The sequence below is a fragment of the Rothia uropygioeca genome (genome assembly GCF_004136585.1).
In the GTDB taxonomy this organism is placed as follows: Bacteria; Actinomycetota; Actinomycetes; order Actinomycetales; family Micrococcaceae; genus Rothia.
Window position 1 is genome coordinate 519,043 of sequence record NZ_NOIR01000002.1, and the last position, 115,343, is coordinate 634,385.

Below are 115,343 nucleotides of genomic sequence, written 5' to 3' on the forward strand. Positions count from 1 at the left end.
GCCGCAACTGGCAGGCTGCCAAGGCCGCGAGAGAATCCGCAGGTGCAGCCCACGGCAGATCCCCGCTCCCCTCCTCCGTGAATGCAAGCGGAGGCTCGCCGTTTTCGTGCAGGAGGACGTCCAGCCCAGCGGCCGCACGCCCTACCGTGCCAGCCAGAACCACCAGATCCCCCGGACGAGCACCCGACCGCAATACCGCAGGCAAAGCCGTGCTGACGAGGTTCGGCCCCGCAACAGCCTCTTCCGTTCCTAGACCGACCAGTCCGAAAGCCGCCACGGTGGCCGAGAGCTCCGTGCCAGACCCGACGTCGCCGCCACCCACGGTGCAGCCCGAGGCGCCGAGCCTCCGGATGGCCGCACAGTAACCGAGAGCCATCTGGCGGACCATCTCGAGGGGAGTTTGTGGCGGGAGGCTCAGACTGATCACGAGCCCCGTGGGCACAGCCCCCATAGCGGCGACGTCCGCGAGATTCTGGGCGGCGGATTTCCACCCGAGGTCAAAGCCGCCGACGTCGTATCCGCATGGATACGACATGAGATAGTCCTGACCCTGAGTTTGCGTGTCGATGGTGACGACGGTACGACCGCGGGACTGATCGTAGATGGCGCAATCGTCGCCGGGTCCGAGCAGAAGACGGGACGCGCCATCGCGAACCATCGCGAGGTTATGAGCATCGAAGATCTCGAGCATCGGGCGGAGAAGCTGTTCCTCGGTGACGTCCGATACGGTGTGCCGCAGGGCCACGGCTTATTGCTCGTGCTTCTTGTGAGACAGGGTTTTGGAGGTCCGCGCCAACACCGTGCCCACCCCGCCGAGAGCCAGGGCAGTGAAAACGAGAATCGGGATCGGGCCACGCAGTGCCGTGAGGTTACGGTGGTTGCCGGCCTCTTGATGCTCCCCGGAAGTGCTCGCCTGTTGGCCGACGTCGTTGACTCCGGCATTGGCGTCCGAGTCCACCGGGTCGGCCGCCGGGGCGTCGGATTCCTTGCTGTTCAGATAATGGCTGACCCAACTGGATATACCCGTCACGTCGCCGACGGATCTGCCGGTATTTGCCGCTGCGGCTTCGCCATCACCGGAACCCTGTCCTGTGGATTTCGTGTTGCCGTCGCCGGTCTGAGGCGCACCTGCCTGACCGTTGGTTCCAGCGGGCACCTGTGTTGCCTTGCTCCCCGATGCGGGCTTTTCGCTCGACGAGGGATCCGAACTGGTATTTCCCGGTACCGTGCCCTCGTTTCCATTGTTTCTCGACTCTCCGATGCCTCCTCCCGGTTGGGGAGGTACCGCACCTTGACCCGGATCCGGCACAGGCTGAGCGTCCGTGGGGGCAGGTCCTGGTGCCTGAGTCGGTTCCTGAGTCGGTTCCTGGGTCGGCTCCTGTGTAGGCTCCTCGGTCGGCTTCTGAGCGGGTTGACTACTTGGGTTTTGAGTCGGGGTGGCTGTCGGCTCGTCGCTCGGCTGCTCCGTTGGCTCGCCGCTCGGGTCGGCAGTCGGTTGCCCTGTTGGCTCGCCGCTCGGGTCGGCAGTCGGTTGCCCTGTTGGCTCGCCGCTCGGGTCGGCAGCCGGCTGCTCCGTGGGTTCCTGAGTGGGGGTACCAGTAGGGTCCGAGGAGGTCGGCGGCGTGGCCTCCGATGAACTACTCGTTGAGTCGTCCGTGGGTGAGTTGCCGTCGGATTGACCCGATGAGGGTTGGGTGACGGTCGGGGCAGCCGGTCCCGTCGAAAAGCTGGGAGCGTCCGTCATATTTTCCGCAGCCGCGGCGGACACAGTTGTGAGACCCGCCACGCCGATGACTGCGGCGCATGCCGCACAGCGATACGCCAATCGCTGTCTTGCGCGGCTTTTCTCGTCCGGCATGTGGCTGCTACGAATGATTCCTACCTCTTCGAGATGTTCTGGTCAGTCGGGCGGCCCACGAACGAGAACCTTTGTCCTGTGACAATACCCCTTGGATGTCAGATAGCTGGGGTATCCTCGAGGACGTGAATTCACATCGTCTTTCCCGCCTCAGAACGTTCAGTTTAGGACGCTCCGTTGCAAAGGTACAGAATGGCTGGTCAGCGCGAAAGGCGTGGGCCTGTGGCCTCGCTGCTTCCGCCCTAGTGCTCAGTGGATGCTCGTCCGCGGTAACGGTGGACGCAGCCCCTGATGCCACGAATCCGGATTGCGCCAGAGCTCTCGTCGCGATGCCGGACACACTTGCCGGGCAAGACAAGCGGGAGACCACGGCCCAGGCCACTGCGGCGTGGGGCGATCCTGCGACGGTCATTCTCAAGTGCGGGGCGCGCGTCAAAGAACCGGTCCAGGATCCGTGTGTCCGGGTCAACGACGTCGATTGGACCCTGCGGCAAGACGGAGAGTCCGAAGAGTCGCCCGAGCGGAGTGAATCTTCGAGCTCGTCCTCAGGCACGGGCGTCGACCAGGGTCAGTCTCTCGACGGAACAGGGACGTGGACAGCCACTTCCTTTGGACGCTCCCCTGCCATCCAGGTGACGTTCGACGCTGCCAAGGTCAATTCCTCGACGTTGCTGGTGGATCTTCAATCGGCCGTGAACCGTATTCATCAGACCAAGGAATGCACAGACGTCTCTGACAATCTGGACTTGTCCAAGAATTGACGGTCCGTGTCGGGAGCCGAGGATCACGGTTACACCTCGTAGCTGCGATCACCGCAGCCCCGGGGTCCTGTCCAGAGCCAAGCGGATCAGGCGGTCCACGAGTTGACCGTAATCGATCCCGGATTCTGCCCACATCATCCCGTACATGGAAATCGGGGTGAAGCCCGGCATCGTGTTGACCTCGTTGATCACCACGCGTCCGTCGTCCGTGTAGAAGAAATCGCAACGGGACAGACCTTCTCCGTCAAGGGCCAGAAAAGCCTGAACCGCTTTTTCTCGGATGGACTCCCGGACCTCTTGTGGCAGATCGGCCGGGCAACGCAGTTCGGACGAGGCGGTCTCGACGTATTTGGCCTCGAAGTCGTAGAAAGCGTGATCGTCTCCGACCATTTCGATTTCGCCCGGGTGGGATGCTTGCGGAAGCTCGTGACGGAATCCGTCCAGGACCGCGCACTCGATCTCCCGGCCGCTGATCTCTTCCTCGACGACGATCTTCGGGTCCAAAGCCTGCGCCTGGTCGATGGCTTCCTCGAGATCCGCCCAGTCTGCCACACGGGTAATGCCGCAGGAGGATCCGGCCCGAGCCGGTTTGACGAAGACGGGGAGAGCCAATTCCTGGATCTTTCGCAAGCTGGCTTGCCGATCGTTGACCCAATCGCGGGCCGAAATCACCCGATAAGGACCTACTTCCAGGCCAGCCGATTCGAAGGCGACCTTCATGAAATGTTTGTCCATACCGACCGCGGAAGACGTCACGCCCGCACCGACGTACCGGAGGTTGGCCAATTCGAGCAATCCTTGGACCGTTCCGTCCTCGCCGAAGGGGCCGTGAAGCAGAGGGAAAACGACATCCAGATGAGGGCCCTCGCCGAAGGTGCCGTCATCGTACTTGAGATACATTCCCTGGTTGGAATCGCCCATCGGCAGCGAGACGCGAGGACCTTCCCCGGAAAAGCGGGGAAGCACTACGCCATCCATCAGTTTGTTGAGTTCTTCTTCGCTGCTCAGGTGCCAGGTCCCCTCGGGTGTGATGCCGATCAGAACTGGTTCGTACTTCTCGTGGTCGAGGACCCCAAGGACCCCCTTGGCGGTGATGAGTGAAATCGAGTGCTCGGAAGAGACTCCCCCGAACAAGATCCCAACGGTGGTGCGACCGGTCGATGCAGTGGTGGTCATGGGCTCTCTCTCACGAAATTCTTGGGTTGATGTTCTCTGGTGACCCGGACGAGTCAGTGCCCCGGAGCGCTGGTTCCTTCGGGTCCTCCGTGCGGAGTCTCCGCTTTGAGCTGACGTCCAAGCAGCATCGGCTGGAGCTGGTCGACGGTGACTTGCGAAGCCAGGACCGCCGAGACCGCCTCGGCGATCGGCATTTCGACGCCGTTGCGACGAGCCAGTTCCAAGACCACCGGAGCGGATTTGATGCCCTCAGCAGTCTGGGTCATGCGAGCCGTGACTTCCTCTTCACTCAAGCCCAGGGCCAGAAGCTTTCCGGCCGTGTGATTTCGAGAAAGAGGTGATGAACAGGTTGCCACGAGGTCGCCCATTCCCGCTAGTCCTGCGAGCGTCTCCGGTCGTCCGCCGAGGGCCACGGCCAGCCGCGTAGTCTCGGCGAGACCACGCGTCATGATGGACGCTTTGGAGTTGTCCCCGTAGTCGCGCCCCTCGCAGATGCCTACGCACAAGGCGATCACATTCTTGACGAGTCCACCGATTTCCACGCCAACGACGTCGGCCGAGGTGTACGGGCGGAAATAGGACGTGGCGCATACCCTGCTGACCAACCCGGCCGCATATTCGGAAGGCGATGCGACGACGGAGGCCGTGGGCTGGTTCTGGATGATTTCCTTGGCCAGGTTGGGGCCCGAGACGACAGCAATCCGATCCTTTCCGCCCGGGAAGACCTCGGCGATGACTTCGGACATTCGCAGGCCTGTACCTCGTTCCAGACCTTTCGCCAAGGACACGAGGACCGCATCGGTAGGGACGAGGGCGGCCATGGATTTCAGCTGCTCTCGCAAGACCTGAGCCGGCAGAGCCAGCACGACGACGTCAGCGCCGTCGAGGGCCTCGCGAGGATCCGCGGTGTATGCAAGATTCTCGGGCAAACGGACATTCGGGAAATATCGGTCGTTGACACGGGTTTTGGCCATAGCCTGCATCGCGGACTCATCGCGTCCCCAGAGGATGGTCTCCCAGCTGGGGTTCTGCTTCGATTCCGTGCGAGCTGCATCGGCGGCGATTTTGGCGAAAGCGGTACCCCAACTGCCCGCTCCCAAAACCGCCACCTTGCGGGGCGTCGGAACGGTTGGCGGAACGCTAGGGGCCTGGGCGGTATCGCTCACGATGTTCCTTCCGGTCTTCTGCCGCGTCGTTCGTCGCCGCGGAGTCTTGCTGATCTTTGGTCAATCCTCGTTCCACGAGGTTCGACCAACCCTCTTCTTCAGGTGGGGGTCCCACCGACCAGCCGGGGCCTTCTCACCGCGAAGTTCTTCGACGAGGGTCGTCAGCGCATCCATCATCCGGTCGGTGGCTTCGGAGAGTGCCTTTTGGCTGACGTGTTCCGTGCGATCCTCTCCCCGGAGATCGGATAGGTCCAGCGGATCGCCGACCAAAACGTGTACTCGTTTCCTCGGGAAGGGACGCGGACGCGTGGCCTTGGGTGCCAGGAATTCCTGATCGCCCCAATGCGCGATCGGAATGACCGGTGCGCCCGTGGCTAATGCAAGACGAGCCGCACCCGAGCGACCCGCCATGGGCCAGAGTTCTGGATCCTTGGTCAAGGTGCCTTCCGGATAGATCAGCACGGCTCCGCCAGCGTCGACCACCGCCCGTGCGCTCTCCAAGGACTTGCGTGCTTCCATCGAACCGCGAAATACGGGAATCTGGGCTGTGCGGCTCAGAACGGTCCCGAGGACAGGTACGCGGAACAGGGATTCCTTGGCGAGAAAACGGGGAATGGTTCCTGACATGTAAACGGGGTAAGCCACCGACATAGGGTCAACTTCCGTCACATGGTTCGCGATGACGATGTACCCCTCATCCCGTTTGAGTTTCTCGACCCCGGTCCATGTCTTGCCCATGGCAAGATCCAGGACGCGCCGTACCACGAAGGCAACGCAGTGGAACAGGATGTTTCCGCCACGGCTGGGCGTCGTGGTCTTGATGGGTCGGTTCTTCCTCGTCTTTTTCCCCTGCGTTGCCCGGTCCTCGCCCGCCATTGCTACTTGGCCGCCATATTCTCGAGGTCGAATTTGGCTCCCAGGCCCTCGAGCTTATCGACGAATCGTTCGTAGCCACGGTTGATGAGTTCAACCCCCGTAACGTGCGATTCTCCCTCACCGGCAAGCGCCGCGATGAGGTGGCTGAAGCCCCCTCGCAGGTCGGGGATGTTGATGTCTGCCCCGTGCAACGGAGTCGGTCCGGAGATGACCGCCGAGTGAAGGAAGTTACGCTGACCGAAGCGGCAAGGCACCGACCCCAGGCACTCGCGGTGCAGCTGGATCGAGGCGCCCATTCGATTCAGTGCACCGGTGAATCCGAATCGGTTCTCGTACACGGTTTCGTGGACGATCGATACACCGTCAGCCTGCGTCAACGCGACCACGAGCGGTTGCTGCCAGTCGGTCATGAAACCCGGGTGAACGTTGGTCTCGACGATGAGCGAGTTGAGCTTTCCGCCGGGATGGTAAAAACGGATGCCCTCATCCGTGATGTCGAGGCCACCGCCGATTTTCCGGAAAGTATTGAGGTAAGCCATCATGTCTGCCTGCTGGGCTCCGCGGACGAAGATGTCGCCGCCGGTAGCCAACGCCGCCGAACCCCACGAGGCCGCTTCGATCCGGTCTGGCAGCGCACGATGGTTGTATCCGCTGAGGTTGGGCACACCTTCGATATGGATCACCCGGTCGGTCTGGACCGTGATGATCGCACCCATCTTCTGGAGGATCGCGATGAGGTCCATGATCTCGGGTTCGGTGGCCGCTCCACGCAGCTCGGTGTTGCCTTCGGCGCGCGTTGCTGTCAGCAGGACCTGCTCGGTCGCCCCGACGGACGGGTACGGCAGGTCGATTTTGGCGCCCTTGAGTCCCTTGGGTGCCGTCATCCGGATACCAGAGGGCAACTTGTTGACCTCGGCGCCGAAGTTCCGAAGCACTTCGAGGTGGTAATCGATGGGACGATCGCCGATTTTGCAGCCGCCCAGATCGGGGATGAACGCCTCCCCGATAGCGTGCAACAAGGGGCCGCACAGGAGAATCGGAATGCGGGAATCGCCGGCGTGAGCATCGATGTCCGCGTGTCGCGCGACGGACACATTGGTCGGATCGAGACTCAAATCGCCGTTTTTCGGGTCCTTGGTCACCGTGACGCCGTGCAAGGACAGCAGGTCAGTGACAACGTTGACATCTTTGATCTCGGGAACGCTGCGCAATACCGACGGAGTTGCACCGAGCAGGGCCGCGACCATGGCCTTCGGGACAAGGTTCTTCGCTCCGCGGACCGATACTTCTCCGCGAAGCGGCTCGCCGCCCTCAATGTGCAATGCGCCGATCATAAAGTTCCAATCCTCGTGTGTTCAGGCCCCGTGGGCCCCAGTGATTCTGGCGTGTCCGCAGGTGACACGCATTCTTGAGCTATTTTACGGTACCAACGCCGAGACAGATTCCCGCCTTCCGCCGGACTGCAGCGAACACAATACCGGACCGAATTGGTCCTGCTTAACGTCGGCGGACCGCGGCCCATACACCGTAGGTGTGTCATGGGCGCGGCCCCTCAATGGATGCTTCGTCGAGGTCAGGACTTCGCCGGTAGCGTACGTGGCTTGAACGCGGGCCTCGTCTCTTCGAAACGAGTGATCTGGTCCTCTTGCTGCAGGGTCAAGGAAATATCGTCGAGTCCGTTCATGAGGCGCCAGCGCGTGTACTCGTCGATCTGGAACGGCACTGTCAGCGAACCGCACGTCACGTTCTTGCTCTCCAGATCCACGGTCACTTCAATCCCCGGGTTTTCCTCGATGGACTTCCAGATCAACTCGATGTCCTGCTGGTCCAACTGGGCCGCGACGAGGCCTTGCTTACCCGAATTGCCACGGAAGATATCAGCGAAGCGGGCCGAGAGAACGACCCGGAACCCGTAATCCTTCAGGGCCCATACGGCGTGTTCGCGTGAGGAGCCGGTACCGAAGTCCGGCCCGGCCACCAGGACGGAAGCATTCCGAAAAGGCTCTTGGTTGAGGACGAACTCGGGATCCTTGCGCCACGCCGCGAACAAGGCGTCATCGAAACCGGTTTTGGTGATGCGTTTCAGATAAACCGCAGGAATGATCTGATCAGTGTCTACGTTCGAGGCGCGTAACGGCGCCGCGACTCCGGTATGGGTCGTAATCGGTTCCATCATCTTCTCCTAAATGTCCAGCAGATCGGAGGGTGAGCTCAGGGTGCCTTTGACCGCGGTTGCCGCAGCGACCAACGGCGATACCAGGTGGGTACGTCCACCCTTGCCTTGACGGCCTTCGAAATTCCGGTTCGACGTCGAGGCACATCGCTCTCCGGGCTCCAACTGGTCCGGGTTCATTCCTAGGCACATCGAACAACCGGCAAAACGCCACTCGGCTCCGAAATCCTTGAATATCTGGTCCAATCCTTCTTCCTCGGCCTGCAACCTCACCCGAGCCGACCCAGGAACCACCATCATCCGCACGCTTTCAGCTTTGCTGCGACCTTCGATGATGGCCGCAGCAGCCCGGAGGTCTTCAATACGCGAATTGGTGCAGGAACCCAAGAACACGGTGTCGACCGGAATGGCCTTCATCGGCGTTCCGGCTTTCAGATCCATGTATTGCAGCGCCTTGGCCGCCGAGGCCTTGGATCCCTCGTCCGGTGCGTCCTCAGGATCGGGAACGCACTCGGACAGCGGGACGCCTTGACCTGGATTGGTCCCCCAGGTGACGAACGGCTCGAGCTCATCGCCGTCGATGACGACTTCGCGGTCGAATTTCGCGTCGTCGTCGGTGCGCAAAGATTTCCAGTACTCGACAGCCCGGTCCCATTCCTCGCCTTGAGGTGCATGGGGCCGGCCCTGAACGTAGTCGAAGGTCGTCTGGTCGGGAGCGACCATGCCTGCACGGGCCCCGGCTTCGATCGACATATTGCAAATGGTCATGCGACCTTCCATCGACAGCTCCTCGATGGCGGTTCCCCGGTATTCCAGGACGTACCCTTGGCCCCCACCCGTGCCGATCTTCGCGATCACGGCAAGAATGATGTCCTTTGCCGTCACGCCCGGTTTCAGGTGACCGTTGACGGTGATCGCCATGGTTTTGAAGGGCGCCAGCGACACGGTCTGCGTTGCCATGACGTGTTCGACCTCGCTGGTTCCGATACCCAAGGCCAAGGCCCCGAATGCGCCGTGGGTCGAGGTATGCGAGTCGCCGCAGACCACGGTCATCCCAGGCTGCGTGAGTCCGAGCTGGGGTCCGACGACGTGCACGATTCCCTGTTCGGCGTCACCGAGTGAGTGAATGCGCACGCCGAATTCCTCGGCGTTGGCGCGCAAGGTTTCGATCTGCTGACGCGACGTCTGATCCGCGATCCGGGAGAAAATATCTTCCGTAGGAGTGTTGTGGTCTTCCGTGGCGATCGTGAGATCGGGTCGCCGCAGTTTCCGCCCGGCAAGACGCAGTCCTTCGAAGGCTTGGGGCGAGGTCACCTCGTGCACAAGGTGAAGATCGATGTAGATGAGATCGGGCTTGCCGTCTTGCCCCGATACGACTCGATGGTCTGCCCAGACCTTTTCGGCCAAGGTCATTGGGCGATCCGGTGAATCCGCCATGGTGTCCTCCGAAGTCATGTGTGTTTGCGAAATTCATTGTGCCGAGGATTCGTCAGGGCTTCCACAACGTGGACTTGCATTCCAGCATTTGAGACTCCACCATGGTGGGTATGAGTGAAACCCCTGATCCAAAACCGACCACAGGCCTGGCCGCGGGAGATACAGATGAAATCCTCGGAGGCATGGGTACGGCCAATCCCATGTCGGTCAGGGTTCACCCCAGCGGCGTAGGCGTTCTGGACAAGGCCACCCACATTCTGGATTGCCTGGAAGCGGGCCCGGCTAGTCTCTCCCAGCTCGTGGAGGCTACCGGGCTCGCGCGCCCCACCGCCCATCGCCTGGCCGTCGCCCTGGCCCATCACCGCCTGGTGGCGCGCGACGTCCAAGGCCGATTCGTCCTGGGGCCGAGGCTCGGCGAGCTTGCCTCGGCCGCGGGCGAAGACCGCTTGATTGCCGCAGCCGGCCCGGTGCTCAACCAGTTGCGCAACCTCACCGGAGAGTCGGCACAGGTCTACCGACGGCAAGGAGAGTGGCGTATCTGCGTCGCGTCCGCCGAGCGCCCGATCGGCCTGAGGGACACCATCCCGGTGGGCACACAGCTATCCATGAGGGCCGGATCTGCCGCGCAGGTGCTCATAGCCTGGGAGGATCACAATCGCCTCCTTGAAGGGTTACGCCAGGCTCGCTTCTCAGCAACCGTGTTGTCAGCGGTCCGCCGCCGGGGTTGGGCACAGTCGGTTGGTGAACGGGAACGGGGCATCGCTTCGGTTTCTGCACCGGTGCGCAATCCTTCGGGGAAAGTCATAGCTGCCGTCTCAATATCCGGACCTATCGAGCGGTTGACCCGCCAACCTGGACGCTTGCACGCCGACGTCGTCAGCCAGGCTGCACGTCAACTCACGGAAGCCTTACGAGCACCTCAGTGAGGTGTTGGGACGCCACGCCTTCGCCGGAACACCGGGAAGTTCACCCAGGACCTTCTGCGCCCAGGCATAAGCCTCTGAGGCCTTCCCACGGTCACGGCGGCGTGACCCCTGCAGCCCTCCTGACAACTGCTCATTGACTCCAAAGCCCTCCAGGACTCACTCGCGTCCTACGGCGTTCAGGCGATCGTCGTGGTTGAGGATTGCAAGAATCTTGCCGCCGCACCAGGGCAGCCTTGGTGAGATCAATGTGAATCACATGATCCGAGTACTTCTGAGGGCAAACGCCCACTCCATGACATCGACACGCGCAGCGAACCCCTCGGGCTCTCAAGTCATTGGGTTTTCACGCTCCGTAGAAGCTACTCCTGGATGATGCCCAATCCGGCCTCACACGCACCGATGAGGGGTGCGGTCCGATAATGTGCGGGCAACTGGACCGAACTGTACAAGTCATCGAGCCTCCACGGTGCCATCGAGGCATATCCCGTATCGCCTCAGGCGATATTCACACCGAGGTCACGCTGTCGTCACATTTTCTGGTGTCTGAAACGAATGCCCCTCAGATACCCTTGTCTGCGGGCGCCATCGGGATAGCGGCGTTAAAAGCAAAAAGTCCGGCACAGACGTGCCGGACTTTTTATAGCCTGTGACCCCAACCGGATTCGAACCGGTGTTGCCGCCGTGAGAGGGCGGAGTACTAGGCCGCTATACGATGGGGCCAGGTGTCTTTGCGAAGAATTCCTTCCCCACTATGACGACTCGACTCAGTTTACACATAACTGCGAATAGTTCCAAATCGAGATTTGTGAATTGCACCACATAGAACATTACCTATGGATACATTCGCTGGGATACCAGGACTCGAACCTAGAACGACGGTACCAGAAACCGCTGTGTTGCCAATTACACCATATCCCACTATGTCGTGAAGTTTTGGCCTTCCGACCGCATCTCCGCAACGAATAAATACTCTACAGCCCCACCTTGCACCATGCAACCTGAAGTGGCGTGGTCTCCGCCACCCTACCCCCACCTGGGCAAAACCGTGGACCAAGCCCTGTCAGGGGCCCTGAGACCCCATCTCTCTCCGGGCCCCCACGCGGGCTCCTGTCCAGGTGGCAGGAGCCGCGCCAGAGGCGTCGTAGGGCTCAGGCCTCTGAGGCCGCCGCCAAATCCTGTCGAAGCGACTCGATACGGGCCAAGGAGGAATCGCGTCCGAGGATTTCCAGCGACTCAAAAAGTGGCGGGGAGATCCGTGCCCCCGAGACCGCAATACGGACAGGCCCGAAGGCGAGGCGCGGCTTGATTCCCAAGCCGTCGACGATGGCGGTCCGAAGGGTCTCCTGGATCGATGCAGCGTCCCAGGATTCGACGTCGGTCAAGGCCGCGTGCGCAGCGTCCAAGACCTCGGGTGCGGAGTCCTTGAGCTGCTTGCGCGCGTCGTCGGCAATCTCGATTTCACCGTCAGCACGGAACAGGAACCCGAGGAGCCCCGGAGCTTCACCCAGCAGCTGCATACGTTCCTGAACCAGTGGAGCCGCCTCGCGGAGAATCTGCCGTTCACGCTCGCTCAGCACGTCGTCTACGATGCCTGCATCCCTGAGGTAGGGCAAGAGACGGTTTTCAAAATCCTGGGGTTCCAGCATTCGAATGTGCTGACCGTTGATCGCTTCCGCCTTTTTGACGTCGAATCGAGCCGGATTGGCCAAAACGTCGTGAACGTCAAAGTTCTCTATCAGCTGGTCGACGGTGAAGATATCTTCGTCCGGCGAAAGAGACCAACCCAACAAAGAAAGGTAATTGAGCAGGCCTTCTTTGATAAATCCTTCGTCGCGCAGTAAGAAGAGATTCGATTCCGGGTCTCGTTTGGACAACTTCTTATTGCCTTGCCCCATGACATAGGGGAGGTGTCCGAATTCGGGAATGAATTCGGCGACTCCTATACCCACCAATGCGCGATATAACGCAATCTGGCGGGGGGTCGAGGAAAGCAGGTCTTCGCCTCGCAGCACGTGGGTAATTTTCATCAGAGCGTCGTCGACGGGGTTGACCAGCGTGTACAACGGGCTTCCGTCGGCTCGGACCACGACGTAGTCGGGAACTGAGCCGGCTTTGAACGTGATTTCACCACGGACCACATCATTGAATGTGATGTCTTCATCCGGCATCCGCAACCGGAGCACCGGCTTGCGCCCCTCAGACCGAAAAGCAGATATCTGCTCCTCCGTCAGATTCCGATCGAAGTTGTCGTAGCCGAGTTTGGGGTCTTCTCCCTTGGCGCGATGGCGCTCTTCGACTTCCTGCGGGGTCGAGAAATCTTCATAGACGTATCCCCCGTCGATCAGCTTCTGGATAACATCTCGATAGATCTCGCCCCGCTGGGACTGGCGGTACGGCTCGTGAGGGCCTCCCACCCCGACGCCTTCATCCCACTCAATGCCCAACCAGTGAAGGGATTCGAGGACTTGGTTGAAGGACTCCTCCGAATCTCGCTTGGCATCCGTATCCTCGATTCGGAAAACGAGCTTGCCTCCGGTGTGTCGGGCGTGGGCCCAGTTGAACAGCGCCGTTCGGACCATCCCTACATGGGGCGTGCCAGTAGGTGAAGGGCAAAAGCGTACGCGCACGGGGCGGTCTTCACTCACGGTCGGCTTGATAGCTTCGGTTGTCATAATGCTTGGCTACTCATCGCTTTCGTTTTCAGTAGTATGCGGGGAACTCCCCCGCCATTCGCGTGTTACTAGGCCCGACGCATTCGGTTGACGAGCGCCCCGATGCCGCCGACCTCGATCTCGACTTCTTGCCCGTCTTCGACCAGACCGACTCCGGCGGGTGTCCCGGTCAGGATCACGTCCCCCGGCAACAAAGTAAAGGCATCAGAAATGCGGGAGACGAGCTCGGCCACGCCGAAGATCATGTCCCGCGTCGTTCCATCCTGCTTGAGCTCGCCATCCACCCATGACTTGATGGGCAGGTCATCGGTATCCAGCTCGGTCTCGATCCACGGTCCCAAAGGGCATGAACCGTCGAAGCCTTTCGCCCTCGCCCATTGCAGATCCGTCTTCTGCAGATCCCGCGCAGTCAAGTCATTGCCGCAGGTGTATCCGAAAACCACCTCGGGCACGCGCTCGATCGGGACCGATTTGCACATGCGACCGATCACTACGGCCAATTCGGCCTCGTAGGAGATCTCCTCGCTGAAATCCGGGAGGGTCACGGGATCACCGGGGCCGACGACCGAAGTATTCGGCTTCAGAAAGAACTGCGGCGATGTCGGCGCCTGGTTGCCGAGTTCACTTGCATGTTCGTTCCAATTTCGGGCAACACCGACGACTTTGGAGCGGGGAATGATGGGGGCGACCAGACGAACGTCCGCAATCGGGTACGTCTTTTCGGTCGGGTTGATTCCTGTGTAGAACGGGTCGCCAGCCAGAACAGTCAGGGTTTCCTGGCCGTCCTCACCGTCGACGCGTCCGTAAAACAGCTGGTCCTCGGCAGTAAATCGTGCAATGCGCATACGTCCAGGTTAGCGCGTACGCGGCGCACCGTGGCCACCCTTCACCGGCATGAAGCACCGGATGGTTGCGACCGCCGCTCGCAAGTGGCTGCAGTGCCGGCACATCGGGTCAGATCACCCGCGTCATCCACCCGAAGCGATCCTCGACTCGTCCGGTCTGAATGCCAGTCAGCTGGGCGCGCAGCCATTGAGTGACTCTACCGTTCGTCTGGCTCGCGGCAGGGATCTCACCATCTTCGTAGAGCAAACGGCCCATCGGAGCAATTACCGCGGCCGTGCCACAAGCAAAGATTTCGGTGATGTCGTCCTTTGCGATCCCTGCCTGCCACTCGTCGACCGTGATTGTCCTCTCGACCACCTTCATTCCGCTCTCCTGCGCCAGCTCAACGATCGACTTGCGCGTGACACCCTCCAGAATGGTGCCGGTCAACTTGGGTGTGACCAGAGTCCCGTCTTTGAGAACGAAGAAGACGTTCATGCCCCCGAGTTCCTCAACCGCGTGATTTCGATGCTCGTCGGTAAACATGACCTGCTTACAGCCTTTGGCTTCCCCTTCGAGCTGCGGAAGAAGACTCGCCGCATAGTTTCCGCCGCACTTCGCTGCGCCCGTGCCTCCTTGGCCGGCGCGAGCATAATTCTGGGACCACCAAATATCCACGGGCTCGGGACTGCCAAAATAATTGGCCGCGGGCGACGCGATGACCTCGAACAGGGCCTCACGAGTGGGGCGAACCCCCAAGAATTTCTCGGTCGCAATCATGAAAGGCCGGATATACAGGGAGGTGCCCTCCCCCTCAGGGATCCACCGCGAGTCCTTCTCGACCAGAGCATGAACCGCATCAATGAAAATCTCGGTCGGAAGCTCGGGCAACGCCAGTCGCTTCGCTGAGCGACGGAACCGGTCGGCATTCGCCTCCGGACGGAACAGCCACACGGATCCGTCTTGATGCCGATAGGCTTTCAGCCCTTCGAAGATTTCCTGCCCATAATGGAAAACCGACGTGGCCGGATCGAGACTCAAGGGTGCGTAGGGCTCGATTCGTGCATGCTCCCATTCACCACCGGTCGAATAGTCCCCAGTCCACTCGACCTTTGCAACGTGATCGGTCGTGAACTCGCCGAATCCAGGAGCAGCCAGAATTTCAGCGAGCCGCTCGGAAGGGGTCGGATCCTGGTTCTCGGTGATGGTGAATGAGGAAGTTCTCAAGGTGGGCTCCGTTTCGAGCGAGTGTGCTGATGTTCTGTTGTCCGCGAGGGTGACCGCATCTTTGCGGCAACCGTCGCGTCCGGCGTTGGGGCGCTCAGGAGGTTCCGGCGAGAATGGCTTGTCCGATGTCCACCGTCGTTCTTCGCTCGGAACCGTGATCCCTCATGTCGGCCTCGACTGCTTCTTCGATGTTACTCGCCGCACGTTCATGACCAAGATGACGCAACAAAAGAGCGCCCGCGAGTATGGCGGCCCGAGGATCGGCGATTCCTTGCCCAGCGATGTCCGGAGCCGAACCGTGCACCGGCTCGAACATCGACGGTGCCGTGAACTCGGCGTTGATATTCCCGCATGCGGCGTAACCTATACCGCCCGAGATCGCACCGGCCTGGTCCGTCAGGATGTCCCCGAACAGGTTGTCCGTCACGATGACGTCGAATCGTGAGGGATCCGTGGTCATGTAAATCGTTGCGGCGTCGACGTGAATGTAATCGGTGGAGACCCGTGGGTACTCATCCGCGATACGGTCGAAGATCCGCCGGTAGAGCCCCCCGGCGTGAACCAGTACGTTGTGCTTGTGGACCAAGGTGACGTGCTGACGTTCGCGGGAGGCGGCAAGGTCGAAAGCATAACGGATCAGACGTTCGACTCCGTGAGCGGTGTTCACGGAGACTTCGGTTGCGATCTCGTGTTCGGTGTCCTGTCGGACCGTGCCCCCGTTCCCGACGTACGGACCTTCGGTCCCTTCTCGGACGACGACGAAGTCTATGTCGCCGGGATCGCTCAGGGGAGACACCGCGCCGGGGTAGAGACGCGACGGGCGCAGGTTGATGAAATGATCGAAGGCAAACCGGAGCTTCAGAAGAATTTCGCGCTCGATGAGGCCGGACGGGACCTTCGTCGAGCGCGGGTCGGCCCCGACGGCGCCGAAGAGAATCGCGTCATGTTCTCGCAGAGACGCGAGTTTGTCCTCGGTCAACGTCTCCCCTGTTCTGAGCCACGCTTCGGCGCCGAGCTCGTAGGGTGTCGGCGAGACGTCGATACCTTCGCGCCGGGCCGCGGCGGTCAGAACGGCAAGGGCCTGTTCGGTAACTTCGGGGCCGATGCCGTCACCTGGGATGACGGCCAAATCGATATTTCGGGATTCCGTGCTGTCGGTCATGGGACTAAGCTAGCTCCGCCGACGGTGACGTGACCACATAGTAGGACGGCTTCTCACCATGTGAACCAGACGTTACTTCTCCACGGTTCAGACGCCCCGTACCAGGAGCATTGCAACACCCGCCCAGGCTGCGGCCCAGAGGAATGAGGCGAAGGTTCCCAGGATGAACCGTTCGACAGCATCGGGCTTCTTGAGCTCGGTGAATCTGCCCAGGGCCTTGATGGCTGCCAGGACGGTCAGGCCCGTTGGCCATCCCATCAGCAGGGTTACGGCGACGCCGGCACGTTCCAGAACTCCGATCCACAGACCGCCATGAAGGGAAGAATCGCGCTCGGGGTCTTCGATGTTCTGTTCGGCGGCGTCCGTGTCTCGTTTGCCCGAACGGTAAATTCGTCCGCTGCGCAGTGACAGCTGCAGAACCGCCGCCGTTACCGGGGATCCCGTCATCGCCGCTGCCGCTGTGCCGAATACTACGGAGAGGACCGCCACGAGCGGTTCGGAGCGGGCCGAATATCCCTGGATGGCCCCACCGGTCGCCAGCAGGGCCGCAGTCGCGAGAAACAGGACGTTGGCAATGGTCCAGATGCGACGAGCCCGGATACTGAGTGCCGGGACCCTGAAGCAGGTAAAGGCCCCCAGAAGAGCGGAAATGATCATGATCAGAAGGGCTATTTGGCTCAATCGGCCCGCTCCTTCTCTCCGGGACGACCGGGAGCATCTAGATACTCTGCCCAGCGGGTCATTTCTCGCTTGAGGTCTTCGAGTTCACGATACATACCTGCGGCCAACCGGCCGGATACGGCCTGTTGACTGATTCCCAACTGCGCGGCTATTTCCGCCTGCGTCTTGCCGGCGAGGGCCCACTCGTATGCTTCTCGCGTGGTGTCGCGGCGCTTCCCCCAAACCGCGATGACGGTCCGTAGACCCGCCTGGATTCCCGCGCCTAAGGGCGAGTCAGATCTGAACCCGAGGTGGTGCGCACCCGATTTCTTGGCCTCGTCGACGGCGTGGCGTGCGTTGACGTACGCCGTTCCCCGCCCCTCACGGGCAGTCCTCGGCAGGGGCTCTTCGATACGTCCTTGCCCCAAACCGCAGTGCCATTGACCGCCCGATGCCAGGGTCAGAGCACAGGCGATCGCTGCGTCGGCGTTGTCGAACACCGCCTGGGCCTCGTCTCCGGCTGTTCGGTCAAAAGGCAGCACAGCCTCACCCGAGACGGAAACCAACTGGGGCACGGCGTCGGACCTTTTTCTGGAACCCACTTGATCGACGGTCAGAACGAACATGCTTCGATCCTTGCACCCTATCGCTCAACTTACAAGGTTAGAATCCGGTTTCTATGACTACCGGATTCTAACCTTGTATTAGCAATTACAAGGGCGGTCGTTGTTTTCTACTCGCTGGGTGCCTCGAAACGAGGAAAAATCCCCTGCGGAGCCGGCAACGCGGTCCCTGCTACGATGCGCTGCGGCAACGCTGCAAAGAGTCTTTGGTCTCCTTCGGGCTGTCCCAGCTGGTCCAACAACTTGGCCATCGAACCGGGCATGATCGGTTGGATCAGGATAGCCACGATGCGAAGACACTCAAGGGTCACGTACAAGACCGTTTCCATCCGTGTTTGGTCCGTCTTGCGCAGCTTCCACGGCTCCTGCGCCGTGAAATAGCGGTTCACATCGGCGATGACCTTCCAGATCCGATCCAAGGCCCGGTGATAGTCCAGGCTCTCGAAATCCTCCCGCACCGAAACGTACAGTGCATCGGCTGATTCCAGAATGGCCTGGTCCTCCGCCGTGAATTCATCGGGGCTCGGGACAGCCGCCTCGCAGTTCTTCGCGACCATGGACAGCGAACGCTGTGCCAGGTTGCCGAGGTCATTCGACAGGTCGGAATTAATGCGGGAAACGATCGCGGGAGCACTGTACGAGCCGTCCTGGCCAAAGGTCACTTCACGGAGAAGGAAGAAGCGCAAGGGGTCGACGCCGAAGCTCTCGACCAATTGCTCCGGATCGAGTACGTTGCCCACGGACTTGGACATCTTGGCCCCGTCGACGAGAAGGAATCCATGTGCGAAGACCTTTCGCGGCAAGTCCAGCCCAGCCGACCACAAGAATGCCGGCCAGTATATGGTGTGGAAACGCGTGATGTCTTTGCCGATGACGTGGAAATCCGCAGGCCAATACTTTCGGAAGAGTTCGCCGTCGGTATCCGGGAAACCGAGCCCGGTGATGTAGTTGGTGAGGGCGTCGACCCACACATACATGATGTGCTTGTCGTTTCCCGGAACGGGAATCCCCCAGTCGAAGGTGGTTCGAGAAATCGAGAGATCCCTCAAACCGGATTTCACGAACGAAGCGACCTCATTGCGACGGTATTCCGGGTACGCAAACCCCTCTGATGCATAAAGGTCCAAGAGCCGGTCTTGGTACTTGGAGAGCCGGAAGAAGTAGGATTCCTCTTCGGTCCACTCGACCTCGGTGTCGGTAGGGATCGCATACCTAACGCCATCTTTCCGGACTTCGGTCTCGTCTTCTCCGTAGAAGGCCTCATCGCGTACCGAGTACCAGCCTTCGTATTTGTCGAGGTAGATGTCTCCGTTGGCTTCCATGCGACGCCACATCTCCTGGCACGAGGCCACATGATCCGGGTCCGTGGTGCGTATAAAACGGTCGTAGCTGATACCCAGGAGATCGTCCATCGCCTTGATTTTGGCCGAATTCTTTTCGGCCAGATCCTTGGCGGTGATGCCCTGTTTTTCGGCCGAGGTCTGCATCTTCTGACCGTGTTCATCCGTGCCCGTCATGAACCGGACGTCGTATCCATCCAGGCGCTTGAAACGTGCCATGACGTCTGTCGCAATGTGCTCATACGCGTGACCGATGTGGGGATCGCCATTCGGGTAGACGATCGCTGTGGTGATGTAGAACGGCTCGGCTGATGTGGAAGTCATGGCTCCTACTCTATAAGGAGAACTCGAGGCTTATCGGCCCCGGATCGGTGGACTGTGAATACTGCATTTTCCGGTTTCGTCGAACACGACGCCGCCCGCGCATCACGGTGAACAGACGGCGTCGCGATGAGAATTCGACTGTGCTCAGTCCGCGAGGGAGACGAACGCGGTACGGTCGGCCTCGATCGTCGACTTGATCGAAGAGACCATCTCGGGGGAAGCCGGAGAATCAAGGGCCAGAACGGACAGCGCCCGCTGTTCCTTGGCTTGGCTCTCCCCACGCGAAACCTGCATTCCGGCGATGTTGATGCTCGCGGTCCCGAGCAGGGTACCCATGGAGGCGATGACGCCGGGACGGTCGCGGTAATCGAGAATGAGCATGTGGTCCGTCAGCCCAACCTCGAAATCGAAGCCGTTGACCCCGGTCAGTTTCTCGACCAGCTTGGGCCCGGTCACGGTACCGGAAACGGAGACCTGGGTCCCATCGGCAAGGATGGCCGACAAGGTGGTCTCGTTGCGGAACCCCTCGACTTCGGTGGTCGTGACCAAGGTCGTTTCGATCTCACGCTGCTCTGCAATCATGGGAGCGTTGACGTAAGAAACCTTCTCGGAGACCACATCGGTGAATACGCCCTTGAGTGCGGCGAGTTTCAGCGAGGACACGTCTTTGTCCGCGATTTCCCCGGCGACCTTGACCTCCACGCTCGTCAGGGGCGAATCGTGGGTCAACGCCGTCAGGACTCGACCCAATTTCTCCGCCAACGGAATTCCTGGGCGCACGTCTGAGTCGATGGGTCCGCCGGCGACGTTCACGGCATCAGGGACGAGTTCGCCCTCGAGGGCGAGTTTGACCGATTTGGCAACCGATACTCCCGCTTTCTCCTGCGCTTCGACGGTCGAAGCGCCCAGGTGCGGAGTGGTCACGACGTTGTCCATGCCCACGAAGCCCACGCCCTCGGGGGGCTCGGAGACGTATACGTCAATTGCCGCGCCCGCGATTTTGCCCGCCCGAAGCGCGTCGGTGAGGTCATCCTCGTCGATCAGCCCGCCGCGGGCCACATTGACGACAAAGGCGGAAGGCTTCATGAGATCGAATGCCGCGGCATCGACCATGCCGATCGTGTCCGGTGTCTTCGGCATGTGAATCGTGATGATGTCGGATTCCCGGAACAACGTGTCCAGGTCCACCATCTGCGCCCCGAGCGATGCGGCACGCGAGCTCGTGACGAACGGGTCGTAGGCCAGGATTTCCGTACCGAACCCCCGAAGCCGTTCTGCGACCAACCCACCGATGCGCCCGAGCCCGATGATGCCGACCTTCTTCTCGAAGAGTTCGACGCCGGTGTACTGGGAGCGCTTCCACTGCCCGTCTCGCATTGAAGCGTCGGCTGCCGAAATATTGCGGGACAGACCGAGAATGTGGCCGACCGTCAGCTCAGCCGCGGAAATGATGTTGGAGGTCGGCGCGTTGACGACCATGACGCCGGCCGCAGTGGCCGCGGCGATGTCGACGTTATCGAGGCCGACTCCAGCGCGAGCAACGACCTTCAGGCGACGGGCCGCGTCGAAGGCTTCCGCGTCCAGCCGGGTCGCGGAGCGAATCATGATCGCGTCCACGTCGGCTATATCGCGCAGCAACGATTCGCGGTCGGCGCCATTAGTCTTGCGAATTTCGAAGCCCTCGCCGAGGGCGTCGACCGTCGCGGGTGAGAGTTCCTCGGCCAGAAGGACAACAGGCGTTTCAGTCAAAGTCGGATTCCTTTGGTGATTGTTCGGTGCCGGAAATTGGGGAAATGAAAGACAAAAGGGGAACGGCCGGTCATCCGTTGCAGCGGATGACCGGCCGTTGGAGAACCGTCATCAGGTTCCGACGTTTAGCGGGCTGCCGAGCCGTCGGTGTAGTCGGCGTCGGATGACTTCCAGGAGAACAGCTTGCGCAGCTCCTGGCCGGTCTTCTCGATCGGGTGGGATGCGCCCTTCTCGCGGAGTTCCTGGAACTCCTTGCCGCCGTTGGCCTGATCATCCATGAAGCGATGGGCGAAGGTTCCGTCCTGAATGTCCGAAAGAACGGCCTTCATGTGATCCTTGACCTCGGGGGTGATGATCCGGGGGCCCGAAACGTAGTCGCCATACTCCGCGGTGTCGGAGCAGGACCAACGCTGCTTGGTGATTCCGCCCTCGTTGATCAGGTCGACGATCAGTTTGAGTTCGTGGCACACCTCGAAGTACGCAATCTCGGGCTGGTAACCGGCCTCGGTCAGCGTTTCGAATCCGTACTGGATCAACTGCGAGACGCCGCCGCACAAAACAGCCTGCTCGCCGAAGAGATCGGATTCCGTCTCCTCGGTGAAGGTCGTCTTGATGACGCCGGCGCGGCTGGCACCGAGACCCTTGGCATAGGCCAGAGCAAGCTCGAAGGCCTTGCCGGATGCATCCACCTCGACGGCGACCAAGGCCGGAACACCGCGGCCCGCTTCGAACTCTCGGCGCACAGTGTGGCCGGGGCCCTTAGGTGCAACCATCGCGACGTCGACGCCGTCGATCGGCTGGATGTAGTCGAAACGAATATTGAACCCGTGGGCGAAGAACAGGGCATCGCCGGGCTCAAGGTTCGGCTCGATCGATTCTTTGTAGATCTTTGCCTGGACCTGGTCCGGGGTCAGGATCATGATGACGTCGGCTTCTTCGACGGCTTCCGCGACGGTCAGGACGCGAAGGCCTTCAGCTTCTGCCTTGGCCCGCGAGGACGAGCCCTCGGCGAGGCCGATACGAACGTCGATGCCCGAATCCCGAAGGTTCAGCGCGTGTGCGTGACCCTGGGATCCATAACCGATGATGGCGACGGAACGGTCCTGGATCGCCGCGAGGTTTGCGTCGTCGTCGTAAAAGATTTCAGCCATGGGATTGAGAACTCCTCTATCTTCCCCGCGGGCTCTTGCCCACGGTTGATGGTCTTCAGTGGCCCGGCCACTAGGTTTTAAGCCTAGCCTGCCGGGTCATGGTGCACCGGAATGTACCGATGCATGACAGGTTTATGAACGCTCCGCGAGACAAGTGATCTCGCCGAGACAACTAATTGCGGAGGGCCCTCTCGCTCATCGAGCGCACTCCGCGCCCGATGCCGAGAGTTCCGGCACGAACGATTTCTCTTATGCCGAAGGGTTCCAACACCTCCAAGAGGGCCCGGAGTTTCTCCGGGGCTCCCGTGGCCTCGATGACGACGGACTCGGTGGAGACGTCGACGATCGAAGCGCGAAAAAGGTCTGCAGCCTGCGTGACTTGGATCCGGGTTCCGGCATCCGCGCGGACCTTGATCATGATGTGATCGCGTTGCACCGAGGTCTCCGATGGCAATTCCACGATCTTCAGAACATGAATCAACTTGTTGAGTTGCTTGGTGACCTGCTCGAGCAGGACCCCGTCCGCGTCAACCACCACAGTAATTCGGGAGATTCCCGGGACTTCGGTGGCGCCCACGGCGAGGGAGTCAATATTGAATTGCCGCCTTGCGAACAATCCGGATACCCGGGCGAGCACGCCCGGTGTGTCTTCGACCAGGACAGACAGCGTGTGACGAGTCATTGTTATTCCTCTCCGTTCCAGTCGGGCGACGTGTCTCTGGCAATCTGAATCGCGTCATTGGATACTCCTGCCGGGACCATCGGCCAAACCATGGCATCCGGACTGACAGTGAAGTCGACCAGCACGGGCCGGTCGTTGATCTCCAACGCTTTTCGGATGGTTTCGTCGACGTCCTCATCGCTCGTGCAACGGAACGCGGCGCACCCGTAGGCCTCGGCCAACTTGACGAAGTCCGGGATCCTCCGGGAATCATGACCCGTGTTCAGGTGGGTGTTGGAGTAACGGCCGTCGTAGAACAGGGTCTGCCACTGCCGCACCATGCCCAGCGAGGAATTGTTGATCACGGCAACCTTGATGGGGATGTCATTCAGGACGCAGGTCGCCAATTCTTGGTTGGTCATTTGGAAGCAGCCGTCCCCGTCAATCGCCCACACGACCCGGTCCGGATCACCGACCTTCGCTCCCATTGCTGCGGGGACGCTGTAGCCCATCGTGCCGAGGCCCGCCGAGTTCAGCCATTGGCGCGGCCGCTCGTACCCGATGAACTGGGCGGACCACATCTGGTGCTGTCCGACCCCAGAGACGTAGATTGCCTCGGGACCGGTCAGCTGACCGATCCGCTGGATGACGTGCTGGGGCGAGCCCAAGCCGTCGTCCGTGGGGACGTATCCGAGGGGGTACTCGTCCTTGATCCGATTCAGCATGGCCCACCAGCCGCCAAGGTCCCTGCGTCCTTCTTCACGCTGAACCTCCTCGACGCATTCGACCAGTTCTGGGATGACGGACTTCAAGTCCCCCACAATCGGCACGTCCGCGACACGGATCTTCGAGATCTCCGCGGGATCGACGTCGACGTGGACGATCTTTGCGTCCGGAGCGAAGGAATCGACGACACCGGTGACCCGGTCGTCGAACCGCGCGCCCAGGGCGACGAGCAGGTCCGCTTTTTGCATTGAGGTGACAGCCGGGACGGAACCGTGCATACCCGGCATCCCCAGGTGGTGCGGGTCCGAATCGGGGAATGCGCCGCGCGCCGTCAGAGTCGTGACCACGGGTGCGTCGGTCACGCTAACCAGTTCCGCTAGTTCCCGTGACGCGCCGGCACGAAGGGTTCCGCCGCCGACGTACAAAACCGGCTGCCGGGCGGCATTCAGCAACTTCGCTGCTTCTCGAACTTGCTTGTTGTGTCCTCGGACAACCGGGTGATACCCGCGCAGCTGCATGTCCACCGGCCAAGTGAAGGACATCAGGCCCTGCTGGGCATCTTTGGTGATATCCACGAGCACGGGGCCGGGACGGCCGGTCGATGCCAGATGAAAGGCTTCCATGATCATGCGCGGAACATCCTCGGGACGGGTCGCCATGTAGGAGTGTTTCGTAACGGGCATCGTCATGCCGACGATGTCTGCTTCCTGGAAAGCGTCCGTTCCCAAAACCTTGGACGACACCTGCCCCGTAATCGCAACCATGGGGACTGAGTCCATATGGGCATCGGCCAGGGCGGTGATCAGATTGGTGGCACCCGGGCCGCTCGTGGCGATGCAGACGCCGACCTTTCCGGTTGCCAGAGCATATCCTTCAGCTGCGTGCCCGGCGCCCTGCTCATGACGAACGAGAATATGATTGATGATCTCGGAATCCAGTAGCGGATCATACGTGGGCAGAATCGCCCCGCCGGGAAGACCGAAAACATCGGTGACTCCAAGTTTTTCCAGCGTGCGAATGACCGCTTCCGAACCAGTAATTCTTGGGGCGCTGCTCTGCGACCCTGAAGTCGAGGCGGCAACCGTGGCCGGCGTCGCCGACGATTCGTTGCTCATGTGATCGTCCTTCTGCTTCTGCTGTGTGCTGCGTTGCGGCGGTGTCTGTGAGTCCGCCTGGTGCTCGTTCGTCTCCGGTGGGATTCGACCTGACACGAAAAAACCCCTCGACCTAGATGTCGGTGAGGGGTCTGCGCGGTACGAGATTTTCTCGTTCTAGGCCAGGTTTGCCGCGCGACCCGCAATAATAAGCGAGACGCGTACACCGGTAAGAACGAGAGACTCGTGATGTGCCATGACCTCATAATCCGGGTCGGGACGTGAAAGGGTCAAAAACGTTTCAGAATGTGAAATCCACGCCACATATTCCGTTCGCATCCGTTCGCGACGGCGAAAGGCGTCGCATGTCAGCAATGACATGATGTGCGTCAAACCATTCGGTAACGGACCGGACCTGGATAGACTCTAAACATGTCCCCCGAAACGGAGTCCCCCCTGAACCTGGCGGAACGGTTGCACACCGTCTTCGACAGTCAGGTCATGAACTACGGCGCATACAACTTGGTCTACGCGACCGGCCGCGCTACTTACAACGAACCTTCCGCCGTTGACCGCCAAGTCACTCCGCAACGACATTTCATCCTCGGTTATCGCCGTTATCCCTCAGAGGTGATCGTGGCGCCCTTCGACCCTCGGGTTTTGGCTTCTTTGGGGCTTCCGATTGCCATCGACAATACGAACCTCGTGGATGCCACAAGCACGGCTCACGGGGAACTCGTCCTCGAGACGACTTCCGGGTCTTCCTTCGATCTGAAGGTGCTGCCTCTCGTGGAGATCGAAACTGCGTACGGCGCCGAAGTCCTCGAGCAGGAGGCCGATGCCGAGGACTTCTTGTCCTACATTCAGGACCTCGTCTCGGTCTGACGTTTCCTGCGTCACAGTGGCGGGTTTCAACTTGCACGGGATGATGCCCCTGCGTATAGTTTCTTTTCGTTGCCGACGCGGTGGGATCTAGAGTCCCCACGCGGAATGGTATGCGCCTCTAGCTCAATTGGCAGAGCAATTGACTCTTAATCAATGGGTTCCGGGTTCAAGTCCCGGGGGGCGCACGGAAGCCTTGCTTCTCGCCCATCAGCGGTAAGCGCCTCTAGCTCAATTGGCAGAGCAATTGACTCTTAATCAATGGGTTCCGGGTTCAAGTCCCGGGGGGCGCACAAATCAAGACCCGGTCCTTTCGAGGGCCGGGTCTTTTGCTGTCCAGGATCTTTCGACCCCGAGAGGGATGAGTCCTCGAGGCCATGGCTCCAAGCGACTAGTCGGCGGTCGGCTCGGCGGCAGGGTCCGCCGTGGGACGCTGAGAGGCCACGCCTTCAGCAACCCAACGAGCCTCCTCCGGAAGGCTGTCAATGGTTTCCTTCACGATCTTAAGCGGCATCGTGTCGGTATCCGAGAGATCCATGATGACTTGTTCGAGCGCCTCTCGCAGCTCGCCATGCTCGAGAACGCCGGTGCCTGCGAGCGCTTCTTCGATCTCTGTGGCTTCGTGCAAGGCCCGTCTTCCCTTTTCCGTGATTACCATCAGGTAGCTTCGACGGTCCAGGTTGCTTCGCTGTCTCGCGATGTGACCGTAGGCCTCGAGGCGCGTCAGCGTCTTTCCCATGGTTTGCGCCTGCACGCCCACCTTGTGCGCTACCTGGGCCTGGGTCAGGCTGCCTTCTCGGCTGATCACGTCCAGGGCCATGACCCCGGCATGGGTCAGGCCTAGGGACTGCAGCTGTCGATTCCAATTGTGCTCGAGCATCCTTGCTGCGGTGGACATCAATCGACTGATCGACCATTCCTGGAGATGAGGCATGGCTGAAATTATAAGCACCCCATTCTGGACGGGGCGGAAGGGCTCAGTGATATTACGCCCGTACAATGGCCGGACACGTTACGTATTCAGCTGTACGACGGTCGGTGACCATTTTCTCGGGCGCCGTCCCCGCGATGACTGGGAGTTCTCATATGACAGATGCCACGCGACTTTCCACCGGTGACGCCGCACCCGCCTTCACATTGAAGGACGCGGAGGGGAAGGAAATCTCTCTCAAGGATTTTTCGGGTTCGAAGGTGGTCGTCTACTTCTACCCCAAGGCGTCGACGCCGGGGTGCACGACGCAAGCGTGCGACTTCAGGGATAATCTGGCCTCCCTCGAATCCCATGGATACCGGGTGATCGGCATATCGCCGGACAAACCTGAGGCCTTGCAGAAATTCGCCGGTGACCAGTCCCTCACTTTTCCGCTCCTCTCGGACCCGAATCACGACGTCGCAGAAGCATACGGGGCATGGGGCGAGAAGAAGAACTATGGCAAGGTTTCCGTCGGCCTGATTCGATCGACCATCGTGGTGGATGAATCCGGCAGGGTAGAGACCGCTCAGTACAATGTCCGTGCCAAGGGTCACGTCGCCAAGCTCCGCCGCGACCTGGGGATCGACGCCTAGAATCGTTGCCGGTTCATTCTCAGCTCCGTCGCACGCGTGTCGGTCGAGGTGCGGCAACACGCCGCCAGAATCGGCTGCGCGCTGATGTAGACTGTGCCAGTCGCCGAAGTGACTGGCATGCGCGAGTGGTGGAATTGGCAGACACGCAGGATTTAGGTTCCTGTGCCGTGTAGGCGTGCGGGTTCAAGTCCCGCCTCGCGCACCATTTCTCCGGGCCTTTGACGTGTTCCATGAACGAGTATCGGGCCGGAGCCCCTGAAAGTGTTCCGCACCGTCGTGGGATGTGACCCAAGACGGCAGCCCATCGAGGAGTTGACACGTGGCAACGACCCGCCGCAGGTTCCTGACCGGTTCGCTGGGAGTCGCTGCCCTGGCACTGGCAGGTTGCGGGCGTCAGCCCCCCGCTGCCCCGGAAGCGAGCGGCTCGAGCGCTTCGTCGGAGACCACATTCGTTTTCGGTAACGCCGCAGCTGCCCCGACGCTGGATCCGTCTCTCACATCGAATCTCGAGACGTCGCGAATTGCCGCTCAAGTGCTTGAGCCTCTGGTTAAAGCAGATCAGGATACCGGCAAGCCGATACCGGGCCTGGCAACCGATTGGACGGTCTCCGGCGACGGGCTGACGTATACGTTCACCTTGCGTCAGGGCGTCACTTTCCATGACGGCACCAAGTTGACCGCGGACGCTGTCTGCCGGAATTTTCAACGCTGGTCCGAGAATACGAAGACCGAGCAGGTCAATCAGACCGCGTACCAAGCCATCTTCCGATCGACCAAAGCGGATGGGACATCCCGCCCGTCCATTTATCGTTCGTGCACCGCCTCGAGCGAGAGGACGGTCCAACTCAGAATCTCGACCCCGTACCCCTCGATCGTCAAGGCTCTGACTCAACCGGCATTCGGGATCGGTGCGCCCAGCGCATTCGACGACAACTCGTATGCTTCGCATCCCGTGGGCACGGGACCGTTCGAGCTGAAGAATTGGGATGGGCAAACGGCCGAATTATCGCGCTTCTCCGGCTACTGGGGCGAGGCAGCCCACATCAGCAAACTCAAATTCGTGACGGTCTCGAGCACACAAAAGCGGTATTACGAGATTCTCATGGGCAACATCGATGCCTACGATCAGATCGGCATCGACGACTTCGTGAACCTTGCACGTCGTGGCTACCAAATTCAGCAACGTGATCCGTACTCGGTTGCCTACGTCAGCATGAACCAGCAGTCCAGCGCCCTGTCGGACATCAAAGTCAGACGCGCCGTAGCGCACGCGATCACGCGTTCCGAAATCGCAAATACCTACTATCCCGATGGCACGAAGGTTGCGAATGATTTCGTGCCGGAGCTCTTCAAGGTCAGTGGATCGGATACGCAATCCGCTTATCGACAGGACCAAGGCCTCGCAAAGAAACTCCTCGAGGAGTCCGAGTACAACGGAGAAGAGCTGCAGTTCTTCTATCCGACGGATGTCTCCCTGGCGTACGTACAGAGTCCTGAAGCAGTCTTCGCGAAGATCGCCGGCGACCTGACTTCGGTGGGCTTCAATATCAAGCCGATGCCGATTAGCTGGAGCGACGACTACCTGACCAAAATCAACGAGTCCAACCCCAAGCGCGCCTTTGCTCTGACCGGTTACATGGGTGCCTTCCGCGACCCGGATGACTTCTTGTCGCCCCTGTTCAGGCAGGAGAACCCGCAATTCGGCTTCTCGAACAGCGACCTTTTCGAACAGGTCCGCAAGGCCTCGTCCATGTCGGACGGGGATGATCGGAACGACTTGTACAAGAAAATCAACGAGTCCGTTGCAGAGCTCATGCCCGCTGTTCCTCTGGCATTTCCTATTTCGGCGGTCGCACTGAATTCAAGAGTTCTGTCCTATCCGTTGACGGCAACAGGCGTTGCAAATTTCGCTCGAATCGAACTGCGAGACCAGAAATGACGGCGTCCGACTCATTTCGCCAGAGGTACGAGGTCGGGGTTCGACCCGCACGAGTGCGCGAGATAACCTGAGAGGGAGAATGCGTCCGCGACATCCGGACGGACGCCACCCGCCCCGCGAATCCTCGGCGGGAACCCAACCGCGCATCAACGCGGAAATCATCACAGGAGATATCCATAGTGACACAGACTCACACGACCGACGTCGTCCTGGTGGGCGGCGGCATCATGAGCGCGACCCTCGGCGTCTTGTTGAACGAACTCGAGCCGAATTGGGACATTACCTTGTTCGAGCGCCTCGATCGCGTCGGCGCTGAGAGTTCCAACGCTTGGAATAACGCTGGTACCGGCCACTCGGCCCTCTGCGAGCTCAATTACTCCCCCATGAGCTCCGACGGAACCGTGGATCCGTCCAAGGCTTTGAACATCAACGAGCAGTTCCAGACCAGCCGCCAGTTCTGGTCCACACTCGTCGAAGACGGCAAGATTACGGATTCTTCTTTTATCAATTCCGTCCCGCATATGTCCCTGGTGTTCGGTAAGGACCACAGCGAATACCTGAAGACTCGGTACAAGTCCCTGAGCGCCCAGAAGCTCTTCGAGCGTATGGAATTCTCACAGGATCCTTCGCAGATTGCTGAATGGGCGCCGCTGACTATGAAGGGACGCGATTCGAGCGAAACGGTCGCGGCCAATTATTCGCGTGAGGGAACCGACGTCGACTTCGGAAACCTCGCCCGCCAATTCACCGAGCATCTCGAATCCAAGGGCGCGGACATCCGATTCGGTCATGAGGTCCAGGATCTCCGCCAGGAATCGGACGGCTCGTGGAGCCTGCGTGTTCGTAATCGACTCAATTCCGAAGACGACCTGTTGGTCCGCGCGAAGTTCGTATTTCTCGGTGCCGGCGGCGGCGCCTTGCCGTTGCTTCAGAAGTCCGGAATTCCGGAGGGCAAGGGTTTCGGCGGTTTCCCCGTCTCGGGTCTGTTCTTGCGCAATTCCAGGCAGGAAACGGCCTCGCAGCACAACGCGAAGGTATACGGCCAAGCCTCCGTGGGCGCGCCGCCCATGTCAGTGCCTCACCTTGACACTCGGTGGGTCGATGGAAATCGCTCCTTGTTGTTCGGGCCGTATGCCGGGTTCAAGACCAACTTCTTGAAGCAAGGTTCCATGCTGGACCTGTTCAAGTCGGTCAAGCCGGACAACCTCTACCCGATGACTCGGGCAGGCTTGGACAACCTCGGGCTCGTGAAATACCTTCTGACAGAGCTCACCAAAAATCATCAAGCAAAGATCGACGCGCTGCAGGAATACTACCCGGCCGCGGACGGCAGCGAATGGGATCTCATTACGGCAGGTCAGCGCGTCCAGGTCATGCGCAAAGACGCCAAGAAGGGGGGCGTCCTCCAGTTCGGCACCGAGCTCATCACCAAGGGTGACGGGTCGATCGCCGCACTCCTTGGCGCCTCCCCCGGCGCGTCCACGGCGGTACCTATCATGCTGAACCTCGTGAAGAAGTGCTTCCCTGATCGTTTCGACGCGTGGTCCCCCCGTATCAAGGAACTTGTCCCTGCTTATGGTCACAAGCTCAACGACGAGCCCGAACTAGCCGACGAGATCATGGGGCATACCGCCAAGGTTCTCGGCATCAACAACTAGATGCGCTGACCATAGCGTTGTGGTCATCACGGTGCCCGTTGCCTCATTCGAGGCAACGGGCACCTTTGCACCAGGCAGAAGCAAACCGCACGGACGCCGAAACAAGAATTCGGCAACATTCTTCCCAGCGGCGTGGGACACAGTCGGATTTCGGGTACGTTATAGGCAGGCAACATGCGTTGCTCACACCCTGCACCGCGCGATTGAGTCGTGCCCAAGAAACCACGGGATCGTTATTGATGGAGCTATCCGAACAAACAATCCACAAGTCAGAACATACGTCGAAAGCGGCTCATCAGGGCAAGGCCAAAAAGCTTTCCCAGATCAGCAAGCCCGGCTGGGGCTACGTGTTCAAGAGGACGATCAATTCGTTCACGGGCAATGGAGGTACGGACCTCGCGGCCTCGTTGACTTATTTCGCCGTGCTGTCTTTGTTCCCCGGTTTATTGGCGGTCGTCTCGCTGCTCGGAGTTTTCGGAGAAGGTGAAACCACAACACAAGCAATTCTGGACTTCGTTCGCCCGTACGCTCCGGAAGAGCTGATGAGCCTGATCAAGGAGCCCGTCTCCCAGCTGACCAGTTCGACGGGGGCGGGAATCATCGCCCTGATCACCGGTATCGTTGGTGCCCTCTGGACGGCCTCCGGTTACGTCGGAGGCTTCGGGCGAGCTCTGAACCGCATCTACGGCGTGGTCGAGGGGCGTCCCATCTGGAAATTGCGTCCCATCAATTTGGTCGTGACTTTCTTCATGGTCTTGATCGTGGTGGTCATGATGATGGTGCTCTTGCTCTCCGGTGGTGTGCTGCACGCGGCGGGCGACTGGATCGGCCTCGGTGACACTGCGGTCGCGGTGTGGAGCTGGGCGCGTTGGGTCGTGCTGTTGATCCTCGCCGTATCGCTCATCGCTTTGCTCTACTACGCGACGCCGAACGTCAAACAACCCAAACTCCACTGGCTGAGTCCGGGAGCGGCTTTTTCCCTCATCGCGATGGCCGTTGCCGGTGCGGCCTTCGGTTTCTACGTTTCCAATTTCGGCAATTACAACGCAACGTACGGAACCATCGGCGGCGTCATCGTGATGCTGTTGTTCATATGGATCATGAACAACGTATTGCTCTTCGGTGCGGTGCTGGATTCCGAGCTCGAAAGAGCCCGTGAACTCGAGGCTGGCATCCGGGCCGAGGATCACCTGCAGCTTCCGCCTCGCGACACCCGTCAGGCCCACAAACAAGTCGAAGCTCGTCAGAAATTCGTCGACGAGGGACGCAAATTGCGTCTTCAGAATGATCGTTTGGACTATTCGGACTAGGACCCGCCGTGCCCGAACTTCGCTGGACCCGCGTCACCGGCCGTCACGCCGAGGACGCGGGTTTTCCGCCTCTGGTCGCGATCCACGGATTCGCGACGACAGTCACGCAGTGCTGGCTGGCCACTGGCTGGCTGCGTCGACTTGGCAGCTCAAGGAACCTCATTTTCATCCATATGCCGTGGCATGCCGACGAGTCGGTCACTGATGCCCTGAATCGCCTCGATTCCCGGCGGAAGGTCACTCACGGCAGTATTGAGATCGAGGACTCGGCGCGGCACCCCTTGGGCCCTCTCGATGTTCTTGATGCGTTGTCCGAAGCTGTTCGACAGGCCCTCATCTCCAGTCCTCAGGACACAGGTTGGTCCCGGGCGACTTCGGTAGACCTCCTTGGATATTCTCTTGGTGCCAGGCTCGCCTGGGACTTTGCGGCAGAAGAACCGTCCTTGATACGGCGAGTGGCATTGGGTGGGCTCCCCGCCCATGACGGCTTGGTTGAAGTCTGCCGTGTGCTGAGCGCCGGATCCTTCGCAAACGTTACTCGGCCGTCGTCAGCTACGGCCGAAATCGAACAGTTCGTCCACGATTCTGTCTTGGACAAGGCCGGATTGATGCTGTGTGCCGAACGGTTGAGTTCGCCGCCTTTCACCCCGTCTTTCGAAAACGCCCCGAAACAGCCCTCACTTCTGGTGACCGGGCAGGAGGATCAGATCGCCAAGGATTCGGCGGAGCTTCTGCGTTACCTCAACGACGGAGCCCGCTTCATCGAGTTACCGGGCCGCACGCACGTCGATGCTCTGACCTCCGGAGAATTTGCCCGTGCGGTCGTCAGACACCTCGGCGAAGATTAAGCCGTGAAGTGAGCTGACAGACTTGGGCCTGAGACATTGTGGTTGACTGATGTTAACGGTGGCCCCCTGACAAGTGGCACACCGCGACCCAGCCCATTCACTGCTCTCCAAGGAGGCTCTCATGCAGAAGGTCAAGGCCGTTATTTCTCGTGAAAAGGACGCACCGGTCGAAGTCACCACGATCAACGTTCCCGATCCCGGTCCGGGCGAAGCGCTCGTCAAAGTTCTGACCTGCGGGGTCTGCCAAACGGACCTTCATTACAAGCGCGGCGGCGTGGGAGACAACTTCCCGTACTTGCTGGGACACGAGGCTTCCGGCGTGGTGGAAGCCACCGGCGATGGCGTCACCGAGGTTGAGCCCGGTGATCATGTGATCCTGAATTGGCGCGCTGTATGCGGCGAATGCCGTGCGTGCCGCAAGGGCCAGCCTCAGTACTGCTTCGACACGCACAATGCCGAACAGAAAATGACCCTCGAGGACGGTACCGAGCTCGAGGCGGCACTCGGAATTGGGGCGTTTGCCGAGAAGACTCTTGTGGCCGCCGGTCAGTGCACCAAGATCGAGGGCGATCTGGACACGGATCAGTATGGCGCCGTCGGACTCTTGGGTTGCGGTATTACTGCGGGCATCGGGGCCGCGATCAATACGGGGCAGGTTGCACGCGGCGAATCCGTTGCCGTGATCGGTTGCGGAGGCGTTGGTACGGCGGCGATTGCGGGTTCGGCACTGGCAGGGGCGACAAAAATCATTGCCGTGGACATCGATGACGAAAAACTGAAGACGGCCCGCAGCCTGGGTGCGACCGATACGGTCAACTCCTCATCGCACGACCCGGTGGAGACCATCCGCGAATTGACCGGTGGGTTCGGCGCGGATCTCGTGATCGATGCCGTGGGCATCGCCAAAACCTTCGAGCAGGCGTTCCAGGCTCGCGATCTGGCCGGACGAGTAGTCCTGGTAGGGGTGCCCGACCCGGGGACCACACTGGAGCTGCCCTTGGACGAGGTCTTTTCACGCGGCGGCTCCATCAAGTCAGCTTGGTACGGGGACACTCTTCCGTCGAGGGACTTCCCTATGCTCGTCGACCAGTACCTCTTGGGCCGTCTGGATCTGGACGCATTCGTCTCCGAAAAGATCGGTCTGGAAGACATCGAACCCGCATTTGACAAGATGCAGCAAGGAAAAGTTTTGCGATCAGTCGTCGAAGTATCGGAGGCCTAGAAATGGCACAGAGCACCGTCCAGCACGTAGAAACCAGTGGAACCTTCAGCCTCGACGGCGGAACCTGGGACGTCGACAATAACGTATGGGTCGTGGGCGATGCACAGGGTTGCGTCGTGATCGACCCGGCCCACGATGTGGATGCTGTTGCAGAACTGGTCGGTTCCCGAACGGTCGAGAAGATCCTCCTGACCCACGCTCACGATGATCACGCGGGGCTCGCGGTCGAAGCGGCCGAGCGATTCGGCGCGCCTGTGTTCTTGCACGCGGAGGAGCAACCTCTGTGGAAGCTCACACACGGCGAGCCGGCACCGTCCTTCCAGCGGCTGACGGACGGGTATGAGATTTCCGTCGGAGACGCTACCCTGACAGCCATTCACACTCCTGGGCATTCGCCCGGTTCAGTGTGTTTCTATTCGGAAGATCTCCAGTGGAATGGTAAATCGCCGGTTCTATTCTCCGGCGACACTCTGTTCCAGGGCGGCCCAGGCGCAACCGGACGGTCGTACAGCGATTTCCCCACGATCATCGCCTCGATCAGTGACCGGCTCCTCATGCTACCCGAGCAAACGGTTGTGCTGACGGGTCACGGACCCTCCACGACGATCGGCGATGAAGCGCCTCACCGACAGGAATGGATCGACCGAGGCGAATAGGAACCGAAGCTCCTCGGCGGCAATCATCAGCCGCTCGCGCTGTGCTTGCCGCCGAGGATGTCCGATTCGAAATTCCTGCGCCACAGGTAACCGTAGGTGTGGCCCAGGACGAGGTACACCGCGGCGCTGAGGACCGGCAGCAGAAGGGCCGTGTTGTACCCCTGGGAGTCCCCGAGGACCGTTCCCCACACGAGTCCCAGGGCCGTACCGCCCAAAAGGGCTGCGAAGGTTGACGTCATCACGAGGTCCAAGGCATCCGCGGGCGTAATGGCCGTCGCCACGGAATCCGTGACGATCAGGGCGATACCGACCGCGAACCCCAAGAAGATCAGGGCAATTGCCATGGTTGGGATCGATCCGGGCATCGAGGCGGGAAGAGCGACCAGAGTCAATGCGCAGCCCCAGAAGAGCCACGCGCCCCAGGTCCAGGTACGGACTTGGAGAAGGTTGGCTGCGATCGCCGCGACCAGAGAACTGAGTCCCAGGACCGCGTAGAGCAATCCCACCCCCTCGACGGAATCGAAATTCTGGCTCAGGCTCACGAGCGAGGACTGCATGGACCCCAAGAGCAACCCGAGAGTGCCCATGCCGATGACGGGCAACCACATGAGTTTCCGACGGGTTGCATTGTCCTTTGCCTCCTCCGGACTCACATTTTCCGGTTTGGGCAATGGGGCCTCCGCGTGACGAAGCCGAGTGAGAGCGAAAGCGGTCACTGTGACCACGTTGATGGCCGCGACGAGCAGGAGTGCCGCGTGCGCGTGCCACAACAGCGACGCCACACCGGTGACTGCGGCTCCCAAAGCAATCGCGACGACGTCGGCCACGGATTCGAAAGCCAAAGACGAGCTGAGAAGTTTCCGGTCCGCCAGCCGGTGTGATTCATCCGCCCACCGTATTCGGGCCAGAGCTGCTACCGGGGCGGATGTCGCTCCCGTCAGGATGCACCCCGCCAGAAGGCCGGGGACGGAACCCTGGGATGATTGTTGCATCTTGACAGACTCGCTGATGAGCCACAGGATCGAGGCAACGTTCGAGAATACGCAGAAAAGAAGGACGAGTCTCTGGCCGAACTTCTCGGCAATGGCTCCGTATATGGGGACGACTACTGCGATGCTGAGCGCGACGGCACCGGCGGCGAACCCGCCGAGCAGGATCTCATCCGTCCAGGACACGATCATGATCAGGGTACCCAGCGGCAACATAGCCACGGGCAGTCGGGCAATCACGGAAATGGCGAGATACCCCAAGCCGGCTAGGCCGGTGAGGACTCGCAAGCGGTCCATCGTGCTTTCGGAGCGGCGGCCTCTTCGCCCCGCGTCCCCGTGCTCTTTGGGCTGCTCGTCGGCGGGGCGACGTTCTGAGACAACAGACGGTGAGTCGGTCTGTGACGGATTGATCATGCTGTCTTCGACTCCAATGACGAACCGCTGGGGGAACTTTTGATTCTCACGTGCTGGGGAATTCTCGTTTTCATGTCGGCGACATGGCTGACGAGTCCGATGACTCGGCCATTTTCGCGCAAACCGTCGATAGCATCCATGACGCCGTCCAATGTGTCTTCGTCCAGGGAACCGAATCCTTCATCAACAAAAAGTGTATCCACCTCTATGCCCCCGGCGCGTGCTTGGACAACGTCAGCCAGCCCCAGAGCGAGACACAGCGAAGCCATAAAGGTCTCTCCCCCGGACAACGAAGTTGTCGGACGAGCCTCGGAGGTCCATGCATCGAAGATCTCCAGGCCGAGACCGGACTTTCTATTCTTTCCGGCAGCCGCGTCAGTGTGCTGGATGCTGAACCTACCGTTGGTCATCTCGCGCAACCGCACCGTGGCCGCGCCCGCAATTTCCTCCAGCTGAGCGGCCAGGACAAACGTCGTCAGCGACATACGCTGTTGATTCTCTCCGCCGATTCCGGAGGCGACGTCCGCAAGGTCCTTGAGCTTCCTCGCTTTCTCCGCGACGTCGCGTACACGATCCTGCAGGGTTTCGTCCTGCTCGGAGACGCGTTTGATCGAACCCAGACCTTCGCGGAAGACCGTCTCGCGAGACAGCGCTTCTTCATGCTGGCTCGTCTTGGCTTCGGCTTGCCGCCGAGCCTCGTCAAGTCCCTCCGCATCGGGCCGAGTCTCGCCGTCGCCCATACGCGCCAGTAGGGACCGATGCCATGGCGCGTTCCACGCTTCGTCGAGCCTCGCCCTTTCTTCCTCGTCACGGCGCAGCTCCTCCCGCATGGCTTCCAATGCCTGGGGTTCAACCAAATTTTTCTCGACGGTCTCGAGGTCTCCGAATCCGCTGTCAGAAAGAGCCTGCTCAAAACTCTGCTGGAGTGCTCGAGCGTTCTCGCGCAATGCCTCCACATGACCTCGGTGTTGAGTCGTTGACGACCGGTTGTTACGCAATTGTTCGATCCTGCGCTGGATCGTAACCAGCTGGTCCCGGGACGGGACGTTCTTCAAGGCACGTACGGCCTCATCGTAACGACCGTCGAGTTCTTTGATCCGTGAGTCGAGGACTCCGACCTCGAGTTCCACAGAACGCAGCCGCGGCTCGATTTCCCGGATTTCCTCTGCGATCGATTCTTGTTGCCGCTGAACGACCTCGACCCGCCGTTGTTTCTCAACCAGTGATTGATGTTGCTCGGTCGCAGCGCGAGCCGCGGATTCGGCATCGGTCACGCTCTCCATGGCTCCCTGGCTACGAAGCTCCGCTTCGACCCGCTTCAGCTCCGCCGTTTGAGTGAAGGTTTCCTTGGCACGTGCTTCGGCTCTTTCCCGTTCTGCGGCGGCCTGCTCGAGAACCTCTTCCGAGACGAGCGGATCGTCCGACGAAGCGTGCGTTGGTGCCGGCGACGGGTGCTCCTTCGAGCCGCAGACAGGGCAGGGCAGGTCGTCCTGCAGCTCATCGGCCAGCACTCTGACTGCTTGTTGGAACCTGCGGCTCATGAGCTCCTCGACGCGTTGCGAGGCTCTTTGCCGCTGTTTCTCGGCCCGCTCGGCTTCCTCGGCAACCGTGCTGATACGTTCCCGGATGGCCACGATACGGCGCGAAAGTTCCAGGACTTTCGAGGACTCGGCCAGTGCCGCGGAAGCTTCCGGCAAGCCTTTCAGCTCCATTGCGAGCTCATCTTGTTCCTGGGACAGAGCGTCCTTCGATTGCTCGATGGTCTCAAGGCGAGACGCGGCTTCGGAGGCCTGTTTCCGGAGTTCTTCGCGTCTGTCGAGCGGGGCCTGACGGGAGGCCTCGAGATCCTCGACTTCCCCAACACGCCTCAGCAGCTCGTGAACTCGCTCACGGCGCCGATCAAGAAGCGCTCCGTACTTTTCTTCGTCGGCGTCGCTCTCGCCCGACCAATACGCCTTTTCAAGCCTTCTTTCTTCCGCAGTCTCGACGTCGACCGATACTGGTTCCGCAAGCAATGCCCGCGAGCGCGACCGCAGCTCATCGAGCTCCTTCTCCTTCTCTGCCAGAGACCTTTCGCCAAGTGACAATCTCCTCCGTGCCTCGTCTACGGGGACCGCACGTTCCGCGGCTTCAACTCGTCGACGCCGGAGAACAACACGCTCCTCCGATTCGGTCACGATTTGCCGTCGCTCCACGAGGTGGTCGTGTTCGGCCCACTCCCCTAGGCCACGTTGCAAAGCATCCGCACGCCGATTCATTTCGGTCGACTCTGCGCTCAGACGCTTTCGGATCCGGGAGGCTTCCTGTGCCGCCTGCTCGAGACGACTCGCCGCGCCCTGCATATCGATCACCTCGACGTCGCCCGCGCTGTCCAGAAGCCCGTCAGTCGGAATCTCCAGACGCCTCAGAAGGGAAGCGACTTCGACGTGACCCCGTCTGATGTCCGTCGTCAAAGACTTCAATTCTTCGGAAGCGGAGTCGGACCTGTCCTTGAGCACGTCCCGTATTCCGGAGTACAGCTCGACGGGGAATAGCCGGCGCAACAATTTTTCTCTCTCGTCCGAAGTCGCGGAGAGGAACCGGGCGAACTGTCCTTGGGGCAGCATCACGACTTGAGCGAATTGTTCACGGTTCAGACCGAAGATCTCGTTGATGATCTTGCCGGCCTCGTCATGGCGAACGGACAGGACGTCCCATGCGGAGTCCGCGTCGGAGGCATAGCTTTCAACGGGGCGTCGAGAGAGCGTGACTTGCGCGTTCTGGGTCACCCATCCGCTTTTCGCTCGCTTGGAGGGGCGAGACCACTCGGGAGAGCGCCGTATTCTGTACCGCTGACGGCCGACGGTAAGTTCCAACTCGACATAGGGTGCCGTCCCCGGCTGAGCAAAATCCGAGTAGAGGCCTTTTGAGTTCTCCGGGCGCGTTGTGGAACCGTAGAGGGCAAAGCAGATGGCATCGAAGATCGTGGATTTTCCGGCGCCCGTCGGCCCGCTCAATAAGAAGATTCCGGCGCTGTTCAGCGGTTGGAAGTCGATCTTTTCTTTCCCTGGGAACGGTCCGAACGCGCACAGCTCGAGATGGTGAATCCTCATGCCTCGGCTCCCTCGGCAGAGGACGCATCCACATCGGAGGCTGCTCTGCGTTTCTCGGCCTGGCCTACGGCAGAGACGATCTCCGCCCGCTCATACGGATCCAGCTCCCGGCCGCGGACTTGATCGTAGAAGGCCGCGCACGCTTCGACGGGCGATTGCGCCCTGGCCAGGCGGGAAGAGTATGAATTCTCATTCGCCCCGGCGAGATTCGCGAAGTTGAGCTCCAGGGCGTCCGGAAAACGAGTTCTGAGCCGTTCCATCGGGTGGGCCGGGCGTCTTCGGTCGGTCACGGTGATCTGGCACAGGCATGACTCTGCCCAGGAATACTCGGGCGAGGACATGAGCTCTTCGAATTCACCCGTGAGGCAGGCCAAGTCCAGCGTGTGCTCCCACTCGTGGTCTTCGACCGTCAGAGCGTCTTCGGAGGTCTCCAGGAGCCAGAATCCTTTGGTGTGGCGCGCTTCCGAGAAGGAGAAGGCCAGGGGCGAACCGCTGTACCTCACGTTCCCGCGCACAATCTGCCTCCCGTGCAAGTGTCCGAGTGCCGCATAGTCGAACCCATCGAAGAGGTTGGCGGAAACCAAGCCCAGGTTGCCGGTGTCCAGGATTCGTTCCGAGTCGGAGGCCTCGGCCCCGCTCGCGAAACAATGGGCCATGACGATGGCGTGTTGATTCGAGCGCCGCTGTCGATCCGTCGCCGCTTCGGCCACGGCCGCGCCCAGCACCTCGTGGTGAGTGGGGTTCGAACCGAGCTCGGCAGCGGCGGACCGTGGGTCGAGGTACGGGATACCGTAGACCAAGGTGCCGTCCTCCAGAGTCACGGGACGTCGGATGTCCTCAATCCGCGTGCGGAAATGGACTCCTGCAGACTCCAACAACTGTGACGCAAAGCCAAGCCGTGCTGCGGAATCGTGATTTCCGCTCGTCACGACGACCTCGATCTCTTGAGCCCTGAGCCTGGTCAACAGACGCGAAAACTGTTCGATGACGTCGGTACGGGGCGAAGCCTGGTCGTAGGCGTCTCCCGAAATCAGCACCGCCCCCACCTCCAGGTTTTCGCAAACCGAAGCCAGCTCGTTGCACCACAGTTCATGGTCGTGGAACAGGGACCGTCCGTGGAATGAGCGTCCGAGGTGAAGATCCGAAGTATGAAGGATTCTCATAGTTTCAACCTATCCCGCCTGAGCGACAAGTGAGGACCGCACGATGTCCCGGCCCTCGCAGATAGAATGACCCGTATGCCCGACATAGCCAGCCTGCCTTCTTCGCTCACTCCGCTGGATCCTGCCTACGAGGACACCGTGCGTCGCCTCACCACGATTGCTACGACCGTCGCTCCAGCGCTGTCCATCGGGGCCCTGGCCGCGTTGGAGGGCATGAGCGACGTTGTCGAGTGGGCCTCTCACGGACAGTCGGCTGACGAGACAGCATCGATCTGGCTCCAGAATTTCCGGTGGGCTCGAATACTCGATCTCACAATCTCCGATGACGCACCGGTTCCACCAAGAACGGGGTGGGAAGACCTCGTCCTCGACGACCAACCTCGATTCTCACCGCGGCTATCCGAAATCGACCCGGTCAGCGCCGAGGCGCTGGTCCTGGGCCATATGCAGTATCCGGCACGGCATGCGTTCCCCGAGGCGAGTTCGGCGGCTTTTCTGCCGAGACTGACCCCCTTGGCCTTTTATCCCCAGAACTCGGCGCCGCACCTCGGCCAGCTCGCGGCCAACATTACGTCCCTCACGCACGGTTCGCCCGAAGCGCTGGCCTCCGGCATCGCTTGGGTTTTCCTGCTCCGGTATTGCCTCTCGCCAGAGCTATCGGAGGACAGCTCGGACACGGAACGAGTTCTCGACGCGTGCAGGAAAGTGACCGGGTTTCTGCCTCCTTTGGACGGAAATGACACGGAGGTTCCCCAGGGGCTCCGCGCCCAATACGCAGCTACGGGCAGCTCATCGCGCAGCCTCCGGGGGATTTTTTCCTCCGCACCGCTGACCACGGGCGTTCTGAGGGACTACGCGGGACATCCCGGCGCGTCTTCTGTTGACAGACCCGAATGTGTTGAGGCACTGGCCAGCGCAATCGGCAGCGCAGCGGGCTCCTCCTCGCAGCACGGCTCGATTCGGGTCTCCTCGCACCTCGGGCTGGTGTTACGGGAAGCAATACGCTTGGGGAGCAACGGTGATCTGCCCGCTCCCGCTCTCCCCCGGGCCCTGGAATCCTGTCTCGAACGATGGATCGGCGCGATGCACGCCTGGGTCAGGCTCGTTCCGTCCAGGTGAGCGCCCCGGACTATCATCCGGGAAGATGTGCCTTGTGATCATCGAACCAGGCGTCGGTTCGCTCGAGCGATTGCCGAGTGATGGCACCGCCACCGCCATTGACGACGGCATACCCGACGGACTGGAGCGGCATGAGCCGATGCACAATCTTGCCTCGTTCGGCCCAGTCCTTGCCCACGCACTTGGTGATGACGTCCCAACCGTACCAATTTGCGGCGGCGGCGATGTCCCACGACGGGTCGCCCATTGCCGCGTGATCCCAATCGATGACTCCGGTCATCTTGTCCTTGATCCACAAAATATTGTGGCCGGAAAAATCCGAGTGGATGATTCTGGGCTCAACGGGGTCCATCGCTAGGACGTCGTCGATCAGGCGGTGAGCAATCCGCCGGTTTCCCGGAAAGAGCAGCGGGACGACGCGCTCCCGCAAGGTCTTTTCCCAATCATCGCTGCCCCAATGCTGGTGGGCCGGCTCCAGATAAGGTTCGAGCGGCACTGGGTCCATTCCTCCGATGGCGCGCAGCGCTCGGCCGAGAGGTCGAGCGGGCGCCGGCCCGATGTCGCGTGCCTCGCCAGGGATCCAGCTCAACCCGACCGCTGTGAATCCGGATCGGGAGATCACACGCGTCAGCGGGCGCGGAACGGCGAAAGGCAGGTCGTCCGGAAGCGCACGCAGTAGTTGCGTCCTTCTGCCCATCGACTCCCCAGCGCTGAGGGTCTTAGCAACCCTCACGCTGAGGCGATGGCCCGCATTGACGACGATGTGGGCAGAGCCGTTGGAGTGGACGTCCCATTCTTCGGGACCCACGGTCACACCGGCCTGATCCAATACGGCCTTGATGAGGGGGAAGTATCGCATCTGGGCGAATCTGGACATGCGGGACAAGGATAATTACCTCTGTGCGAGATCCGATGAAAGAGCTGCATGGATGTGCGGGACCAGGGCCGTGAAGGCTCGGGCCCGATGGCTGATGGAGTTCTTGATCTCGGACGAGATCTGGGCCGCGGACAGTCCGGCGTCTTTTCCCTTCAGCTCGCTGGGAGCGAATATTGGGTCATAACCGAAGCCGTTCGTTCCGGTGACCCGATGCAGCAAACGACCGGGCATCTGCCCGTGCTCGACGGCTTGGAATCCGTCGGGTCCGGCCACGCTGGCGGCGCAGTGGAAATGAGCACCACGGTGCTCATCCGGGATGTCGCTCAGCTGGGCCAGGAGGAGTTCGACATTCGCGGCATCATCCCCGTGAGTTCCCGACCATCTGGCCGAGAAGATTCCGGGTGCGCCGTTCAGAACATCGACGCACAATCCCGAGTCGTCCGCGACGGCCACCAGTCCGGTGGCCTCGGCGACGGCGTGGGCCTTCAGAAGCGAGTTCTCGGAAAAGGTTGTCCCGGTCTCAGCAACATCCGGTGCCTCGACGGCGCTCGCATCAACGACTTGCGTGTCCACGTCGAGCCCGTCGATGCGGTCCCGAAGGATCTCCCGGAGCTCAACCAATTTGCCCGTGTTGTGGCTCGCCAAGACGACGAGCGGGGTGCCCTGCTCGGTCGAGGTCATACTGTTTCTTCCAAAGTCTTCTGCTGGATCGCTGCCAATTCGGACGTGCCTGTCAGCGCCAAATCGAGCAGGAGGTTGAGCTCGTCCCGGTCGAAGGGCGTGCCTTCGGCCGTTCCTTGGACCTCCACGAAGGAACCAGAGCCGGTCACGACCACGTTCATATCGGTCTCCGCCCGGACGTCCTCGACATAAGGAAGATCGAGCATCGGGGTGCCATCAATGATTCCCACGGAGACAGCGGATACCGAATCGGTCAAGGGAGACTTCCGCCGGTTGATGATGCCTTCGCGCTGGGCCCAAGCAATTGCTTCGGCGAGCGCAACGTAGGCGCCCGTGATGGCCGCGGTGCGAGTGCCGCCGTCGGCTTGCAGGACATCGCAGTCCAGGACCACGGTGTTTTCGCCGAGGGCCTTGGTGTCAATGACCGCGCGCAGTGAACGGCCGATCAGTCGCGAGATTTCATGCGTCCGACCGCCGATTTTGCCTTTGACGGATTCGCGCGCCGAACGCGTATTCGTTGCGCGGGGCAGCATTGCGTATTCCGCGGTGACCCATCCTTTGCCTTCACCCTTGAGCCAGCGCGGTACGCCCTCGGTCAAGGAAGCTGTGCACAGTACCCTGGTATTTCCGAACTCGATGAGCGCCGAACCTTCGGCATTCTGAGACCACCCTCGCGTGATGGATATGGGCCTCAGTTCGTCGACGGCTCGCCCGTCTGCTCTCGTAGCGGCTTTGTTCGGGGAAGTCTGAGAAGTCATGCCTTCACCATACCGCCGGAGGCGCTGAATAGCTCACGATGACTCAAGCCCTCAACGACCGTTTCCCTGCTTATGACGGACCCACCGTGTAGTCGGACAGTGGCGTTACGATCTCCGCCGCTCCGTGGAAGAACTCACGGGCCTCCGCCAGAACGATTTCCTTGTCGTTCCACACGGGAAGATGCGTTAGCAGAAGCCGACGGGCATTGGCCTCTCGCGCAGTTTGACCGGCTCTAGCACCGGTGAGATGGATGCCGCGCAGGTTGTCGTCGCGCCCCTCCATATAAGCGGCCTCGCAGAGAAATAGATCCGCGTCCCGCGCCGCACGAGTGAGTCCCTCGCACGCATCGGAGTCCCCCGAATAGGCCAGGACGACGTCGCCCTGGGGACCGTGCTCGGTCACACGCAGGGCAAAAGGATCCTGAATGGGGTGAACAACGCGGAAAGGCTCGACGGTCAAGGGACCGATGTCCACCGGTTGGTTCTCGGCCCATTCGTTGAACCGGAACTGATCCTTGAGACCCGGCTCCGGCGGCATACTGTGCGTGCGTGCGAGATATTCGTCGGTTCCCTGAGGGCACCACACATCGATGGGACCGGTTGACCACCCACGCGGATCCCAGCGCGCGGCAATATAGAGCCCGGCGAGGTCAACGCAATGATCCGGATGAAGGTGGCTCACGAGCACGGCATCGATCGTGCTGAGCTCGATGTGGCGCTGGATCTCTCCGAGGGCACCGCTTCCCATGTCCAGGAGCACTCTCCAGGTCTTCCCCGAGGAGTCCACCGAAGACACCAGGTAACAGGACGCAGGGGATTCCGGACCGGCGAATGATCCGGTGCAACCGATGATTTTCAGTTCCATGATGTTCCTCTTGATCCTTCGGGGATCTCGTAGTTAGCGGGAATCGCTCCGCGGGAGCTCTGCTGGGGGTGTGGAATCCTCGGGTCCGCTCGGGGCCACATTCACTCGAGCATGGTTCTGATGCTCGGGCGAGACGACGGCGAGCGAAGCCGTGGGATAGGACTCGGCGATACTCGTCGAATGTCGGACCCCGGTCACCGCGGGCCCCAGGAACCGTTGAGCTATGTATTGGAAGGCCTCGGGGTCTCCCGTGGACACGAATTCGTGCTCCGGAGGGGTCGCTTCCGTGCGGAGAAGGTCTTGATTGGTCAATGCCCGGAACAGGTCCTTGGCGGTCTCCTCCGAGGAGGTCACCAAGGTCACTCCATGGCCGAGCACATAGGAGATGACGCCAGTGAGAAGAGGATAATGAGTGCATCCCAAAACGACGGTGTCCACGCCCGCGTCCTGGAGCGGAACGAGATGACGCTCAACCGTTTCCAACAGTTCCGGTCCGGTCGTGATGCCTCGCTCGACGAACTCCACGAATTCAGGACACGCTTCGGACCAGATTTGAAGGTGAGGCGCGGCGGCGAAGGTGTCTTCGTAGGCTCGGGAGGAGATCGTCGCCGCGGTACCCAAAACACCGATTTTTCCGTTACGCGTGGCCGCCACGGCCCGCCGAACGGCCGGCTGAATCACCTCGACGACCGGGATTCCGTACTTCCGCGTGTAGCGTTCCCGGGCGTCCCGCAGTACCGCGGCGGAGGCCGTGTTACAGGCGATGACGAGGGCTTTGACCCCTGAATCGACGAGATCGTCCATGACCCTCAGAGCGTTGGCCCGGACTCGGGCAATCGACAGGGGGCCGTACGGTCCGTTGGCGGTATCGCCCACGTAAATGATTTTCTCGTGAGGCAGCTGGTCCATGATGGCTCTGGCGACCGTGAGCCCCCCGACCCCCGAATCGAAGACCCCAATGGGCGCGCCAGGGGTAGGAGACGCAGGTGCGGTACTCCCCCACGCGGTGAGGTTCGAAGGTTCAACGGAAGGATGTTGGCTGTTCATGTTGCTTTCGAGGGTAGCGGTAAGTGACCTGATCAAGTGCATCGACGAGGCTTCCCGCCGAACAATGCGTCGAACTTCACCCTGGTCAGACCGCAGAGGATCCGCAGGCCAACGCGCGGAATCAGAGTACTTCGGACGTCAGTCGAGGTCTGAGAGCATGGCCTCGACCAAGGAGTCCTGCAACCACGAGACGAACTGGTAGACCAGCGACATATAGGACTCCACATCGTGCGCCTGCGACCAGTCACTGTACGAAGCAACCCGTTGTGCATCGTCCTCCGAGTCGATACCGAGGCGGGTCGCCAAGACGAGCCGGACATCGTTGAGGGCCGAGGCGAAAGCCATGGAGTGTTCGCGGTCCAGATGCAATTTGGGTGATTCGCAATCCATGGCCGCCATGCGGAGGTTGCCGATTTTCGCTTCGCGCACAGACCGTTCCGTCAGCCGGCGGAATTCAGCGGCCTCTTCGTCATCGTCGCTGGCCTGCGGCAGGAGGCGGGCCAGCGCGGGGTCCTCCGGCACGTCCACATCACCTGAAATGCCTACCATTTTCGCGAGAGGGTCCTCGTCGTCGGGCGTCTCGGGTTCGAGAGTAGTAATGACGTCCTGGAACAGCTTGATGAGCAGTTCGCGCTCCGGCCCTTCGAGGCCGCCGCTGATACCTTTGCGCCCGTTTCGGAATTCTTTGGCCATCGTCTTATCCGCCGTCCTTGTCGAATGTCGCCCACAGACCGTAGCCGTGCATTGCGCTGGTGTGCCTTTCTGCTTCTTCCCGGCCACCGGTGAAGACGACTGCTTTGCCGTCTTGGTGAACGGCCATCATGAGCGAACGGGCTTTGGACTCCGAATAGTGGAAGTGCGCCCGGAAAACGTAGGTCACATAGCTCATGAGGTTGACCGGGTCATTCCAGACGATCACTCGCCACGGGGTGTCTTCCGTGGGTCGTTCAAGAAGCCCCACGTCGCTGGACGGGGCTGATTCTGGGGACGTTTCCGCGGCAGATTCACTGGCCACGGGCAGATTCTGTGCAGACTGGCTGACCATAATGGACAATCTTAGACGTTTCGGGTCGCCCGCGTCTGCCACATTTGTTCCGATGTTGTGCCTGGGTAGGCTTGAGGGGTGAGACCAGACTCCCCCGCGCTCCTGACGGACCATTACGAACTGACGATGTTGCAAGCCGCAATTCGTGCCGGTATGCACGAAAGACGTTGCGTCTTCGAAACCTTCACGCGCCGTTTGCCGGCTGGCCGGCGGTACGGAGTCCTCGCGGGAACGGGACGTTTCCTCGAGGCGCTCGAGAAATTCACCTTCGACGACGAACAATTGGCCTTTCTCGAGGAACAACGGGTCGTCGACGGACCGACCCTCGAGTACCTCGCCGGTTTCCGTTTCTCCGGTTCCATCCGTGGATACAGGGAGGGCGAGGCGTTCTTCCCGCATTCGCCAGTCCTCCAGGTCGAAGCGCCTTTTGCCGAAGCATGTGTGTTGGAGACGCTGCTCCTGTCCATCCTGAACTTTGACTCCGCCGTCGCGTCGGCTGCTTCCCGTATGACCGGAGCTGCAGGAGACAGGCCATGCCTCGAAATGGGCTCTCGCCGTGCGCATGAGGAAGCGGCGGTCTCGGCCGCCCGCGCGGCGGCAATCGCTGGGTTCGTCGGAACCTCCAATCTGGAGGCCGGACGTCGTTACGGAATCAACACCATCGGGACCTCGGCCCACGCGTTCACGCTCTTGTTCGACGACGAGGTATCGGCCTTCCGCGCCCAATTGGATTCCTTGGGACTGGACACGACGCTCTTGGTGGATACCTACGATGTCGAACAGGCCGTGCGGACGGCCGTCGATTTGGCGGGCACCGAACTCGGTGCGGTCCGTTTGGACTCCGGTGACCTGGTGGCGCAGGCCTTCGCCGTCAGGGATCTTCTCGATACGCTGGGCAATCGGGACACCAAGATCACAGTGACCTCCGACCTGGACGAATACGCGATCGCCGGTCTCGCCGCGGCGCCAGTGGACTCATACGGCGTAGGAACACGCCTGGTCACTGGATCGGGGGCACCGACGTCGTCGATGGTCTACAAAATGGTCGCGCGCCAGGACGCCAATGGTGACTTGGTGTCCGTAGCAAAACGATCACAGGGTAAGGGCTCGATCGGCGGTGCGAAGCACGCGGGCCGTCGTCGTGATCGCAAGGGTACGGCAACGGCCGAAGCCATCGCCCTGGATCCTGCCCTGCTCGAAGCCGACGATTTCCGCCCGCTGATGCACACGCTCGTTGCCGACGGCGAAGTGTTGCCGGGTGCCACGGGCCCAGATGGTGTCCGCGCGGCGGCCGAACGCCACAGGCAATCGACCCAAGAGTTGCCCCGCGCAATTCGCAGGCTCTCGGAAGGCGAACCAGCGCTTCCCACGGAGTTCCTCGACCACTAATCTTGACCCCCAGAATATGGCGGCGCCAGGACGGCTGTGCGTCTGCCCCCCCCCTCTTCCGCGGAAGGACCAGTATGACAAGAGCACTCATCATCGTCGATGTCCAAAACGATTTCTGCACCGGCGGGCCGCTCGAAACCGGGCGTGGTTCCGAAGTCGCCTCTCTGATCTCCGGATATCTGCAGACCCACCACGCCGCATACGACGTCGTGGTTACGACTCAGGATTGGCATATCGATCCGGGCGCCCATTTCAGTGACAAGCCCGACTTCAAGAATTCCTGGCCGGTACATTGCATCGCGGACACGGCAGGTTCCGCGCTGCATCCGGACCTTGAGACGGACTACGTCGAGGCCTATTTCCGCAAAGGTGAGTATGAAGCCGCCTATTCCGGATTCGAGGGACTTTTGGCCCCTGAGGAATCCGTGATGACCGGCGAGCATGAACCCGGCCAGATGCCGGAGGACACGCTCAAAGTCTCGCTCGACGACTGGCTCCAGGAACAAGACGTGACCGACGTGGACATCGTCGGCATCGCGACCGATTACTGTGTGCGGGCCACTGCCCTGGACGCCGTGGACGCGGGGTACGAGACGAGGGTCCTGGTCGACTTGACCGCCCCTGTTGCCGAGGATTCCGCGGAGGCAGCGATTGAGGAGCTCGAAGACGCCGGCGTCGACGTGATCGATTCTTCTAGCGTCGGCCGATGAACCAGTTCTGCAATTTGTCGATACGAGCCTGGATCTGCTCCGCGGTCGCCTGAGCGACGGGAGGGCCTCCGCATTCGCGCCGTAACGCATTGTGGACCGAACCGTGAGGTTCGCCTGTGCGGGCGGCCCAGGCCGAGACGTTTTTCGCCAACTTCTGACGCAGGTCTTTGAGCTGTCGGTGATCCGGCACCGACGATTGAGCGGGCCGTGGAGCGCTTCCTGTGGACTGCTGATGACGTTGCTTCAGAAGGGTTCCGACCTGATCAGCATCCAAGAGACCAGGTATCCCGAGGAAGTCCTGGTCGTCCGAGCCTACTTCATAGCCGTGATAGTCCTCGCCGTCGTAGAGAACCCCGTGGAACGACGCCTGTGATCCAATGGCCTCGAACTTTCCGGAGGCCAAACGGGAACTCGCCTTCTCCTCCTGATTTGCCTCGTCGATCAGGTGGTCGTCCAGACCTTCGTCGGCGGCGATGATTTGTTCTTCGTCCGGAGTATCCTTCAGATCCAGCGCGTGGTCCCTTTCCGCCTCCATCTCTTGGGCCAGGTACATCAGGACCGGGACCGAAGGCAGGAAGACGGACGCGGTCTCGCCACGTTTACGGGCACGCACAAAACGTCCGATCGCCTGCGCAAAAAAGAGGGGGGTCGAGGTCGACGTCGCGTACACGCCCACGGCCAGACGAGGCACGTCCACTCCCTCTGAGACCATGCGCACGGCGACCATCCATCGATCCTCGGACTCCGAGAATCGATCGATCTGGTCCGAGGCGGTCTTGTCGTCCGAGAGCACCACAGTCGGTCTGGAACCAGTGATCTTTTCGAGTCTCGCGGCATATGCGCGTGCGTCTTCGTGATTGGACGCTATGACCAGGCCCCCGGCATCGGGAACGGTTCGACGGACTTCGGTCAATCGGCTGTCCGCTGCCGCCAGAACTGAAGGAATCCATTCGCCTCGGGGATCCAGCGCAGTGCGCCAGGCCTGAGCGGTGATGTCCTTGGTGAAGCCTTCGCCCAGATCGGCCGCCATTTCCTCGCCCGAACTGGTCCGCCAATGCATCTTGCCGGAATAGGCCATGAAGATCACCGGCCTGACCACGTGGTCCGCCAAGGCCGGCCCATAGCCGTAAGAATAATCCGATTGCGAGCGCAGCAGCCCTTCCTGGTCTCGTTCGTACGTGACGAACGGGATCTGGGAGGAATCCGAACGGAACGGGGTACCGGTCAGCGCGAGCCGACGGTGCGCAGGGTCGAAGGCTTCTTTCAGTCCGTCGCCCCAGGACAAGGAGTCGCCTGCGTGGTGGATTTCGTCCAGGATGACCAAGGTCCGCGCGTTCTCGGTACGCGCCCTGTGGAGGAGCGGCTTGTTAGCCACCTGGGCATATGTCAACGCAACACCCAAATAGCCTTGGGCGTGGTGCCCGTCGGAGTTCTTGAAGTTGGGGTCGATCGCGATACCGACTCGGGCGGCGGCATCGGCCCACTGGGACTTCAGATGGTCGGTGGGGGCGACGACGGTGATGCGCGAGATCGTCCCTCGGTCGAGAAGTTGTTTTGCCACGCGCAGCGCAAAAGTGGTCTTGCCCGCACCGGGGGTCGCGACGGTCATGAAATCGCGCGGCTCGGTATCGAAGTATTTTTCCAGCGCCTCGGCCTGCCACGCACGCAGTTTCGGTGCCGTGCCCCAGGCGGCGCGATCAGGATAGGCCGGGGGAAGGTCGGCGGCTGCACCACCGAACAATGAGGGCTGGGAGAGGTCTTCGGGCACTGGTGTCTGCTCACTCCTGAAGATGATCGAGGATCTCTGGCCGTGATGTTCGCACCACGGCAAAGACGCCGCGCACTGCGACGGCGTCTTGCTCTTGTTGCCGCTCCGCGCGGCGGGTGGAAGGGTCAGCCAGGGGCTGCCACTGCTCTGGCTCTATTCGTCGTTGTTCTTGTCGTCGTCCTTGCCTCCGCGCATGGATTCATAGATCTCTTTGCATTCCGGGCACACGGGGAATTTCTCGGGGTCGCGTCCGGGTGTCCAGACTTTACCGCACAAGGCGATGACCGGGTCGCCCGAAAGGGCTGACTCCATGATCTTTTCTTTGCGTACGTAATGGGCAAAGCGCTCGTGATCTCCGGGCTCGGCGAGCTCCCGGGTTTCTTCACGCTCGATGGTTGCGGTCCCGCCACCTGGGGTGGTGCCGTAACCGGTGTCATCGAGCGGTTCGGACGAGGCGAATACGTCAAGGGGTCGGTCAAACATCATGGGGATATTCTACGCCTGTACCCCAGACGTTCTGAATCGATGAGCTCCTTCATCACGTCCGGGGCACTTTAGCGTCAACCGCGCTGGACTACTGGAAACGCGTCAGGTCCTGGTACAGCTCGGGAGCGCGACGCTCATACCAGCCTCCACCGATTCTGACGCCCAACCAGAGCACCAAGGAACCGTAGATCGGTCCGACGAGAAGGATGATCCAGTCAAAGACTGCGTTTCCGGTAACCATCGAGAGGATCAGGAGGATCCACACAGGCAGCGCCATCACCACGATCAGGAGGCTACCGACCATTTGGACCAGGGCGTTGGCAAGGCCCGCATTGTTCTTCCGAGACTTCCAGGGGCTCTCCCCCGGCGCTGCGACCGGGAGTGCATACCGTACCGACACGCATGCCCCCACGCCGAGACCGGCCAGAAGCAGACACAGCCCCAAACCGAGGTTGGCCGGAATCCCTCCCGGATTGCCTTGGAGCAGCATCGCGATGACCGATACCAGGACCACGACCGGCACGAAGATGACGGACATTCCGATGGAACGGCCCCACCGATCTTGGGCTCCGGTGATCGGTGACGTGAGGTGGAGAGCAAATGCGGTGTTGTCATACGACACCGAATAGGTGCTTTGCCATGCCAGCATCCAGCCGACCAAAGGGGCGACGATAGTCAACGAGGCGCCGCCGTTGGACATCCCCGTGAACCAGAAGACCACCAGAAAGCCGGGTGCCACCAGCAGGTTCAGATTGAGGCGCGGATCCTTGAGGTAATACGTGGCCGTTTTCGCGGCGATCCCACCTGCCTGTGTCGCAGGGAACCGCGAGAAGAGCCCCAGCCATTTACCGGATTTGGTTCTGCCGCCGGATGCCCCCGATGCATTGCCCACATGGCTGGTTTGGTAGGCGATGACCTTCTGCCAAAGCAACAATGCCCCGGTGGTATAGAGAGCGGTGACCACTAATCGCAGGACCAGAACGAACCAGGCACGCTGGGCGACGTCGCCCGGAATCGCCCACGCCGCGCCGAATGGCGTCCATCCGACGACCGAGGCGACAGTGCTGATCCAGGTGGGCGAGAACAGTCCTTCGGTCAGCGTTCCGACCAAGGGTCCGGCGCACAGGAGTGCCAGGAAGAAGACGGCACCGATCCCTTCGGCCAGAAAACGTTTCTGGCGTATGGCCATCCCAAGCGCGCTCATAAGCCGTGAGCAGATCATGAGGAGCACGAAACCAATGACACCCGCGAGGATGGCCGCTGCCACCGGGAGCGGTGATGTCCAGCTAACCGCGGGGAAAAATGCCCCCACCAGCGTCATCATGCCGAAGATGCTGATGAATGAACCTAGGAGTTGCCCACCCAATATCTCCTGCGGTTTGAGCGGATAGGGCGCCAAGAGATCAGGGTCGAGCGTCGAGTCCTGGCCGGTGGCGACGACGGGCACGATGCACCACAGTAATGTCACCACGGCACCGAGAATCACCGCGCTACCTTGAGCGGTCGAGGCCTCGCCACCACGTTGGACCATGAAGATCGCGAAGACCATGAAGAGTCCGAACAGCCCGTAGATGCCGCCAATGACTGTTCCCGCGAGCGCCCAGCCACTTCGTTTCAGGGACGCTACGAAGTAGGCCCATTTGAGACTTAGGAGGTTCCCAACCATGAAATCCCCTCCGATTCGACGCGGCCGCCGACCAGCTCGACGAACTTGTCTTCCAGGCTCGAGCCTCCACGGACCTCCTCGACTGTGCCTGAGGCGAGAATATGGCCTTCGTCCATGATCGCCACGTGATCACACATGCGTTGGACGAGGTCCATGACGTGACTCGAGACAACGACTGTCCCGCCGTGGCGCACGAATCCGGCCAGGATGTCTCGAATATTCGACGCGGACACTGGGTCCACGGATTCGAATGGTTCGTCGAGCACCAGGACCTCGGGCGCGTGCACCATTGCCGAAGCGAGGGCGACCTTCTTGCGCATGCCAGCGGAATAGTCGGTCACCGTTTTGTTGGCGGCATCGGTCAGATCCATCGCGCGCAACAGGTCGTCCGTCCGTTCCAGGACGGTCTCCTTGTCAAGTCCGTGCAGGAGGCCTGCATAGGTGATGAGTTGGCGACCGGTCAGGCGGTCGAAGAGGTGAACGCCGTCCGGCAGAACACCCACGAGCTTCTTCGCGTCACGAGGCTTTTCCCAAACGTCCACCCCACGGATGGTGACGGCGCCCCCAGTGGGTCGCAGCAGGCCCGTCGCCATGGACAGCGTGGTCGTCTTGCCCGCACCGTTGCGGCCGACGAGCCCGTACATCGTGCCGGAAGGAATGTCCAGGTCGATTTCGTGGACGACCTCCCTGTTCCCGAACACTCGAGTCAGGTTCCTGATCGATATCGCTTGCCGGACGATGCCAGGCTGGGCCGGCGCGATATCGGAATCGGTATTGGTCGGGATCTGTCGGTCCTGGACTGAGGGAGCCTCTTCTCCGAAACGGGGAGGTTCGCCTGCTCCGGGAGAAGACCCTGGTTGAGGGCTTTCTGGGTAGTTCTCATCGCTTTTCATGGCTAAATCACATCACACTCCCATAACGGCGTCATCAACCCTGGGTCGGAATCCGTTCGAGAGATGCACCGAACCGGGAACGCCCGGAGGGCCACCAGCGCCTGGCTGATGGCCCTCCGGGCGTTGCGGAGAGAATCCGAAGCGGCCTTTGCCTAGAACAAGGCCCTCATGAGGGCCCCGCGAGCCTTGACCACGCGCTCGTCCTCGGCCCCGACCACCTCGAAGAGGTCAAGCAAACGCTCGCGCACGGTGTCCTTCGTCTGTGCATCGGAACGCTGGATCAGCCGAATCAAACGGTTGAAAGCATCTTCGACGTGACCGCCCGTGACGTCGAGGTCCGCAACAGTCAGTTGCGCTTCAATGTCCTCCGGGTTGGAGGCCGCGGCTTCCCGGGCCTGTGCCAAATCCTCGTTGTCGACGCGTGCGAGGAGCTCGACGCGCGCCAATCCGATTTTCGCGTCGTGATCCGCAGGCTTGTCGCGAAGCGCTTCCCGGTATGCATCGGCCGCGGTCGAGTAGTCCCCCTGCTCCATCGCGTCCTGGGCCTTCTGATGGAGTGGGGGAAGAGGAGCAGGCTCGGTGCTCTCAGGTGCGGCGGGCACCGGTTCAAAGGTGCCGGTGATCTGGGCCTGTTGAGCCAGTTGAAGAACTTGGCTCAAAAGCGCCTGAACCTGGTCGGCGGGAACGGGTGAATCGTACATCGGCGCCGGACGCCCGCCCAGCATGGCGACGACGGTCAGCGAACTCTGGGCTTGGAAAGCCTGGGCGATTTCGGGTGCCTGATCGATGTCGACCGCAGCCAGCAGGAGACGGCCACCGGCTTGGTTGATGAATTGTTCGAGCTGACGGACGGAATCCACGGCTTGCTGGTCTGCACCGCGAAAGAGGGCGAAGATGACCGGTCCCTGACCGGAGAGTTGGGCTACTTCCTGGAACTGCTCCGTCGTGGTGACGTCTCGGCGGTAGGTCTGAGCCCCGCCCGCGGTGGGCTGTCCGGCCGCCCGCTGCGTATCCGCGCCGCTCATCTGCGAGAGATCCGGTGCGGAACGGACCGATGCCGGAATGTTTTCTTCGGGCTGCGGCTCTTGAGGTTCGGCGTTACCGAATGTTCCTGAGGTCATGGCGTCATTCCTTTCCCGCTCGGGGGTCCCGAGGTGAAGCAACTTATTTCCTTTATCATCTCAAACACGCGGGAAGGGCCCCAACCGCGTCCGCCCTCCGGGTAATCTCGACTGGGGAGGACCTTCATCGCAGAGAGGATACGCATGCCAGGTAACAAGCGCCGGGTGAGGACCCCGGTTGATCGTGCCGTGGGCCGTTTGCGTTCCTTGATTGGCAAGAAAGGGCCGTCTACTGCGTTCCCCGGATCCAAACCGCGTCCGAAGTTCGAATTGCCCGACGTCGTGGATCTTCTGGAGGACGACCGTCGAGAGGACTCTTGCAAACCTTCCCCGAGTGCGGGCGAACTGAACCGGAGCAGCCTCGGGCCGTCGGGCTCGGCGGTTGACGACGGCGATTCCCGTTCATCTCACGGCGAGTACTCGTCGGCCGCTGCAGATACCTCACCCAGCCGGCCGGATACGCGCGCTGAATACGCATCGGCCGCACGGACTCCGGTTCAGTTCGGTTTCCTGGTGACTGTGGGGGTCGGACTGGCTCTGCTGGTCTATTACCTGGCCGTCAATGTCGGCGCCCTCGGAGGATGGATCACTGGGGCGATGTTCATTGCCCTCGGCCTTGACCCCATTGTGCGGTGGTTCGAGTCGAAGGGTCTGCCGCGCATCCTTGGCGTGGCCATCGTACTCTTGGCCTTTGCCGGGATCATCGTGCTGATGGCGACCGTGGTCATTCCGAGCATCGCCCGCCAGGCCCTGGGCTTCATCAATGGATTTCCGCAAACCTTCAACGACTTCCTGTCATCGCGATTCATGGAAGAACTCGACGACCAATTCGGGATTCGCGACAAAGTCGAGAACGAGGCGGGCCACTTTTTCCAAACGGCCTTCAGCGACTCGAGCCTCGTCGGCAACTTCCTTAATAATCTGATCAATGCAGGGTCGACGATTGCCCAGGTGGTCACGGGCACGCTGATCGTGATGTTCTTGGCCCTCTACTTTGTGACGTCCCTGCCCTCGATCAAGGCTTGGGGCATTCGCCTCGCACCCCGTTCAAAGCGTGCACGAGTAGCCGAACTGACCGAGAAAGTCACTCAGTCCGTGGGCAATTACGTCATGGGGCAGGCCGTCGTCGCACTTCTGAATGCCATCTTCGCGCTGATCATCATGTCACTCGTCGGCGTCCCGTTCCCGTTGTTGTGCGCCTTCGTCGTACTGCTCTTGGCGTTCATACCGTTGGTCGGAGGCGTGGCCGCCGGGATCCTGGTTACCTTCATAACTCTTCTCCAAGGATGGCAATCCGCGGCCGTCTACGCGATCTGCTATTTCGCGTACTTGCAGATCGAGGCGTACTTCATCTCTCCGCGCATCATGAAGAAAGCTGTCGCGGTTCCCGGGTCCGTGGCCGTGATCGCCGTCGCCGGCGGTGGCGCGCTCTGGGGCGTCCTGGGAGCCATCATTGCTATCCCGGTCGCCGCGTCGGCGCTCCTGCTGGTCAGAGAGATCTTCATTCCGCGCCAAGACAGGCGATAACGCGCTCGTCGATCACTCCTGGGGTTCGGTACCGATGGCGCCTTCCCAGACGGTTTTGAGGTGCACGCGTTGCCCCGCGATCGTCGAAACGATCTCGTCGTGGGCCCGACGCACATACTTTTCCCCTACCCACAGGTGCTTGGCCCCGTCGATACCGATCACGTCGGCCTGCGGAATGACGGAAAATCTTTCCCGTGCCTCGGCTGGTTGCAGATAGTCGTCCTTTTCAGGGACCAACGCGGTCAGCGGAAGACCGCTCCGGGCCCAGGACCTCAGGTCTTCTTCCGTTGCGCGGTGCAGTGGAGGTGACAACAGGATCGCCCCGCTCACTGAGGAGCTCACGGGCTCGTGGGAAGCGTATTTGAGGGCGAGTTCGGTTCCGAAGGACCAGCCGATGATCCAAATATTCGGCAGTCCTCGGTCTTTGAGGAATCTGAGGGCCGCGAGCACGTCGGCTTTCTCTCCCAGCCCTTCCTCGAATTCGCCGTCGCTGGTGCCGCGAGGCGAGGACGTCCCCCGTGTGTTGAATCGAAGGACCGCCATATGGGCCAGAGCGGGAAGCCGATACGACGCCTTCTTGTACACGTGGGAATCCATGAATCCGCCGTGGGTGGGCAGCGGGTGCAGACACAGCAGGGTCGCGGCCGGGTCGGCTCCCTCGGGCAGGGCCAACTCCCCTACCAGCGTTTTTCCGTCCTCGGTTCTGATTTCGATGTTCTCGCGGCGCGCGGGAAGAACCGTTGCCGAGCCGATTTCGGTGGGGCCATTGGTCGTAGAATCCGTTTGCGCAGGTTGTGAAGTCGCCATGGCCACAATTCTAGGGGCGAGTACTCATCGGGAGCGCCTTCACGGCCTCCGCAAGGCGTATTCGGGCCTTCATGAACTCAGTGGATATCCCAACATTTGGTGTGCCAGTGCCGACGCTCCTCGATGGCCCGTTGCTCGCCGAAAATATAGTCGTTTCTCCACACCACGTAATGAGCTGAACGCGTCGCGATACGTCGACCGCATCCCGGGCACGTGTACGTCTTCCTTGCTCCCGACGCCGGGACGAAGCGCACGTACCACTCGCCTCCGGAGTCCCGTTCGATACGAGGTTCGGGGTCGAGGGCTCGCGATATATCTCCTCCGGTCAGATCCGAGAACTTCTGCCACTTGCTGGGACCCGCTTTGCCGTGGCCCGATTGGGCCCTTCGTGGTGTTCGCCGAGATCCTGCCATGCCTTTTATTCTGGCACAGGAGCGACTGCGCCTCACGCGTACGGCCGGTAGAGTAATGCGAGTGCGTCTAGTGATAGCTGATTGTTCCGTAGATTATGAAGGCCGACTCAAGGCTCATCTTCCGCTGGCTACCCGCCTGCTCATGGTGAAGGCCGACGGTTCCGTTCTCGTTCATTCGGACGGAGGGTCGTACAAGCCGTTGAATTGGATGTCTCCGCCAGCAACGGTTCGTATCGAATCCGCCGAGGACCACGACTTCGACGACGACGCCGTCGAGAGGTGGATCGTCCAGGCGGCGAAATCCGATGATCGCCTCATCGTTCGCATTTTTGCGAAGCACCACGAGTCGGATCACCAATTGGGTGTGGACCCCGGTCTCATCAAGGACGGAGTCGAGTCCGATCTGCAGCGCCTGCTCGCGGAACAGATCGAAACACTCGGCAAGGGATACAGCCTGATCCGCCGGGAGTTCCCCACGGCCATCGGCCCAGTCGACATTCTGGCCCGGGATGCGACGGGGCACACCGTAGCAATTGAGCTCAAGCGTCGAGGCGACATCGATGGTGTCGAGCAGTTGACGCGGTACCTCGAGCAGCTCAATCGCGATCCGGTTCTCGCCCCTGTCCGCGGCATCTTCGCCGCACAGCTGATCAAGCCACAGGCCAAGACCCTCGCGGCCGATCGCGGAATCTCCTGCGTAACCCTGGACTACGACGCCATGCGCGGCGTCGACGACGCGGACGGCCGCCTCTTCTAAGACCCGGTTTTCCCGTAATGCAGCCGGCCGTCATCCTTCTCCGAGAAAAGACAGCGGTCGATGACCAGATCAGCAGCCCGCGGAGTCTTTCTCGACGGCCGCCGTCCAAGAGGACGGAAGATTGCCCTATCGATACCACAGCGGAAAGGCCCGGCACTGATTCAGTGCCGGGCCTTCCGTTCGATCGCTGGGGATCGGTTGTTCACATGATGTTAGAACTCAGAGCTGCTCGTGGCCGCTATCACGACGGTGTCGTTGGATACCGTGAGGAATCCTTCTTGCAACCGAGCCGTTTTGCGTTCTCCGTCCACCGGGTCGATGACCAATTCCCCGTCATCCGCTAGGAGGGCGAGGGTGGGTGCGTGGCCGGCCAGCACGCCGATATCACCGGCGGCCGTCCGGGCGCGTACGTACTTGGCCTCGCCCTGCCACACGACGGCTTCGCGAGAAACCACTTCTACCTTCAGGACGGGTGCCATGATCAGTTACCGCCCTGTTCCTTGAGCTCGGCCCACTTGCGCTCGACGTCGTCCAGGCCGCCGACGTTGTAGAAGGCCTGCTCGGGCACGTGGTCCAGGTCGCCGTCGCAAATAGCGGTGAAGCCCTCGATGGTTTCCTTGATGTTGACGGTGGAACCCTCAACACCGGTGAACTGCTTCGCGGTGTAGGTGTTCTGGGAGAGGAACTGCTCGATACGGCGGGCACGCGACACAACGACCTTCTGCTCCTCGGAGAGCTCGTCGACGCCGAGGATCGCGATGATGTCCTGAAGCTCCTTGTTCTCCTGGAGAATCGACTTCACACGAATCGCGGTGTCGTAATGAGCCTGACCGATGTACTGCGGGTCCAGGATTCGCGACGTCGAGGACAGCGGATCCACGGCCGGGTACAGACCGCGCGAAGCGATATCGCGGGAGAGTTCGGTTGTGGCGTCCAAGTGAGCGAACGTGGTGGCAGGGGCCGGGTCGGTGTAGTCGTCGGCCGGCACGTAAATGGCCTGCATGGAGGTAATCGAGTGACCTCGGGTTGAGGTGATGCGCTCCTGCAGAACACCCATCTCGTCGGCCAAGGTGGGCTGGTAGCCCACGGCAGATGGCATACGGCCCAGCAGGGTCGAAACCTCGGAACCGGCCTGCGTGAAACGGAAGATGTTGTCGATGAACAGCAGAACGTCCTGGTTCTGAACGTCACGGAAGTACTCGGCCATGGTCAGGCCGGACAGCGCGACGCGCAGACGTGTTCCCGGGGGCTCATCCATCTGGCCGAATACAAGTGCAGTGTCTTTGAGAACCCCCGCTTCTTCCATCTCGACCCAGAGGTCATTACCCTCGCGGGTACGCTCGCCGACACCGGCGAACACCGAGGTGCCGCCGAAGTTGCGGGCAACACGGGTGATCATTTCCTGGATCAGAACCGTCTTGCCAACGCCGGCGCCGCCGAACAGACCGATCTTGCCACCCTGAATGTAGGGGGTCAGAAGGTCGATGACCTTGATGCCGGTTTCCAGCATCTGGGTCGAACCTTCGAGCTGCGCGAAGTTCGGAGCCTTGCGGTGGATGGGCCAGTAGTCGCTGGCCTCGATCTGGTCGTCGTCGACGTCGAGGGAGTTGCCCAAAACGTTGAAGATATGGCCTTTGACGCCGTCGCCCACGGGGACCGAGATGGCATCGCCGGTGTCCTGGACCGGCGTGCCGCGGACGAGTCCATCGGTCTGCTGCAGGGAGATGGCACGGACCAAGCTGTCGCCCAGATGCTGAGCAACCTCGAAGGTGATCTTCTTGGTCTGTCCGCCGATGGTCAGTTCGGTGGTCAGAGCGTTGTAGATATCCGGGATCTGGTTGGCCGGGAACTCGACGTCGACCACAGGGCCGATCACGCGAGCTACGCGTCCAACGCCGCCCTGGACCGACGCGGAGGTCGATTCGTTCATGGTGGCAGTCATTCTTTCACTTACCTCTTCGCAGAGAATCTCTGTACGTAGTGTCTGTACGTGGGGGTGGTTAGGAGGCGGCGAGGGAATCGGCGCCAGCGACGATCTCGCTGAGCTCCTGGGTGATCTCGGCCTGGCGTGCGTTGTTCATCAAGCGGGTGTACTTCTTGACAAGGTCGTCCGCGTTGTCGCCGGCGGACTTCATCGCCCGTTGACGCGCGGCCAGCTCGCTCGCTGCCGCCTGAAGGAGGCAGGAGAAGATACGTGTCTCGATGTACCGCGGCAACAATTCGTCGAGTACCTCTTCGGCGCTCGGCTCGAATTCGAAGGATGCGGCATTGTCGAACTCATCATCCCGGAACTCCTCACCGGGCAGAATTTCCTCGCCCAATTCCTTGGAGTCCACCACGGTCAGTGGCAACAACCTCAGGATCTTGGCCTCCTGGGAGACCATCGACTTGAACTCGGTGTACACGATGTGCAGGTCGTCGACGCCGCCCTCTTCGAACGCCGTGGAGTAACGATCGAGCAGAACCTCACCGATTTCACGTGCGGTCTCGACATCGGGGTTGTCGGTATTGCCCGACCACACCTTTTCGAAGGACCGTTCACGAAAATCGAAGTACTGCTTGGCCTTGCGCCCCACGAGGTACAACTCGACCTCGCGGCCGTCGCGACGCAACCGCTCGATCAGGCTCTCGGCTTTCTTCAGCACATTCGCCGAATACGAGCCGGCAAGGCCTCGGTCGCTCGTCATGATCAAGACGGCGGAACGTCGAGATTCCGATCCGTCGCTGATGAGCGGATGCGAGATCGACGTCTGCGTGGCCACCGCACTCACGGCCCTGGTCAGGGCATTCGCGTAGGGACCCGTTTCACTGGAGCGCTTGCGGGCACGGTTGATTCGGGAGGTCGCGATCATCTCCATCGCCTTGAAGATCTTCTTCATGGACGACGTCGAAGCAATCTTCTGGCGGTAAACCCTAATTTGGGCTCCCATAGAGCTTCCTTTCAGCCCGGACGATGCACGGCCCTTGCGAGCCGTGCATCCTCAGGTCTTATCGCTTGACGATCTGTTCCTGATCGACTTCCGAATCGTTCACGGGGGTGTGCTCCTCGTGACCGGCGCGGACCGCACCAGCACCATCGTTCTGACCGGCCATGAAGTCGCGCTTGACGTTGTCGATCGCGGTCTTCAGCTCAGCCAGGGTATCGTCCTCGAGCTTGCCGCTGTCGCGGATCGCCCCCAGGACGTTGGTCTGGCGACGAAGATGGTCGATGAAACGCTTCTCGAACTCGAGCACGTCGGAGACTTCAACCTCATCCATGTAGCCATTAGTACCGGCCCAGATCGAAACGACCTGTTCTTCGACCGGATACGGCGTGTACTGCGGCTGACGGAGCAATTCCATGAGTCGCGCACCGCGCACCAACTGACGGCGAGAAGTCTCGTCCAGGTCGGAAGCGAACATTGCGAAGGCCTGCATCGAGCGATACTGAGCAAGGTCCAGCTTCAGCGTGCCGGAAACCTTCTTCATGGCCTTGATCTGTGCCGAACCACCCACACGCGAAACCGAAACGCCGACGTCGACTGCCGGGCGCTGGTTGGAGTTGAAGAGATCCGACTGCAGGAAGATCTGGCCGTCCGTAATCGAGATGACGTTGGTCGGAATGAACGCCGAGACGTCATTCGCCTTGGTCTCGATGATCGGCAACCCGGTCATCGACCCTGCGCCGAGCTCGTCGGAGAGCTTGGCACAACGCTCCAGCAGACGAGAGTGCAGGTAGAAGACGTCACCCGGGTAGGCTTCGCGTCCCGGCGGGCGGCGCAGCAAGAGCGACACGGCACGGTAAGCTTCGGCCTGCTTGGACAGGTCATCGAAGACGATGAGGACGTGCTTGCCCCCGTACATCCAGTGCTGACCGATTGCGGAGCCCGCGTAAGGAGCCAGGTACTTGAAACCGGCAGCATCCGATGCGGGCGAGGCCACGATGGTCGTGTACTCGAGGGCGCCGTTCTCTTCTAGCGTCTGACGAACCGAGGCGATAGTCGAGGCTTTCTGCCCCACGGCCACGTAGATGCAGCGAACCTGCTTGTTGACGTCGCCCGACTCCCAGTTGTCCTTCTGGTTCAGGATCGCGTCGACACCGATCGCGGTCTTGCCGGTCTGGCGGTCGCCGATGATGAGCTGACGCTGCCCACGGCCGATCGGGATCATGGCGTCGATCGCCTTGAGGCCGGTCTGGAGAGGCTCGTGGACCGACTTGCGCTGAGTCACGCCGGGGGCCTGAAGCTCCAGAGCGCGGCGTCCCTCGGACTCAACCGGTCCGAGATCGTCGATGGGCTGGCCCAAGGGGTCGACCACGCGACCCAAGAAAGCGTCGCCCACGGGCACGGAAAGCACTTCCCCGGTCCGGTGAACTTCTTGTCCTTCTTCAATGCCGGCGAATTCGCCCAGTACGATCGCGCCGATGTCACGGGTGTCAAGGCTCTGGGCCAGGCCCAGAGTGCCATCTTCGAAACGAAGAAGTTCGTTCGCCATGACCGAGGGCAGACCCTCGATGCGAGCGATACCGTCACCTGCACTGCTGACGCGTCCGACTTCGACACGCTGTGCGTCGCCGGGTTCGTACGATGCCGCGAACTCGTCGAGCGCGCTGCGGACATCATCGGCATTGATGGTCAAATCGGCCATCTTGTGTCCCTGCTCTCCTAGATTGGTGGTCCCATTGCTTCTGGAACCGAGTGTACGTGTATGGGTGGGTCGCACCGTGAATTCTTCAATCCCTCACGGGCGACCCAGCTGTGTATCAGACTGAATCGCCGTGGAAGGCGCTCACGAGGAAGACACCGAACGGTCAAGATTCGAGATCCGGGACGACACGGTTCCGTCGATGACTTCGTCGCCGACCTGAACCTTGAGACCGCCCATCACCTCGGGATCTACCGTGACGTCGAGGGTCATGTCCCGTCCGTAGACCGTGGAAATGGCTTTCTCGAGCCGTACGAGCCGTTGCTCGTCCAATGGGGCGCTCGTCGTGACTTTGGCGATAAAACGCTGCGAGAGCGCAACCAATGTCTCGGCGAACTTCTCGGCCAAATCGGCGGGCTGAACACCGCGGGGATGCTCCACGACCTGATTGATCAGGAGGCGGCCTTCCTCTGTCCGTGCGGCACTGATTCGAGCTGCAAGTTGCTTCTTCGCGGCATTGTCAGCCCGCTGATCAGTCAGCGCAGTCTGGACCTCAGGGTCAGCCTGTACCGTCTTCGAAAATCTCAACAAGTCCTCGATGACGGTCGACAAGGTGTCCTGGCCGGCACGATTTTCTGCCGCAAAAGCGGCAGCCAGTACCCCGAGGTGCTCAAGAGCATCTGCAAAGTCCCGTTCTGCCGACCAGCGAGAGGCCGCGGCACGAGCCACGGTTTCCCGAACGGCCGGGTAAACCTTGCCTTCCAATACGCTAGAAGCCACCTTCCCTCGCTGTTCGGATTCGCGGGAAGGATCCGTCAGACCACGGCGCAGAGCACCGTTGTGATCGATCAATTCCGCAACCGAAAACAGCTCTTCGCTCATCGAGGCGTTGGCCTCGCTGGAAAAGCGCTGTTCAAACAGCTGGCTCAGCTTCTTGAGTGATTCAGTCGATACTCCTGCCATTACTTGGTTGCACCTGCACTTCGCTGCTGGGATGCTTCAAGGTCGGCGAGGAAGCGGTCCACCACGCGGTTGGAGCGATCGTCGTCATTCAGCGACTCCCCAACGATCTTGCTGGCGAGTTCGGTGGCCAGAGTGCCCACCTCGGTCCGCAAGGAAACCAGTGCGGCCGAACGCTCGGCCTGAATGGTTTTCTGTGCATTCTCGGTGATCCTGGCAGCCTCGGCTGTGGCACGCTCTTTGTGTTCGGCGACGATTTGTTCGCCTTCCACGCGAGCGTCCTCGCGGATCTTCTGCGCTTCGAGTCGAGCAGACTCCAGCTGCTGGTTGTACTCTTCACGAGCAGCAGCAGCCTCGGCCTGAGCCTTTTCGGCTTTGGCCAATCCACCCTCGATAGCCTCCTTGCGATCCTGGTAGATCTTCTCGAAGGTCGGGGCGATGAACTTGACGACGATGTACAGAAGGATCAGGAACCCGAGGCCGGTGATGAGGACTTCCCACCAGTCAGGGCGAAGGGGGCTTGCACCCTCTTCCGCTGCCATCAAAAGTGACATAAAGGAGATTCCTGTTCTCTAGTTCTGTCTAGGGGTTGAGCAGCCTGCGGGGCTACTGGATGAATGCCAGAACCAGACCCAGAATCGCGAGAGCCTCAACCACGGCGAAGCCCAGGAACAGCATAGGCTGCAGGACGCGCTGGGACTCGGGCTGACGGGCAACGGAGGTCATGTAAGCCGCGAAGATGAGGCCGACGCCGATGCCGCCGCCGATGGCTGCGAGACCGTAACCGATGGCGCTGAGCGAACCTGTAATTTCCATTGGCTATTTCCTTTCGTGATGCCCGAGTTCGGGCTTAATGTGCCGCGAGGGCATGTCTATGGCGGTGGATTCGACCGATGGGCAGGTCAAACCCCGATCCAGGTTTCCCCGGAATTCTAGTGTGCTTCCGCCACGGCGCCCTGAAGGTACACCGCGAAGAGAAGCGTGAAAACATATGCCTGGATGGCCTGAATCAACAGTTCCAGGAAGAAGAGGAAGATTCCGAAAACGCCGGAGAAGAGGGAAGCCACAATTCCGAGCCCTCCGACCTGAGTGATCAGGAATGCGGTCAGGCTGGCTGCGACCATGATGGCCATGTGGCCGGCGAACATGGTCGCGAACAAACGCAGGGAGTGGGTGATCGGGCGAATAATCAGGTTCGACAAGAACTCGATCGGAATCAGGATGATGTAGAAAACCGGAGGCACGCCGGAAGGCATGGTCATGGCCTTGAAGAAGCCGCCCACACCTTTGTTCTTGATACCCGCACCGACCCAGCAGAGATATGCGAAACCGGCCATGAAGTAGGCGCTGCCGGCGTGCGAGAAGGTCGGAAGCTGGAAGAAGGGGATCGAGCCCCAGAGGTTGTTGACCAGGATGAAGAAGAAGGACGTGAACAACAGGGGCACGAACGGCTTGAAGTGGTGAACTCCGATGATGTCCTTGGCCAGAGAGTTGCGGACGAATCCGTAACCCATTTCTCCCGCGAACTGGAGTTTGCCAGGAACCATGGCGCGACGACGGCCGGCGACCATGAAGAATACGGCCACCACGGCGACCGCCAGCAGCATCAGGAGCATCTGCTTGCCGAAGCCGAAGCTACCGACGTTGAACAGATCAGGCAGATGCATGTCCTCGATCGTGGGGGCCTGATATGCCGCGACGACGTGCCCGGTTTCCAGCAAGGCGTGTCCTTTCTCAGGAAGGTTTGCGTCCTCGAAGCCAGAGATTGCTCAAGGCCTCGATCAAGTATTCGGTCAGTTGCTTGAGGGAGGTCTGAAGCGACTAGTCGTCGCCGTCCCGCGGCCGCATATGGAGGTACACCAAGTAGAAACCGGCGAAGGCCCCTATGCCAGCGCCGAGCCACACGATCCATCGTGTCCCCAGCAAGCGATCCAGCCCAAAGCCTACCAAACTCCAGAAGGCCGTACCGATCACTACGTAGAGAAGGACCATGATCGACCCGGACAATCCGCCCTGGTTAACGAGGTCCCCGGCGTTGCGAAGATCTTGGTTTTCCGGCTGATCCCGGAACGCTCTGGACCTGGGATTGCCTCCCTGGCGATCCGAAGTCATGAGTCTTTTCCGCCCTCACAGTGGTTGGTCTTCTCCGCGTGCCGAGTAGGCACCGAATCGGCTGATGAGAAATATGGTATCCGGAGACGCCGGATTACCCATAGTTGAGTTCCCAGGATCGTCACTACTGCCCAGATTGCCGCGGCAAGCGCCCATGCTCCGGACCACGACTGCGGGAACGGCACCACGAGCAGCAAAGCTGCGCCGACCATGATCTTGATGACGTAACCGACGAGCAGAAACAGTGCAGGGTCCTGCCCCAGGCGAGTTACGAGCAACGTCACGAACCACGTTACAAGCGCGGAAATCACAACGATTCCCAACCCGAAGACGGCGGCGGGGGCCGCGTGCCTCACGTCATAAATGGCCGCGATGATGACGAAGATCACAAAGGAAACGGCAAGGTTGCCCAAGGAAGCTTCGCTCATAAAAAGCGCGGGTCGATCGGTTTGCCGGTCCCGCCTCAGCCACGGAAGCGGCTTCATGACGCACTTCTCCGCATCTTCCCAAGGATTGTCGGCAGTGCCAGATAGAGGATCACGATGCAGACCACGAGGAGACCCATCCACATCAGCCCGTCCACCTCAAAGGGCAGGGCCACTACGGTAATCACTGTCACCGCAACGGTCGCGAGCGTCACCACGAGCGACGATGCTACGTGGCTGAATCCCAGGTCAGTCAGTTGCTGATAGACGTGCTGACGATGCGGTTGATACCAGGCTTCGCCGCGGTAGATCCTCTTGACGAGGGTGAAGCCCGTGTCCGCGAGATAAATGACCAGCGGGGACAGAATGTACTCGACGTAAATATTCGAAAGAAATGCGCCCACCGCGCAGCAGGCAATGGCACCGCCGAGAAAATACGAGCCGGTATCGCCAAGGAATACACGCTTTCCGGCCAGGTTCCAGGGCAGGAACGCCAGGAAGGCACCTGCGATCGCGGCACCGCAGACCACAAGCCATGTGAGGTGAGTGGCCCATCCCGCGTAGGCATAAGCCAATCCCACGACTAGGCCTTGCAATCCCGAAATCCCGTTGAGCCCGTCCATGAAATTGGCGACGTTGATATATCCGGCGATGGCGAGCATACCCACGGGGATCCACCAGGCCGGGGTGCCCAGAATGTACGTGAGCGCCGAAGTCACCGCCAAGCCGATGAGGAGTTGAAAACCGGCCCGCCATCTGACGGGAAGTCCCCGGTAGTCCTCGGCCCAGCCGAGAGCGGCCGAAGCGATCATTCCGACGACGACCGCCACCATAACCGACCGGTCGACGTCGACGAGCGCCATCAGGGTGCTTATCCCCAACGCGAGCAACGCGGCGATAGCCGTCGCCAGGCCCATTCCCCGGACGGTAGGAACCGTATGGGAGGACCGGTGGCCCGGGATGTCCACGATGCCCAGCCACCTCAGGAAGGGCAGGACCGCGAAGGGCAGGACCAAGCCGAGCACCAGGGCCGTCAGGGCCGGGATCAGAAATTGTGAGGGTCCGGGAGAGGCTGTCTCTATCATGCTGACTCTTCACGGCCGTCGTCATCGGGGCTCGACGCAGTTCCGTCGTTGGATGCACGCTCGGCCCACGTAGGCGACGCCTGACCAATCACGGGCATCTCCTGCGTCGTGGGGATATTTCCCCTGACTTTCCATTCATGGCGATCCAACCGGGCGGGATCGAGCTGGGTTGATTGCGTGTGAGAGATCTGTGGATGGCCCCGATGGGTCCCCAGCTCCCCTGATCCGACCAGGTCCTCGTGCAGTTTCTCGCCCTGCCGCAGGCCCGTGAAAACGATCTCGATGTCGTTGCGGCCACTCATCTGGATGAGATGACGCGCGACGTCGTAGATGCGGACCGGTTGGCCCATGTCCAGAATGAGCACCTCGCCCGGAGCGCCGATGGCACCGGCTTGAATGACGAGCTGACAGGCTTCCGGAATGGTCATGAAGTAGCGAGTGGCCTCTTTGTCCGTCACCGTGATCGGGCCGCCGCGACGAATCTGTTCCGTGAAAAGAGGCAACATCGATCCCCGGGACCCGAAGACATTGCCGAAACGCACCGAAGCGTAGCGTCCGTCCGTGTGATGTCCCATCCAAGCGGTCATTTTCTCGGCCATCCGTTTTGAGTGGCCGAGCACCGTGGTCGGGTCAGCAGCTTTGTCGGTCGAAACGTTGACGAAAACCTCGACGTCCACGGAGGCCGCGGCCTGAAGGACGTTGCGGGAGCCTTCGACGTTGGTCTGCCATGCTTCGTTGGGGTACTGCTCCAACAAGGAAACATGTTTGAGGGCCGCGGCATGGAAGACGACCTGCGGACGGCGCGTCGCGAAGATGGAGTTGAGCGCTTCCTGATCCCGAATGTCCGCGAGCACGGTGTCCTGCCCGTCGAGAAGGCCACGCCCCGTCATCGAAATCTGGGTGGCCTGAAGAGCCGATTCGTCACGGTCCAGCATGATGAGCTCGGAGGGCGAGAAATGTCCGATCTGTCGGCACAGTTCTGAACCTATGGAGCCCCCGGCGCCAGTGACCAGAACACGCTTGCCCGTCAGGTACTTGGCGATGCCCTCCACGTTGATGTCCACGGCCCGTTGCCCCACGATGTCCTCGAGGCGGATGTCCCGCAGATCCAAGGTGTTTCCCGCCGTATTGCCGAACATGTCTCGAAGCGGAGGGGCCGTCAGAATCCGCACGTCCATGCCTTCGAGCTCTTCGTTGATCTGTGTCATAAGCGACGATTTGACGTTGGCCATCGCAATAATCAGAACACGGGCATTCGCGCGCCTCATGACCTGGCGCAAATGCGTGATATTGCCGGAGACCGGAACCGAATTGATGCGCAGGTGCTTCTTGGCTGGGTCGTCGTCGATCAGCGCAACGGGCAGATACGGCGAATCCTTGTCCTGCACCATTTGGGTGATCAGGGTGTTGGCCAAGAAACCCGCACCATAGACGACCGCGTGCGGAGCATGGGCGCTGGGTTTCGACTTCGATTCCACGTACATGCGCTTGAGATAGCGCACCGCCGCCATGAACAGCAGGGCGAAGGGGAAAGCGATCAGGGGAATGGACCGCGGCATGTGCAGAGAGACTCCGAAGAACAGGAGCACGATCTGCACCAGGGCAGTCACGATGACCGTGACCAGCATCAAGGCCTTGGCCTCGTCAAAGCTGCCAAAACTGTATCTGCCGCGGTACAACGCGAACACGCTGCCGACGACCAGCTGCGCAGCGACGGCCAGCACGCAAACGAGTACAAGACCGGGGGTGTGCACGAGCTTGTAGTCCATCTCGTAGCGCAGGAAGAGGCTCAGAAGAACCGCCACGACCCAGGCGACGGAATCCAGGAAGACCTGGGTCCACAACCAAAGACGCGGTCGTTCGTATCCGGTACTCGACCGCTCGCCGGATAGTGCGGAGCCGCTCATAGGGGCTGGTTTCCTTCCTGTGACGCCTCATTCTCTCTCATGACGGAGCGCACCCCCGGGGTTCGTCCATCCTGAATACAAGAAACGCTCGATCCTCGTCTACCGATCAACGCACGGTAGGTTCCGACCCTCCACTGCCGCGGTATGAGCCGGTATCCACCGCGCAACACCACATTACGCGCCCACCGGACGGGGCCGATGAACCCGGAGGCACGGAGGTGTCGTTGAAGGTCCAGTTCCCGAATCGCGGCCGGAACTCCACCGCGCCGATCCCACGATGCAGCCCCCGCGCGGTATTTCACGAGCGGTTCGGCAAAATTCCCCAAAGCGTACCCGGCGTCGAGCATGCGAACCCAGAGACCGTAGTCCTCTGCGCCTGGAATCGTCTCGTAACCTCCCACATCACGAACCGCCCGGGCGTCCAGGACTACCGTCGGATGGCACAGGGGGTTGCGCACGGTCGCAACCCGTCGAATCGCGCGCTCATCGGTTTCAACTTTACGTATAGATTGAACCTCGCGAAACTCTTCGTCCATCTCGTACATGGCGGACCCCACGGCCTGGTGGCGACCTTCGAGCACGGACGGAACCATCAACTCGAATCGTTCCGGAACGGACTCGTCATCGGCGTCGGCGCGGGCGACGACGCGAAAGCTGCACGCGGCCAGTCCGACGTTCAAGGCATTGGCCAGGCCGCCGTTGCACAGAAGCCTCTTCACCTGGACCGGTATTCCGTGGTTTTCGACTTCTCTGACCGAGCTCAGGATTTCTTCCTCGAGTTCGGCGCCGACCGGGCCATCGACCACCAGCACAACTTCATCCGGAGCCAAGGTCTGTTCCCAAACATTCGATGCGAAAGCTCGGCGTAACGCCCCTGGCGTGTCACGGTGGTACACGGGCATCAGAAGAGAGAACCCCTCTTCCTCAGGTTCATGTTGAAGCTTTGTGGCCGATTCTTGCTCCGGAGTCGAATGGGAATCAAGGTCATATATGCCGGAGAGAGCCTGGCGGTTGCTCCTGGGGGCACGCAATGCGTCCCAGAAGCCACGCGCCAAATACTTGGTCAATGCCTGGCGGTTCGAGCTGTTTCGGAAAGTCCTGACCCACAGCCGGCCCGTCGCACCCCCGTAGAGAATCTTCTCCCACGGGGCCAGGGACTGACTTCGGCTGAAAACCCAGAGTTTGTTGCGCACGTCGTTGTAGAATCGAGGACCCGGGTCCACGTCCGTTGTGCCGAAAGTCTTGGTGTGGTGCGCGACCACCGAGGACGGCAGAGATATCGCATCCCGGAATCGCGCGAGGCGAGTCGAATATTCGAAATCGTCGTTCCAAATGAAGTAATCGACAATCGGAAGGCCCACTCTCCTCATGGCTGCAGCATCCATGAGAAGGGAAACGAACGATCCGGAACGGATCGTTTTGCCTCCGACTTTTTGCGCTCGTTCTTTCTGCTCTCGTGTCGCCCCGATGCGCCCGATCATCGAATTCATGGGATGTTCCCTGCCATCGGTCCACACGACATTACTGGCGATGAATGCCGGACGTTCCTCAGGCGCATCGGAATAGTCGACCCAGGCTTCCACGGATTCCGCAAGTGTGTCGGCCAGTGGCTCGGTGTCATCGTCCATAACCCAGACCAGGTCGGCGTCGTGAACGGCTAGTGCCCGATCGATGCCGACTGCAAATCCCCCGGCGCCACCGAGGTTCTGGTTGAGACGAACCCTGTCGATCGGCAAGCTGTAGTCGAGGTTCTCCAGGAATTGAGGGGTCTCATCCGTGGAGGCATTGTCCACGAGGACCACTTGATCCGGGACACGACGGCCGTTGGCTACGCCCGAGAGAGTCTTGCGGAGGAGGTGAAGGCGGTTGAAAGTCACGATGACGGCCACCACCCGCGGGTTCGGGGTCTTCCCCCGCCCTGCGACGGATTTCGGCTGCACTCTGTCCTTTCCCCTCGCACACGTCGGCCCGACGGTACGAGCTGATCTGTTCTCCGGGGCGGCTCGTGCCCGCATGGTGAAGTTAGCGCGATTTGGTCAGTAAAGTGGTCTCAAGAAGGTGCGACGATCGCACCCGATGAACGGCAACTGACAGTTTACCGCGGCATGTAGCTCAAATCGGGGCTATCAACGCGATCAGTTGCGTCGACGAAAGCGAGGAAGCATGAGTCAGAGTACCTGGCGAGTTCTCGGGGCCACAGGTTTCGCGGGGTCGGCCATTATGACCAGACTCCAGCAGGAGGGGATCAGTGCCTCCCCCGTGTCCGCGCCGCGGCTGGCGACGTCGTCAGAGTCAGCCGGCCAAGTGATCTCCGAGGCCAGGCGACTTGAATCCGTGATCGACTACTTGGCGGACTCTTTCGCAGGCGCAGACGTAGTGGTCAATGCCGCCGGCTTATCAGCCCCGGATCAGAATGATTTGCCATCTTTGGTCGGAGCCAATGCCCTGTTACCCACCGTGGTCGTAGTTGCCGCGCAACGCACCGGCGTGAGGCGCGTGATCCATTTGAGTTCGGCGGCCGTACAGGGAGCGCGTCCCGTACTGGATGCGTCCGAAGCCACTGCCCCTTTCTCTGCGTATTCCTTCTCCAAAGCCTTGGGCGAAGACTGCGTCCTCAGGCTTCGCGATTTCATCAATGCTACTGCCCATGCCGGCGCGGCTCCCGGCTCGGCAGCCTCAGACTTTCCTCCTGCTCCCAGCAAGTCTCCGGCCCAGGTCGAGCCGAACCATGCGGCGGAATTGTGCATCCTCCGCGCCACTTCTGTGCAAGGTTCCGGGCGCAAAACAACGTCGAATCTCGCGCGTGTCGCATCCTCGCCGCTGGCTGTCGTCGCCGGAAACGGTGACCGAGCCACTCCCGTTACGTCGGTCCATGCCCTAGCCGAATATGTCGTAGCGGTCGGTAAGTTCGCGGGAAAACTGCCGTCGATTGTTCTCCAGCCTTGGGAAGGCGCCACAACGGCGTCCGTCATCCGCGACGCCGGACGACGCAATCCCCGTAGGGTTCCGGCCTTCGTCCTGCGTCTTGGCGTCAAATTCGGCCATGTTCTCTCCTCGGCGATGAACGAGCGGCTCCAAGGCGCCGTTCGACGGGCCGAGCTGATGTGGTTCGGCCAGGGTCAGGACGACACCTGGGCTACCGAGAACAATCTCCTCCCGGAGCGGCGTATCGGTGCGGTCCTGAGGGAAGCGCATACCGCGACCGGCTCCAAGCGTTAGTCGCCGACTACGCGTGCACCAGCCGAGAAAGGGGGCCCGTCGATCGTTGTCGATCGGCGTGCCCCCTTTGTCGGCTTGGTATGACCCCGACCTACTCCTGTTCGCCCTGATTCTGCGGAAAAAGAAGGGCTCGAGCTTCGTCCACGCCCAGTGGCCGTGCGTCCTTGGCGCGTTCCGTCCTCGTCGATGAGCGGCCGTCCGTGACTTTGCTCCGCAACTGGTCGACGGGCTGGTGGTCAGCGCCCCGACTCGATGCGGCATCCGCCGTGAGCAATCCGGCCTCGACCGAGCCTTCGGGCGCCGACGCGGCCCGGGGTCCGTCTCCGGGACCGCGCACAGGTTCGTCCGTCACGCCGGAGGGCCCTTCATCGGCCGGCAACTCCAGGGAGTTCTCAGCCTTCGGCGAAGATATGGAATCCTTCTCTTGCTCCAGCTGTTCCAGAGTGATTGCGGTACGAGCCACGCTCTTGATCTGCTCCAGGCTGATCGCGCCCAGGCGGACCACGACAGGTCGCTCTCCAGTGACATCGACGATCGTCGAGGGGGCGACGTCGGCACTGTGCATCTCCGGATCGCGACCCACCGGACGGACTCCGGCATCGACGATGGCTTCAACCCTCTCGCCGAGTTGGTCGAACGCCTCTTCCCCGTTGGTTGCGGCGGTCAGCCCCGTCCGGTTGGCGCTCGAAACCGCCAACGGGCCGGTGCGCCTCAGGATCTCCCGGGTGAGTTCGTCGTCGGGAACACGCAGGGCGACGGTGCCCTCAGTCTCCCCGAGATCCCAGTTAAGAGAAGGCTGCGAAAAAACAATAAGCGTCAGTGCCCCTGGCCAAAAAGCTTCGGCGAGGGCCTGGGCGTCCGAGCTGAGATCGTCTGCGAGCCCAGGGAGCACGCTCGAGTCGGCTATCAGCACGGGAGGCGGCATTCGGCGCGATCGGCCCTTGGCGTTGAGCAGCTGTTGCACCCCTCCGCGAGAAAAAGCATCCGCGGCGATTCCGTACACCGTATCCGTGGGAATCACTGCGGTGCGGCCATCCAGCATGGCTTTTTCAACTGCGGAAAGAGCGGCCTCGCGCTCTTCCTCGGTGGTGACGGGGTATACGGTTGCGGTCACGATCGATGCGTCTTTCGTTGCTTCGGTTGATGGTCCCGTAGTCCACGGGATATCTCAGACACCAGAGTAACCCTTGGTTGCCCGTGGGCGTCCGGTCAAGTCTGTAATGGTCTCAATAGTGTGGAAACCCATAGTCGAAAAGATTTCGGCGGCACCTTCGGCCTGGACCTCCGCGTGTTCCATAACGAGCATTCCACCGGGCAGAAGCAGTTGCGCCGCACGCCGGACTATCCCACGCGGGATCGCGAATCCGTCCTCGGATCCACCGTACAAGGCCATGTCCGGGTCGTGCTCGGCGACCTCAGGGTCCTTGGGGATTGCGCCGCTGGGTATGTACGGAGGATTGCTGACGACGGCGGTCACGCTCGATTCCCAACCGATGAGTGCTTGTGCCGCGTCATCGACGATGATCTCCACCGGCAGTCCCGTGAACGCGACGTTTCGCCGGGCCCACGCGGCTGCGCTCGGCGACAGCTCGACGCCGTAAACCTCACATTCCGGGTTCTCCTGCGCCGCCGCCAGCGCAAGGGCACCGGAGCCCGTGGCCAGATCCACGACCACCGGCCGCTCCCCTCGAGGGGATTGCCGCAAGAAAGTATTCAACTCGTCGATCAGTACTTCGGTCTCCGGACGAGGAATGAACACCCCGGGCCCGACGTCGAGGCTCAGATGACGAAAATACGCGCGGCCGGTCAGGTGCTGAAGCGGAATGCGCGAGGAGCGGGCCACGACGAGTTCATCGAATCCCGCGGGGGTTCCGACGTTTCCTGCCATCGCCCACGCAACAACTTGTCCCCGCGAAACGCCTTCTCCGTGCTCGGCCCGGAGCAGGTGCGCGGCCAACAATTCGACATCGGCACGAGGGGATTCGACGCCTGCCCTGCGCAATCGGTTCTCCGCATCGCGGAGGGCGAGCCCCAGAGGCATCTCCTCGAGCACTCGGCTGGGATCGGAACTGGGAGACTCGCCGGCGGACATCTGACACGGCACTTTCTACTCGGAGTCCTGACCAAGCGCCGCGAGGCGGTGTTCCTCATCCATCTGGATCGCGGATTGCACCACCGGTTCGAGGTCTCCGCCCATCACGGTGTCAAGGTTATAGGCCTTGTACCCAGTCCGGTGATCCGCGATTCTGTTCTCGGGGAAGTTATACGTACGGATACGTTCGGAACGGTCCATCGTCTTGACCTGTGACTTCCGGTGCTCGGCTGCCTCGGCGTCGAGTTGCTCCTGTTGATGTGCGAGCAAACGAGCACGGAGAACGCGCATCGCGGCCTCACGGTTCTGCAACTGTGATTTCTCGTTCTGCATTGCCACCACGATTCCGGTGGGCAAGTGAGTAATACGCACCGCGGAGTCCGTCGTGTTGACTGACTGTCCGCCGGGGCCCGAAGACCGATAAACATCGATTTTGAGATCGTTCTGGCTGATATCGATCTCTTCCGGCTCATCGACTTCGGGGAAAACCAGCACGCCCGCGGCGGACGTATGGATTCTGCCCTGCGATTCCGTGACCGGCACGCGCTGCACGCGGTGCACACCGCCCTCGTACTTGAGGTGAGCCCAGACGCCTTCAGCAGGGTCAGTCGAACTGGACTTGACGGCCATTTGGACGTCCTTGTAACCGCCCAAATCCGATTCGGTCGAAGAGAGGATCTCAGTTTTCCATCCCTTGCGCTCGGCATACCGGGCATACATTCGCAGGAGATCACCCGCGAAGAGAGCAGATTCGTCACCGCCCTCGCCGGCCTTGACCTCGAGAATTACGTTACGGCCGTCGTCCGGGTCCCGGGGAATCAACAGGCGGTGCAACCGTGCCTGGGCCTCGTTGAGAGCCTCTTCCAGGGATGGCACTTCCGCGGCGAATTCTGGATCTTCTCCGGCCATCTCGCGCGCTGCTTCGAGGTCACCTTCCAGCGTTTCGACCTTCCGGTACGCCTCGACGATGCCGTTGAGCTCAGAATACCGGCGTCCGAGCTTGCGGGCCTTGCCTTGGTCGGCGTGCACGGCGGGGTCGGCCAGCTGCCGTTGCAGTTCCTGGTGCTCATCGAAGAGGGATTGGATGGAATCGAGCATGGGGTCCTCGGTGATTGAGATTGTGGTGTGGCCTCCATTATCTCACTCGCTCCCGTGGCCACAGGCAGGGAGCGCGAAAAAACCGACGCCCGGCCCCACGAAGAGTGGATCCGGGCGTCGGTTCAGGGACGCTAGTCGTCCGACTTGGAGCCCAACGTGGTCTTCTGCACCTGAAGCAGGAACTGCACGTTCGTCGGGGTATCACGCAGTTTGCTGGTGAGGACCTCGAGGGCCTGCTGTTGGTCCAATCCGGCCAGCACACGACGCAACCGCCACATGATCTTGATCTCGTCCGGCGACAAGAGGTTCTCCTCGCGGCGAGTTCCGGATTCGTTGACGTCCACGGCCGGGAAGATGCGCTTGTCAGCAAGCTGGCGCGAGAGGCGCAATTCCATGTTGCCGGTGCCCTTGAATTCCTCGAAGATCACCTCGTCCATCTTGGAACCGGTCTCGACCAGAGCGGTTGCCAGGATCGTCAGCGAGCCGCCTTCCTCGATGTTGCGTGCGGCGCCGAAGAAACGCTTGGGCGGGTACAGCGCCGCGGAGTCCACGCCACCACTGAGGATACGACCGGAAGCCGGAGCGGCGAGGTTGTAGGCGCGTCCAAGGCGAGTCATCGAATCGAGGAGGACGACGACGTCGTGCCCCATCTCCACGAGCCGCTTGGCACGCTCGATGGCCAGTTCTGCAACGGTCGTGTGGTCGTCGGCAGGTCGGTCGAAGGTCGAAGCAATGACTTCACCCTTGACAGTGCGCTGCATGTCCGTGACTTCCTCAGGACGTTCGTCAACCAGCACCATCATGAGGTGAACCTCGGGATTATTGGTGGTGATCGCGTTCGCAATCGACTGCAGCATCAGCGTCTTGCCCGCCTTGGGTGGCGAGACGATCAGGCCGCGCTGGCCTTTGCCGATCGGGGCAACGAGATCGACCACGCGTGGGCCGATCTTCTTCTGCTCGGTCTCAAGGCGAAGACGCTCGTTGGGGTACAACGGGGTCAGCTTGTTGAATTCCACACGCTCGCTGAGCTCTTCCGGCTTCTTGCCGTTGACGCTGGTCAGCTGAACCAAAGCGTTGAACTTCTGGCGGGAATTATTCTGGTTTTCGCCCTCACGCGGCGCGCGGATCGCGCCGACGACGGCGTCGCCCTTGCGCAAGTGATTCTTCTTGACCTGGGCGAGCGAGACGTAGACGTCGTTGGGACCGGGCAGGTAACCGGAAGTGCGGACAAAAGCGTAATTGTCCAGTACGTCGAGGATACCGGCAACGGGCAGCAGGACGTCGTCCTCGGTCACCTCGGTGTCGTCGACCTCGGGCCCGTTGTTCCGACCACGCCGGCGATCGCGACGGTCGTTGCGGTTCCGGTTGCGACGGTTCCGACCCTTGCGGTCGTCGTCCTCCGGGCCGTTGTTATTGCCCTTGTTCCGGTTGTTCCGACGATCGTTGTTGTTCTTGCCGCCGTCGTTCCGGTTGTTGTCCTCGGAGTTGTTCTCCTTGGGACCGTTGTCCTTGGAGCCGTTGTCCTTGGGACCGTTGTCCCTGGAGTTGTCCTTGGACCTGTTGTTGTTCTTGTTGCGACGATTCCGGTCGTTATTGCCCTTGTCGTCATTCTTCGAATCCGAACGGCGCTCGTTCTGCCCGTCCTGATCCTGCGAGCCGCCCTGGTTGTTGCCGCGCTGATCATTACGCTTGGTGCGCTCCTGATCCTGCTCACGGCCATTGTGGCGTTCCGCGTTGCGGTCCTCGCCGCGTTCGCGCTGGGAAGACTCGGCAGGGCGTTCCTGGGAGCCCTCGTTCTTCTGCCCCTCCTCGTCGGACTGCGGGACGTCATTCTTGACGTTCCCGCCCGACGTGGCCCGACGTGAGCGACCTCGCTGGGGACGCTCGGACTGGCCTTGTGCTGCGGGCTTTTGGCTGTCCTCGGAACCGTTCTGATCGGATCCCTCGGATTGCCCCTTATTCTGATCCGAGCCCTTGTCGGCCTTGGACTTGTTCTGAGCAGCCTTCTCGTCTCGGTCGGCGACGGCCGAACCGCGCTGATGGGCCGCAATGGCCTCGACCAGTGCAGACTTCCGCATGCGTCGAGCTCCAACGATGCCGAGCTGAGAGGCTAGCGATTGCAACTGCGCCAATTTCAAGGCGCTCAATCCGCCGCTGCTTTTCCCCTGCTCTGCGGCCTGGGACTCGGCTGTGTTTTGCGTGTTTTGAGATTCTGGAGACTCGTTGTTCTGGCGAGTCTGTTCAGCCGAACCGTTGGTTGGCTGTTCCGCACCCGATAGGTCGGTCGATACGGTCACGAAGGATCCTTCCCCCTCGACATGGCCCTCGTATATTGAAACGAGACCCGAATATTAATGGTCAGCACGCACCGCCAGAAAAAACGCGGTACGCACGAAGTCCCCGCACCAGATAGCGCAGAGATCAATGACGCGGTCCTTGCCCTCGCCGCCTCGAAGAATGTCGATTCGACGACGCGCAGGGATTTTCTTGAAATGACTGAGCGTACTCGACCCGTAGGCCGGGTAAACCCTCATCCCCAGAAAACCAAAGCTCAGGGACGATCAGCTAACGCGTCGATCCACCAGATTGGTGAACCATCATGATCCGGTCCCACTCAAACGCCAATCATTCCGATTGACCGTGCGACCGGCGAGAACCGAAAGCTTATAGAAGCTTATCGGACTCGACGTGCTCAACTATAACACCGTTGCGATCAATGGTCAGCCTTTCGACATCCCAATTTACGCGGCGATCTCCGAAGTAATTGGACGGCGCCTGCGCAAATTCCTCGATGAGCCCCGCCGCGCGGTCCGCCGAGTCGGCGTTCTCCGCCAGGACGAGCACCGTCGGCCCGGCGCCGGAAACGATGGCGGCAAGACCTCTCCCCCGCAGGTGCGTTACCAATCCAGCGGTCGGTCCCATGGCACTCGCACGGTACTGCTGGTGCAGAAAGTCCTCCGTGGCCGCGAACAGCTCGGAGGGATCGTCTTTCATCGCGTGAACCAGCAAAGCGGCGCGCCCCGAGTTGCTTGCGGCCTCGCGGTGCGGAACAGACTCGGGAATCAAACCACGGGCGATCCGAGTGGGTACTTCGTAATCCGGAATCGCCACGATCGGGACGACGTCGCTATGGACCTGGACCGACACAGAATGAAAGCCGTCCGGGCCGGAATAAGAAATGACCAGCCCACCGAACAGGGACGGTGCGACGTTGTCCGGGTGCCCTTCCATCTGGGAGCAGATCTGCAGAATAGCGTTCGATGTCAGTCGCAGGCCCTCAGGCACCATGGCGTTGGCCGCGACGACGCCGGCCACGATCGCCGACGCAGAAGATCCCATGCCTCTCGAGTGAGGAATGCTGTTCCGGGCCGTGACCCGCAGCCCTGGCAACTCATGCATTCCAATCGCCCGCCATGCGGTGCGCATGGCACGCACGACCAAGTGATCTTCTGTCTGGGGAACGGTCTGGCTGCCCTCGCCGCTCACGTCGAAAGCGAGGCGACCGGAAATTCTCTCCACGGTCACCTCGTCGTAACGTCCCAGGGCCAAGCCGAGGGAATCGTAGCCGGGACCCACGTTTCCCGTGGACCCGGGAACCGTGACGCGCACCCTGGTGCCCAGGGGGATGATATCCGGCCCGAAGGACGCTGCAGATTCGCCGTCGACAAGGGAGGTCGGCCTGATGTCCATGCCCATGGTGATTACTCCAAGCCGAGGGCATCGGCAACCGAGACGACGTCGAAGTCCACCGTAGTGGGCTCTACGTCGTCGCCGTCTGCTCCCCGCAGGGCCCACTGGGGATCCTTCAGACCGTGCCCGGTCACCGTGATGACGATCGTCGCACCGCTCGGGGCTTCTCCGGCCCGATGCTTCTTCAAAAGTCCTGCGACGCCCGCAGCCGAGGCCGGCTCGACGAAAACGCCTTCTCGGGAGGACAGCCAACGGTGGGCTTCGAGGATCTCGTCGTCGGTCACGGATTCGATGAGGCCCTCGGACTCGTCCCGAGCCATTTCGGCCTTGTCCCAGGAGGCAGGATTGCCAATCCGAATCGCAGTTGCGATGGTCTCCGGCTCACTGACTGGGTGTCCCAGAACAATAGGTGCGGCACCTGCCGCTTGGAAACCCCACATCTTGGGCCGCTTCGTCGCAACGGGCTCAATGGTTTCTCCCGCATCGTTGACGTAGGGCTGCGAGTACTCTTTGTAGCCCTTCCAGTACGCGGTGATGTTTCCAGCGTTTCCGACCGGGAGCAAATGATAATCAGGGGCATCTCCCAGGACGTCGACCACCTCGAAGGATCCTGTCTTCTGACCCTCGATGCGTGCGGGGTTGACCGAGTTGACCAGGAACACCGGGTAGTTCTCGGCGAGTTTCCTCGCGACCTCAAGGCAATTGTCGAAGTTGCCGTTGACCTGTAGCAGTTCGGCCCCGTGTGCGATCGCTTGCGAGAGCTTACCCATTGCGATCTTTCCGTCCGGAACCAGCACGGCGCACTTCAGGCCCGCCTGCGTCGCGTAGGCCGCAGCTGAGGCTGACGTATTGCCCGTCGAAGCACACACCACGGCTTCCGCGCCCTGTTCCTTGGCCGCGGTGATGGCCATGGTCATCCCGCGGTCCTTGAACGAGCCGGTCGGGTTCATACCCTCGAACTTGATGTACACCTCGTTGCCGGTGTGTTCGGAGAGCTTGGGGGCACGGATCAGAGGAGTTCCGCCCTCGCCGAGGGTGACGACTTCGGTCTTGTCGGTGACCGGAAGGCGGTCGCGGTACTCGTTGATGACTCCTCGCCAAACGTGTGCCATGGGGTTCCTTACGTTAGTTATCTCTGGCCCGGGTCGTTCCCGGTCGGACGGATGAGGAATGAGAGGTGGCGCTAGCCCTCGACCTGAATCACGGAAGCAACGCTGTATACCGTGGACAGCGAGGACAATTCGTCGATCGTGGACTGCAGGTTCTCGTCACTGGTCTTGTGGGTCACGATGCGAATCGTGGCGTGGTTGCCTTCGATGTCCTCGTGTTCACGATGCTTGGTCTGGTGCATAGTCTGGATCGAGACACCGTGCTCGGCGAAGACGTTCGCGATCGCGGCGAGGACCCCGAGCTGATCCCGAACGCGCAGACCGACGGTGTACCGCGATACGACGTTGGACAACGACGTGGCCCGGAGCTTCGCATACGCATAATCCGGGACTCCTGGGCCCCCGAGCATGCTGCGGCGGGCCAAGGAAACGAAATCACCCAAGACGGCCGACGCCGTCGGTGCTCCCCCCGCGCCGGGACCATAGAACATGAGTTCTCCAGCATCCCGCGATTCGACGAAGACAGCGTTATAGGCGTCCCGGACACTCGCGAGCGGATGAGAGCGAGGAATCAGGGTCGGATTCACGCGAATGTTCACACCCTCTCCGTCGAGCTCGCAGACGGACAGAAGCTTGATCACGTACCCGTCGCTCGCCGCGGCGGCGACGTCGTCGGCGGTGATGTCGGTTATGCCTTGGCAGTGAACATCATCGATCGTGAATTCGGAATGAAACGCCAGCGAAGCGACGATTGCGGCTTTCGCTGCGGCGTCCTGCCCCTCGATGTCCGCGGTCGGATCGGCCTCCGCATAGCCCAATTGCTGGGCTTCAGCCAGGGCATCGTCGAACTGGGCCCCTGTCGAATCCATCGCGTCCAGGATGAAGTTGGTCGTTCCGTTCATGATGCCCAGCACTCGGGTGACTTGGTCGCCCGCGAGGGAGTCGCGCAATGGTCGCAGAATCGGGATAGCACCCGCGACAGCCGCTTCGTAGGAAAGCTGCGCGTTGTTCGCACTGGCCGCGCGCTGAAGTTCCGCCCCGTGGGCGGCCAGAAGAGCCTTGTTTCCCGAGACCACGTGCTTGCCGGCATTCAGCGCCCTGAGGATCCGTGACCGCGCAGGTTCCATGCCGCCGGTGAGCTCGATGACGACATCGGCTTGGTCGATCAGGGACTCTGCGTCCGTGGTGTAGAGAGAAGGGTCGGCTGCGTAATCGCGGTCCGCTTCGAGGCTGCGCACCGCGATCCCGACCAGCTCGGGAGTCGCGCCGATACGTTGCGCCAACTCCGCAGAATCTTCCGTGAGTACCCGTGCGACCTGCGATCCCACGGTTCCGGCGCCGAGGAGCGCCACCTTGATCGTCGGTTCGGTCATAGTTTCTCCTAGCAAGTCGGTATGTCGGCTCAGAGGCCGGCGTCCCTGGCGAAAAGGTCTTCCTCGGTTTCACCGCGCACGATCACGCGTGGAGGGCGCCCCGAGGAAGTCGCTACCACGCCGGGACGCGGAAGGTAGTTGTAGTTGCTCGAGAGCGCCCAGCAGTACGCCCCAGTGGCCGCCACGGCAAGAACGTCACCGCTCGCGAGGTCGGCGGGCAAGTAGCAATAACGAACCACGACGTCGCCGGATTCGCAGTGTTTGCCCACCACGCGGGAAAGAACTTGTTCTCCGCTGGGAGCCCGGTTGGCCACAATAACGGAGTAATCCGCGTCGTACAGAACCGGGCGCGCGTTATCCGACATGCCACCGTCTACTGAGACGTAGCGACGCACCTGAGTCCGGCCGGATCCGGAATCGATCGCAACGTCCTTGATGGTTCCCACGGTGTACAGCGTGGTGCCCGCGGGTCCGGTCAATGCGCGGCCTGGCTCGATCGAAATGTGGGGTATGTCTAGTCCCAGTGACGAGCAGGTATCCGCGACGCTGCGTGCCAGATCACGGGCTATGACGTCGGCGCGTCGAGGGGTATCCCCCTCGATGTAGCCGATGCCGTAGCCGCCGCCCAGGTCAAGTTCGGGGATGTTCGCGTCAATTCGGTTCGATACGTCTGAAATGAATGTCAGCAGTCGCTGGGCAGCGAGGCCGAAGCCATCGGCCTCGAAGATCTGGGAACCGATGTGGCAGTGGAATCCGCGCAGGTCCAGCCCGTCCAACGCATCCGCGGTCAGGGCAGCGAGCATCGCCACAGAGTCCGAGGAGGCAACCGCCGTTTCGGACCACAGTGATGCATCGACGTCGGATTCGGCCAATGCAGCCGTCCCTTCGGCCAGCGACAACCCGAACTTCTGGTCCTCGTGGGCCGTGGCGATGAAATCATGCGTCTCGGCATGCACACCGGGGGTGATGCGAATCATGACTGGGGCCGTGACGCCCATGTTGCGTGCGATGCGGTCGATCATGAAAAGTTCGGGAACGGAATCGGCTACGATCCGTCCGAGACCGTTTTCGAGTGCCCTGCGAATCTCGTTTTCCGATTTGTTGTTGCCGTGCAGGGCAATTCGCGCCCCCGGCATGCCGGCGGCAAGTCCCAGGGCAAGTTCTCCCCCGGACGCCGTATCCAAGTTGAGCCCTTCTTCCCGGGCCCACCGTACGACGGCCGAGCAGAGGAACGCCTTTCCGGCGTAATAGACCGAGACCTCGGCGCCGTATTCGCCAAAGGCCTTTTCGAATGCGGCGCGGTACTCGCGAGCGCGGGTGCGGAATGTCTCTTCGGAATAGACGTATTGCGGTGTTCCGAACTGCTCGACAAGGCTGGAGGCAGTCTGGCCGTCGATGGTCAGCTCGCCCGAGCCGTCACGACCATAAGAAGGGGTCCAGATGTGCCGGTCCAGCTCTGCCGGGTCGGAGGGAAGGCTGAGCCATTCCGGGACCACGGTCGACTGTGCCTTGCCCATTTACATCCTCTCCGGTGCGGTGACGCCCAAGAGGTGCAAACCATTGGCCAACACCTGGGTCGTGGCATCGTTCAAGGCCAGGCGAGTCCGATGGATAACGGTTATTTCTTCGTCGCCCTTGGGCGTTACGCGGCACGCGTCGTACCAACGATGGTATGCACCCGCCAGACGCTCCAGATAGCGAGCCACACGATGCGGTTCGCGGAACTCCGCGGCTTCGACGAGCACACCGGGGAACTGCCCCAAGGCCGCGAGAAGTTCCTCATCCGCCGGAGTGCTCAACAACGAGGCGTCGAAGCTCTCCGCCGAACGCGTCACTCCGGCGTCGGCCGCGTTACGGGCTACCGCGCACGTGCGAGCGTGCGCGTACTGAACGTAGAACACAGGGTTCTCGTTGGACCGCCGGGTGAGCAGGTCCAGATCAATGTCGATGTTGGAATCGACCGAGTATCTGGTCAGAGAATAGCGCGCGGCATCGGTTCCCACGGCATCGACCAGATCTTCCATGGTCACGACTGTGCCGGCCCGCTTGGACATCCGGATGGCCTTGCCGTCGCGGACCAGATTGACCATCTGGCCGATCATGACTTCGACAGCATCCGGGTCGTCGCCGATCGCCGCCGCGGCGGCCTTAAGCCTGGCAATGTAACCGTGGTGATCGGCACCCAGCATGTAGATCGCCAGGTTCGCGCCCCGAGCCCGCTTGTCGGCGATGTAAGCAATGTCGCCAGCGATGTATGCAGCGTTTCCGTCAGATTTGATGACGACCCGATCCTTGTCGTCGCCGTAGTCGGTCGACCGGAGCCACCACGCGCCGTCTGCGAAGTAGAGTTTGTCGCTGCCCTTGAGCTGCTCGAGGACCCGATCAACCTCGCCGGAATCGAAGAGCGAGTTCTCGTGGAAATAGACGTCGAAGTCCACCCCGAAATCGTGCAATGACTTCTTGATGTCCTCGAACATCATCGCCACTCCGTATTTCCGGAATACCTCCTGAGGATCATTCGATTCCAAGGCGTCGGGCACTTCACGGAACACACGCTGTGCGATGTCGTCGATGTACTGCCCGCCGTAACCGTTCTCTGGGGCCGCCTCGCCGCGAGCTTTGGCCAGCAACGAACCGGAGAATCGATCGATCTGCGTCCCGTGGTCATTGAAGTAGTACTCGCGGGTGACCTGAGCACCGTTGGCCGTCAGGATGCGTGCCAGCGAGTCGCCCACGGCTGCCCAACGCGTGCCGCCGAGGTGAATCGGCCCAGTGGGGTTGGCGGAGACGAATTCCAAGTTGATGTGCATGCCGTCGAGCTTGGTGGACCAACCGTACGACGCTCCGGCCTCGAGAATGTTCTGCGCCAGAACACCGGCTGCGGCCGCGTCGAGAACAATGTTGAGGAATCCCGGACCGGCTATGTCCACGTCGGACACGCCGTCGATCGCGATGATCCACTCCGAGAGGACCTGGGCTACCTCACGAGGGTTTTTGCCCACACGCTTGGCGAGCTGCAGAGCGATGTTGGTGCTCCAGTCACCGTGCTGGCGATTCTTGGGACGCTCGACCTTCACTTCTGGCAGGGCTTGTCCCTCGACCAGCTCGAGCTGCCCAGAGTCGATGGCCTGGTGGAGGCACGCGGATATTGCATCGGAGAGTTCTTCGGGAGTCACTCGTCCAGTCTACAAGGATTGTCTTTCACTCCACCTTCGTGACGGCGCGAGGAAAGATTCGGGCCTTCCGAAACTTCAGCACGACCATGACGAGCCACATCGAGAGGAGGAAGGGCCAGGTGAACACGGGGCCTCCCGTGAGCGCCAACAGATGGTTGAAAGCCAAAGTCAGCCCGACGCCGGCGACGACGGCGCCGGCCCGCACACCCCATGGCCTCTCCGGTAGCACGACGGCGCCCAGGGCAATCGCTGCCAACACTGCCGAATAGCCGGTCAACCCGGCGCTCAGGTTCGCCGTCGGAGAGTGAACGGCAATGCCGAACCCAATAGCCAAAGCGCTGCCCGCGAGGGAAGCCACACCGATCTTCCAGGATCCGAGAAACAACGAGAGGACGATCACGAGGCCGGTCACGAGACCCGTTGAGAGGATGACCTCCGAGAAATCCTGGAACAGTCCGAGCTCATAGCCGGAAAAGGAGCTCACCGGAGTCGCACTCGACTCGGTTCTGAGCAGGGGCACTATTGCACCGTGCTCGAGTCCCGCAATGATGCAGAAGGGCGCGGTGGAGACCGGCAGGTCGAACCGCCGGAGCCACGGCAAGGACCACAGCCACCGGATCATTTCATGGACGGGGATACATGCGAAGCTGCCTACTACCGTCACAAGAACCGCGGGCCACGTGCCGCCCAACTCCCACGCCGCGGCCGCACCGACCAATGCCCCGTTGTAGCCCATGAGTCCGTCATCGACCTCTGACCGGCGATGCTGGAGGAAGTAGGCACCGAAAGTCTGAACGAGGCTTCCCAGCACGACGAGTCCCGCAATGCTCCACGAGGAGAACGAAAGCCCTATGACGATTCCCAGACCGGTCAGCGCGCTCCGGACAAAGAAGATTTGGCCGAGGCCTCGAGCCACGACGGAAGCAGTTGAGATAAGGGGCGCATACATGTGAACGTTCAGGCCCCGATCCGTTCACTTGTCGACGGGCCGGATTCGGCAGATTTGTGTCGCCGACGTTCCGTCAGGGCAAATCCCGCCCAGACTGCAACGAAACAACCGACGAGAACCAATCCTGCGTCACCCAAGTCGATCTCGGCCAGCCACGTGGTCACAGGATCCTTCAGACCCAAGAGTCCGTGGAAGAAGCCACCCAGCGTGAGGATGGAGATCAGGAGCGCGGCGAGCGATGAGACGGCGGTGACGGTTGCGTTGAATCGTATTCGGGACGTGTTGTCTGCCAGCGCAGAGGAGTACAACCGCATCATTCCGAGGCCGTTCAAGGTGTCGCATAGCGTCATCGCTGCGGTGAAGGCAAAGGGAAGGCCGAGCAATGCGACAGCAGGCACCCCTGCCAACGACGCACTGGCCGTCAGCAACAGCAGTCCGATCGTCGTCGCCGTGTCGAATCCGAGGCCGAAGAGGAAACCAATGACGAAGATGTCACGAGGACTGCGCACTCTGGACAGGGGTCCTCTGAGCAAACGGGATACCAAGCCCCAGTTTTCGTCGAGATCGTGTCGATGTCCCTGAGGCAATCTGTGGCCCGTCCGCGCCCTGCGGATCAGTCGAACCGCGATTCCGCTGTTGTACAGACCAAGGACCAACAGGTAGAAACCCGATACACCGGCTCCTATCAGCCCGAGCACGAGATTCGCCGTGCTCCCCTCCTCGAACGCGCCGTGGACGAAGTGCACGCCTGCTATGACCATGATTCCGGCGAGAGTTACGACCATGGAGTGGCCCAAGCTGAATGCAAACCCTACGCTCGCCGGATTCCTTCCGTCGGCGACGAATTTACGCGTCGAATTGTCGATCGCGGCTACGTGGTCCCAGTCGTAGCTGTGTTTCATTCCGGCGACATAGGCCGTCAGCACGACGCCGAGCGCCAAGGGCTGCGATCCGGGAACGAATGCGGTCAGCAAGAGACCGAGGGCGATGAGATGAAGCGAACCTACGGCGCCCAGGGTGAATCCGACTCGGGTCCTGAGAGGCAGGCTTTCCCTGCGTGTGACGTAGCGGCTGTAGAGCGCCGAGGCAGACACATCCGTCATCGACTCTCCCCTTTCTAATAGGCGTGATTCGAGGGCAATCAGTACTTACGGAGGTTCATCCGTCCCTGGTTGCGCAGTCGCGACCTGACTTCGTTCGCGACGGCGAGGTGCAGGTCGTGGATATCAGCGGTGCTGTGGGCAAGGCTTCTCATGGCCCAGCACGCGAGACCGTCTTGTCGTTGAGCTCCGACTCGAGTCATCCCGGACATGGTGTTCGAGGCGTCCATGATGTCCGCGAGGTCCTCGTAGAGTCGCTCGTCCAGGCGCCGATCCGCGACGAGAAGCTGGCCCGTATGGCTGTGCCCCTCCATGAATCCCACGCCGGAGACTTCCGTTCCCTCGCCCGGTTTGATCCGAAGTTGGTCCACGGCCACCCGACGTCGGCCACCTTCCGTCCGGGCCCGAATCTCGGTGCGCATGCGCAGCTCCTGGTATGCGAAGCTCGCTCCAGTGGGCGACCATCCGGGTGTGATGATTTCGCAGGTCAGCAACGAGGACTGAGGGTGCATGTCGATCACGGTGTCCTGGAAGTACTGTCCTTCCCTGTAGACGATCAGCTGGTCGGGCACGGATTCCAGGGTTGCTCCGCGGCCGAGCGAAATGCGCATGCGTTGACGTGCCGGCCCTTGCGGAGTCTTGTAGACCTTGGTCGCTGACTGAGTCGTGAGGAGAAGGGAAGCATCGTCCTTGACCTCGATGTCTATCTCGTAGACGTCTGATCCGAAGTAGGCGCCACCGGGATTGACCATGGTGTAGACCACTTGCCCCGACGAATCCAGGTACAGGGGCTTGAGGACCCGCAGGGCGTTCTCGTGGTATTGGTCCGCCGCGAACGACCGGCCGTTCCGGACATCGATTCCAAGACGCAACCGTCCTGCCGAGTCACCGCACGACGTCGGGCGGCCCCAGCCCCTGCTGTCCGCTGTCTCCCGATCTTTCACTTAGGCAAGGTCCATCATGAGGACATCTGTGCGTATCCATTTCAGAACGGCTTCGAGCCCTTCGTCGGTCACCAGGTTGGTCATGGCAAAAGGTTTGTCCTGGCGGAACACCCGCGAATCGGCCTCCATGACGGACAGGTCGGCGCCGACATACGGGGCCAAATCGGTCTTATTGATAATGAAGAAGTCGGATTTGATCATGCCTTGACCAGCTTTCCTGGGGATTTTCTCCCCCTGAGCAACGTCGATGACGTAGATCGAGAAGTCCACGAGCTCTGGACTGAAGGTCGCGGAAAGATTGTCTCCGCCGGATTCGACGAAAATGATCTGCAGATCCTCGTGCCGCTTCCTCATTTCCCCGATGGCGGCTTCGTTCATGGACGTATCTTCGCGGACGGCCGTGTGGGGGCATCCACCCGTTTCCAACCCGATGATTCTGTCCTCCGGCAGGACTGAGTTGCGGGCGAGGATTTTGGCATCCTCGATCGTGTATATGTCGTTCGTGATCGCGGCCATGGGTATCTCCTGGCTCATGGCGCGAGAGACGCGCTCGATCAACTGTGTTTTTCCGGCGCCGACAGGGCCACCGATCCCTATAATCACAGGTTCCATTGTTCTTCTCCTTCAATTCGTGTTTTCAGCTCATGAAGAGGCGAGCACGCTGACGCTCATGTGCCATTTGGGCTATCTCGAGTCCAGGCGATATTGCCCCGAGGTCTTCGGCCCTCAGCTGCCTGGACGCTTCTGCAGCGCGCAAGACTTCGGGTTGCAGCGCTGCGACGATTCGCTGTCCTGCGTTCTGCCCCAGTGGGATCCCCCGCACGGCGTTCTGTGTCAGCGAGATCACCGAGGCGTAAACATGAGAGGCAACGGCCTCGTCTTCCGGGACCCCCAGGTCACGCGCGAGCACTGCCATTGAGATGGCCTGATGGCCGTGGCTTCTTCCGTCATCGACCGACCGGGCGTAGGCCTCGGTCCAGCGTCCCGAGTAGCTGGCCGCGCCGATGGACAGAAGCCGACGCCCCATGGTGATCCCCCCGTCACGTATCTGCCGTGGCAGGGCTTGGGCGATAATCAGTTCGTCCAGGTCCACGATTTCTTCTTCACAGGACGCACGGTAGACGATACGGATGGCCGCCGCGTCGGTGTACGTCAGTTGTTGCTCCACGAACATGCGCAGCCAATCGGCGAAAGTATCCTCGTCGTCCAGTTCCCCTCGGCTCATGTACGTTTCGAATCCGAGCGAATGACTGAAGGCTCCGGTCGGTATCGCGGAATCCGTCAGTTGCATCAGACCCATCAAACGAGTCAGTGCCGTGGTGCCCTCCGGTTCAGTGGGTGTGTTCTGCATGACGGAACGGCACAGGCATCACACGTTCTTGACGCGCGTAGTCAACGTTTTCTTCGTGGAGGAATCTCTCGACGGTGTGGTCGTACTGAACGACCATGACCTCGGCTTCGTACTCGCTGTTCTCGTCGAAGAACTGCGCTTGCAAATGCCGGTTCCCCAAGCTGTGCGCGATGCGACCCATGTGGAAGATCGAAATCGGCCGGATGACCAACACGTCCGTTGGCAAGACGCGCACGATAACCGCGGAGTCGCCGTCTTCTCCAGGGACAGCCAAGACATCCCCGTCCTTGAGGTCCGGGGACCGAGACGGAAGGCGGAGCCCCAATTCGTTTCCATGGTCCGTGGTCAGCCGTTGGATCCGTTTAACCAGGTCCTGGCTGGGGAGTACGACTTTCTCGACGTGACGGTCCGCAACGAGGGCCTGGCCGTCGGGTTCGTGCACGTTAGCGAGTACGCGGGTGACAATCATGAGCTGTCTCCTGGGCTGGATGGTTCGGTTCAGAATAGGAAGTATCGCTGGGTCAGAGGCAGGTCCTCGGCCGGCTCGCACGTGATCGGCTCGCCGTCGACCTTGACTTCGTAGGTTTCCGGGTCGACTGACAACTTCGGTGTCTCCCCGTTGAATCGGAGATCAGCCTTAGTCAGGTTGCGTATACCGTGGCACGTTCGGATGACCTTGTTGAGCCCCAGCAGACGAGGTACTTGAGCCTGGACCGCGACCTCGGACAGGAACGTGATCGAAGACGAAGCCGTCGCCTGTCCGAAGGCTCCGAATGCCTTTCGGTAATTCCGGGGCTGCGGGGTCGGGATCGATCCATTCGGATCCCCCATGGGACCGTGGACCATTTGTCCGCCCTTGATGATCAGATCTGGCTTGGCCCCGAAGAACTTCGGCTCCCAGAGGACCAGATCCGCGAATTTCCCCTCTTCGATCGAACCCACCGAGTCCGAAACGCCGTGTGCGATGGCCGGATTGATGGTGTACTTGGAGATGAATCGTTTGATGCGGAAATTGTCTCCCGCGGTTCCTTCGTCCTCGGCGAGCTTGCCTCGTTGTTTTTTCATCGAGTGGGCTACCTGCCAGGTCCTCAGGACTACCTCACCGACGCGGCCCATTGCCTGCGAGTCAGATGAGGTCATCGAGAAGATTCCCATGTCGTGAAGGACGTCCTCCGCGGCGATCGTCTCTTTGCGAATCCGCGAGTCCGCGAAGGCGACGTCTTCGGGGATGTCGGCTCGAAGGTGATGACACACCATGAGCATGTCGAGATGTTCCTCGATCGTGTTGCGGGTATAAGGCAACGTCGGATTCGTCGAGGCGGGCAGAATATTGGGCTCCGCGGCCAGTTCGATGATGTCCGGCGCGTGCCCGCCACCTGCCCCTTCCGTATGGAAGGTGTGGATGACCCTCCCGTCGATGGCCGCTTTGGTGTCCTCGACGAAGCCGGCTTCATTGAGAGTGTCGGTATGGATGGCGATTTGGACGTCGTACTGGTCTGCTACCTGCAATGAGGTATTGATCGATGAGGGCGTCGCACCCCAGTCTTCGTGAACCTTCAGTCCAATGGCTCCCGCACGGATCTGCTCGCTCAAGGGCGAGACCGACGAACCGTGCCCTTTGCCGAGAATCCCGAAATTCATCGGGAACGCTTCGAACGATCGGAGCATATTGTGAATGTTCCATTCACCGGGAGTGATCGTCGTGGCCTTCGACGATTCGCTGGGTCCTGTTCCTCCGCCGATCATGGTCGTGATCCCTGAGACCAAGGCCGTTTCGATCTGGTCGGGGCTGATGAAGTGGATGTGAGAATCGATACCGCCAGCCGTCAGGATTTTTCCTTCGCCGGCGATAACGTCCGTCGCAACGCCGATGACGATGTCGACCCCGTCCATGGTGTGAGGGTTTCCGGATTTGCCGATCTTCATGATGTGCCCGTCCCGAACGGCGACATCGGCCTTGTAGATTCCGGTCCAATCGATGACGATGACGTTGGTGATCACCAGGTCGGGAACGCCGACGTCCCTGACCAATTGACCGTTCTGGCCCATGCCGTCACGGATCACTTTCCCACCGCCGAACACGGCTTCTTCGCCCGGGGTCGTGAGATCCTGTTCTATTTCGGCGAACAATTCGGTGTCCGCCAAGCGCACGGCATCTCCGGTCGTGGGGCCGTACAGATTCGCGTATTGGTCGCGGCTCAGTTCAAAGCTCAAGAATTTCTCGGTTCTTTCCAGGCGCTCAGCGCGTTTGATTCGAATAGTCGTCGTCGTCCCGGCTGGGCAGCGGATCCGGGGCGTCGCCGGCCGCCGACTCGTGACGGGCCGGCGTGGATTCGTCCCTCAGCCCCGTCGACTGGGCGGCGTCGAGCGGCCCGTCCACGAGGTCGCGGAACCCATAAACGGTCCGGTCGCCGCCCAAGGCCACCAAATTCACGGTCTTTCGGTCGCCAGGTTCGAAGCGAACCGCGGTCCCGGCCGGAATGTCGAGCCGGAAACCACGCGCAGTGTGCCGGTCAAAGGCCAACGCGCGGTTGACTTCGGCGAAGTGAAAGTGCGAACCGACCTGGACGGGCCGGTCCCCTCGGTTCAGGACGTCGAGGGTTATGGTCTCTCGACCTGAATTGCATTCGATAGGCGACTCTGCGAGTCGGTATTCTCCGGGTATCACGATGAAAGTCCTTTCCTAGCGAATGGGTTGGTGAACCGTGACGAGCTTGGTTCCGTCAGGGAACGTGGCTTCGACCTGGACGTCGGGGATCATCTCGGGGACACCTTCTTGAACGTCGTCGATGGAAAGAATCGTGGCGCCCCAGCTCATGAGGTCGGAAACACTTCGTCCGTCCCTGGCTCCTTCGAGCAATTCGTAAGTGATGACCGCTACGGCCTCCGGGTAATTGAGTTTGAGCCCCCGCGACTGACGTCTCCTGGCGAGATCGGCTGCCACAACGGTCAGCAGTTTTTCTTGTTCGCGGGGTTGCAGGTGCACGGCGATTGCTCCTCGGACGAAGGAAACCGGCGCATTGGTCGTGCCAAACGCCGGACTATTTAGCGAAACTATGTTTCTCGCTTCTATTATTTACTCCCCGGTTCTGGAAGATTCCTGGAAAACGTTCGAAGAAAATGTAAAGCGTCGGGTTGTCCTCGCCGACCGCATTTCCTGGTATGCTGGTACGCGTTGCCCTCGTAGCTCAGTGGATAGAGCGCTTGCCTCCGGAGCAAGAAGTCGTAGGTTCGAATCCTATCGAGGGCACCATCTGACCCCGTCCCGTTCGCTCGGCGGCGGGGTCAATTCGTATCGATTCAGGTCCATACGGAGGAAATGACATGCTCGGCGGATTTTACGCAGAGCCCGGAGATGCCGATCGCTCTTTCGACCTCTACCCGCCGGCTGGTCCGGTCGTTGGACCCGGTCCACTTCTGATTCACCTTCACGGTGGCGCTTGGCGGTTCGGGGACAAGTCTTCCCTCTTGTATTCCGATAATGGACAGCATCATTGGCGCGAGCGACTTCAGGCCGCTGGCTTCGCGGTGGCTTCCATCAACTACCGGTTGTCACATCGGTCGTTCTTCCCTGCACAGCTGAATGACGCCAAGACCGCGGTACGGTTCTTCCGTTCGCAAGCCAATGAGTTCGACATCGATCCCACCCGAATCGCTGTATCCGGGGCCTCAGCGGGAGGCCACCTCGCCCAGCTGCTCGCCGCGACGCCGGATTCCGGTATCCCCTACCTCGAGGGACAAGGGGGCCTTTCAGAATCCACCGACGTGACCTGCGCCGTGAGTTTCTATGGTGTCAGCGACCTCCGGTCAATTTTCGACGACCGCATGCTATGTGGTTTCCCGGCAGATCACCCCGACGACGACGGTGCAGAACGACGTCTGCTCGGCTCGTCGTACCCCGCGACTCCGGGTTCTCCGGCCGAGGCAGCGTGGGCACGCGCGCACCCTATTGACTATGCTCGTTCGGACGATCTCAGCCCGAACCATCGCCCCGTTTTCTATGTTCACGGAGATTCGGACTCCTGTGTGCCGTGGAAGCAATCCGGCGACGCCCACCGGGCGCTGCGGGGACGTGGCATTTCGACCGCTCTCGAAATCGTGCCGAAGGCCGAACATTCAGACGCGCTCATCTTCCGGGACGAGGCACGAATCGAGCGCATCATCGGGTGGATCCGTGCCCACTGGGTGACCCCGCGGGACTGACCGTGCCCGTCGGTGCGGAAGGCCGGTAAACTGGGACGCAATATGTCTGATCAGCCCGTAGCATCCGCTTCCGTCCCTCTCCACATCACCTATCCGGAGTCCTTGCCCGTCTCTGCCCGCAGGGAAGACATCATGGAAGCCATCCAGGATAACCAGGTGGTCGTGATCGCCGGCGAAACCGGTTCGGGCAAAACTACGCAGATCCCCAAAATGTGTCTCGAGCTCGGGCTGAACGAGGCCGGTACCATCGGCCACACGCAGCCGCGCCGATTGGCCGCCAGGTCCGTTGCCGAGCGTATCGCCGAGGAATTGGGGCAAAAAATCGGCCAGACGGTCGGCTATCAGGTCCGATTCACCTCCGAGGTCAGTGATCGGACCGCGATCAAACTCATGACGGACGGGATTCTTCTCGCCGAGATCCCGCATGATCCGTTGCTCAAAAAGTATTCCGCGATCATCATCGACGAGGCCCACGAACGGTCCTTGAATATCGATTTCATCTTGGGCTATCTCAAGCGAATCCTCCCCCAGCGCCCTGACCTGAAGCTCATCATCACGTCGGCGACCATCGATCCGGACCGTTTCGCCCGGCATTTTGCTCCGAGCTTCGACCCGGTCGAGGAACGTGCCGAGGACGAGAAACTGCCCGATGACGCGGCGCCGGTGATCGAGGTTTCCGGCCGCACGTACCCCGTCGAGATTCGTTATCGTCCCCTGAGCGGTTCTCCGGAAACTTCGGACGACGAGACCGGCGACGGCCTGGAGGTCGATGACAGGGACCCCTTGGATGCGGTATGCGATGCTGTCCTGGAGCTTAAGAAAGAGGATCCAGGCGACATTCTCATTTTCTTCTCGGGAGAGCGTGAAATCCGCGATGCCGCGGACGCGCTCGAGGATCTGTCCAAACGCGAACGGTCCCTGGCCGGAACCGAGATCCTCCCCCTCTTCGCGAGACTCTCGATGGCAGAACAACATCGGGTATTTCGGCCTTCCGGCAAACCCCGTATCGTGCTGGCGACCAACGTTGCCGAGACCTCGCTGACTGTCCCGGGCATCAAGTACGTGATCGATCCTGGTACCGCCAGGATTTCTCGGTATTCCGTGCGGACCAAAGTCCAGCGTCTGCCGATCGAACGAATTTCCCAGGCCAGCGCGAACCAGCGTTCCGGACGTTGCGGACGTGTTTCGGACGGCATAGCAATTCGCCTCTATTCCGAAGAAGATTTCGATTCCCGCCCCGAGTTCACCGATCCCGAAATACTGCGCACCAATCTCGCATCGGTGATTCTCCACACGATGTCGATCGGCGTCGTGCACTCTCCGGGGGATATGGAAAGATTCCCCTTCGTACAGCCGCCCGCCAAGCGTTCGATCTCCGACGGTGTGAATGTGCTCCGCGAGCTGGGAGCCCTCAAGGATGCGCCCGCCCAAGCGACTCCGGAAAAATTCGATTCACAGCCACGACGCGGACACGGCAAACGAAAGTCCAGGCCCTCGCCGTTGACCGCCGTCGGCCGTCAGCTGGCCGCTTTTCCGGTGGATCCGCGGCTCGGACGCATGATTGTCGCTGCCCAAGATCACGACGTGGCCAAAGAAGTCATGGTTTTGGCCGCTGCCCTGACGATCCAGGATCCCCGTGAAAGACCCACGGAGAAGAGGGCTCAAGCGGATCAGTTCCATGCGCGCTTCAAAGACGATACCTCGGACTTCTCGAGCTATCTCCTGCTCTGGCAGTACCTCCAGGAAAAACAGGAAGAATTATCGTCTTCCCAGTTCCGGAAAATGTGTCAACGCGAGTTCATCAACTTCTTGCGAGTTCGGGAGTGGCAGGACCTCTACGAGCAATTGCGGCAGCTTGGTTCGCGGGCAGGCATCAGAGTTTCCCGCGGGCGCCGGATTCGCGTCGGGGGAAGTGAGGAAGCCGTCCATCGATCTCTTCTGACCGGTCTGTTGAGTCATATAGGCCTCAAGGACGAGCGCAGACACGAATACCAGGGGGCGCGGGGTACCCGGTTCTCCATCTTCCCGGGATCCGGTTTGTTCAAGAAGAACCCGGACTGGATCGTCTCTGCGGAACTCGTGGAAACCTCCAAGCTTTGGGCTCGGGTGAATGCCTCAGTGGATCCTCGATGGGTCGAAGACGCGGCCGGGTCGCTGCTCAAGCGGACCTATTCCGAACCGCACTGGTCGGCCAAGCGCGGTTCCGTGATGGCTTATGAAAAGGCGACCCTATTCGGGGTTCCGGTCGTCACGGATCGACCCGTGAACTACTGGCGTATCGACCCGGTGCTCTCCCGCGAATTGTTTATTCGGAAGGCCCTCGTGGAAGGCGACTGGCGCACGCGTCATCGTTTCTTCCAACGGAACCGAAAACGCCTCGCCGAGATCGACCAGCTCGAAGCGCGGCTTCGACGTCGTGATCTGCGCGTCGATGACGATGTGATCTTCGATTTCTACGACGCTCGGATCCCGGCGGACGTCGTCTCGGAACGTCACTTCGACCGGTGGTGGAAGAGGACTCGTCCGCAGAATGAGCATCTTCTGGACCTCAACCCGGAGAACCTCATCGACGAAGAGGCCCGGGACTACGACGAATCCCAATTTCCTCGCACGTGGGTTCTGCCTACTTCGGATTCGGAGCTCAGGCTGGATCTCTCCTATGAGTTCGCGCCCGCGGCCCCGGGTGCGAGCCCGGAAGCCGATGGCGTATTCGTCCAGGTGCCGATTGTCTTTTTGAATCAGATCCCTCAGGAGCCATTCGAGTGGTTGATTCCGGGGCTGCGGCACGAATTGGTCACGGCCCTCATCAAGTCCCTCCCCAAGGCCTCGCGCAAGAATTTTGTTCCTGCACCGGATGTCGCTCGAGATGCGGTCGAGGCGCTCGAGACAGATTTCGATCCTGCACACGACGAGCTGCTCCCCTCACTCGAGCTGGTGCTCCGTCGGCTCAAGGGACACGTTATTCCCTCTGGGTCATGGAACTGGGACGCCGTTCCGGAACACTTGCGGATAACTTTCCAGGTCCGCGATGCGAAGAACAAACTCCTCGGGGAAGGCAAGGATCTCGCAGCCTTACAGGAGCAACTACGACCTCAGATACGGTCGGCACTGGCCGCTTCGTTGGGGGCCTCTCCGGAAGCCCTCGCTCGTCTGACGGAACAGGGGCGTGCCCCCGAGCCGGCACCGATTCCACAAAACAAGCTCCAGGGGAAAAGCAGTAAACCGAGTTCCGGTCAAGACCCCACGCGGCTCACCCCGGGAGCGGGTGTCGTCGAGGTTTCTGGCCTCAGGGATTGGCCGGAAACGGACGTTCCGCCCAAGATCACCCGGACCATTTCCGGGCAACGGGTCGAGGGATATCCAGCCCTGGTCGACGAAGGCGAGACCGTGGCCGTGCGTGTTCTGGCCTCCGAATCCGAACGGAATCGGGCACAGCGAAAGGCAACGATCCGTTTGCTGTCCTTACGAGTTCCTTCACCCCACAAATACGTGTCGGAACATCTGAAGAACCAGGAAAAAATCGTCTTCACGCAGAACCCCCACGGTTCGGTCGACTCGTTGATCGCCGACTGCACCGTTGCTGCGCTGGACAAACTCACCCCAGAGACCGCGCCCGTCACCCGTCAGGAATTCGAAAGCCTGTTCCACGAAGTCCGAGCCGAACTCATCGATACCGTGTTCACGGTGACGAGTTTGGTTGCTGAGATCCTCAAACAGGCCAACCAGGTGCGCAAACAACTCAAGTCCTCAGCCTCCTTGGCCGTTATCAACAACTTCAACGACATGAAAGCCCAACTCGAGCACCTCGTGTACCCAGGTTTCGTGGCTTCCACCGGTTACGAACGTTTGGTCCATCTCCCGAGATACCTTGAAGGCATGAGTCGCCGCATCGCGAAGATCGGCGAGCGCGTCGGCAAGGACACGACGCTGATGCTTGAGGTCCAGGAACTCGAGGACGAGTACGATTCCGCTGCCGAGAAGTACGCGGTGGACGGGGAGGTACCTGCTCAGCTCGCGGACATCGGCTGGATGATCGAGGAGCTCCGAGTAAGCTACTTCGCTCAGGAGCTGGGAACTTCACGGCCCGTCTCCGCCCAACGGATCCGGAAATCGCAGAAGCAGGCTATCGACATGTTGAATCAGTCAGGACGTGCATAACGGTTCCGACGATTCGAAGACTGGCCGGCCTGGCGCAATTCGGCGGTTGAGATACCGCAGGACTGCGGTCAGCCTCCCGTGGGCATCGTCGGATTCAGCCAGGCCGAGCTTCACGAAAACCCTGTGCATGTGTTTCTCGACTCACCCCTCGGTGATGACGAGCCGCTCCGCTATCCCGGAGTTGTGATGCCGCTTAGCTATGAGTTGGAGCACTTCGGTTTCCCTCGTGGAGTCGGGCCGCCCCGAGTCACCCGATCCGAAAATCCTTCGTCTCAGGATACTTCGGCCTCGGAATGCCCGGCTCTGGTCAACACGTCACGAATAGCGGCAGCTGCCTCGTCCATGCTGTCCTGGTCGGGATCATTGTCCACTTGGTCGAAGCTGAATTCCTCGATCGAATTGGTGGGCCACACGTGCAGGTGCGCATGAGGCACTTCGAACCCTTGAATCATCAGGCCTACACGAACGGGGTCGTAAACTTCATCGATGGCCTGCCCGATGGTCTGACAAACCTTCATGAGATGCACGGAAAGGTCCTGAGGCAGGTCAACCCAATGGTCGACCTCTTCACGAGGAACAACCAGGACATGGCCCATGGACAACGGCGCAATTGAGAGGAACCCGACGGCGCGCTCGTCCTTCCACACGAAGCGGGCAGGCAACTCGCCTTCGATGATCTTGGTAAATACCGTGCTCACATTGTCTCCTCGATAGTGATGGATTCCCCGGTTTCCAGGCGGTGGTACTCGCTACCGTACTTGCCCCCGAAGTTGGTCAAGTGATTGGTCAACATGGCTTTGCCGTTTTCGGCTAGAAGCCCGTCATGAAGGGGGTAGGCGTGATGGGGCCGAACCGACGTCAAGAAGTCCACGACCTCGTGCAACTTGTTCCACGGAGCATGAATCGGGACCAAGAGGTTCCGAACCTGGGCCCTGTGCGGAACGATCAGGCTGTCGCCGGGATGATATATGTTGTCGTCCACGAGGAATCCGATATTTTCCACCACAGGCACGAGTGGATGGATCAAAGCATGCTGGCCGCCAAAGGTCCGTATGGCGTACGGTCCGAGGTCAAAGGACTCCTCGCCGTGGACCTCATGGATCCTCCCGGGGTGCTGGACCGACTCGCTCATCTCCCGGGCAACGGGACCAGGTGCGTAAACCTGGACATCCGGCCGTGTATCGAGGTACTCATTGACCGTGTCGCGGTCGTAATGGTCCGGGTGCTCGTGTGTGATGACCACATAATCGACTCCTTCGAGGGCCGTTCCGATCTCCGCAGCATCGGAGAAGTTGCCGGGATCGAAGACGAGAACGGATCCGTCCTTTTCCAGTCGGACGCATGAGTGCGTGAACTTGGTGAGTCGCATAACACCCAGAATATCGTCCTGAGCTGTTCGGGGTAAGGGCAGTGTCGAGCCGTTACGCCCTGGGCGATGCCGAGGATCCATCACACCTAGAATGAGGACAATATGGTGCGAAAGAGCAACCGCACCGTGGGCGGGCATCGGGCCGCCTTCAGACATCGGTAAGAAAGAGGATTGAGGCCGTGGCCGCGCAGCAACCCGCGCACGAAGGATCCGAGGGGTCCGCAGGAGCGCGAATGACCCAGGAATTCCGCAATACTCGGCAGCGCAGAACGGTGGTCGAGGCGTTGGATACTCTGGAAGAATTTCACTCAGCCCAGGACTTCCACCGCATCGTCTCGGATCGAGGAGGCAGGGTTTCGTTGGCCACCGTCTACCGCATCCTCCAATCTCTTGAGGACACCGGCGAAGTGGACGTGGTCCAGTCAGATGACGGCCAAGCCCTGTACAGGAAGTGCCTGGCCGATGATCACCACCATCATCTTCTGTGCCGTCGCTGTGGGGCCGCGGAAGATATCGAAGCCGACGTCGTCGAGCAATGGGCCGAACAGGTTGGATCCAGGTTCGGTTTCACCGAAATCGCACATACCATCGAGCTCACCGGATTGTGCGCTCAGTGCACTCGCGAGGTTGCGCGTTCCTCATCATGAGGTGAGGCGGCAACCGGCATTTTTCTTCCGGACCCCGTCACTCGCCGACGCACCGTTCCCACGATCCGGCAGACGATGTAGATCAAGAAGGAAATGGTTGTGACATAAGGGCTGATGGGCAGAGAGCCCGCCAGCGCGAGCATGATTCCGCCCACGGTGGATATTTCGGCGAAGACGACCGAGAGAACCACGGCCTTGACCGGCGACGCCGTCAGTTGGATCGCCGCCGCTGCTGGCGTGATCAGGAGCGCCAGAACCAGAAGCGAGCCGACCACTTGCACGGACAGAGCAACCGAGATGCCGAGCAACAGCATGAAGACCATTGCAAGGCCTCGCATCGGAACACCCTTGGCGATTGCAACGTCAGGATCGAGACTTGCAAAAGTCAGGGGACGCCACACGATGAGCAACCCGCCGATCACAACGACGGCCCCGATGGCCATCTCGGATACCTGAGCTGCGTCGACGGACACGATCTGCCCCGTCAGGAGCGAAAACTTATTTGCCGATCTGCCTTGGTACAACGAGAGGAACAGGATTCCGAGCCCGAGGCCGAAAGGCATCAGCACACCGATGAATGTGCTGTTGTGGCTTGCCCTGGCCCCAAGGATCCCGATGATCGCCGCGGCTGCGATCGACCCCAGCAATGACCCGGTGATCACGTCCATCCCGACGAGCAGGAAGAATGCGGCACCTGCGAAGGAAAGTTCGGCTATTCCGTGAACGGCGAAAGAGCCGTCACGCATCATCACGAATGTCCCGATGAAGCCCCCGATGAGAGCCAGAATGGCTCCCGCGACGACGGACTGGCTGAGAAGAACAAACAGTTCACCGTAGTCTTCGAAGACAAAAATCCGGCTCCAGAAATCGCTGACGGCGACCAGCGACGGGGCTAGTGCATCAATGAGCATCAGGCTTCCCCTCCGATGTCGTGCGCGTGGCAGTCCGAACCAGAGGCCTCGGAAGCAGATCCGGCGCCCACGACGATATAGCGACCGTCGACCTGGACCACGTTCACCGGTGCACCGTAGACACGCGTGAGGGTTTCCGTGGTCATGACTTCCTCGACGCTGCCCACCGTGAATCGACCGTTGGCCAGATACAGCACGCGGTCGACGTCGTCGATGATCGGGTTGATCTCGTGAGTCACAAAAACCACCGTGGCACCCGACTCCTCTCGGTAGTCTTCTATCAGTCTGCTCACCGCGCTCTGATGGCGCAGGTCCAAGGAAAGCAGCGCCTCGTCGCACAACAACAGCCTGGGCCGGGACGCCAGGGCTTGGGCGACACGCAACCGTTGTTGTTCTCCACCGGACAACAGCCCCACAGGAACGGCCGCGTATTCCGTGGCACCGACGCGTTCCAACGACTCGTCAACACGGGCTCTGCGCTTCCGGGACAGCAGCCCCGGCCCCCAGCGATGCCCGTCCAGTCCCATTCCCACCAGGTCTCGGGCCCTCAATGGGGTATCCGGCGAAAACGGACGCTGTTGGGGCACATAACCGATCTGTGGATTACCGCGCCGCACCGTCTCCCCCAGCACGCGGACTGAACCGCCCGAAAGAGGCAGAAGCCCGAGCAAGGTCTTGAGGAACGTCGATTTGCCCGATCCATTCGGACCCAGGACAGCGAAATACTCGCCCTGGGGAATATCCAGTGTCAACTCGGTCCAGAGGGTGCGCTCCCCAAAGGACAGCGCAGCACGGTCCAGAGCGATGCTCGGAGGCTGCAGTGGGGACACAATAAAACTCCTTGACGAGGCGGTATGTAGTAATAAATACGGTGACGCCGGATTGGGGCCGGCGTCACCGTTCGGGAAGGCAGGTCAGTTTACGACTGGCTGTCCAAGGCAGAGGAAATATTGTCCAGGTTCATGTTCATCCAGCCGACGTAATCCTGGTCATCGGGAAGGGTCTCGGTGAAGGAAACCGTCGATACGTTGTGGTCCTCGGCGTATTTCTTGACGTCCTGGGTCTGCGAAGACTCGGTCTGCGAGTTGAACCCCAGTAAAGCGATGTTACCGGAGTCCAGCTCGTCTTTCAGAGACTTGATCACGGAAGCCGGTGCGTCAGTGTCGCCCTCGATCGCTTCGTAGAAGTCCTGAGGAGTTGCGTCCTTGAGGCCAGCAGCCTGCAGCAAATATCCGGGAACCGGTTCGGTCGCCAAGTACTGACGGCCATCGCCCTTGAGCGAGGAGGCTCGCTCCTGTAGCTTTCCGAGCTTATCCCCGAGTTCCTGTTCCCGCTTGGAATAATCATCCTTGTGATCCGAGTCGAGACTTCCGAGTTCGTCGGAAATCTTCTTGCTCACGGTCTCCATGACTTTCGGGTTGTACCAGACGTGCTCGTTAAAGGAGCCGTGATCGTGGTCGTGCTCATGACCCGAGTCGGAATCATGATCGTGGTCATGACCGCCCGCTTCGCCTGCTCCGGGCAGCCCGGAGAGCTCGACGGCGTCAATCTTCTTTGCATCGGATCCTTCGCTGATGTCTTCCATGAAGGCGTCGTATCCGCCGCCGTTCTCAACGATCAGATCGGCGTCCTTGGCCTTGAGTCGGTCCTGCGCGGTCGCCTCATAGGAGTGCGGGTCCTGGCTGGTGGAATTGATAATGGGTTCGACCTTGACGTTGTCCCCTGCAATGGACTTCACGATGTCGGAATAGACGTTCGTGGAAGTCACCACCGTGATTTTGTCGTTCTCCGAACGACCTGAGGAGCCCGAATCCGAATTCGAGCAACCCGTCAGAGCGACCCCGCCGATTGCGGCGATGGCCACAGCCCTGACCCAGCCCTTACCACGCATGTTTTCTCCTTCTAGGCACCATTCAATAAAAAGCGAACGAATCGCATCTGCAAAAAGTCTACTCAGATGCGAATCGTTCACAATTTAGCGATGGCTTATGCTTCCTTGGTAGGGCGCTTCGCGGTGGCCGCCGTCGCGCCTCGGCCCGAAGTTTTCGGGAGCATCGAACGTGCGCTTTCCTCACGGTAAGAAATTCCGGTGCGTCGATAGTCCATGGCCTGCGTTGAGTCCTTGACCTCACCGATCAACTCCTCCAGCACGTCCTCAAGGAACAGAACGCCGATCGTCTCGCCACTCTGTGCAACGACGCGGGCGACGTGCCCGTGAGTACGTTGCATCGTGCTCAGGGCGTCCTCGACGGTGGTGTCCGGTCGAAGGTTGATCAGCGAACGGACCCTGGTCAACGGGGTGGGCTGGCGATAACGCTCGTCGGGGATCGACAAGACGTCCTTGACGTGAAGGTACCCCAGGTAGCTTCCATCGTCGGATTTCAGCACGAAACGCGAAAAGCCGGTTCGTCCCACGGCTTTTTCAAGGTCGTGGGGAGAGCAGTCTGAAGGCAGGGTGACTAACCGATCCACCGGGACCATGACTTCCCCGACACTTTTTTCCGAGAATTCCAGCGCTCCGGAGAGCATGCCGTCCGCGTCGGTGACCAACCCTTCTGCGGTTGATTCCTCGACAATCGTCTGCAATTCCTCGAGTGTGAACGTAGAAGAGACCTCGTCCTTGGGCTCGACTTTCAGGATCTTTAGAGCCGAATTGGCGAGCCAGTTAAGGAAGACGATGATCGGCTTGACCGCATGAGAAATCATGACCAGCGGCGGGGCCAGGACCAGCGCCGCTTTGTCGGCAACCGAAACGGAGATGTTCTTGGGAACCATCTCACCGAAGATCACGTGCAGGAACGTCACCAAGAGCAGTGCCAACAAGAACCCCACGATGTTCGCCGCCGAGGAAGGAACCCCCAGGTTTGTCAGCGGCCCGGCCACAAGGTGGTGAACCGCGGGTTCGGCAACGTTCAGGATCAGAAGCGAGCAAACCGTGATGCCGAGCTGACAACAGGCCAACATCAGGGACACATGCTCCATGGCCCGCAACGTGGTTTGCGCACGCTTGTTGCCGGCCTCGGCGAGCGGTTCGATCTGGGAACGACGCGCTGACATGATCGCGAATTCGCCGCCCACGAAGAATGCGTTCCCCGCGAGGAGAACTACCAGCAGTGCTAGGGAAACCCAATCGTTCATCGAGTGCTCGCATTCTTTGCCGGGCGGACGGCGTCGATGCTGCCGTCCACGGCCCTTACCGGGCCCAGGTCCTCGGTAAGGGTTTCGTCAGATCCGTGCACGGAGGGGGTGAAAAGGATCCGTTCCACACGGCGATGGTCCATTCGCTCGACTTCGAGGATTCCCGTTTCGATCGGCACGGTGTCACCGATTTCGGGGATGCGTCCGAGCCGATCCATCATGAAGCCGCCCATAGTCTCGAAAGCAGGATCGTCGTCGACGTCCAAAGGGGTGACTTTTTCCGTGACTTCATCCGGACGCAGAAGTCCGGGGAAATGCCAACGGCCGTCCGCAGTCTCGAGAACGCCAGGGACGGCGCGATCGTGCTCGTCCGCAACCTCGCCGACGATCTCTTCGACAAGGTCCTCCAGGGTTGTGATGCCCGCGGTTCCGCCGTATTCGTCAAGCACGACAGCCACCTGCAACGCAGCTTCGCGCAGTTGTCTCAACAAGGCATCGAGATGGATGGTCTCCGGGACCCGGAGCACCTCATCCATCAGCGCGCCGGCCTGGACGGTATCTCGCCGGTCAGGAGGCACACCGACGGCCCTCTTGATGTGGACCACGCCTTTCACATCATCCTGGTTCTCACCGTACAACGGGAAGCGAGAATGTCCGGTTTTCCGGGCCTCGGCAATGACCTCGTGGACGTTGGCGGTGGTCGGCAACATGACGACCTGGCGACGGGCAGTCATCACGTCGGAGGCGGTGTGTTCGGAGAAGTTCAAGGTCCGTGCCACGAAATTCGCGGTCCCGACGTCGAGGGTTCCAAGATCGGCGGAACGCCGAACCATGGAGGATAGCTCCTCCGGTGAACGGGCACCAGAGAGCTCTTCCTTCGCTTCGAGACCCATGAGGTGAAGGACTTTGTTGGCGCTACCGTTCATGACGATCACGAAAGGTTTCATCAGTGCGGTGAAGGCAAGTTGATACCGGGCTAGCGCCTTGCCGATCCTGAAAGACTCCGCGATCGAGAGGTTCTTGGGTATGAGCTCACCCAAGGTCATCGACAGGAGGGTCGCAATGAGCATCGAGACGATCAGGGTCGACGCGGATGCAACAGCCGGGGCAATGCCCCACCCGTCTATGGTTTCGGTCAACAGACCTTGGATCCCGACGTCGAGCGTGTAGCCCGTCAACAACGTGGTGATTGTGATGCCCAACTGGCAACTCGACAGTTGCGTGGACAATGATTTTAGGCATTTCAGGAGCGGTTCGGCCTGCCGATCGCCATCTTGAATATGGCGTACGACTGTGGGTTGGTCCAATGCCACGAGTGAGAACTCGACCGCGACGAAGAATCCGGTGCCGAGAATCAGGAGGATGCCGGCCAGAACGAGTAACCATTCCACGGGATCAATTCACCGTCCCGGAAGTGTGGCGGCGCGCAAGAGGCGGCCCAGGATGAGAGCAACTAAAAGGGTCGTCCATAAGGCTTTTAGTGTAGCGCGGGGTCTCCCCCAGCGGTATGCGAGGCTCAAGAAAACCTCGAGTTTTCGACCCGGGCGAACAAGAACGCCGTCGCCTCAGAGGCGACGGCGTTCGTAAAACATGCCGATCTGGGCTAGACGAGCCACGAGCGCGAACGCGCACGTCCTTCGTCGTATCCAGAAGCTGCCTGGACTCCCACAACAGCCCTTTCGTGGAAGGCCGCCAAGTCGTTGGCGCCCGCGTAGGTCAGCGACGAACGCAAGCCAGCGGTGATTTTGTCCAGGACGTCCTCGGCACTCGGGCTCTCCGCGTCCAGGTACATGGTCGAGTTGGAAATGCCTTCCTCGAACATTGCCTTACGGGCCCGGGTGAAGGAGTCTTCCTGCCGCGTACGGTGTTTGACCGCGCGCGTCGAGGCCATACCGAAACTTTCCTTGTACAGGCGCCCTTCGTCGTCGTGATGCAGCTCCCCCGGTGATTCGTAGGTCCCGGCGAGCCACGAACCCACCATGACCTGACTTGCCCCGGCCGCGAGCGCCAAGGCAACGTCACGCGGGTACTTCACGCCGCCGTCGGCCCACACGTGTTTTCCGAGTTCCCGGGCAGCGGCCGCACATTCCAGGACCGCTGAGAATTGCGGCCGGCCGACGGCCGTCATCATGCGCGTCGTGCACATCGCGCCCGGCCCCACGCCCACCTTGACGATGTCAGCTCCCGCTTCGATGAGATCCCGCGTTCCGTCAGCGGAAACCACGTTCCCGGCCACGATGGGCACCTGGGGGTTCAGGGACTTGACGGCGGCCAGGGCATCGAACATTTTCTGCTGATGACCGTGAGCGGTGTCGACAACGAGCACGTCGGCCCCGGCGTCGAGCAGTGCACGCGCCTTGCCGACGACATCACCGTTGATCCCGACCGCGGCACCGGCGATCAACGCGCCGGAACCGTCCAGGGCCGGTTGGTACGTGGTCCCGCGCACCGCACCGGAGTGCGAGAGGACACCGGCGTACCGTCCGTCGCGAACGACCACGGCCAATTCGATGCCGAGCTCTTCGCACTGGGCAAAGACCGAGCGCATGGCGATGGTTCTCTGCTCACTTCGCCACGGGGCTTCTGGAGCCAAGTCGGCCTCGTCGATAACCAGGGGAAGAGGATGCATGACTTTTTCGACCGGCGCAGCCGGGTCCTCATGCTGGCCTTCTTCGCGACGTACGACGCCGACGGGTCGGCCTTCCTCGTCCACGACGACCGCCTCACCGAAGCGTCGGTCCCCCAAACGGCGCAAGGCATACTCGATCGATGTGTCCGGTGAAACGATCACCGCGGACTCGACAAGAGGACTCGCGCCCTTGACCTCTTCGATGATCCGCCGAGCCGCGTCGAGGGGAACGTCCTGGGGAAGAATAGCCACGGCGCCGCGCCGCGCCAGAGTCTCCATCATTCGGGCCCCGGCCACGGCCGTCATATTCGCAGCTACCACGGGAATCGTGGTGCCAGTGCCGTCTTCGGTCGAAAGGTCGACGTCGAATCGCGATGCGACCTCGGACCGCGAGGGTACGAGGAAAACATCGTTGTAGGTCAAGTCGGTTGAGGGGGTATTCAAGAATCGCACTTGTCTCATCTTACCGAGAGCTATCGAATTCCGATATGAAGCCCGGACGATGCCCAAATACCGGACCACTGGGGTGTCGACGGGCACAAAGGACTGTGATGTGCCGGTCGGAGGTGCGACATGGGCCGTTTTCAGGTGGATAACGTCGGCGCAACCCTAATAGACTCAAGGGCAGAGGTTGCGCCTCCCGCATCGTCGCGGGACACTCGGCGGCTCCCTAGGGCGTTGTAGCCCGGAGAACCACCGCGCTTCGGTAGCATCCACAAGAGGGTACGGAAGATTGACCGCTCAATCTTCCGGACAGAAACAGCTAATGGAAGAGGCGTGAAGCTAGTGCCAGATCAGCCACATCACCAGATCCCTGAGGAATTTGCAGGTAATGAGTGGCTCGTAGATGAGCTCTTCGAGCAATACCAGCAAGACAAGAACTCGGTGGACAAGAAGTGGTGGCCCATCTTCGAATCCATGCAGGAACAAGAGAGCAAGAGCTCGCCGTCCGGCACCCAGTCCAGTGTTCAGGCCGCGAAGCCCGCAGCGCCCGAACCGTCGGCTTCAGCGAAGCCGAAGAAGCAAGAGGCTCCGGCGAAGCCATCCGCAAAGCCCGCGTCGCAGCCGGCGCAGAAAGCCTCCACCCAGAAGGCCGGCGCCAAGAAAGAAACCGATGCTCCTCAACAGGCAGGGGCCGAGGCCAAAGAATCTCCCACGACCAAGCGTCCCATTCCCGCTCAGCTGCCGGAGGGCGCCAAGAGCAACGTGGAGACGGAAGAAGACAAGGTCGAGACTCTCCGCGGGCCGGCCAAGGCCGTCGTGACGAATATGGAGGAGTCGCTCACGGTCCCGACCGCGACGACGGTACGAGCCGTTCCGGCCAAGGTTCTGATCGACAACCGCATGTTGATCAATGACTACCTCAAGCGTTCGCGCGGCGGAAAAGTCTCGTTCACTCACATCATCGGGTACGCCGTGATTAAGGCTCTCAAGGCCTTTCCTTCGCAGAACGTGGTCTACGGCGAGAATGAGAAGGGCCGTCCCGCGGCCATTCATCCCGCCCACATCAACTTCGGTTTGGCCATCGATATGCCGAAGCCCGACGGATCCCGCAACCTCGTGGTTCCGAATATCAAAAAGGCCGAGACCCTCAACTTCGCCGAGTTCTGGGGTGCCTACGATGACATGGTCAAGCGCGCTCGGGACAACAAGCTCTCGGTCGAGGACTTCAAGGGCACCACGGCATCATTGACCAACCCGGGCGGAATCGGAACCGTCCACTCGGTCCCCCGCCTCTCCAAGGGCCAGGCCTGCATCATCGGCGTCGGTGCCCTGGATTACCCTGCCGAGCGTCGTGGAACGTCCCCCAAGACTTTGGCGCGGGAGGGCGTCTCCAAGATGTTGACGCTGACGTCCACGTATGACCACCGAGTCATCCAGGGCGCGGGTTCCGGCGAATTCCTCAAGCTAATCGATCAGTACCTGCTCGGTGAGCACGGCTTCTACGACGAAATCTTCGAGGTCCTCCGTATACCCTTCGAGCCCGTGCGCTGGGCCGTCGACAACCAGGTGAACCCCGAGGAAGAGGTCAACAAGGTTGCACGAATCCAGCAGCTGATCCACGCGTATCGCGTTCGTGGCCATCTCATCGCGGAGGTCAACCCTCTCGAATACGTGATGCGCAAGCACCCGGATCTCAACATAGCGACCTACGGCCTGACCCTTTGGGACCTGGACCGTGAGTGGCCCACGGGAGGGTTCGGGGATGCGTCGAAGCTCTCCCTGCGGAACATTCTCGATCTTCTGCGCGATGCGTACTGCCGGACCCTGGCGGTTGAGTACATGCACATCGAGTCCCCCAGCGAGCGCCAGTGGTTCCAGCAGCAGTTGGAGCATGGCTATACCAAGCCGAGCCGGGACGAGCAACTGCGCATCCTGGGCAAACTCAATGCCGCCGAGGCATTCGAGACCTTCCTCCAGACCAAGTACATCGGACAGAAGCGCTTCTCTCTCGAGGGCGGAGAATCGCTGATCCCGTTGCTCGATTCGATCATTTCGGGCGCCGCTGATGACGGCCTCGCGGGTGTCGGCATCGGGATGGCCCACCGTGGCCGTCTCAACGTGCTGACCAACATTGCGGGCAAGTCCTACGCCCAGGTGTTCCGCGAGTTCGAGGGTGAGCAAGATCCTCGCCTTGTTGGCGGGTCGGGCGACGTGAAGTACCACCTCGGAACCGAGGGCGTCTTCACATCGGACACCGGCAATGAGACGCAAGTTTATCTCGCGGCCAACCCGTCGCACCTCGAAGCGGTCGACCCTGTGCTCGAAGGAATCGTCCGAGCGAAACAGGATCTCCTGGACGAAGGTGGCGATTCGGAGAACTCCTACGGAGTCCTGCCCATCCTGGTCCACGGTGACGCCGCCTTCGCTGGTCAGGGCATCGTGGCCGAGACCATGCAGATGTCGCAGCTGCGCGGATACAAGGTTGGCGGCACGGTGCACATCGTCGTCAACAACCAGGTCGGCTTCACCACGACTCCGGGCGAGGGCCGCTCCTCAACGTACTCGACCGACGTCGCCCGCATGGTCCAGGCGCCGGTCTTCCATGTGAATGCGGATGATCCTGAGGCCGTGGTCCGCGTGGGCCAGCTGGCCTTCGAATACCGTCAGCGCTTCAACAAGGACGTCGTGATCGACCTCGTGTGCTACCGCCGCCGCGGCCACAACGAGGCCGATGACCCGTCGATGACCCAGCCGATGATGTACCAGCTCATCGAGGCCAAGCGCTCGACCCGCAAGCTGTACACTGAGTCCCTCATTGGCCGCGGCGACATCACGCAGGATGAAGCGGATCGGGCGCTCAAGGACTACCAAGAGCGCCTCGAGCGGGTGTTCACGGAAACCCACGAGGCCCAGACTTCTTCCGCACCCCTGGTCACGGGGGATGCTGCTGCCGTGTCGAACATCGAGCGTCCCGCTGCTCAGCAGATCGAGGACTCGGTCTATTCGCCGGATACTACGGCCGTCTCGCGGGAAGTCGTCGCCCGCGTGGGCGAGGTCCACAATGAGATGCCGGAAGGCTTCCAGGTTCACAAGAAGCTCGGCCAGCTGGTCAAGAAGCGCTACGAGATGTCGACCAACGGCAAGATCGACTGGGGCTTCGGCGAATTGATTGCTTTCGGTTCACTGCTCATGGAAGGCGTCCAGGTCCGCATGTCGGGTCAGGACGTCCAGCGCGGTACGTTCGTCCAGCGCCACTCGGTTCTTCACGACACCCAGTCGAATGCCGAGTGGGTGCCGTTGCGGAATTTGGCGGATGACCAGGCCAAGTTCATGATTTACAATTCCTTGCTCTCCGAGTACGGCGTCATGGGCTTCGAGTACGGCTACTCCGTGGAGCGTCCGGACTCGCTAGTCATCTGGGAAGCGCAGTTCGGCGATTTCTTCAACGGCGCCCAGACGATCATCGACGAATTCATGTCTTCGGCTGAGCAGAAGTGGGCCCAGCGTTCCTCGCTGGTGCTCATGCTTCCGCACGGTTACGAAGGTATGGGCCCGGACCACTCGTCCGCCCGCATGGAACGTTTCCTGCAGATGTGTGCGGAGAACAACATGACCATCGCGGTTCCGTCCACCCCGGCCAACCACTTCCATCTATTGCGTCGTCACGTGTACAGCAGGCCTCACCGCCCACTGGTCATCATGACGCCGAAACAGCTCCTGCGTCTCAAGGCGGCGACATCATCGGTCGAGGACTTTACGCAGGGTGACTTCCAGACGGTGATTCCGGACCAATTGGGTCTCAATGACTCGGATGTCAAGCGAGTCATCATGGTTTCGGGCCGGCTCTACTACGATCTGGCTGCCCGCCGCGAGAAGAAGGGCCTCAGCCAGACGGCGATTGTCCGAGTCGAACAGCTTTACCCGCTTCCGCTCGACGAGATCAAGGAACAACTGTCGCGGTACCCCAACGCCGAAGTGGTCTGGGCCCAGGACGAGCCCGCCAACCAGGGTCAGTGGCCTTACCTGACGACAGCGTTGTTGCCGCTCTTGGACCGTGAGATACGCTTGGTGTCCCGGCCTGCCTCCGCGTCCCCCGCGACAGGCACCGGCAAACGTCACCAGGCCGAGCTCGAGCACCTCGTTCAGCAGGCCGTCGAGTAAATCTCGGCATGTCGTCCACGAGCCCTCGTATTTCCCATGTTTCTATGGTCAATGCGAGGGCTCGGACATGCGGGCGCAGCAAAGAACGTTTATCGTTACGTTAGATGCACTCGTTGAACGTCCGTAATCGGGCGGCCAACGATCTGACGCCGAAGACAACAGAAAGAATCTCGTGGAGCAACGAAACATTCGGATCGTGGCGGTCGGCGACGACCTGCTGGCTGGTATTGGTGACCCGCGCGCCCTTGGTTGGTTCGGCCGGGTCATGGCGCGTACGCCCCAGAACGTGGCGCCTGTCGTCTCGTACAACTTGGCCGCCCCCGGTGAAGGCAGCGAGACCCTCAACGAGCGTTGGTTCGAGGAGGCTAGTCGTCGTTTCGCTAGCGGAGCGGACAACCGGTTGGTCATTGCGCCGTCGACCTTCGACATCGACACGGGCCTCACGAACGCCCGCAGTCGGCTGAATCTCGCCAACATGGTGGATTTGGCCTCGCAGAACAACATCAAGGTCCTGGTCGTCGGTCCCCCGCCCACCCTGGATTCCGAGCAGAACCGCCGTATCGCGGACCTTTCCGCGGCTTATGCGGACGTTACGACCCGACGACGCCACGTCTACGTGGATACGTTCAACCCGTTGCAGCACCACGAGCAGTGGCGCCAGGATCTGGCCGCAAACGATGGACGCCCCGGTCAGGCCGGTTACGGATTGATGGCATGGCTGGTCCTGCATCGCGGCTGGTACTCCTGGTTGCAGCTTCCGGAACAGCACTGACTCTCGGTTGGACCGAGATCACGCTCGCATTTTTCGGTGGCGATGTGCACCGGCGTCGTGTTGTCTGGCAGAATGATGCACAATGCCCATTGCCTGATCCCGCGCGCCCCTGCGCCGGGTGGTCCGCGGTGGGCTGACCATTTCAGGGCCGCTCTTCATACGTGAGTACGAAGATGCGCGGAAGGAGGCTCATATGAGCAAGCGTGGACGTAAGCGTAAGGATCGTCGTAAGAACGCAGCCAACCATGGCAAGCGGCCTAACTCCTAAGGAGTTGGCTTGGCCGTGGCACCGGCCCTCGCCTTGTGCGAAGCGGCTGGGCTGCCGAGAAAAAGGGCTGAGATGCTTGAAAGCATCTCAGCCCTTTTTGTTCCTTGGGGCGTGGCCCAGTCAGGAAGCCAGCGGGCGGTCGGAGGCGTCGTCGCCTGCTCCACCCAGAGCCGAATGGTCGTGTTCCGAAGCGTCGGTGCTGCCGCGCAATGAGTCGATTCTTGCGAGGATCGATTGTTTGAGCTCTTCCGGCGCGGGCTCGCAGCATGAGCGCTTGACCGCTGACCGGATCACGCATTCCAGGTCATACTCTCGAGCACACGTCTCGCACTCATTCAAGTGCTTACAGATGTCTTCGATGTCTTCCGCGGAGAGAGCGCCGTCGAGGTATTCATAGATCCGATGGATCTTGTCTTCGCGGCATCCGCCGGTCTCTTGGCAGTCTGTCATAATCCTTTCCTTCCTCACGATGGGCGTTCTCACCGCTATTTGGCACCCTGGGCGCCTGTTGAATTCTTGGTCTTCTTATTTCCGGAGCCGGTTTTTCGACCGCCTTCGGTGCTGAATCCGAGGCCGGAGGCGTATTCGGCCAGCTGTTCGCGCAGGAGCCTGCGTCCTCGGTGGAGGCGGGACATGACGGTACCAATCGGGATATCGAGGATTTCTGCGATTTCCTTGTACGCGAATCCCTCGACGTCCGAGTAGTAGACCGCCATCCGGAAATCTTCCGGGAGGGACTGTAGCGCGCTTTTGACGTCACTGTCCGGCAGATGCTCGAGCGCCTCCGACTCCGCCGACTTCAACCCTGATGATGTGTGGGCCGAAGCCTGGACCAGCTGCCAGTCCTCAACGGAATCCGTATTCGCCTGATGCGGCTCGCGTTGCCGCTTGCGATACAGGTTGATGTACGTGTTGGTCAGGATGCGATAGAGCCACGCCTTGAGGTTCGTACCCGGCTTGTATTGGTGAAACGCAGAAAAAGCCTTCGTGTACGCCTCTTGGACGAGGTCCTGTGCATCCGCCTGATTTCGGGCCATGCGCAAGGCGGCAGCATACAACTGATCTATATATTGCATGGCTTCCCGCTCGAAACGAGCCTTGCGCTCTTCGTCCGATTCGCGGGACAGATCGACTGTGTCCACGGATTCCTTCCGCTTGGGCCTACTGATGAATTCATCCCAGTCTAGAAGGTTTGTCGACGTAGATGCTCCGGACGTCGGCCCGGACGTCATCAACGGCTTTTCCAACGTTGCCGTCACCCTGCATCATCCCTCAGCACTGCTCAGTATTTGTCGTCGTGAATTTCAACGGACCCGCGGTTCGTTATATTCCGTCGTATTGGTTTTCTGTTCGCAGGGCACGAAACGGCACGCGTACCTGTATCTCCGTGGACCCGATCACATAGGATGATCGTGAACCCACGGGTTTTCGTTCGGCATCCTCCGTTGCCGAGAACGAATTCCCACGTTGAGGAGGAATCATGACCATCGTTCGCAAACTTGCTCGCCCCCTGTTGGCAGCATCGTTCATCTACAACGGTGTCAACCGTCTGCGTACCCCGGAGTCGGCCAAGCACCTGAAGCCGGCTATCGATGCGGCAGCGAAAGCGGCACCGCAGCTCGCTCCCTTGCGCGGCCAGGAACGCCTCGTCGGACAGGCCATTGCCGCGACTCAGGTCGGCGCCGGTGCGTTGTTCGCCCTCGGCCGCTTCCCGCGTCTTTCCTCCACACTGTTGTTGGCAGCAGGCACGATCAACGCTTACGTCGACTTTGCGAACGCCGAGGCTGACACCAAGGAAAAGAAGGAAGCCCGCATCGCGGATGGCGTCAAGAATGCCTCTCTCGTGGGCGCCGTCGCCTTGACGTCAGTCGATACGGAAGGAAACCCTTCTTTGGCCTGGCGCGCCGGAAAACTCAGCGCGGACGTCAAAAAGAAGTCCAATAAGCTGGGCGACGGTCTGAAGAAAAAGTCCGAAGACGTTTTCGGCAACTGATGCAGCGTGAGACCAGGCGATGTGATCGCCTGTGATCGATCCGGGGGTCCGCATTCGTGCGGACCCCCGTTCGCGCTTAAAATATTCGGTGTACTCCCCAACCCATACAAGAATCAGCCGAGGTACCTCTTGAATCCTTCCGTTGCCCGCGACTGGCGCGCCCCCGTGGTCTTCCCCGACTCCTCGTGGAGCGCACGTGTCCGAGTGCCAGGTTCCAAGTCCCTCACCAACAGGTACTTGTTCCTGGCGGCGATTGCCGACGGGCCCAGCACACTTCGGGGAGCCCTCGAATCCAGGGATTCGAACCTCATGATGGAGGCACTCGAAAGGGTCGGCGCACGTTTTGAACGTGATGGCCAGCTGGTGAGGGTCGATCCCGTCTCCCTGGACGAGCACCCCTCCGGTGGTCACGCTCGTTTCCCTGACACGGTTGAGATTGATACGGGACTCGCGGGAACCGTCATGCGATTCGTCCCGCAGCTCACGGCGATACTGGGAGTCCCGGCCCGGTTCGACGGTGATGCGGGTGCCCGGCAGCGTCCCATGGCCCCGGTCATCGATGCCCTTCGTCAATTGGGCGCGACGGTGGACGATGCGGGCACAGGAACCCTTCCTTTCACCATTCTTCCCCGCGGTGCGGCTGCCGAGGGCCGTGAGCGCGGAGAAGGGACGCGTGTGATCCACATCGACGCGAGCACTTCGAGCCAGTTCTTGTCCGCGGCGATGCTCAGCGGATGCCTCCTACCGGGCGGCCTCACGATCCGGCATGAGGGTTCGGGTATTCCGTCGATGCCTCACGTTGAGATGACTATCCAGACGCTCGCCGAATACGGCGTCACGGTCCGGACGAATCATGATTCCTCCTGGAGCGTCCTTCCGGCGATACCTCGTGCCCACGACGTCGCCGTCGAACCGGATCTCTCCAATGCGGGGCCGTTCCTCGCGGCAGCTGTGGTCACCGGTAATACGGTAACGATTCCCGATTGGCCCGCAACCACGACCCAAGGCGGCGATCACTGGCGGCGGATCCTTCCCGAGTTCGGGGCCGAAGTTCATCGTCAAGGGCCTGATCTGAAAGTTACCGGCCCGCGAGGAGGAGCCCTCACCGGCCAGTTGCCGGGGGTCGACCTCGATCTCTCCGAAGCCGGCGAACTTGCTCCCACCGTGGCAGCCATCGCCGCT

Annotated in this window: 101 protein-coding genes, 6 tRNA genes and 1 pseudogene (2 of these 108 only partly in view); 28 read left to right on the plus strand and 80 right to left on the minus strand. The window is 60.8% G+C overall.

The window, feature by feature from the left end; all coding sequences use genetic code 11:
• Together EWR20_RS06640 and EWR20_RS06645 are read right to left on the minus strand one after the other, a co-directional pair.
• Positions 1-745: the 5' portion of a thiamine-phosphate kinase gene (locus EWR20_RS06640; protein ID WP_129359826.1), read on the minus strand. The gene continues 392 nt to the left of window position 1, outside the view; the window shows 745 of its 1,137 coding nt (coding positions 1-745); the start codon lies at positions 743-745; the stop codon falls past the left edge of the window.
• Between the two features lie 3 nt (positions 746-748).
• Complete coding sequence (locus EWR20_RS06645; protein WP_129359827.1) at positions 749-1,156, minus strand: hypothetical protein; 408 nt, start codon at positions 1,154-1,156, stop codon at positions 749-751.
• A 977-nt stretch (positions 1,157-2,133) separates the two neighbouring features.
• Here EWR20_RS06645 and EWR20_RS06650 point away from each other — a divergent pair.
• Positions 2,134-2,619 carry a DUF3515 family protein gene (locus tag EWR20_RS06650; RefSeq protein ID WP_238147621.1) on the plus strand — a complete coding sequence of 162 codons (486 nt, stop codon included), beginning with the start codon at positions 2,134-2,136 and terminating at the stop codon, positions 2,617-2,619.
• A gap of 48 nt (positions 2,620-2,667) precedes the next feature.
• Here EWR20_RS06650 and EWR20_RS06655 read toward each other — a convergent pair whose 3' ends face one another.
• The 6 genes from EWR20_RS06655 to leuC form a co-directional block, all read right to left on the minus strand.
• Positions 2,668-3,795, minus strand: coding sequence for a D-alanine--D-alanine ligase family protein (locus EWR20_RS06655; protein WP_129359829.1), 1,128 nt, complete (start codon positions 3,793-3,795; stop codon positions 2,668-2,670).
• Between the two features lie 53 nt (positions 3,796-3,848).
• Complete coding sequence (locus EWR20_RS06660; RefSeq protein WP_238147622.1) at positions 3,849-4,961, minus strand: NAD(P)H-dependent glycerol-3-phosphate dehydrogenase; 1,113 nt, start codon at positions 4,959-4,961, stop codon at positions 3,849-3,851.
• A 60-nt stretch (positions 4,962-5,021) separates the two neighbouring features.
• Entirely contained in the window at positions 5,022-5,837 is an 816-nt protein-coding gene (locus tag EWR20_RS06665; protein ID WP_129359831.1) for a lysophospholipid acyltransferase family protein, read from the minus strand.
• A 2-nt stretch (positions 5,838-5,839) separates the two neighbouring features.
• Entirely contained in the window at positions 5,840-7,171 is a 1,332-nt protein-coding gene (murA, locus tag EWR20_RS06670; RefSeq protein ID WP_129359832.1) for a UDP-N-acetylglucosamine 1-carboxyvinyltransferase, read from the minus strand.
• A gap of 239 nt (positions 7,172-7,410) precedes the next feature.
• On the minus strand, positions 7,411-8,010 hold the full coding sequence (gene leuD / locus EWR20_RS06675; protein ID WP_129360156.1) for a 3-isopropylmalate dehydratase small subunit: 600 nt from the start codon (positions 8,008-8,010) through the stop codon (positions 7,411-7,413).
• A gap of 9 nt (positions 8,011-8,019) precedes the next feature.
• Positions 8,020-9,465: a 3-isopropylmalate dehydratase large subunit gene (gene leuC, locus EWR20_RS06680; protein ID WP_178945582.1), complete on the minus strand. Its 1,446-nt coding sequence runs from the start codon at positions 9,463-9,465 to the stop codon at positions 8,020-8,022.
• A gap of 182 nt (positions 9,466-9,647) precedes the next feature.
• On the opposite strand from leuC, the gene EWR20_RS06685 reads away from it, so the two are divergent.
• Positions 9,648-10,373 (plus strand): IclR family transcriptional regulator, encoded by a 726-nt coding sequence (locus EWR20_RS06685; protein ID WP_129360158.1) that lies wholly within the window; start codon positions 9,648-9,650, stop codon positions 10,371-10,373.
• Between the two features lie 647 nt (positions 10,374-11,020).
• Here EWR20_RS06685 and EWR20_RS06690 read toward each other — a convergent pair.
• The 13 genes from EWR20_RS06690 to EWR20_RS06750 form a co-directional block, all read right to left on the minus strand.
• Positions 11,021-11,093, minus strand: a tRNA-Glu gene (locus EWR20_RS06690).
• Positions 11,094-11,219: 126 nt separating this feature from the next.
• Positions 11,220-11,291 (minus strand) — tRNA-Gln (locus EWR20_RS06695).
• 230 nt (positions 11,292-11,521) lie between these two features.
• Entirely contained in the window at positions 11,522-13,045 is a 1,524-nt protein-coding gene (gltX, locus tag EWR20_RS06700) for a glutamate--tRNA ligase (RefSeq protein WP_129359833.1), read from the minus strand.
• 68 nt (positions 13,046-13,113) lie between these two features.
• Positions 13,114-13,890: a fumarylacetoacetate hydrolase family protein gene (locus EWR20_RS06705; RefSeq protein ID WP_129359834.1), complete on the minus strand. Its 777-nt coding sequence runs from the start codon at positions 13,888-13,890 to the stop codon at positions 13,114-13,116.
• Positions 13,891-13,999: 109 nt separating this feature from the next.
• The gene (locus tag EWR20_RS06710; RefSeq protein WP_238147623.1) at positions 14,000-15,097 is read right to left on the minus strand and encodes a branched-chain amino acid aminotransferase; all 1,098 of its coding nucleotides are present in this window, start codon (positions 15,095-15,097) and stop codon (positions 14,000-14,002) included.
• Between the two features lie 94 nt (positions 15,098-15,191).
• Positions 15,192-16,259, minus strand: a complete 1,068-nt coding sequence (locus tag EWR20_RS06715) for a 3-isopropylmalate dehydrogenase (RefSeq protein ID WP_129359835.1) — start codon at positions 16,257-16,259, stop codon at positions 15,192-15,194.
• 87 nt (positions 16,260-16,346) lie between these two features.
• On the minus strand, positions 16,347-16,940 hold the full coding sequence (locus EWR20_RS06720) for a hypothetical protein (protein ID WP_129359836.1): 594 nt from the start codon (positions 16,938-16,940) through the stop codon (positions 16,347-16,349).
• Positions 16,937-17,545, minus strand: coding sequence for a hypothetical protein (locus EWR20_RS06725; RefSeq protein WP_129359837.1), 609 nt, complete (start codon positions 17,543-17,545; stop codon positions 16,937-16,939). The genes EWR20_RS06720 and EWR20_RS06725 overlap by 4 nt, the downstream gene beginning before the upstream one ends.
• A gap of 107 nt (positions 17,546-17,652) precedes the next feature.
• On the minus strand, positions 17,653-19,206 hold the full coding sequence (gene metG, locus EWR20_RS06730) for a methionine--tRNA ligase (RefSeq protein WP_129359838.1): 1,554 nt from the start codon (positions 19,204-19,206) through the stop codon (positions 17,653-17,655).
• 144 nt (positions 19,207-19,350) lie between these two features.
• A complete protein-coding gene (gene serA / locus EWR20_RS06735; RefSeq protein WP_129359839.1) occupies positions 19,351-20,955 on the minus strand; it encodes a phosphoglycerate dehydrogenase in 1,605 nt (534 codons plus the stop codon).
• Positions 20,956-21,080: 125 nt separating this feature from the next.
• A complete protein-coding gene (gene ilvC, locus EWR20_RS06740; protein ID WP_129359840.1) occupies positions 21,081-22,106 on the minus strand; it encodes a ketol-acid reductoisomerase in 1,026 nt (341 codons plus the stop codon).
• Between the two features lie 172 nt (positions 22,107-22,278).
• Entirely contained in the window at positions 22,279-22,788 is a 510-nt protein-coding gene (ilvN, locus tag EWR20_RS06745; protein ID WP_129359841.1) for an acetolactate synthase small subunit, read from the minus strand.
• A gap of 2 nt (positions 22,789-22,790) precedes the next feature.
• Positions 22,791-24,608: an acetolactate synthase large subunit gene (locus EWR20_RS06750; RefSeq protein WP_129359842.1), complete on the minus strand. Its 1,818-nt coding sequence runs from the start codon at positions 24,606-24,608 to the stop codon at positions 22,791-22,793.
• A 411-nt stretch (positions 24,609-25,019) separates the two neighbouring features.
• Here EWR20_RS06750 and EWR20_RS06755 point away from each other — a divergent pair, with 411 nt between their 5' ends.
• From EWR20_RS06755 to EWR20_RS06765, 3 genes are all read left to right on the plus strand, one after another.
• Entirely contained in the window at positions 25,020-25,472 is a 453-nt protein-coding gene (locus EWR20_RS06755; RefSeq protein ID WP_129359843.1) for a hypothetical protein, read from the plus strand.
• A gap of 112 nt (positions 25,473-25,584) precedes the next feature.
• A tRNA-Lys gene (locus EWR20_RS06760) sits at positions 25,585-25,657 on the plus strand.
• 32 nt (positions 25,658-25,689) lie between these two features.
• Positions 25,690-25,762, plus strand: a tRNA-Lys gene (locus EWR20_RS06765).
• 98 nt (positions 25,763-25,860) lie between these two features.
• On the opposite strand, the gene EWR20_RS06770 is transcribed toward EWR20_RS06765, so the two are convergent.
• Positions 25,861-26,403, minus strand: coding sequence for a MarR family winged helix-turn-helix transcriptional regulator (locus EWR20_RS06770; RefSeq protein ID WP_238147624.1), 543 nt, complete (start codon positions 26,401-26,403; stop codon positions 25,861-25,863).
• Between the two features lie 152 nt (positions 26,404-26,555).
• Between EWR20_RS06770 and bcp the strand changes: the two genes are divergently transcribed.
• The 8 genes from bcp to EWR20_RS06810 all read left to right on the plus strand — a co-directional run bounded on the left by bcp (position 26,556) and on the right by EWR20_RS06810 (position 34,668).
• On the plus strand, positions 26,556-27,035 hold the full coding sequence (bcp, locus tag EWR20_RS06775) for a thioredoxin-dependent thiol peroxidase (protein WP_129359844.1): 480 nt from the start codon (positions 26,556-26,558) through the stop codon (positions 27,033-27,035).
• Positions 27,036-27,154: 119 nt separating this feature from the next.
• Positions 27,155-27,240 (plus strand) — tRNA-Leu (locus tag EWR20_RS06780).
• A 114-nt stretch (positions 27,241-27,354) separates the two neighbouring features.
• Complete coding sequence (locus tag EWR20_RS06785) at positions 27,355-28,974, plus strand: ABC transporter substrate-binding protein (RefSeq protein WP_129359845.1); 1,620 nt, start codon at positions 27,355-27,357, stop codon at positions 28,972-28,974.
• A 176-nt stretch (positions 28,975-29,150) separates the two neighbouring features.
• Complete coding sequence (locus EWR20_RS06790; RefSeq protein ID WP_129359846.1) at positions 29,151-30,632, plus strand: malate:quinone oxidoreductase; 1,482 nt, start codon at positions 29,151-29,153, stop codon at positions 30,630-30,632.
• A gap of 239 nt (positions 30,633-30,871) precedes the next feature.
• Positions 30,872-31,942, plus strand: coding sequence for a YihY/virulence factor BrkB family protein (locus tag EWR20_RS06795; RefSeq protein WP_129359847.1), 1,071 nt, complete (start codon positions 30,872-30,874; stop codon positions 31,940-31,942).
• Between the two features lie 8 nt (positions 31,943-31,950).
• On the plus strand, positions 31,951-32,790 hold the full coding sequence (locus tag EWR20_RS06800; protein WP_129359848.1) for an alpha/beta fold hydrolase: 840 nt from the start codon (positions 31,951-31,953) through the stop codon (positions 32,788-32,790).
• Positions 32,791-32,911: 121 nt separating this feature from the next.
• Positions 32,912-34,012, plus strand: a complete 1,101-nt coding sequence (locus EWR20_RS06805) for an S-(hydroxymethyl)mycothiol dehydrogenase (RefSeq protein ID WP_129359849.1) — start codon at positions 32,912-32,914, stop codon at positions 34,010-34,012.
• 2 nt (positions 34,013-34,014) lie between these two features.
• Positions 34,015-34,668, plus strand: a complete 654-nt coding sequence (locus EWR20_RS06810) for an MBL fold metallo-hydrolase (RefSeq protein WP_129359850.1) — start codon at positions 34,015-34,017, stop codon at positions 34,666-34,668.
• 26 nt (positions 34,669-34,694) lie between these two features.
• On the opposite strand, the gene EWR20_RS06815 is transcribed toward EWR20_RS06810, so the two are convergent.
• The 3 genes from EWR20_RS06815 to EWR20_RS06825 are packed head-to-tail and all read right to left on the minus strand — an operon-like array spanning position 34,695 to position 40,326.
• On the minus strand, positions 34,695-36,071 hold the full coding sequence (locus tag EWR20_RS06815) for an MFS transporter (RefSeq protein ID WP_129359851.1): 1,377 nt from the start codon (positions 36,069-36,071) through the stop codon (positions 34,695-34,697).
• Complete coding sequence (locus tag EWR20_RS06820; RefSeq protein WP_129359852.1) at positions 36,068-39,163, minus strand: AAA family ATPase; 3,096 nt, start codon at positions 39,161-39,163, stop codon at positions 36,068-36,070. The genes EWR20_RS06815 and EWR20_RS06820 overlap by 4 nt, the downstream gene beginning before the upstream one ends.
• Positions 39,160-40,326, minus strand: coding sequence for an exonuclease SbcCD subunit D (locus tag EWR20_RS06825; protein WP_129359853.1), 1,167 nt, complete (start codon positions 40,324-40,326; stop codon positions 39,160-39,162). Before EWR20_RS06825 ends, EWR20_RS06820 begins: the two co-directional genes overlap by 4 nt.
• Before the next feature lie 75 nt (positions 40,327-40,401).
• Between EWR20_RS06825 and EWR20_RS06830 the strand changes: the two genes are divergently transcribed.
• The gene (locus EWR20_RS06830) at positions 40,402-41,445 is read left to right on the plus strand and encodes an ADP-ribosylglycohydrolase family protein (RefSeq protein WP_129359854.1); all 1,044 of its coding nucleotides are present in this window, start codon (positions 40,402-40,404) and stop codon (positions 41,443-41,445) included.
• Positions 41,446-41,458: 13 nt separating this feature from the next.
• Here EWR20_RS06830 and EWR20_RS06835 read toward each other — a convergent pair whose 3' ends face one another.
• The 7 genes from EWR20_RS06835 to clpS form a co-directional block, all read right to left on the minus strand.
• Positions 41,459-42,322: a phosphotransferase family protein gene (locus EWR20_RS06835; RefSeq protein ID WP_129359856.1), complete on the minus strand. Its 864-nt coding sequence runs from the start codon at positions 42,320-42,322 to the stop codon at positions 41,459-41,461.
• 15 nt (positions 42,323-42,337) lie between these two features.
• Positions 42,338-43,003 carry an RdgB/HAM1 family non-canonical purine NTP pyrophosphatase gene (rdgB, locus tag EWR20_RS06840; protein ID WP_129359858.1) on the minus strand — a complete coding sequence of 222 codons (666 nt, stop codon included), beginning with the start codon at positions 43,001-43,003 and terminating at the stop codon, positions 42,338-42,340.
• Positions 43,000-43,761 carry a ribonuclease PH gene (gene rph / locus EWR20_RS06845; protein WP_129359860.1) on the minus strand — a complete coding sequence of 254 codons (762 nt, stop codon included), beginning with the start codon at positions 43,759-43,761 and terminating at the stop codon, positions 43,000-43,002. Before rph ends, rdgB begins: the two co-directional genes overlap by 4 nt.
• 70 nt (positions 43,762-43,831) lie before the next feature.
• On the minus strand, positions 43,832-44,626 hold the full coding sequence (locus EWR20_RS06850) for an MBL fold metallo-hydrolase (protein ID WP_129359862.1): 795 nt from the start codon (positions 44,624-44,626) through the stop codon (positions 43,832-43,834).
• 33 nt (positions 44,627-44,659) lie between these two features.
• A complete protein-coding gene (gene murI, locus EWR20_RS06855; RefSeq protein ID WP_129359864.1) occupies positions 44,660-45,673 on the minus strand; it encodes a glutamate racemase in 1,014 nt (337 codons plus the stop codon).
• A gap of 138 nt (positions 45,674-45,811) precedes the next feature.
• On the minus strand, positions 45,812-46,366 hold the full coding sequence (locus EWR20_RS06860) for a DUF2017 domain-containing protein (RefSeq protein ID WP_129359866.1): 555 nt from the start codon (positions 46,364-46,366) through the stop codon (positions 45,812-45,814).
• 4 nt (positions 46,367-46,370) lie between these two features.
• Positions 46,371-46,718, minus strand: a complete 348-nt coding sequence (gene clpS / locus EWR20_RS06865) for an ATP-dependent Clp protease adapter ClpS (protein ID WP_129359868.1) — start codon at positions 46,716-46,718, stop codon at positions 46,371-46,373.
• Positions 46,719-46,796: 78 nt separating this feature from the next.
• Between clpS and EWR20_RS06870 the strand changes: the two genes are divergently transcribed.
• Complete coding sequence (locus EWR20_RS06870; RefSeq protein ID WP_255411252.1) at positions 46,797-48,107, plus strand: nicotinate phosphoribosyltransferase; 1,311 nt, start codon at positions 46,797-46,799, stop codon at positions 48,105-48,107.
• A gap of 74 nt (positions 48,108-48,181) precedes the next feature.
• Entirely contained in the window at positions 48,182-48,817 is a 636-nt protein-coding gene (locus EWR20_RS06875; RefSeq protein ID WP_129359870.1) for an isochorismatase family protein, read from the plus strand.
• Here EWR20_RS06875 and EWR20_RS06880 read toward each other — a convergent pair.
• The 5 genes from EWR20_RS06880 to EWR20_RS06900 all read right to left on the minus strand — a co-directional run bounded on the left by EWR20_RS06880 (position 48,801) and on the right by EWR20_RS06900 (position 54,751).
• Positions 48,801-50,585, minus strand: a complete 1,785-nt coding sequence (locus EWR20_RS06880; RefSeq protein WP_129359872.1) for a DEAD/DEAH box helicase — start codon at positions 50,583-50,585, stop codon at positions 48,801-48,803. The two genes, EWR20_RS06875 and EWR20_RS06880, sit on opposite strands and share 17 nt — an antisense overlap.
• 153 nt (positions 50,586-50,738) lie before the next feature.
• Complete coding sequence (locus tag EWR20_RS06885; protein WP_371811976.1) at positions 50,739-51,068, minus strand: DUF3039 domain-containing protein; 330 nt, start codon at positions 51,066-51,068, stop codon at positions 50,739-50,741.
• 91 nt (positions 51,069-51,159) lie between these two features.
• Positions 51,160-52,737 (minus strand): hypothetical protein, encoded by a 1,578-nt coding sequence (locus EWR20_RS06890; RefSeq protein ID WP_129359876.1) that lies wholly within the window; start codon positions 52,735-52,737, stop codon positions 51,160-51,162.
• Entirely contained in the window at positions 52,719-53,630 is a 912-nt protein-coding gene (locus tag EWR20_RS06895; RefSeq protein WP_129359878.1) for an ABC transporter ATP-binding protein, read from the minus strand. The genes EWR20_RS06890 and EWR20_RS06895 overlap by 19 nt, the downstream gene beginning before the upstream one ends.
• Before the next feature lie 152 nt (positions 53,631-53,782).
• Positions 53,783-54,751, minus strand: coding sequence for a tetratricopeptide repeat protein (locus EWR20_RS06900; protein ID WP_129359880.1), 969 nt, complete (start codon positions 54,749-54,751; stop codon positions 53,783-53,785).
• Between the two features lie 144 nt (positions 54,752-54,895).
• On the opposite strand from EWR20_RS06900, the gene EWR20_RS06905 reads away from it, so the two are divergent.
• Complete coding sequence (locus EWR20_RS06905) at positions 54,896-56,278, plus strand: AI-2E family transporter (protein ID WP_129359882.1); 1,383 nt, start codon at positions 54,896-54,898, stop codon at positions 56,276-56,278.
• 12 nt (positions 56,279-56,290) lie between these two features.
• Here EWR20_RS06905 and EWR20_RS06910 read toward each other — a convergent pair whose 3' ends face one another.
• The gene (locus EWR20_RS06910) at positions 56,291-57,085 is read right to left on the minus strand and encodes an alpha/beta hydrolase (RefSeq protein ID WP_129359884.1); all 795 of its coding nucleotides are present in this window, start codon (positions 57,083-57,085) and stop codon (positions 56,291-56,293) included.
• A 77-nt stretch (positions 57,086-57,162) separates the two neighbouring features.
• Entirely contained in the window at positions 57,163-57,498 is a 336-nt protein-coding gene (locus EWR20_RS06915; protein WP_129359886.1) for an ATP/GTP-binding protein, read from the minus strand.
• A 61-nt stretch (positions 57,499-57,559) separates the two neighbouring features.
• Between EWR20_RS06915 and nucS the strand changes: the two genes are divergently transcribed.
• Entirely contained in the window at positions 57,560-58,255 is a 696-nt protein-coding gene (nucS, locus tag EWR20_RS06920) for an endonuclease NucS (RefSeq protein WP_129359888.1), read from the plus strand.
• Between the two features lie 212 nt (positions 58,256-58,467).
• Here nucS and EWR20_RS06925 read toward each other — a convergent pair whose 3' ends face one another.
• The 13 genes from EWR20_RS06925 to EWR20_RS12925 form a co-directional block, all read right to left on the minus strand.
• Positions 58,468-58,734 (minus strand): F0F1 ATP synthase subunit epsilon, encoded by a 267-nt coding sequence (locus EWR20_RS06925; protein WP_129359890.1) that lies wholly within the window; start codon positions 58,732-58,734, stop codon positions 58,468-58,470.
• Between the two features lie 2 nt (positions 58,735-58,736).
• Positions 58,737-60,197 carry a F0F1 ATP synthase subunit beta gene (gene atpD, locus EWR20_RS06930; protein ID WP_129359892.1) on the minus strand — a complete coding sequence of 487 codons (1,461 nt, stop codon included), beginning with the start codon at positions 60,195-60,197 and terminating at the stop codon, positions 58,737-58,739.
• Between the two features lie 58 nt (positions 60,198-60,255).
• Positions 60,256-61,185, minus strand: coding sequence for a F0F1 ATP synthase subunit gamma (locus tag EWR20_RS06935; protein WP_129359893.1), 930 nt, complete (start codon positions 61,183-61,185; stop codon positions 60,256-60,258).
• A 58-nt stretch (positions 61,186-61,243) separates the two neighbouring features.
• Positions 61,244-62,881, minus strand: a complete 1,638-nt coding sequence (atpA, locus tag EWR20_RS06940; RefSeq protein ID WP_129359895.1) for a F0F1 ATP synthase subunit alpha — start codon at positions 62,879-62,881, stop codon at positions 61,244-61,246.
• Between the two features lie 141 nt (positions 62,882-63,022).
• Complete coding sequence (locus EWR20_RS06945; RefSeq protein ID WP_129359896.1) at positions 63,023-63,841, minus strand: F0F1 ATP synthase subunit delta; 819 nt, start codon at positions 63,839-63,841, stop codon at positions 63,023-63,025.
• Positions 63,841-64,392: a F0F1 ATP synthase subunit B gene (locus EWR20_RS06950; protein ID WP_238147626.1), complete on the minus strand. Its 552-nt coding sequence runs from the start codon at positions 64,390-64,392 to the stop codon at positions 63,841-63,843. Before EWR20_RS06950 ends, EWR20_RS06945 begins: the two co-directional genes overlap by 1 nt.
• 52 nt (positions 64,393-64,444) lie before the next feature.
• The gene (atpE, locus tag EWR20_RS06955; RefSeq protein ID WP_129359897.1) at positions 64,445-64,654 is read right to left on the minus strand and encodes an ATP synthase F0 subunit C; all 210 of its coding nucleotides are present in this window, start codon (positions 64,652-64,654) and stop codon (positions 64,445-64,447) included.
• A 116-nt stretch (positions 64,655-64,770) separates the two neighbouring features.
• Complete coding sequence (gene atpB / locus EWR20_RS06960) at positions 64,771-65,505, minus strand: F0F1 ATP synthase subunit A (protein WP_129360163.1); 735 nt, start codon at positions 65,503-65,505, stop codon at positions 64,771-64,773.
• A 154-nt stretch (positions 65,506-65,659) separates the two neighbouring features.
• Positions 65,660-65,950 (minus strand): AtpZ/AtpI family protein, encoded by a 291-nt coding sequence (locus EWR20_RS06965; protein ID WP_129359898.1) that lies wholly within the window; start codon positions 65,948-65,950, stop codon positions 65,660-65,662.
• A complete protein-coding gene (locus tag EWR20_RS06970) occupies positions 65,947-66,378 on the minus strand; it encodes a hypothetical protein (RefSeq protein WP_129359899.1) in 432 nt (143 codons plus the stop codon). The genes EWR20_RS06965 and EWR20_RS06970 overlap by 4 nt, the downstream gene beginning before the upstream one ends.
• A 53-nt stretch (positions 66,379-66,431) precedes the next feature.
• Complete coding sequence (locus EWR20_RS06975; RefSeq protein WP_129359900.1) at positions 66,432-67,460, minus strand: MraY family glycosyltransferase; 1,029 nt, start codon at positions 67,458-67,460, stop codon at positions 66,432-66,434.
• Complete coding sequence (locus EWR20_RS06980) at positions 67,457-69,367, minus strand: nucleoside-diphosphate sugar epimerase/dehydratase (RefSeq protein WP_129359901.1); 1,911 nt, start codon at positions 69,365-69,367, stop codon at positions 67,457-67,459. The genes EWR20_RS06975 and EWR20_RS06980 overlap by 4 nt, the downstream gene beginning before the upstream one ends.
• Positions 69,364-71,307, minus strand: coding sequence for a glycosyltransferase (locus EWR20_RS12925; RefSeq protein ID WP_165000979.1), 1,944 nt, complete (start codon positions 71,305-71,307; stop codon positions 69,364-69,366). Before EWR20_RS12925 ends, EWR20_RS06980 begins: the two co-directional genes overlap by 4 nt.
• A gap of 223 nt (positions 71,308-71,530) precedes the next feature.
• On the opposite strand from EWR20_RS12925, the gene EWR20_RS06990 reads away from it, so the two are divergent.
• The gene (locus EWR20_RS06990) at positions 71,531-72,586 is read left to right on the plus strand and encodes an NAD-dependent epimerase/dehydratase family protein (RefSeq protein WP_129359903.1); all 1,056 of its coding nucleotides are present in this window, start codon (positions 71,531-71,533) and stop codon (positions 72,584-72,586) included.
• Positions 72,587-72,677: 91 nt separating this feature from the next.
• Here EWR20_RS06990 and EWR20_RS06995 read toward each other — a convergent pair whose 3' ends face one another.
• The 18 genes from EWR20_RS06995 to EWR20_RS07080 form a co-directional block, all read right to left on the minus strand.
• Positions 72,678-73,700, minus strand: a complete 1,023-nt coding sequence (locus EWR20_RS06995; RefSeq protein ID WP_238147627.1) for an L-threonylcarbamoyladenylate synthase — start codon at positions 73,698-73,700, stop codon at positions 72,678-72,680.
• 54 nt (positions 73,701-73,754) lie between these two features.
• Complete coding sequence (gene prmC, locus EWR20_RS07000) at positions 73,755-74,678, minus strand: peptide chain release factor N(5)-glutamine methyltransferase (RefSeq protein ID WP_238147628.1); 924 nt, start codon at positions 74,676-74,678, stop codon at positions 73,755-73,757.
• Between the two features lie 15 nt (positions 74,679-74,693).
• The gene (prfA, locus tag EWR20_RS07005) at positions 74,694-75,776 is read right to left on the minus strand and encodes a peptide chain release factor 1 (protein WP_129359905.1); all 1,083 of its coding nucleotides are present in this window, start codon (positions 75,774-75,776) and stop codon (positions 74,694-74,696) included.
• Positions 75,777-75,907: 131 nt separating this feature from the next.
• Positions 75,908-77,923, minus strand: a complete 2,016-nt coding sequence (rho, locus tag EWR20_RS07010) for a transcription termination factor Rho (protein ID WP_238147652.1) — start codon at positions 77,921-77,923, stop codon at positions 75,908-75,910.
• A gap of 517 nt (positions 77,924-78,440) precedes the next feature.
• The gene (gene thrB, locus EWR20_RS07015; RefSeq protein WP_238147653.1) at positions 78,441-79,466 is read right to left on the minus strand and encodes a homoserine kinase; all 1,026 of its coding nucleotides are present in this window, start codon (positions 79,464-79,466) and stop codon (positions 78,441-78,443) included.
• 11 nt (positions 79,467-79,477) lie between these two features.
• On the minus strand, positions 79,478-80,578 hold the full coding sequence (gene thrC, locus EWR20_RS07020; protein ID WP_129359908.1) for a threonine synthase: 1,101 nt from the start codon (positions 80,576-80,578) through the stop codon (positions 79,478-79,480).
• Positions 80,579-80,649: 71 nt separating this feature from the next.
• Positions 80,650-81,948 carry a homoserine dehydrogenase gene (locus EWR20_RS07025; RefSeq protein ID WP_129359909.1) on the minus strand — a complete coding sequence of 433 codons (1,299 nt, stop codon included), beginning with the start codon at positions 81,946-81,948 and terminating at the stop codon, positions 80,650-80,652.
• 29 nt (positions 81,949-81,977) lie between these two features.
• Positions 81,978-83,465: a diaminopimelate decarboxylase family protein gene (locus EWR20_RS07030; RefSeq protein WP_129359910.1), complete on the minus strand. Its 1,488-nt coding sequence runs from the start codon at positions 83,463-83,465 to the stop codon at positions 81,978-81,980.
• A complete protein-coding gene (argS, locus tag EWR20_RS07035) occupies positions 83,466-85,124 on the minus strand; it encodes an arginine--tRNA ligase (protein ID WP_129359911.1) in 1,659 nt (552 codons plus the stop codon).
• Positions 85,125-85,149: 25 nt separating this feature from the next.
• Positions 85,150-86,040 (minus strand): urea transporter, encoded by an 891-nt coding sequence (locus tag EWR20_RS07040; RefSeq protein WP_165000980.1) that lies wholly within the window; start codon positions 86,038-86,040, stop codon positions 85,150-85,152.
• 41 nt (positions 86,041-86,081) lie between these two features.
• Complete coding sequence (locus tag EWR20_RS07045) at positions 86,082-87,176, minus strand: HoxN/HupN/NixA family nickel/cobalt transporter (protein ID WP_129359913.1); 1,095 nt, start codon at positions 87,174-87,176, stop codon at positions 86,082-86,084.
• 38 nt (positions 87,177-87,214) lie between these two features.
• Positions 87,215-88,117, minus strand: a complete 903-nt coding sequence (locus EWR20_RS07050; RefSeq protein ID WP_129359914.1) for an urease accessory protein UreD — start codon at positions 88,115-88,117, stop codon at positions 87,215-87,217.
• Complete coding sequence (ureG, locus tag EWR20_RS07055; RefSeq protein WP_129359915.1) at positions 88,118-88,729, minus strand: urease accessory protein UreG; 612 nt, start codon at positions 88,727-88,729, stop codon at positions 88,118-88,120. It abuts the gene before it with no gap.
• 25 nt (positions 88,730-88,754) lie between these two features.
• A complete protein-coding gene (locus tag EWR20_RS07060; RefSeq protein WP_165000981.1) occupies positions 88,755-89,468 on the minus strand; it encodes an urease accessory protein UreF in 714 nt (237 codons plus the stop codon).
• The gene (gene ureE / locus EWR20_RS07065; RefSeq protein ID WP_129359916.1) at positions 89,449-89,937 is read right to left on the minus strand and encodes an urease accessory protein UreE; all 489 of its coding nucleotides are present in this window, start codon (positions 89,935-89,937) and stop codon (positions 89,449-89,451) included. Before ureE ends, EWR20_RS07060 begins: the two co-directional genes overlap by 20 nt.
• 29 nt (positions 89,938-89,966) lie before the next feature.
• Complete coding sequence (gene ureC, locus EWR20_RS07070; RefSeq protein WP_129359917.1) at positions 89,967-91,682, minus strand: urease subunit alpha; 1,716 nt, start codon at positions 91,680-91,682, stop codon at positions 89,967-89,969.
• A gap of 25 nt (positions 91,683-91,707) precedes the next feature.
• On the minus strand, positions 91,708-92,136 hold the full coding sequence (locus EWR20_RS07075; protein WP_129359918.1) for an urease subunit beta: 429 nt from the start codon (positions 92,134-92,136) through the stop codon (positions 91,708-91,710).
• Between the two features lie 15 nt (positions 92,137-92,151).
• Positions 92,152-92,454: an urease subunit gamma gene (locus EWR20_RS07080; RefSeq protein ID WP_129359919.1), complete on the minus strand. Its 303-nt coding sequence runs from the start codon at positions 92,452-92,454 to the stop codon at positions 92,152-92,154.
• A gap of 191 nt (positions 92,455-92,645) precedes the next feature.
• Between EWR20_RS07080 and EWR20_RS07085 the strand changes: the two genes are divergently transcribed.
• From EWR20_RS07085 to hrpA, 3 genes are all read left to right on the plus strand, one after another.
• A tRNA-Arg gene (locus EWR20_RS07085) sits at positions 92,646-92,721 on the plus strand.
• 71 nt (positions 92,722-92,792) lie between these two features.
• On the plus strand, positions 92,793-93,671 hold the full coding sequence (locus tag EWR20_RS07090; RefSeq protein ID WP_129359920.1) for an alpha/beta hydrolase: 879 nt from the start codon (positions 92,793-92,795) through the stop codon (positions 93,669-93,671).
• 42 nt (positions 93,672-93,713) lie between these two features.
• Positions 93,714-97,829, plus strand: coding sequence for an ATP-dependent RNA helicase HrpA (gene hrpA, locus EWR20_RS07095; RefSeq protein WP_129359921.1), 4,116 nt, complete (start codon positions 93,714-93,716; stop codon positions 97,827-97,829).
• A gap of 272 nt (positions 97,830-98,101) precedes the next feature.
• Here the strand turns inward: hrpA and EWR20_RS07100 are convergent, their stop codons facing one another.
• Both EWR20_RS07100 and EWR20_RS07105 read right to left on the minus strand, forming a co-directional pair.
• Positions 98,102-98,527 (minus strand): HIT family protein, encoded by a 426-nt coding sequence (locus EWR20_RS07100; RefSeq protein ID WP_129359922.1) that lies wholly within the window; start codon positions 98,525-98,527, stop codon positions 98,102-98,104.
• A complete protein-coding gene (locus EWR20_RS07105) occupies positions 98,524-99,198 on the minus strand; it encodes an MBL fold metallo-hydrolase (protein ID WP_129359923.1) in 675 nt (224 codons plus the stop codon). The genes EWR20_RS07100 and EWR20_RS07105 overlap by 4 nt, the downstream gene beginning before the upstream one ends.
• 179 nt (positions 99,199-99,377) lie before the next feature.
• Here EWR20_RS07105 and EWR20_RS07110 point away from each other — a divergent pair, with 179 nt between their 5' ends.
• A complete protein-coding gene (locus tag EWR20_RS07110) occupies positions 99,378-99,845 on the plus strand; it encodes a Fur family transcriptional regulator (protein ID WP_238147629.1) in 468 nt (155 codons plus the stop codon).
• On the opposite strand, the gene EWR20_RS07115 is transcribed toward EWR20_RS07110, so the two are convergent.
• From EWR20_RS07115 to guaB1, 6 genes are all read right to left on the minus strand, one after another.
• On the minus strand, positions 99,809-100,756 hold the full coding sequence (locus EWR20_RS07115; protein ID WP_129359924.1) for a metal ABC transporter permease: 948 nt from the start codon (positions 100,754-100,756) through the stop codon (positions 99,809-99,811). The two genes, EWR20_RS07110 and EWR20_RS07115, sit on opposite strands and share 37 nt — an antisense overlap.
• Positions 100,756-101,586, minus strand: coding sequence for a metal ABC transporter ATP-binding protein (locus EWR20_RS07120; protein ID WP_371811948.1), 831 nt, complete (start codon positions 101,584-101,586; stop codon positions 100,756-100,758). The genes EWR20_RS07115 and EWR20_RS07120 overlap by 1 nt, the downstream gene beginning before the upstream one ends.
• Positions 101,587-101,675: 89 nt before the next feature.
• Positions 101,676-102,647 carry a metal ABC transporter solute-binding protein, Zn/Mn family gene (locus EWR20_RS07125; RefSeq protein WP_129359925.1) on the minus strand — a complete coding sequence of 324 codons (972 nt, stop codon included), beginning with the start codon at positions 102,645-102,647 and terminating at the stop codon, positions 101,676-101,678.
• Positions 102,648-102,742: 95 nt separating this feature from the next.
• A complete protein-coding gene (locus tag EWR20_RS07130) occupies positions 102,743-103,894 on the minus strand; it encodes a hemolysin family protein (RefSeq protein WP_129359926.1) in 1,152 nt (383 codons plus the stop codon).
• Complete coding sequence (locus tag EWR20_RS07135; RefSeq protein WP_129359927.1) at positions 103,891-105,285, minus strand: hemolysin family protein; 1,395 nt, start codon at positions 105,283-105,285, stop codon at positions 103,891-103,893. Before EWR20_RS07135 ends, EWR20_RS07130 begins: the two co-directional genes overlap by 4 nt.
• 212 nt (positions 105,286-105,497) lie before the next feature.
• Entirely contained in the window at positions 105,498-106,976 is a 1,479-nt protein-coding gene (gene guaB1 / locus EWR20_RS07140) for a GMP reductase (protein ID WP_129359928.1), read from the minus strand.
• A 333-nt stretch (positions 106,977-107,309) separates the two neighbouring features.
• On the opposite strand from guaB1, the gene EWR20_RS07145 reads away from it, so the two are divergent.
• From EWR20_RS07145 to EWR20_RS13180, 3 genes are all read left to right on the plus strand, one after another.
• Positions 107,310-111,128: a multifunctional oxoglutarate decarboxylase/oxoglutarate dehydrogenase thiamine pyrophosphate-binding subunit/dihydrolipoyllysine-residue succinyltransferase subunit gene (locus EWR20_RS07145; protein ID WP_129360168.1), complete on the plus strand. Its 3,819-nt coding sequence runs from the start codon at positions 107,310-107,312 to the stop codon at positions 111,126-111,128.
• 172 nt (positions 111,129-111,300) lie between these two features.
• Positions 111,301-111,900: a GDSL-type esterase/lipase family protein gene (locus EWR20_RS07150; RefSeq protein ID WP_129359929.1), complete on the plus strand. Its 600-nt coding sequence runs from the start codon at positions 111,301-111,303 to the stop codon at positions 111,898-111,900.
• A 193-nt stretch (positions 111,901-112,093) separates the two neighbouring features.
• Positions 112,094-112,168: a 50S ribosomal protein bL37 gene (locus EWR20_RS13180; protein WP_371811975.1), complete on the plus strand. Its 75-nt coding sequence runs from the start codon at positions 112,094-112,096 to the stop codon at positions 112,166-112,168.
• A 204-nt stretch (positions 112,169-112,372) separates the two neighbouring features.
• On the opposite strand, the pseudogene rsrA reads toward EWR20_RS13180, so the two are convergent.
• Positions 112,373-112,618, minus strand: a pseudogene (gene rsrA, locus EWR20_RS07155) (mycothiol system anti-sigma-R factor); the annotation flags it as partial.
• A gap of 35 nt (positions 112,619-112,653) precedes the next feature.
• Positions 112,654-113,400, minus strand: a complete 747-nt coding sequence (locus EWR20_RS07160) for a sigma-70 family RNA polymerase sigma factor (RefSeq protein ID WP_129360169.1) — start codon at positions 113,398-113,400, stop codon at positions 112,654-112,656.
• A gap of 248 nt (positions 113,401-113,648) precedes the next feature.
• Here EWR20_RS07160 and EWR20_RS07165 point away from each other — a divergent pair, with 248 nt between their 5' ends.
• Both EWR20_RS07165 and aroA read left to right on the plus strand, forming a co-directional pair.
• Positions 113,649-114,161, plus strand: a complete 513-nt coding sequence (locus EWR20_RS07165; RefSeq protein ID WP_129359931.1) for a DoxX family membrane protein — start codon at positions 113,649-113,651, stop codon at positions 114,159-114,161.
• 129 nt (positions 114,162-114,290) lie between these two features.
• Positions 114,291-115,343 carry the 5' portion of a 3-phosphoshikimate 1-carboxyvinyltransferase gene (aroA, locus tag EWR20_RS07170; RefSeq protein ID WP_197964456.1) on the plus strand. 318 nt of this gene lie beyond the right edge of the window, so only the first 1,053 of its 1,371 coding nucleotides appear in the window; the start codon lies at positions 114,291-114,293; its stop codon lies off the right edge, out of view.

Excerpts from the sequence above, each read along its gene's own strand:
- EWR20_RS06655 (WP_129359829.1), bottom strand. The coding sequence starts at position 3,795 with ATGACCACCACTGCATCGACCGGTCGCACCACCGTTGGGATCTTGTTC.
- EWR20_RS06665 (WP_129359831.1), bottom strand. The coding sequence starts at position 5,837 with ATGGCGGGCGAGGACCGGGCAACGCAGGGGAAAAAGACGAGGAAGAAC.
- murA (WP_129359832.1), bottom strand. The coding sequence starts at position 7,171 with ATGATCGGCGCATTGCACATTGAGGGCGGCGAGCCGCTTCGCGGAGAA.
- leuD (WP_129360156.1), bottom strand. The coding sequence starts at position 8,010 with ATGGAACCGATTACGACCCATACCGGAGTCGCGGCGCCGTTACGCGCC.
- leuC (WP_178945582.1), bottom strand. The coding sequence starts at position 9,465 with ATGACTTCGGAGGACACCATGGCGGATTCACCGGATCGCCCAATGACC.
- EWR20_RS06685 (WP_129360158.1), top strand. The coding sequence starts at position 9,648 with ATGTCGGTCAGGGTTCACCCCAGCGGCGTAGGCGTTCTGGACAAGGCC.
- gltX (WP_129359833.1), bottom strand. The coding sequence starts at position 13,045 with ATGACAACCGAAGCTATCAAGCCGACCGTGAGTGAAGACCGCCCCGTG.
- EWR20_RS06705 (WP_129359834.1), bottom strand. The coding sequence starts at position 13,890 with ATGCGCATTGCACGATTTACTGCCGAGGACCAGCTGTTTTACGGACGC.
- EWR20_RS06715 (WP_129359835.1), bottom strand. The coding sequence starts at position 16,259 with ATGACCGACAGCACGGAATCCCGAAATATCGATTTGGCCGTCATCCCA.
- EWR20_RS06725 (WP_129359837.1), bottom strand. The coding sequence starts at position 17,545 with ATGTTCGTTCTGACCGTCGATCAAGTGGGTTCCAGAAAAAGGTCCGAC.
- metG (WP_129359838.1), bottom strand. The coding sequence starts at position 19,206 with ATGACTTCCACATCAGCCGAGCCGTTCTACATCACCACAGCGATCGTC.
- ilvC (WP_129359840.1), bottom strand. The coding sequence starts at position 22,106 with ATGGCTGAAATCTTTTACGACGACGACGCAAACCTCGCGGCGATCCAG.
- ilvN (WP_129359841.1), bottom strand. The coding sequence starts at position 22,788 with ATGACTCGTCACACGCTGTCTGTCCTGGTCGAAGACACACCGGGCGTG.
- EWR20_RS06750 (WP_129359842.1), bottom strand. The coding sequence starts at position 24,608 with ATGAGCAACGAATCGTCGGCGACGCCGGCCACGGTTGCCGCCTCGACT.
- EWR20_RS06755 (WP_129359843.1), top strand. The coding sequence starts at position 25,020 with ATGTCCCCCGAAACGGAGTCCCCCCTGAACCTGGCGGAACGGTTGCAC.
- EWR20_RS06770 (WP_238147624.1), bottom strand. The coding sequence starts at position 26,403 with ATGCCTCATCTCCAGGAATGGTCGATCAGTCGATTGATGTCCACCGCA.
- bcp (WP_129359844.1), top strand. The coding sequence starts at position 26,556 with ATGACAGATGCCACGCGACTTTCCACCGGTGACGCCGCACCCGCCTTC.
- EWR20_RS06795 (WP_129359847.1), top strand. The coding sequence starts at position 30,872 with ATGGAGCTATCCGAACAAACAATCCACAAGTCAGAACATACGTCGAAA.
- EWR20_RS06805 (WP_129359849.1), top strand. The coding sequence starts at position 32,912 with ATGCAGAAGGTCAAGGCCGTTATTTCTCGTGAAAAGGACGCACCGGTC.
- EWR20_RS06810 (WP_129359850.1), top strand. The coding sequence starts at position 34,015 with ATGGCACAGAGCACCGTCCAGCACGTAGAAACCAGTGGAACCTTCAGC.
- EWR20_RS06815 (WP_129359851.1), bottom strand. The coding sequence starts at position 36,071 with ATGATCAATCCGTCACAGACCGACTCACCGTCTGTTGTCTCAGAACGT.
- EWR20_RS06820 (WP_129359852.1), bottom strand. The coding sequence starts at position 39,163 with ATGAGGATTCACCATCTCGAGCTGTGCGCGTTCGGACCGTTCCCAGGG.
- EWR20_RS06825 (WP_129359853.1), bottom strand. The coding sequence starts at position 40,326 with ATGAGAATCCTTCATACTTCGGATCTTCACCTCGGACGCTCATTCCAC.
- EWR20_RS06830 (WP_129359854.1), top strand. The coding sequence starts at position 40,402 with ATGCCCGACATAGCCAGCCTGCCTTCTTCGCTCACTCCGCTGGATCCT.
- EWR20_RS06835 (WP_129359856.1), bottom strand. The coding sequence starts at position 42,322 with ATGTCCAGATTCGCCCAGATGCGATACTTCCCCCTCATCAAGGCCGTA.
- rdgB (WP_129359858.1), bottom strand. The coding sequence starts at position 43,003 with ATGACCTCGACCGAGCAGGGCACCCCGCTCGTCGTCTTGGCGAGCCAC.
- rph (WP_129359860.1), bottom strand. The coding sequence starts at position 43,761 with ATGACTTCTCAGACTTCCCCGAACAAAGCCGCTACGAGAGCAGACGGG.
- EWR20_RS06850 (WP_129359862.1), bottom strand. The coding sequence starts at position 44,626 with ATGGAACTGAAAATCATCGGTTGCACCGGATCATTCGCCGGTCCGGAA.
- murI (WP_129359864.1), bottom strand. The coding sequence starts at position 45,673 with ATGAACAGCCAACATCCTTCCGTTGAACCTTCGAACCTCACCGCGTGG.
- EWR20_RS06860 (WP_129359866.1), bottom strand. The coding sequence starts at position 46,366 with ATGGCCAAAGAATTCCGAAACGGGCGCAAAGGTATCAGCGGCGGCCTC.
- clpS (WP_129359868.1), bottom strand. The coding sequence starts at position 46,718 with ATGGTCAGCCAGTCTGCACAGAATCTGCCCGTGGCCAGTGAATCTGCC.
- EWR20_RS06875 (WP_129359870.1), top strand. The coding sequence starts at position 48,182 with ATGACAAGAGCACTCATCATCGTCGATGTCCAAAACGATTTCTGCACC.
- EWR20_RS06885 (WP_371811976.1), bottom strand. The coding sequence starts at position 51,068 with ATGTTTGACCGACCCCTTGACGTATTCGCCTCGTCCGAACCGCTCGAT.
- EWR20_RS06890 (WP_129359876.1), bottom strand. The coding sequence starts at position 52,737 with ATGGTTGGGAACCTCCTAAGTCTCAAATGGGCCTACTTCGTAGCGTCC.
- EWR20_RS06895 (WP_129359878.1), bottom strand. The coding sequence starts at position 53,630 with ATGAAAAGCGATGAGAACTACCCAGAAAGCCCTCAACCAGGGTCTTCT.
- EWR20_RS06900 (WP_129359880.1), bottom strand. The coding sequence starts at position 54,751 with ATGACCTCAGGAACATTCGGTAACGCCGAACCTCAAGAGCCGCAGCCC.
- EWR20_RS06905 (WP_129359882.1), top strand. The coding sequence starts at position 54,896 with ATGCCAGGTAACAAGCGCCGGGTGAGGACCCCGGTTGATCGTGCCGTG.
- EWR20_RS06910 (WP_129359884.1), bottom strand. The coding sequence starts at position 57,085 with ATGGCGACTTCACAACCTGCGCAAACGGATTCTACGACCAATGGCCCC.
- EWR20_RS06915 (WP_129359886.1), bottom strand. The coding sequence starts at position 57,498 with ATGGCAGGATCTCGGCGAACACCACGAAGGGCCCAATCGGGCCACGGC.
- EWR20_RS06925 (WP_129359890.1), bottom strand. The coding sequence starts at position 58,734 with ATGGCACCCGTCCTGAAGGTAGAAGTGGTTTCTCGCGAAGCCGTCGTG.
- atpD (WP_129359892.1), bottom strand. The coding sequence starts at position 60,197 with ATGACTGCCACCATGAACGAATCGACCTCCGCGTCGGTCCAGGGCGGC.
- EWR20_RS06935 (WP_129359893.1), bottom strand. The coding sequence starts at position 61,185 with ATGGGAGCCCAAATTAGGGTTTACCGCCAGAAGATTGCTTCGACGTCG.
- atpA (WP_129359895.1), bottom strand. The coding sequence starts at position 62,881 with ATGGCCGATTTGACCATCAATGCCGATGATGTCCGCAGCGCGCTCGAC.
- EWR20_RS06945 (WP_129359896.1), bottom strand. The coding sequence starts at position 63,841 with ATGGCAGGAGTATCGACTGAATCACTCAAGAAGCTGAGCCAGCTGTTT.
- EWR20_RS06950 (WP_238147626.1), bottom strand. The coding sequence starts at position 64,392 with ATGTCACTTTTGATGGCAGCGGAAGAGGGTGCAAGCCCCCTTCGCCCT.
- atpE (WP_129359897.1), bottom strand. The coding sequence starts at position 64,654 with ATGGAAATTACAGGTTCGCTCAGCGCCATCGGTTACGGTCTCGCAGCC.
- atpB (WP_129360163.1), bottom strand. The coding sequence starts at position 65,505 with ATGCATCTGCCTGATCTGTTCAACGTCGGTAGCTTCGGCTTCGGCAAG.
- EWR20_RS06965 (WP_129359898.1), bottom strand. The coding sequence starts at position 65,950 with ATGACTTCGGATCGCCAGGGAGGCAATCCCAGGTCCAGAGCGTTCCGG.
- EWR20_RS06970 (WP_129359899.1), bottom strand. The coding sequence starts at position 66,378 with ATGAGCGAAGCTTCCTTGGGCAACCTTGCCGTTTCCTTTGTGATCTTC.
- EWR20_RS06975 (WP_129359900.1), bottom strand. The coding sequence starts at position 67,460 with ATGATAGAGACAGCCTCTCCCGGACCCTCACAATTTCTGATCCCGGCC.
- EWR20_RS06980 (WP_129359901.1), bottom strand. The coding sequence starts at position 69,367 with ATGAGCGGCTCCGCACTATCCGGCGAGCGGTCGAGTACCGGATACGAA.
- EWR20_RS06990 (WP_129359903.1), top strand. The coding sequence starts at position 71,531 with ATGAGTCAGAGTACCTGGCGAGTTCTCGGGGCCACAGGTTTCGCGGGG.
- prmC (WP_238147628.1), bottom strand. The coding sequence starts at position 74,678 with ATGTCCGCCGGCGAGTCTCCCAGTTCCGATCCCAGCCGAGTGCTCGAG.
- prfA (WP_129359905.1), bottom strand. The coding sequence starts at position 75,776 with ATGCTCGATTCCATCCAATCCCTCTTCGATGAGCACCAGGAACTGCAA.
- thrB (WP_238147653.1), bottom strand. The coding sequence starts at position 79,466 with ATGGACATCAGGCCGACCTCCCTTGTCGACGGCGAATCTGCAGCGTCC.
- thrC (WP_129359908.1), bottom strand. The coding sequence starts at position 80,578 with ATGGCACACGTTTGGCGAGGAGTCATCAACGAGTACCGCGACCGCCTT.
- EWR20_RS07025 (WP_129359909.1), bottom strand. The coding sequence starts at position 81,948 with ATGACCGAACCGACGATCAAGGTGGCGCTCCTCGGCGCCGGAACCGTG.
- EWR20_RS07030 (WP_129359910.1), bottom strand. The coding sequence starts at position 83,465 with ATGGGCAAGGCACAGTCGACCGTGGTCCCGGAATGGCTCAGCCTTCCC.
- EWR20_RS07045 (WP_129359913.1), bottom strand. The coding sequence starts at position 87,176 with ATGACGGATGTGTCTGCCTCGGCGCTCTACAGCCGCTACGTCACACGC.
- ureG (WP_129359915.1), bottom strand. The coding sequence starts at position 88,729 with ATGGAACCTGTGATTATAGGGATCGGTGGCCCTGTCGGCGCCGGAAAA.
- EWR20_RS07060 (WP_165000981.1), bottom strand. The coding sequence starts at position 89,468 with ATGCAGAACACACCCACTGAACCGGAGGGCACCACGGCACTGACTCGT.
- ureE (WP_129359916.1), bottom strand. The coding sequence starts at position 89,937 with ATGATTGTCACCCGCGTACTCGCTAACGTGCACGAACCCGACGGCCAG.
- EWR20_RS07090 (WP_129359920.1), top strand. The coding sequence starts at position 92,793 with ATGCTCGGCGGATTTTACGCAGAGCCCGGAGATGCCGATCGCTCTTTC.
- hrpA (WP_129359921.1), top strand. The coding sequence starts at position 93,714 with ATGTCTGATCAGCCCGTAGCATCCGCTTCCGTCCCTCTCCACATCACC.
- EWR20_RS07105 (WP_129359923.1), bottom strand. The coding sequence starts at position 99,198 with ATGCGACTCACCAAGTTCACGCACTCATGCGTCCGACTGGAAAAGGAC.
- EWR20_RS07115 (WP_129359924.1), bottom strand. The coding sequence starts at position 100,756 with ATGCTCATTGATGCACTAGCCCCGTCGCTGGTCGCCGTCAGCGATTTC.
- EWR20_RS07125 (WP_129359925.1), bottom strand. The coding sequence starts at position 102,647 with ATGCGTGGTAAGGGCTGGGTCAGGGCTGTGGCCATCGCCGCAATCGGC.
- EWR20_RS07130 (WP_129359926.1), bottom strand. The coding sequence starts at position 103,894 with ATGAACGATTGGGTTTCCCTAGCACTGCTGGTAGTTCTCCTCGCGGGG.
- EWR20_RS07160 (WP_129360169.1), bottom strand. The coding sequence starts at position 113,400 with ATGACGTCCGGGCCGACGTCCGGAGCATCTACGTCGACAAACCTTCTA.
- EWR20_RS07165 (WP_129359931.1), top strand. The coding sequence starts at position 113,649 with ATGACCATCGTTCGCAAACTTGCTCGCCCCCTGTTGGCAGCATCGTTC.